General features: G+C 43.3%; 118 protein-coding genes and 4 pseudogenes (1 of these 122 only partly in view). 30 read left to right on the forward strand and 92 right to left on the reverse strand.

Annotated features, from left to right (window positions below; genetic code table 11):
• Positions 1–44 precede the first annotated feature (44 nt).
• Positions 45–491: a GNAT family N-acetyltransferase gene (locus gpAD87_RS18455; RefSeq protein WP_082935167.1), complete on the forward strand. Its 447-nt coding sequence runs from the start codon at positions 45–47 to the stop codon at positions 489–491.
• A gap of 95 nt (positions 492–586) precedes the next feature.
• Here the strand turns inward: gpAD87_RS18455 and gpAD87_RS18460 are convergent, their stop codons facing one another.
• From gpAD87_RS18460 to gpAD87_RS18515, 13 genes are all read right to left on the reverse strand, one after another.
• Positions 587–1,201, reverse strand: coding sequence for a histidine phosphatase family protein (locus gpAD87_RS18460; protein ID WP_064639741.1), 615 nt, complete (start codon positions 1,199–1,201; stop codon positions 587–589).
• A gap of 77 nt (positions 1,202–1,278) precedes the next feature.
• Positions 1,279–1,668: a DUF2569 domain-containing protein gene (locus gpAD87_RS32985; protein WP_082935168.1), complete on the reverse strand. Its 390-nt coding sequence runs from the start codon at positions 1,666–1,668 to the stop codon at positions 1,279–1,281.
• An 86-nt stretch (positions 1,669–1,754) separates the two neighbouring features.
• Positions 1,755–2,048: an RNA polymerase alpha subunit C-terminal domain-containing protein gene (locus tag gpAD87_RS18465; protein ID WP_064639743.1), complete on the reverse strand. Its 294-nt coding sequence runs from the start codon at positions 2,046–2,048 to the stop codon at positions 1,755–1,757.
• A 42-nt stretch (positions 2,049–2,090) separates the two neighbouring features.
• Positions 2,091–3,098: an aminoglycoside phosphotransferase family protein gene (locus gpAD87_RS18470; RefSeq protein WP_064639745.1), complete on the reverse strand. Its 1,008-nt coding sequence runs from the start codon at positions 3,096–3,098 to the stop codon at positions 2,091–2,093.
• A 3-nt stretch (positions 3,099–3,101) separates the two neighbouring features.
• On the reverse strand, positions 3,102–4,079 hold the full coding sequence (locus tag gpAD87_RS32610) for a GNAT family N-acetyltransferase (protein WP_231952632.1): 978 nt from the start codon (positions 4,077–4,079) through the stop codon (positions 3,102–3,104).
• A gap of 55 nt (positions 4,080–4,134) precedes the next feature.
• Positions 4,135–4,578 (reverse strand): GNAT family N-acetyltransferase, encoded by a 444-nt coding sequence (locus gpAD87_RS18480; RefSeq protein ID WP_231952635.1) that lies wholly within the window; start codon positions 4,576–4,578, stop codon positions 4,135–4,137.
• Positions 4,579–4,655: 77 nt separating this feature from the next.
• Positions 4,656–5,690, reverse strand: a complete 1,035-nt coding sequence (locus gpAD87_RS18485) for an alpha/beta fold hydrolase (RefSeq protein ID WP_064639747.1) — start codon at positions 5,688–5,690, stop codon at positions 4,656–4,658.
• An 81-nt stretch (positions 5,691–5,771) separates the two neighbouring features.
• A complete protein-coding gene (locus gpAD87_RS18490) occupies positions 5,772–6,278 on the reverse strand; it encodes a DUF4275 family protein (protein WP_231952637.1) in 507 nt (168 codons plus the stop codon).
• 57 nt (positions 6,279–6,335) lie between these two features.
• Positions 6,336–6,878, reverse strand: coding sequence for an NUDIX hydrolase (locus gpAD87_RS18495; RefSeq protein ID WP_064639749.1), 543 nt, complete (start codon positions 6,876–6,878; stop codon positions 6,336–6,338).
• Between the two features lie 168 nt (positions 6,879–7,046).
• The gene (locus gpAD87_RS18500) at positions 7,047–7,724 is read right to left on the reverse strand and encodes an ABC transporter ATP-binding protein (protein WP_064639751.1); all 678 of its coding nucleotides are present in this window, start codon (positions 7,722–7,724) and stop codon (positions 7,047–7,049) included.
• Positions 7,721–8,845: an ABC transporter permease gene (locus gpAD87_RS18505; protein WP_064639753.1), complete on the reverse strand. Its 1,125-nt coding sequence runs from the start codon at positions 8,843–8,845 to the stop codon at positions 7,721–7,723. The genes gpAD87_RS18500 and gpAD87_RS18505 overlap by 4 nt, the downstream gene beginning before the upstream one ends.
• A 66-nt stretch (positions 8,846–8,911) precedes the next feature.
• The gene (locus gpAD87_RS18510) at positions 8,912–10,261 is read right to left on the reverse strand and encodes a sensor histidine kinase (protein ID WP_231952639.1); all 1,350 of its coding nucleotides are present in this window, start codon (positions 10,259–10,261) and stop codon (positions 8,912–8,914) included.
• Between the two features lie 23 nt (positions 10,262–10,284).
• Positions 10,285–10,962: a response regulator transcription factor gene (locus gpAD87_RS18515; RefSeq protein ID WP_064639757.1), complete on the reverse strand. Its 678-nt coding sequence runs from the start codon at positions 10,960–10,962 to the stop codon at positions 10,285–10,287.
• 305 nt (positions 10,963–11,267) lie between these two features.
• Between gpAD87_RS18515 and gpAD87_RS18520 the strand changes: the two genes are divergently transcribed.
• Positions 11,268–12,233 (forward strand): cation diffusion facilitator family transporter, encoded by a 966-nt coding sequence (locus tag gpAD87_RS18520; RefSeq protein WP_064639759.1) that lies wholly within the window; start codon positions 11,268–11,270, stop codon positions 12,231–12,233.
• Between the two features lie 281 nt (positions 12,234–12,514).
• Here gpAD87_RS18520 and gpAD87_RS18525 read toward each other — a convergent pair whose 3' ends face one another.
• Both gpAD87_RS18525 and gpAD87_RS18530 read right to left on the reverse strand, forming a co-directional pair.
• Positions 12,515–13,315, reverse strand: a complete 801-nt coding sequence (locus tag gpAD87_RS18525; protein WP_064639761.1) for a hypothetical protein — start codon at positions 13,313–13,315, stop codon at positions 12,515–12,517.
• Between the two features lie 154 nt (positions 13,316–13,469).
• Complete coding sequence (locus gpAD87_RS18530; protein WP_064639763.1) at positions 13,470–14,108, reverse strand: hypothetical protein; 639 nt, start codon at positions 14,106–14,108, stop codon at positions 13,470–13,472.
• Between the two features lie 302 nt (positions 14,109–14,410).
• On the opposite strand from gpAD87_RS18530, the gene gpAD87_RS32215 reads away from it, so the two are divergent.
• A complete protein-coding gene (locus gpAD87_RS32215) occupies positions 14,411–14,593 on the forward strand; it encodes a hypothetical protein (protein ID WP_231952641.1) in 183 nt (60 codons plus the stop codon).
• A gap of 446 nt (positions 14,594–15,039) precedes the next feature.
• Here gpAD87_RS32215 and gpAD87_RS18535 read toward each other — a convergent pair whose 3' ends face one another.
• The 5 genes from gpAD87_RS18535 to gpAD87_RS18545 all read right to left on the reverse strand — a co-directional run bounded on the left by gpAD87_RS18535 (position 15,040) and on the right by gpAD87_RS18545 (position 17,056).
• The gene (locus gpAD87_RS18535) at positions 15,040–15,417 is read right to left on the reverse strand and encodes a hypothetical protein (protein ID WP_064639765.1); all 378 of its coding nucleotides are present in this window, start codon (positions 15,415–15,417) and stop codon (positions 15,040–15,042) included.
• Positions 15,418–15,461: 44 nt separating this feature from the next.
• Positions 15,462–15,776: an ATP-grasp domain-containing protein gene (locus gpAD87_RS32615; RefSeq protein WP_331710916.1), complete on the reverse strand. Its 315-nt coding sequence runs from the start codon at positions 15,774–15,776 to the stop codon at positions 15,462–15,464.
• A 449-nt stretch (positions 15,777–16,225) separates the two neighbouring features.
• A complete protein-coding gene (locus gpAD87_RS32895; RefSeq protein WP_331710898.1) occupies positions 16,226–16,384 on the reverse strand; it encodes an HAD hydrolase-like protein in 159 nt (52 codons plus the stop codon).
• Between the two features lie 18 nt (positions 16,385–16,402).
• Positions 16,403–16,558: a hypothetical protein gene (locus tag gpAD87_RS32900; RefSeq protein WP_331710899.1), complete on the reverse strand. Its 156-nt coding sequence runs from the start codon at positions 16,556–16,558 to the stop codon at positions 16,403–16,405.
• Positions 16,559–16,765: 207 nt separating this feature from the next.
• Entirely contained in the window at positions 16,766–17,056 is a 291-nt protein-coding gene (locus tag gpAD87_RS18545; protein WP_064639769.1) for a hypothetical protein, read from the reverse strand.
• Between the two features lie 349 nt (positions 17,057–17,405).
• Here gpAD87_RS18545 and gpAD87_RS18550 point away from each other — a divergent pair, with 349 nt between their 5' ends.
• Both gpAD87_RS18550 and gpAD87_RS18555 read left to right on the forward strand, forming a co-directional pair.
• Positions 17,406–17,915: an RNA polymerase sigma factor gene (locus gpAD87_RS18550; protein WP_063564047.1), complete on the forward strand. Its 510-nt coding sequence runs from the start codon at positions 17,406–17,408 to the stop codon at positions 17,913–17,915.
• 2 nt (positions 17,916–17,917) lie between these two features.
• The gene (locus tag gpAD87_RS18555; RefSeq protein ID WP_231952643.1) at positions 17,918–18,976 is read left to right on the forward strand and encodes an anti sigma factor C-terminal domain-containing protein; all 1,059 of its coding nucleotides are present in this window, start codon (positions 17,918–17,920) and stop codon (positions 18,974–18,976) included.
• Between the two features lie 162 nt (positions 18,977–19,138).
• Here the strand turns inward: gpAD87_RS18555 and gpAD87_RS18560 are convergent, their stop codons facing one another.
• The 3 genes from gpAD87_RS18560 to gpAD87_RS18575 all read right to left on the reverse strand — a co-directional run bounded on the left by gpAD87_RS18560 (position 19,139) and on the right by gpAD87_RS18575 (position 22,136).
• Positions 19,139–20,002, reverse strand: a complete 864-nt coding sequence (locus gpAD87_RS18560; protein WP_064639772.1) for a DUF4085 family protein — start codon at positions 20,000–20,002, stop codon at positions 19,139–19,141.
• A gap of 526 nt (positions 20,003–20,528) precedes the next feature.
• Positions 20,529–21,650 carry a hypothetical protein gene (locus gpAD87_RS18570; RefSeq protein WP_064639776.1) on the reverse strand — a complete coding sequence of 374 codons (1,122 nt, stop codon included), beginning with the start codon at positions 21,648–21,650 and terminating at the stop codon, positions 20,529–20,531.
• A gap of 168 nt (positions 21,651–21,818) precedes the next feature.
• On the reverse strand, positions 21,819–22,136 hold the full coding sequence (locus gpAD87_RS18575; RefSeq protein ID WP_176854745.1) for a winged helix-turn-helix transcriptional regulator: 318 nt from the start codon (positions 22,134–22,136) through the stop codon (positions 21,819–21,821).
• Positions 22,137–22,452: 316 nt separating this feature from the next.
• On the opposite strand from gpAD87_RS18575, the gene gpAD87_RS18580 reads away from it, so the two are divergent.
• Positions 22,453–23,040 (forward strand): NAD(P)H oxidoreductase, encoded by a 588-nt coding sequence (locus tag gpAD87_RS18580; protein WP_064639780.1) that lies wholly within the window; start codon positions 22,453–22,455, stop codon positions 23,038–23,040.
• A 291-nt stretch (positions 23,041–23,331) separates the two neighbouring features.
• On the opposite strand, the gene gpAD87_RS18585 is transcribed toward gpAD87_RS18580, so the two are convergent.
• The 4 genes from gpAD87_RS18585 to gpAD87_RS18600 all read right to left on the reverse strand — a co-directional run bounded on the left by gpAD87_RS18585 (position 23,332) and on the right by gpAD87_RS18600 (position 26,484).
• The gene (locus gpAD87_RS18585) at positions 23,332–23,913 is read right to left on the reverse strand and encodes a hypothetical protein (RefSeq protein ID WP_064639782.1); all 582 of its coding nucleotides are present in this window, start codon (positions 23,911–23,913) and stop codon (positions 23,332–23,334) included.
• Positions 23,914–23,984: 71 nt separating this feature from the next.
• Positions 23,985–24,413 carry a hypothetical protein gene (locus gpAD87_RS18590; protein WP_157258489.1) on the reverse strand — a complete coding sequence of 143 codons (429 nt, stop codon included), beginning with the start codon at positions 24,411–24,413 and terminating at the stop codon, positions 23,985–23,987.
• Between the two features lie 231 nt (positions 24,414–24,644).
• Complete coding sequence (locus tag gpAD87_RS18595; protein ID WP_064639786.1) at positions 24,645–25,517, reverse strand: carbohydrate ABC transporter permease; 873 nt, start codon at positions 25,515–25,517, stop codon at positions 24,645–24,647.
• A 16-nt stretch (positions 25,518–25,533) separates the two neighbouring features.
• Positions 25,534–26,484, reverse strand: a complete 951-nt coding sequence (locus gpAD87_RS18600; protein ID WP_064639787.1) for an ABC transporter permease — start codon at positions 26,482–26,484, stop codon at positions 25,534–25,536.
• Between the two features lie 183 nt (positions 26,485–26,667).
• Between gpAD87_RS18600 and gpAD87_RS18605 the strand changes: the two genes are divergently transcribed.
• From gpAD87_RS18605 to gpAD87_RS18615, 3 genes are all read left to right on the forward strand, one after another.
• Entirely contained in the window at positions 26,668–28,476 is a 1,809-nt protein-coding gene (locus gpAD87_RS18605) for a sensor histidine kinase (RefSeq protein ID WP_064639789.1), read from the forward strand.
• 426 nt (positions 28,477–28,902) lie between these two features.
• Positions 28,903–30,513 carry a response regulator transcription factor gene (locus gpAD87_RS18610; protein WP_064639790.1) on the forward strand — a complete coding sequence of 537 codons (1,611 nt, stop codon included), beginning with the start codon at positions 28,903–28,905 and terminating at the stop codon, positions 30,511–30,513.
• Positions 30,514–30,616: 103 nt separating this feature from the next.
• Positions 30,617–32,299 carry a hypothetical protein gene (locus gpAD87_RS18615; protein ID WP_064639792.1) on the forward strand — a complete coding sequence of 561 codons (1,683 nt, stop codon included), beginning with the start codon at positions 30,617–30,619 and terminating at the stop codon, positions 32,297–32,299.
• 122 nt (positions 32,300–32,421) lie between these two features.
• On the opposite strand, the gene gpAD87_RS18620 is transcribed toward gpAD87_RS18615, so the two are convergent.
• Positions 32,422–32,724 carry a hypothetical protein gene (locus tag gpAD87_RS18620; RefSeq protein WP_064639794.1) on the reverse strand — a complete coding sequence of 101 codons (303 nt, stop codon included), beginning with the start codon at positions 32,722–32,724 and terminating at the stop codon, positions 32,422–32,424.
• Positions 32,725–33,219: 495 nt separating this feature from the next.
• On the opposite strand from gpAD87_RS18620, the gene gpAD87_RS18625 reads away from it, so the two are divergent.
• Positions 33,220–34,344 carry an amidase domain-containing protein gene (locus gpAD87_RS18625; protein WP_082935170.1) on the forward strand — a complete coding sequence of 375 codons (1,125 nt, stop codon included), beginning with the start codon at positions 33,220–33,222 and terminating at the stop codon, positions 34,342–34,344.
• Positions 34,345–34,397: 53 nt separating this feature from the next.
• Here gpAD87_RS18625 and gpAD87_RS18630 read toward each other — a convergent pair whose 3' ends face one another.
• The 15 genes from gpAD87_RS18630 to gpAD87_RS18700 form a co-directional block, all read right to left on the reverse strand.
• A complete protein-coding gene (locus tag gpAD87_RS18630) occupies positions 34,398–34,778 on the reverse strand; it encodes a hypothetical protein (RefSeq protein ID WP_064639795.1) in 381 nt (126 codons plus the stop codon).
• A 1,042-nt stretch (positions 34,779–35,820) separates the two neighbouring features.
• Positions 35,821–36,117 carry a hypothetical protein gene (locus tag gpAD87_RS18635; RefSeq protein ID WP_231952645.1) on the reverse strand — a complete coding sequence of 99 codons (297 nt, stop codon included), beginning with the start codon at positions 36,115–36,117 and terminating at the stop codon, positions 35,821–35,823.
• 218 nt (positions 36,118–36,335) lie between these two features.
• Positions 36,336–36,638, reverse strand: coding sequence for a DUF4279 domain-containing protein (locus gpAD87_RS18640; protein ID WP_231952647.1), 303 nt, complete (start codon positions 36,636–36,638; stop codon positions 36,336–36,338).
• Positions 36,639–37,475: 837 nt separating this feature from the next.
• A complete protein-coding gene (locus gpAD87_RS18645) occupies positions 37,476–38,081 on the reverse strand; it encodes a hypothetical protein (protein ID WP_064639797.1) in 606 nt (201 codons plus the stop codon).
• 515 nt (positions 38,082–38,596) lie between these two features.
• Positions 38,597–39,055 carry a hypothetical protein gene (locus gpAD87_RS18650; RefSeq protein ID WP_231952649.1) on the reverse strand — a complete coding sequence of 153 codons (459 nt, stop codon included), beginning with the start codon at positions 39,053–39,055 and terminating at the stop codon, positions 38,597–38,599.
• A 585-nt stretch (positions 39,056–39,640) separates the two neighbouring features.
• Positions 39,641–40,378, reverse strand: a complete 738-nt coding sequence (gene pyrH / locus gpAD87_RS18655; RefSeq protein ID WP_063564016.1) for a UMP kinase — start codon at positions 40,376–40,378, stop codon at positions 39,641–39,643.
• A gap of 293 nt (positions 40,379–40,671) precedes the next feature.
• Entirely contained in the window at positions 40,672–42,393 is a 1,722-nt protein-coding gene (locus tag gpAD87_RS18660) for a helix-turn-helix domain-containing protein (RefSeq protein ID WP_064639798.1), read from the reverse strand.
• 45 nt (positions 42,394–42,438) lie between these two features.
• Positions 42,439–43,215, reverse strand: a complete 777-nt coding sequence (locus gpAD87_RS18665; protein ID WP_064639800.1) for an IucA/IucC family C-terminal-domain containing protein — start codon at positions 43,213–43,215, stop codon at positions 42,439–42,441.
• A 1-nt stretch (position 43,216) separates the two neighbouring features.
• Positions 43,217–44,245 (reverse strand): ABC transporter substrate-binding protein, encoded by a 1,029-nt coding sequence (locus gpAD87_RS18670; RefSeq protein ID WP_064639801.1) that lies wholly within the window; start codon positions 44,243–44,245, stop codon positions 43,217–43,219.
• A gap of 136 nt (positions 44,246–44,381) precedes the next feature.
• A complete protein-coding gene (locus tag gpAD87_RS18675) occupies positions 44,382–44,660 on the reverse strand; it encodes a hypothetical protein (protein WP_064639803.1) in 279 nt (92 codons plus the stop codon).
• Positions 44,661–44,790: 130 nt separating this feature from the next.
• On the reverse strand, positions 44,791–45,375 hold the full coding sequence (locus gpAD87_RS18680) for a chloramphenicol phosphotransferase CPT family protein (protein ID WP_064639805.1): 585 nt from the start codon (positions 45,373–45,375) through the stop codon (positions 44,791–44,793).
• 340 nt (positions 45,376–45,715) lie between these two features.
• Positions 45,716–46,552: a carbohydrate ABC transporter permease gene (locus tag gpAD87_RS18685; protein ID WP_063564008.1), complete on the reverse strand. Its 837-nt coding sequence runs from the start codon at positions 46,550–46,552 to the stop codon at positions 45,716–45,718.
• Positions 46,553–46,569: 17 nt separating this feature from the next.
• The gene (locus tag gpAD87_RS18690; protein WP_063564007.1) at positions 46,570–47,505 is read right to left on the reverse strand and encodes a carbohydrate ABC transporter permease; all 936 of its coding nucleotides are present in this window, start codon (positions 47,503–47,505) and stop codon (positions 46,570–46,572) included.
• 72 nt (positions 47,506–47,577) lie between these two features.
• Entirely contained in the window at positions 47,578–48,750 is a 1,173-nt protein-coding gene (locus gpAD87_RS18695; RefSeq protein ID WP_231952651.1) for an ABC transporter substrate-binding protein, read from the reverse strand.
• Between the two features lie 540 nt (positions 48,751–49,290).
• On the reverse strand, positions 49,291–50,415 hold the full coding sequence (locus gpAD87_RS18700; RefSeq protein ID WP_064639807.1) for a GntR family transcriptional regulator: 1,125 nt from the start codon (positions 50,413–50,415) through the stop codon (positions 49,291–49,293).
• A gap of 57 nt (positions 50,416–50,472) precedes the next feature.
• Here gpAD87_RS18700 and gpAD87_RS32620 point away from each other — a divergent pair.
• Positions 50,473–50,650: pseudogene (locus gpAD87_RS32620) on the forward strand (transposase); the annotation flags it as partial.
• Positions 50,651–50,735: 85 nt separating this feature from the next.
• On the opposite strand, the gene gpAD87_RS18705 reads toward gpAD87_RS32620, so the two are convergent.
• The 15 genes from gpAD87_RS18705 to gpAD87_RS18775 all read right to left on the reverse strand — a co-directional run bounded on the left by gpAD87_RS18705 (position 50,736) and on the right by gpAD87_RS18775 (position 65,696).
• The gene (locus tag gpAD87_RS18705) at positions 50,736–52,007 is read right to left on the reverse strand and encodes a Gfo/Idh/MocA family protein (RefSeq protein ID WP_064639808.1); all 1,272 of its coding nucleotides are present in this window, start codon (positions 52,005–52,007) and stop codon (positions 50,736–50,738) included.
• Between the two features lie 44 nt (positions 52,008–52,051).
• The gene (locus tag gpAD87_RS18710) at positions 52,052–53,677 is read right to left on the reverse strand and encodes an extracellular solute-binding protein (RefSeq protein ID WP_064639809.1); all 1,626 of its coding nucleotides are present in this window, start codon (positions 53,675–53,677) and stop codon (positions 52,052–52,054) included.
• 41 nt (positions 53,678–53,718) lie between these two features.
• Positions 53,719–54,603 (reverse strand): carbohydrate ABC transporter permease, encoded by an 885-nt coding sequence (locus tag gpAD87_RS18715; protein WP_064639811.1) that lies wholly within the window; start codon positions 54,601–54,603, stop codon positions 53,719–53,721.
• 15 nt (positions 54,604–54,618) lie between these two features.
• Entirely contained in the window at positions 54,619–55,581 is a 963-nt protein-coding gene (locus gpAD87_RS18720; protein ID WP_082935171.1) for an ABC transporter permease, read from the reverse strand.
• A gap of 628 nt (positions 55,582–56,209) precedes the next feature.
• Positions 56,210–57,262 (reverse strand): LacI family DNA-binding transcriptional regulator, encoded by a 1,053-nt coding sequence (locus tag gpAD87_RS18725; RefSeq protein WP_064639812.1) that lies wholly within the window; start codon positions 57,260–57,262, stop codon positions 56,210–56,212.
• Between the two features lie 267 nt (positions 57,263–57,529).
• Positions 57,530–57,913 carry a RidA family protein gene (locus tag gpAD87_RS18730; protein WP_064639813.1) on the reverse strand — a complete coding sequence of 128 codons (384 nt, stop codon included), beginning with the start codon at positions 57,911–57,913 and terminating at the stop codon, positions 57,530–57,532.
• A 76-nt stretch (positions 57,914–57,989) separates the two neighbouring features.
• Positions 57,990–59,477, reverse strand: a complete 1,488-nt coding sequence (nhaC, locus tag gpAD87_RS18735) for a Na+/H+ antiporter NhaC (protein WP_064639815.1) — start codon at positions 59,475–59,477, stop codon at positions 57,990–57,992.
• 39 nt (positions 59,478–59,516) lie between these two features.
• Positions 59,517–60,686 (reverse strand): MalY/PatB family protein, encoded by a 1,170-nt coding sequence (locus gpAD87_RS18740; protein WP_064639817.1) that lies wholly within the window; start codon positions 60,684–60,686, stop codon positions 59,517–59,519.
• 36 nt (positions 60,687–60,722) lie between these two features.
• Positions 60,723–61,403 (reverse strand): helix-turn-helix transcriptional regulator, encoded by a 681-nt coding sequence (locus tag gpAD87_RS18745; protein WP_064639819.1) that lies wholly within the window; start codon positions 61,401–61,403, stop codon positions 60,723–60,725.
• A gap of 227 nt (positions 61,404–61,630) precedes the next feature.
• Positions 61,631–61,978 (reverse strand): VOC family protein, encoded by a 348-nt coding sequence (locus tag gpAD87_RS18750; RefSeq protein WP_064639821.1) that lies wholly within the window; start codon positions 61,976–61,978, stop codon positions 61,631–61,633.
• 228 nt (positions 61,979–62,206) lie between these two features.
• Complete coding sequence (locus gpAD87_RS18755) at positions 62,207–62,716, reverse strand: tetratricopeptide repeat protein (protein ID WP_064639824.1); 510 nt, start codon at positions 62,714–62,716, stop codon at positions 62,207–62,209.
• Positions 62,717–62,773: 57 nt separating this feature from the next.
• Positions 62,774–63,493: a ferritin-like domain-containing protein gene (locus tag gpAD87_RS18760; protein ID WP_064639826.1), complete on the reverse strand. Its 720-nt coding sequence runs from the start codon at positions 63,491–63,493 to the stop codon at positions 62,774–62,776.
• 181 nt (positions 63,494–63,674) lie between these two features.
• Positions 63,675–64,442, reverse strand: coding sequence for a nucleotidyltransferase domain-containing protein (locus gpAD87_RS18765; protein ID WP_064639828.1), 768 nt, complete (start codon positions 64,440–64,442; stop codon positions 63,675–63,677).
• 192 nt (positions 64,443–64,634) lie between these two features.
• On the reverse strand, positions 64,635–65,018 hold the full coding sequence (locus gpAD87_RS18770) for a nuclear transport factor 2 family protein (protein WP_064639830.1): 384 nt from the start codon (positions 65,016–65,018) through the stop codon (positions 64,635–64,637).
• 123 nt (positions 65,019–65,141) lie between these two features.
• The gene (locus gpAD87_RS18775; RefSeq protein WP_064639832.1) at positions 65,142–65,696 is read right to left on the reverse strand and encodes a GNAT family N-acetyltransferase; all 555 of its coding nucleotides are present in this window, start codon (positions 65,694–65,696) and stop codon (positions 65,142–65,144) included.
• A 589-nt stretch (positions 65,697–66,285) separates the two neighbouring features.
• On the opposite strand from gpAD87_RS18775, the gene gpAD87_RS18780 reads away from it, so the two are divergent.
• The gene (locus gpAD87_RS18780; RefSeq protein ID WP_064639835.1) at positions 66,286–66,993 is read left to right on the forward strand and encodes a CAP domain-containing protein; all 708 of its coding nucleotides are present in this window, start codon (positions 66,286–66,288) and stop codon (positions 66,991–66,993) included.
• Between the two features lie 42 nt (positions 66,994–67,035).
• Here gpAD87_RS18780 and gpAD87_RS32625 read toward each other — a convergent pair.
• Together gpAD87_RS32625 and gpAD87_RS18790 are read right to left on the reverse strand one after the other, a co-directional pair.
• Positions 67,036–67,464, reverse strand: a pseudogene (locus tag gpAD87_RS32625) (IS30 family transposase); the annotation flags it as partial.
• Between the two features lie 412 nt (positions 67,465–67,876).
• On the reverse strand, positions 67,877–68,080 hold the full coding sequence (locus gpAD87_RS18790) for a helix-turn-helix domain-containing protein (protein WP_064639837.1): 204 nt from the start codon (positions 68,078–68,080) through the stop codon (positions 67,877–67,879).
• 171 nt (positions 68,081–68,251) lie between these two features.
• Here gpAD87_RS18790 and gpAD87_RS32630 point away from each other — a divergent pair, with 171 nt between their 5' ends.
• Positions 68,252–68,539 carry a hypothetical protein gene (locus tag gpAD87_RS32630; protein WP_064639839.1) on the forward strand — a complete coding sequence of 96 codons (288 nt, stop codon included), beginning with the start codon at positions 68,252–68,254 and terminating at the stop codon, positions 68,537–68,539.
• 174 nt (positions 68,540–68,713) lie between these two features.
• Here gpAD87_RS32630 and gpAD87_RS18800 read toward each other — a convergent pair whose 3' ends face one another.
• The 3 genes from gpAD87_RS18800 to gpAD87_RS18810 all read right to left on the reverse strand — a co-directional run bounded on the left by gpAD87_RS18800 (position 68,714) and on the right by gpAD87_RS18810 (position 70,545).
• A complete protein-coding gene (locus tag gpAD87_RS18800) occupies positions 68,714–69,406 on the reverse strand; it encodes a hypothetical protein (protein ID WP_064639841.1) in 693 nt (230 codons plus the stop codon).
• A gap of 249 nt (positions 69,407–69,655) precedes the next feature.
• Positions 69,656–70,135, reverse strand: coding sequence for a DUF1643 domain-containing protein (locus tag gpAD87_RS18805; RefSeq protein WP_064639842.1), 480 nt, complete (start codon positions 70,133–70,135; stop codon positions 69,656–69,658).
• Between the two features lie 185 nt (positions 70,136–70,320).
• Positions 70,321–70,545, reverse strand: coding sequence for a helix-turn-helix domain-containing protein (locus gpAD87_RS18810; protein WP_036645687.1), 225 nt, complete (start codon positions 70,543–70,545; stop codon positions 70,321–70,323).
• Between the two features lie 153 nt (positions 70,546–70,698).
• On the opposite strand from gpAD87_RS18810, the gene gpAD87_RS18815 reads away from it, so the two are divergent.
• On the forward strand, positions 70,699–70,986 hold the full coding sequence (locus gpAD87_RS18815) for a hypothetical protein (protein ID WP_064639843.1): 288 nt from the start codon (positions 70,699–70,701) through the stop codon (positions 70,984–70,986).
• Positions 70,987–71,042: 56 nt separating this feature from the next.
• Here the strand turns inward: gpAD87_RS18815 and gpAD87_RS18820 are convergent, their stop codons facing one another.
• The 14 genes and pseudogenes from gpAD87_RS18820 to gpAD87_RS18880 form a co-directional block, all read right to left on the reverse strand.
• The gene (locus gpAD87_RS18820) at positions 71,043–71,927 is read right to left on the reverse strand and encodes a hypothetical protein (RefSeq protein WP_064639844.1); all 885 of its coding nucleotides are present in this window, start codon (positions 71,925–71,927) and stop codon (positions 71,043–71,045) included.
• A gap of 278 nt (positions 71,928–72,205) precedes the next feature.
• Positions 72,206–73,600, reverse strand: a complete 1,395-nt coding sequence (locus tag gpAD87_RS18825) for an RNA-binding domain-containing protein (RefSeq protein WP_064639847.1) — start codon at positions 73,598–73,600, stop codon at positions 72,206–72,208.
• 458 nt (positions 73,601–74,058) lie between these two features.
• Positions 74,059–74,355, reverse strand: a complete 297-nt coding sequence (locus tag gpAD87_RS18830) for a hypothetical protein (RefSeq protein WP_231952653.1) — start codon at positions 74,353–74,355, stop codon at positions 74,059–74,061.
• Between the two features lie 216 nt (positions 74,356–74,571).
• A complete protein-coding gene (locus gpAD87_RS18835) occupies positions 74,572–74,949 on the reverse strand; it encodes a retropepsin-like aspartic protease (protein ID WP_056700842.1) in 378 nt (125 codons plus the stop codon).
• Entirely contained in the window at positions 74,950–75,192 is a 243-nt protein-coding gene (locus gpAD87_RS18840; protein WP_056700840.1) for a hypothetical protein, read from the reverse strand.
• Positions 75,193–75,386: 194 nt separating this feature from the next.
• On the reverse strand, positions 75,387–76,181 hold the full coding sequence (locus gpAD87_RS18845) for a DUF2971 domain-containing protein (RefSeq protein WP_064639849.1): 795 nt from the start codon (positions 76,179–76,181) through the stop codon (positions 75,387–75,389).
• Positions 76,182–76,348: 167 nt separating this feature from the next.
• Positions 76,349–76,960 (reverse strand): hypothetical protein, encoded by a 612-nt coding sequence (locus tag gpAD87_RS18850; protein ID WP_064639850.1) that lies wholly within the window; start codon positions 76,958–76,960, stop codon positions 76,349–76,351.
• 180 nt (positions 76,961–77,140) lie between these two features.
• Complete coding sequence (gene xerA, locus gpAD87_RS18855; RefSeq protein ID WP_231952655.1) at positions 77,141–78,115, reverse strand: site-specific tyrosine recombinase/integron integrase; 975 nt, start codon at positions 78,113–78,115, stop codon at positions 77,141–77,143.
• Positions 78,116–78,117: 2 nt separating this feature from the next.
• Positions 78,118–78,258, reverse strand: coding sequence for a hypothetical protein (locus gpAD87_RS31885; RefSeq protein ID WP_157258490.1), 141 nt, complete (start codon positions 78,256–78,258; stop codon positions 78,118–78,120).
• Positions 78,259–78,573: 315 nt separating this feature from the next.
• Positions 78,574–80,616, reverse strand: a complete 2,043-nt coding sequence (locus tag gpAD87_RS18860; protein WP_064639853.1) for a B12-binding domain-containing radical SAM protein — start codon at positions 80,614–80,616, stop codon at positions 78,574–78,576.
• A 72-nt stretch (positions 80,617–80,688) separates the two neighbouring features.
• Positions 80,689–82,569: a DNA helicase RecQ gene (recQ, locus tag gpAD87_RS18865; RefSeq protein ID WP_064639855.1), complete on the reverse strand. Its 1,881-nt coding sequence runs from the start codon at positions 82,567–82,569 to the stop codon at positions 80,689–80,691.
• 343 nt (positions 82,570–82,912) lie between these two features.
• Positions 82,913–83,179 (reverse strand): annotated as a pseudogene (locus tag gpAD87_RS18870) (PD-(D/E)XK nuclease family transposase); the annotation flags it as partial.
• Positions 83,180–83,187: 8 nt separating this feature from the next.
• Positions 83,188–84,996 carry an ABC transporter ATP-binding protein gene (locus gpAD87_RS18875; protein ID WP_064639859.1) on the reverse strand — a complete coding sequence of 603 codons (1,809 nt, stop codon included), beginning with the start codon at positions 84,994–84,996 and terminating at the stop codon, positions 83,188–83,190.
• Positions 84,989–86,788 carry an ABC transporter ATP-binding protein gene (locus gpAD87_RS18880; RefSeq protein WP_231952657.1) on the reverse strand — a complete coding sequence of 600 codons (1,800 nt, stop codon included), beginning with the start codon at positions 86,786–86,788 and terminating at the stop codon, positions 84,989–84,991. The genes gpAD87_RS18875 and gpAD87_RS18880 overlap by 8 nt, the downstream gene beginning before the upstream one ends.
• A gap of 151 nt (positions 86,789–86,939) precedes the next feature.
• Here gpAD87_RS18880 and gpAD87_RS18885 point away from each other — a divergent pair, with 151 nt between their 5' ends.
• A complete protein-coding gene (locus gpAD87_RS18885) occupies positions 86,940–87,833 on the forward strand; it encodes an AraC family transcriptional regulator (protein ID WP_064639862.1) in 894 nt (297 codons plus the stop codon).
• 21 nt (positions 87,834–87,854) lie between these two features.
• Positions 87,855–88,376 carry a DUF5412 family protein gene (locus gpAD87_RS18890; RefSeq protein WP_064639864.1) on the forward strand — a complete coding sequence of 174 codons (522 nt, stop codon included), beginning with the start codon at positions 87,855–87,857 and terminating at the stop codon, positions 88,374–88,376.
• An 80-nt stretch (positions 88,377–88,456) separates the two neighbouring features.
• Here gpAD87_RS18890 and gpAD87_RS18895 read toward each other — a convergent pair whose 3' ends face one another.
• The 5 genes from gpAD87_RS18895 to gpAD87_RS18915 all read right to left on the reverse strand — a co-directional run bounded on the left by gpAD87_RS18895 (position 88,457) and on the right by gpAD87_RS18915 (position 93,725).
• The gene (locus gpAD87_RS18895; RefSeq protein WP_082935305.1) at positions 88,457–89,602 is read right to left on the reverse strand and encodes a glycosyltransferase family 2 protein; all 1,146 of its coding nucleotides are present in this window, start codon (positions 89,600–89,602) and stop codon (positions 88,457–88,459) included.
• Positions 89,603–89,682: 80 nt separating this feature from the next.
• Positions 89,683–90,429, reverse strand: a complete 747-nt coding sequence (locus gpAD87_RS18900; protein WP_064639867.1) for a class I SAM-dependent methyltransferase — start codon at positions 90,427–90,429, stop codon at positions 89,683–89,685.
• Positions 90,416–92,002: a nucleotide sugar dehydrogenase gene (locus tag gpAD87_RS18905; protein ID WP_231952776.1), complete on the reverse strand. Its 1,587-nt coding sequence runs from the start codon at positions 92,000–92,002 to the stop codon at positions 90,416–90,418. Before gpAD87_RS18905 ends, gpAD87_RS18900 begins: the two co-directional genes overlap by 14 nt.
• Positions 92,003–92,027: 25 nt before the next feature.
• Positions 92,028–93,017, reverse strand: a complete 990-nt coding sequence (locus gpAD87_RS18910; protein WP_064639869.1) for a polysaccharide biosynthesis protein — start codon at positions 93,015–93,017, stop codon at positions 92,028–92,030.
• An 18-nt stretch (positions 93,018–93,035) separates the two neighbouring features.
• Positions 93,036–93,725, reverse strand: a complete 690-nt coding sequence (locus gpAD87_RS18915) for a glycosyltransferase (protein ID WP_064639871.1) — start codon at positions 93,723–93,725, stop codon at positions 93,036–93,038.
• 355 nt (positions 93,726–94,080) lie between these two features.
• Between gpAD87_RS18915 and gpAD87_RS18920 the strand changes: the two genes are divergently transcribed.
• Complete coding sequence (locus gpAD87_RS18920) at positions 94,081–94,791, forward strand: GT-D fold domain-containing glycosyltransferase (protein WP_064639872.1); 711 nt, start codon at positions 94,081–94,083, stop codon at positions 94,789–94,791.
• A 111-nt stretch (positions 94,792–94,902) separates the two neighbouring features.
• Here gpAD87_RS18920 and gpAD87_RS18925 read toward each other — a convergent pair whose 3' ends face one another.
• On the reverse strand, positions 94,903–95,319 hold the full coding sequence (locus gpAD87_RS18925; protein ID WP_064639874.1) for a hypothetical protein: 417 nt from the start codon (positions 95,317–95,319) through the stop codon (positions 94,903–94,905).
• 189 nt (positions 95,320–95,508) lie between these two features.
• Here gpAD87_RS18925 and gpAD87_RS18930 point away from each other — a divergent pair, with 189 nt between their 5' ends.
• From gpAD87_RS18930 to gpAD87_RS18980, 12 genes and pseudogenes are all read left to right on the forward strand, one after another.
• Positions 95,509–96,642: an RluA family pseudouridine synthase gene (locus tag gpAD87_RS18930; RefSeq protein ID WP_064639877.1), complete on the forward strand. Its 1,134-nt coding sequence runs from the start codon at positions 95,509–95,511 to the stop codon at positions 96,640–96,642.
• A gap of 111 nt (positions 96,643–96,753) precedes the next feature.
• Positions 96,754–97,335, forward strand: coding sequence for a DUF1273 domain-containing protein (locus gpAD87_RS18935; RefSeq protein WP_179087229.1), 582 nt, complete (start codon positions 96,754–96,756; stop codon positions 97,333–97,335).
• Positions 97,336–97,456: 121 nt separating this feature from the next.
• Positions 97,457–98,272, forward strand: coding sequence for an adenosylmethionine decarboxylase (gene speD / locus gpAD87_RS18940; protein WP_064639879.1), 816 nt, complete (start codon positions 97,457–97,459; stop codon positions 98,270–98,272).
• Positions 98,273–98,453: 181 nt separating this feature from the next.
• Complete coding sequence (gene flgB, locus gpAD87_RS18945) at positions 98,454–98,864, forward strand: flagellar basal body rod protein FlgB (RefSeq protein WP_064639881.1); 411 nt, start codon at positions 98,454–98,456, stop codon at positions 98,862–98,864.
• 228 nt (positions 98,865–99,092) lie between these two features.
• Positions 99,093–99,581, forward strand: a pseudogene (locus gpAD87_RS32220) (GNAT family N-acetyltransferase); the annotation flags it as partial.
• 204 nt (positions 99,582–99,785) lie between these two features.
• Complete coding sequence (locus gpAD87_RS18950) at positions 99,786–100,187, forward strand: NUDIX domain-containing protein (protein ID WP_231952778.1); 402 nt, start codon at positions 99,786–99,788, stop codon at positions 100,185–100,187.
• 229 nt (positions 100,188–100,416) lie between these two features.
• Positions 100,417–100,938 (forward strand): RNA polymerase sigma factor, encoded by a 522-nt coding sequence (locus gpAD87_RS18955; protein ID WP_064639883.1) that lies wholly within the window; start codon positions 100,417–100,419, stop codon positions 100,936–100,938.
• Positions 100,928–102,247, forward strand: coding sequence for a DUF4179 domain-containing protein (locus gpAD87_RS18960; RefSeq protein ID WP_064639884.1), 1,320 nt, complete (start codon positions 100,928–100,930; stop codon positions 102,245–102,247). The genes gpAD87_RS18955 and gpAD87_RS18960 overlap by 11 nt, the downstream gene beginning before the upstream one ends.
• 112 nt (positions 102,248–102,359) lie before the next feature.
• Positions 102,360–103,403: a S66 family peptidase gene (locus tag gpAD87_RS18965; RefSeq protein WP_064639886.1), complete on the forward strand. Its 1,044-nt coding sequence runs from the start codon at positions 102,360–102,362 to the stop codon at positions 103,401–103,403.
• Between the two features lie 64 nt (positions 103,404–103,467).
• Positions 103,468–103,773, forward strand: coding sequence for a hypothetical protein (locus gpAD87_RS18970; RefSeq protein WP_063564352.1), 306 nt, complete (start codon positions 103,468–103,470; stop codon positions 103,771–103,773).
• Positions 103,774–104,138: 365 nt separating this feature from the next.
• Entirely contained in the window at positions 104,139–104,834 is a 696-nt protein-coding gene (locus gpAD87_RS18975; protein WP_231952780.1) for a threonine/serine exporter family protein, read from the forward strand.
• Between the two features lie 19 nt (positions 104,835–104,853).
• Positions 104,854–105,303 carry a threonine/serine exporter family protein gene (locus gpAD87_RS18980; protein WP_064639888.1) on the forward strand — a complete coding sequence of 150 codons (450 nt, stop codon included), beginning with the start codon at positions 104,854–104,856 and terminating at the stop codon, positions 105,301–105,303.
• Between the two features lie 242 nt (positions 105,304–105,545).
• Here gpAD87_RS18980 and gpAD87_RS18985 read toward each other — a convergent pair whose 3' ends face one another.
• From gpAD87_RS18985 to gpAD87_RS19020, 8 genes are all read right to left on the reverse strand, one after another.
• Entirely contained in the window at positions 105,546–107,414 is a 1,869-nt protein-coding gene (locus gpAD87_RS18985; protein WP_064639890.1) for a transglycosylase domain-containing protein, read from the reverse strand.
• Positions 107,408–108,196, reverse strand: a complete 789-nt coding sequence (locus gpAD87_RS18990) for a hypothetical protein (protein WP_157258491.1) — start codon at positions 108,194–108,196, stop codon at positions 107,408–107,410. Before gpAD87_RS18990 ends, gpAD87_RS18985 begins: the two co-directional genes overlap by 7 nt.
• Positions 108,197–108,592: 396 nt before the next feature.
• Positions 108,593–109,729: a sensor histidine kinase gene (locus gpAD87_RS18995; protein ID WP_064639894.1), complete on the reverse strand. Its 1,137-nt coding sequence runs from the start codon at positions 109,727–109,729 to the stop codon at positions 108,593–108,595.
• 54 nt (positions 109,730–109,783) lie between these two features.
• Positions 109,784–110,506, reverse strand: coding sequence for a response regulator transcription factor (locus tag gpAD87_RS19000; RefSeq protein ID WP_063564620.1), 723 nt, complete (start codon positions 110,504–110,506; stop codon positions 109,784–109,786).
• A 348-nt stretch (positions 110,507–110,854) separates the two neighbouring features.
• Entirely contained in the window at positions 110,855–111,313 is a 459-nt protein-coding gene (locus tag gpAD87_RS19005) for a DinB family protein (RefSeq protein ID WP_082935176.1), read from the reverse strand.
• 183 nt (positions 111,314–111,496) lie between these two features.
• Positions 111,497–112,441 (reverse strand): DUF1963 domain-containing protein, encoded by a 945-nt coding sequence (locus tag gpAD87_RS19010; RefSeq protein WP_064639896.1) that lies wholly within the window; start codon positions 112,439–112,441, stop codon positions 111,497–111,499.
• Positions 112,442–112,596: 155 nt separating this feature from the next.
• On the reverse strand, positions 112,597–113,886 hold the full coding sequence (locus gpAD87_RS19015) for an ammonium transporter (RefSeq protein WP_064639898.1): 1,290 nt from the start codon (positions 113,884–113,886) through the stop codon (positions 112,597–112,599).
• A gap of 2 nt (positions 113,887–113,888) precedes the next feature.
• Positions 113,889–114,302 (reverse strand): hypothetical protein, encoded by a 414-nt coding sequence (locus gpAD87_RS19020; protein ID WP_064639900.1) that lies wholly within the window; start codon positions 114,300–114,302, stop codon positions 113,889–113,891.
• Positions 114,303–114,583: 281 nt separating this feature from the next.
• On the opposite strand from gpAD87_RS19020, the gene gpAD87_RS19025 reads away from it, so the two are divergent.
• Positions 114,584–115,084: a DinB family protein gene (locus tag gpAD87_RS19025; RefSeq protein ID WP_064639901.1), complete on the forward strand. Its 501-nt coding sequence runs from the start codon at positions 114,584–114,586 to the stop codon at positions 115,082–115,084.
• Positions 115,085–115,172: 88 nt separating this feature from the next.
• On the opposite strand, the gene gpAD87_RS19030 is transcribed toward gpAD87_RS19025, so the two are convergent.
• Positions 115,173–115,343: the 3' end of a GNAT family N-acetyltransferase gene (locus gpAD87_RS19030; protein WP_064639903.1), read on the reverse strand. 333 nt of this gene lie beyond the right edge of the window; 171 of the gene's 504 nt are visible here — the last part of the coding sequence; the start codon falls outside the window, past its right edge; its stop codon occupies positions 115,173–115,175.

A 115,343-nucleotide genomic window follows, 5' to 3' on the forward strand; every position in this document is an offset into this window, starting at 1 on the left:
GAGGATAAATTCCTCTGCAAAGTAAAATTTGGGAGGAACTCCGAATGGTAGTTGTATTAAAGCCAGTGTCTAATGAAAATTGGTATGAATGTACCCAGCTTAAAGTTAAGCCAGAACAGCTTAATATCTTTCCTGCACCTGTCGTTTATTGGATTGCTGAATCTAAATATGTTGATGATTTTGAATTACGTGCTATTTACTCGGAAGAGGTTTTAGTCGGTTTTCTCGTATTCTGTGCGAACCCAGACAGGGATGATAACTACTGGATTCCTGCCATAATGATTGACGAGAAGCATCAAGGTAAAGGTTATGGCAAGGCAGCAATGAAAACTTTGATTCAGCTTATGAGTATTTCAAAATGCACAAGAATAATGATTGGACACCGACCAGATAATCTAATTGCAGGAAAGTTGTATGAATCTTTAGGGTTTATAAAAACTAGTGAAGAAATAATAGATGGTGAAATAGTACGTCTGCTTCAGATCAATTAAATAATATATATAAAGACTGACGGCACCTGTCGGCAGTCTTTATTATGATTAAAAGAATTAACTGTTGTGAAAATTGTTTTTATATACTCCCTTTTCTAACCTAGATGACTCATCATATTCATACTGCTAAACTCCCAACCATTTACTCCTTTTTCAAGCGTATGAACACTGGTATTCCCAATAGAATGAAACACCGATGTATTGGTCCAATTTTGGTTTCCTAAGAGATAATAAAGGATGTTGATTACTCCGCCGTGCGTGACCAGTAGAACATTCGATTTGATCTGTTGCTCCTCTATACTTCGGCATAAATCCCGAAAGGATGTACATATTCTGTTATAAAAATTCCGAGGACTTTCTCCTCCTGGAAACGGGGTATCCATTCCAAGAGTGTTAAAATAAACTCCTGCATATTTCACTTCTGCTTCCTTATTTGGCATTCCAGCCAAATCTCCGTTGTTCATTTCTCTCCAGTCTTTCAGATAAAGCCCCTTTATGTTCAGTCTTTTTTCAAGCTCTTTGGCAGTCTGGACTGCACGCGGTAGATCACTGCTAATCACCGTGTTTATCTTATAGTTTTCTGAATGATGGTACAGGTAATCTCCGAGTCTCTCCGATTGAGTAACACCTTCTTCAATGAGCCCTCGTTGACTCCAGCCACCTCTGTAGCCTTCCTCATCCATCCCGTGTCTTACTAAGAAAATCTTCAAAATATCCCTCCTCTATTTGAATCTCTTATAACAAACCCCGACCATAGATCTTCCATCTTAGGTCGGGGCTTATGTTTTTATCTGACAAACGTATTGTGAACTCGAACTGATTTTATAAAATAAGGAATCCATATGGCACAGGTGAGTATCGTCCTACCTATCCCTTTTAACGAACTTCCATCCTCAAGCTCTACCGCCATAGGAATCTGAAGTAACAACAGATAATCAATGATGCCCACGGCTAGACTAACACTGTAAAACATAATCATAAGACGAGGGAATATCGATTTCTTTCTATAAAACGTAATCAGCGTATATACGCTAAATACTAAAAATAGCACATTATATACCGTTTCAAAAATGAGAACCGGACCCCACCATGGGTGATAATAATCAGATTGTTTGGAAGTTATGAGCTCCCAAGTCTCTGTCGTCAATGAAGGTACAAGGTATTGAAATAATTGCACTTTTACACAACTGTAATATTATACAACGCGAGGAAGTGATGCGATACCAATTTCTCCAATTAAAGCCATTGACCAAAAAAAGAGGGTTACTCTTTAAAAGATAATCCCTCTTCTTCAAGTGCTTGTCGAAGTTTTGGCATCGCAGAAGGCCCGATCCCGTGCAGCTTCAGAATCTCTCTTTCTGTGTATTGCGAGAGTAGTCGTAATGTCGTAATTCCCTGATTCTCCAGCGCACGTCTGGCGGGTGCAGACAGAACCGAAAGAAATCCTTCTTTCGGTTTCCGTTCCTTCTCACATACCGGACAAGTTGGACAATCGCTACTTTTGTAATAGGAATGCCCTTGTTCGCATGTTCTTAGTGTTCCTTTAGTGTTTGCCATGTTAGTCACCCCTTCCTGTATCGGATAACAATTATCTCGGATTTAGCTACTCAACCAGTGCTCAACATCTGAGATCATATCCTCGTATTGTTTTAAAGCCTTTATAGTCCATGTGACTTGTGATGTTCCCAACTGTTGCTCTTCATCGTCTGTGCATTCAATCCACAAAGAGCGTTTTAGACTGTATTCGAGCCAATCCAATTTTCCGGCAAAGCCCTTTTCCAGAACCATTCTCCAATTGGCGTTTAAATTCCCCACTCGAGACCGATATCCATTTATAAAAGCCAAGAACCTTTCTTTTTCTACGATTCCGGTATGATCTACCGACCAATACATCGCTGTTTCCACCAGATCATGCATCGGATTGATATAACCCGCTGATTCCCAATCAATAATGATGGGGTTGTCCTGCTGCCACATCACGTTCTTAGGTTCAAGATCTCTATGGCTAATAACTGTATTTGAGGCCATTATTACTGATGCATTTTTTGCCTGAGCACTCCACTCATAGAGCTTTTGAATGTTGTCAGCTAATAAGATTGTCCAATCCGAATTTTCTTTCTGCCCTTTGGTTAAATAATCATTCCAATCGATTTCTTTGGAATCATCCAACTGAAGGTCAGGAATATGAAGCTGTGAAAAATCAGTTTTATGAATATCCGCAAGAATCATGCCCATATGCTCACAATGGGTTTCGGTTACTTCATGAAGCTCCAGACTATTACCATCGATCCAGTCAAATATAAGATAACATTGATGATCTAAGATCTGCATCGAAGAACCGCTTATCACTTTGGCAGGTTGAGCATCGATAAAATTTGCTGCCACGTTTGCTATTTTTTCGGATTGAATATAATTTTGCATAGCTGTAGGTCTACTCATAATTTGAGGATTCAGTGCTTTCACAGCATATTTGGCATGTGTAGTTTCAATGGCATACATGCGATGTAAAAGCCCACCCGAGATTGCCTTGGGTGTACTGATCAACTCACCAAGTTCTAATTCAGCGACGAGTTTTTCGAATTTTAGATTATATTGAATATTATTCATACGTTACAACACCTTTTGGAAACTACCAATATCCAATCTGCGATCAAATTTATATCCCACGCCTTTAAACATCGCACATTGCTCATACCCATGCTTTTCGAACATGGACTTGCTGCGTGTGTTTTCCATGCATACCGTAGCAATCAAGGTGTAGAACCCTTGCTCGCGCGCAACATTCTCTATAAATCGCAGTGCCGTTGCACCAATGCCCTTCCCTACAATATCCGGTTTCAAATAAATGGTTACTTCTCCCGAGAAGTCGTAGGCTTGTTTGCTCTTGTATTGGGTAATTAGCACATATCCTTGAATTTCGTTCTCTTCTTTAATGACAAACGATTTAAAGCGCGGATTTATGTTCATGACAGAAGCCTTGATTTCTTCCAGAGTCAATTCTTCAGTATGAAATGAGATAGTCGTGTTGGAGACATAGTAGTTATATATTTCTCTGACTTCAGTCAAATCCTGCTCCGTTATTTCTTCGAAAGAGTATATGGGCATTTTCATTTTCATACTGATAAATAACCTGTCCTCGTCATGCACTTTGCTATAGAACTTCTTATCTCTTTTAAAGCCTGTCCGCTCATACACTTTAATTGCTCGTTCGTTGAATGTGGCAACAACCAGCCGAAACTGAGAACTTTTGAAATGGTTTTGCAAGAATACTAAACTTTGTTTAAGGAACACAGACCCTATCTTTTGTCCTGTCAGATCTGGATCTAATCCAAGACCTATATCCAGATATCCTTCTTCTTGATACAGTCCGATTGAGGTTCCTCCCGGTACACGTGCTGATTCCCCACAACAAATAAATCCTACTAACCTCTCCAGCTCATCCAGGACTGAAAAGTACTCCCCATTCATCAATTCTTGAATATCTTCATTGGATTCAGAGAAACTGTACATAGCGTATTCCTCTTCATACTTCCAGGTAACGATTTTTCCTGCATCAGCTATTTTCATTGGATGATAGGATAAAAGCATGAATAATCCCCCTTTTTATACACTTACGAGCTTAATGAAGTCGATAGAGACACCATCATTGTTTTTCATACAGACTGGCGCTCCAGTTCCCCTGTTTCATTCTGCGGATGTATTGGAATCCATAGTCCTTATAGTATTGATTAAGTCTCAGGTTATCTGCCATGCAATCCAGCCGGATCAAGGTTTTACCTTTTTGCCTAATGTTCTCTTCTGCTGATTTTAGAAGGAGCAGGCCTATATTTTGCCCTTTAAAATCTCTATTCACTGCAAATCGGTGTATGTATCCGGAATTAGTGTTGTCGAGTTCTTCCCAGATCAGGGGGTCTGACCACGTTAAGGTATACGTCCCTACGATTTCGTGATTTATTTCAGCAAGATATACGTCAGATCCATCCGTCATGAATTCATTTACTTGTTCCAAATTGAAATACTCAGGACGCCATTGAAATATCTCTTTGGAGTTCAGCCACCGGGCAGACTCTTGCCATAGGTTCAACACAATGGAAGCTTCCTCCGGTAATGCAAGTCTAGTTATGAGTTTAGTATTAAGTTGCTCCATCAAGATCCCTCGCTTATTCAAAAGTTAAATACCCCCATCAACCACGCTGCAAATCGTTCTTTCTCCTCGAACTGTGGGTAATGAGCGGACTCTTCAAATACAACAAAATCTTTTTCGGGTGCTCCAAGCTCATCGAAATAATCCCTTGCCGCATCCACAGACGTCATATAATCATACTTTCCCATAACAAAATAAGTCGGTATCTCCAGCTGATCTACAATGTCTGGCAAATGGTTGCTGGACCCCTCCTTCAGGAGGATTTCCTGTGTAGCCTGCACTCCCATGGAATACCGAATCACATCCAACGCATTATATTCAGTTCCCAGAAGGAAGCCGAGCGTATAATCTCTGTTGTCATCAATAAGTCTGGCTGCACCGCCGTATTTGCGAACCATATTTCTTGGTGTATACTGCTCGCCTCGCTCAATCGGACCACGAAGACGTTCCAGACTTTCCGCATCCGCTGTGTTGTCGGCTTGTTTCGCTTGTGCGATCGTATATTCCAAACTATCCAACTCGCTCCGCACAGTATCAGCCATTTGCCCAATACCTATATAAGCAATGAATTTTTCTGGTGCTTTGGCCGCCGCTTTTGTCCCTATGTATGTACCAAATGAATGACCGACCAGCGTAACCTTTCTTTGCCCCAGTTCGGCAGTAACGTAATCCGTTAAAGCCAGCAAATCATCTACAAGCACATCTGAAGTCACATCCGAATAATCCTCCATGAAATGATATGACTTTCCACTTCCACGTTGATCATAATGCACAATAGTAAAATGTTGCTCAAGCTCCTGCTGATACTTTCTTACATAAGGAATCTCGGAGCAACCAGGGCCACCATGTACAAAAAGAAGGATGGGATTGTTCCGATCCGCACCGCGAATCATAACCTCATGACCTGCACCATTGATCTCAACCTGTCCTAATGTGCTGATACTATTCTCTCCTTTGATCCCAGGGGTCCAAGTGGGAAAGATTAGTGCGATTATTACGAGTAAAAGAATACTAAGCATGGCGCGTCTGAATATTTTAATCGACCTCTTACGCATCAGATGGCTCCTCCGGCAGATATTCGTGTGTTTATTAAGTGGACTCCAAACTCCTCACTTGTTACTCCTTACTGCTCCTTGTTACTTCACTTTATAAAAATACGGTCCGCACATGGATTCATGGGTATGTACATACGTCCACGTGAATTCTTGGTCAAAAATATAAATGTCCTGTTCCGAATCAAAATCTTCTGCGATGACCTTATTCGCATTCTGAAATATCTGTATGAATGGTGTATGTTGATACATGACATACAATTCGTTTTTATTTTCGGCATTGAAAGCATCTCGTGCTGCATCGTCTGTTAGGCAATCCTGTTTCTCATAACTGAACATATGCCACTTGTACTGGCTATAATAGATAGCCTCTTTTACCTCTTCACTGATGTTCTTGGCAAATGTGTCATCCCATTTGTGTATAACTGCTTCGGATTCCTCGCACAATTCAGTCACAAGGACCCCCTTGTCCTCCAAATTTTTGTTATACATATATTTGCGGTGCACAAGCTCGATTCGCGAGTACACCACATTCAGTTCATGGTCCGGTAGAGCATCCAACAGCTCATTAATTTCATCTCTAATCATCATAACCTCCGAAGTTTATTGGATTTAAGATTTAAGATTTAGAATACACTAGCATTCCAGTTACTCACCGTTTGCTTCTTCTCGAAGCAAATAGGCTAATCGGTACATTTCCGCGATATCATATCTATTCTGTTCTTCAAATCTCTTAATCGCTTCACCAATCTCCACAACTTCTACAGCAATTACCTGTTCCCCATCTGCCGGATTCAATGGTTTACCGACCAGCGCAACTTCTCCATAGCCAATAATTCTCACAAAATGAGGATGAGGTATATGCGGTCTATACGGCTCAGGTGCACTCGACATGCAATGAAATTGTCCAAACACCTGATACGTGACCAACTTGGCTCCGAGCTCCTCCATCACTTCACGTTGCAGTCCATCCATATACTTCTCTCCTACCTCCAACGTTCCTCCGGGAAGCTCCCATTTTCCGTTATCGATCTGAAAAACAACCACTCGTTCCCCCACAAACGGGATAATGCTCACATTGCTTACCAGCCTTTCATCCACGATGTCATTCAGTCTAAACTCGGCTTTAACAATTCCCCAATGAATCGATGTGCTGAGCGCCGGGAACTGTTCCCGATCCAAAGTCTTCATTTTTCTATCCGATCCTCTCTATGTAAAATAAATCTTCCATTATAAGTTCTATCTCTCATTATAGATCAAAAAAGAAAAAAGAAGGCCACTTTTCCCATCGGGAATCCATGGACCTTCTATTGTTATTTCAGTTGAACTAAAGAATGTCTATACTATTCACTCTGACCACTAATGGTGTACCAATTTCCCGTTTTCCAAAAAGAGAACCCGATCACATAGCGGCAAAATCCGCTCATCATGTGTAACCATGACTGCACTCTTGCCCTGCTCCTTCACGAGCCGTGCAATCATGCTCACAATATCCAGTCCACGTTCCGCATCCAGACTGGCTGTCGGTTCGTCCGCGAGCAGGACGGCTGGATCATTCATCAAAGCTCTGGCAATGGCAACCCGCTGGCGTTCTCCGCCAGAAAGCTTCTCGGCATATGCCTTACGTCGATGCGATAAACCTACCGTATCCAGCAGCTCATCGACCCGCTTCTCTGCCTTGTTTTTGTCCGTTCCAGCGAGCTTGGCGACCACCATCAGTTGTTCTTCCACTTTCAGATAGGGAATGAGGTTGGCACTTTGAAAAATAAACCCGAGCTGCTGGAGCCGTACATCGGATATGTCCTGTTTGTTTTTACCCATAATCGATGCGCCATCCAGCAGAACCTCTCCCTCCGTCGGATCAAGCAGTGCACCTGCGATGGACAGAAATGTACTTTTGCCTGAGCCAGAAGGCCCCATGACCGCGACGAGTTCTCCTTCGGCCACCTTAAGATCCAACTTATTCAATATCGTCCGTTTGACCCCGCCATCTTCAAAAGACTGTGTAATTCCCTGCAATACCAATCGGTTTCTCATGCTGCTGTCCTCCCAATCGCATCAAGCGCATCAATTTTGGTAACCTTCCACACCGAGAATAACGAACCCGCCATAGACATCATCACGAATAACACACAGGTTAGTGCCAGGGTGGACAAGCTTAATTGAAACGGCATTGAAGCTGGCAAGATCGATTCAAATAGTTGAACCAACAGCACACTGATCACCAGACTGCCGATGGACAGAAGCAATACTTGCAATGAAACACTGCCCGCCAGATATGAATTTCGAGTCCCAATAGCTTTCAAAATACCGAATTGACTCGTTTTCTGAATCGTGATGACGTAGAAGAATACCGCAAGCACAAACGCCGAGATGACAAATAAAAAGGCAATCATCATGAGCAGCGAGCCCTGTTCTTCCTTGTACCCAGGAATGGCCGATACCGCATCGGACTTCGTAATTACCTCTGTATTCGGCAAAGCGGTACTAAGGTTATCCACCTTCTCGCCTGCATCCTTGACGGCAATCGCATTGTATACCGGAGCATTAGAGTTTGCTGTTCCTTGCGAAGTACGAGAACCCTCTTGAATAGCGAGCCATTCCTGCTCGTTTAAGAACACAACCGGTGAGTGACTGAAGGACTCATTTTCCACAAATCCACCTACGGTCCACTTCGTTCCCGAGGCTTGATCGACCAGTTCCGTTCCAATCGTCACTCCAGATTCAGACAGTTTTTGATCCACTACAACCTGCCCGTCTTTCAGATCCGTAATTGTAGAGCCTTCGGTTACGGTTGGAGCCAGCCAGCCTTCCGGGTTCACCATGAATAGCGTTACATCAATCTTCTTTGTGTCACCAGCTGGACTTACCGTTGTCATTTTCACTCCCAGCGGTTCAGCGTTCTCTTGCCCCACAACGGAGCGCGTCTGCTCCAGCTGGTCCTGATTCACCTGGGAACGGGTAAACCGATGATTCGAATCCTGTTCCAGAACAAAATGGGTTGCTGCCATATTTTTGATGGATGCCGCGTTATCATACGCAAGCCCCTGTGCCAGACCTGTGACAAACAAAACCAGAAATGATACAAGCACCATAATTGTAGCAATTAATGCATATCGCCCTTTGGCAAACCTCATCTCTCTAATAGCCAAGTACATATTCTCTGACCTCCTCTTGATAACCCAAGTATAGGAGGCGAAAATGAACGGCAAATGAATAACAGATTACATCTGCGGGAGCGTCACGGTAAAGACCGTTCCTTCGGTCGAACTGGAGACCTCAATCGTGCCCTCATGGATGCGGATAATTTTCTGCACAATGGCAAGCCCAAGCCCGGTTCGGCCGGAAGAACGTTCTCTCGCACGGTCTACTCGGTAGAAACGATCAAAGAGGAACGGCAAATGCTCCGCTGCAATCCCGTCTCCTGTATCCCGAATATGGATTACGCACTGGGCATTGGTCTCTTCTGCACGAATCTCAATGCTTCTCCCCTGCGGAAGATGATTCACGGCATTCCCCAGTAGATTCATCCATACTTGCATGAGCAGCACTTCATTTCCATATAACTGGATGGATTCGGGTACCGAGATCCTTAGCAACAGTTCTTTTTCTTCCAACTGCCATTGCAGCACCTGAACCGCTTGGCGGAATTGATCTCGTAGAGAAAATCTCACTTTCGTCAAATCCTCATGACCTTGTTCCAGAGAGGACAACAGCAGCAATTGTTTACTGAGCAACGAGAGATGGCGGCTCTCCTCTTCAATAATGGAGGCATAGTGCTCCCGTTCTTGTTCAGGCAGATCCTGATCTGCTACCAGTTGGGCAAATCCCTGAATCGAGGTCAGCGGCGATTGAATCTCATGTGATACGTTGGAAACAAACTGCTGACGTGCCTGATCCACTCGCTCCAATTCACGACTCATGGTCATGAAATGCTGGGCCAGCTGTCCAATCTCATCACGCCTAGTCGTGGACAATTTCAGATTATAGTTTCCTTGGGCAATGCGCTTGGTCGCCTCGGACAGACGTTCAATCGGATTCACCAGATAGCGGGTACTGATTATAAAGAGTAGAATACTAATGCCCACCGTAAACGCTCCAATCAACGCAAAAAAGATACGCAGTTCACCGAATTGCAAAATGACATCCGGGCGCATAAACAACGCATAACTTGCATTGCCCATCTGCAGATGCACACCGACGGTATTGCTCAATTGATTATCGAAGAAACCCGTAATGAAAGGTTTGCTGGGAAACTCGGCAACGCCGTGGTATATCTCACCACCTAATACCCGATCTACAGCCTGCTTGTCCAGATCTTTCTGGCGGAATTCACGACCATAGAATTGGTCATTCCCTTTTCCATCCGTCACATAAATTTCGTAACCGAGCGCTGCGGCATTGTCCAGGTAATGCTCTACCGTAGCGGGTTCTTTCTCCACAAACTGCTTCATTTGCGTCGCGATGCCAACTAACTTCTCGTCATTGAAAGACTTCAGCTTCGCATGATAATAAATATTTGATAAAAGAAAACCCAGCATGGCGCTGACCAGAATCACCGCGATTGTAATCATGAACACCCGAAAATACAGTGATCTCAATGCGCTTTCACCTCAATCTTATAACCAATCCCCCGTACCGTCTGAATGACAAAATCATCCGCATAATCGGCAAAACGATCACGCAGCCGCTTGATATGTACATCCACGGTGCGATCATCTCCTTCATAGTCCGCTCCCCAGACTAACCGAATCAGTTCATCACGCGAGAATAAGCGGCCCGGAAACTGAGCAAGTTGAGAGAGTAACTCGAACTCCTTCATTGGCAAAAAGAGAATCGATTGCCCATCGGAGACCTCGACATTATTCCGGTCAATCACGATGCGGTTCATACGAATGATATCACTGGACGTACGATGGTACCGACGAAATAATGCTTTAACCCGGTAGACCAGTTCCTCGGGTTCAAATGGCTTCGTCACATATTCATCTGTGCCTCTCAAGTACCCATCCCGCTTGTCGGATAGTTGATCCCGTGCTGTCAGCAGCATGATAGGAATGTCATAATGTTGTCGAATGAAATCACATAACTCCAGTCCGTCCATACCTGGCATCATCACATCCAGAATCGCCAGATCGATTGGTGTTCCTTGCATGACCTTGACCGCTTCCACTCCATCCTGTGCTTCATGCACCCGGTACCCTTCCTTGGTCATGACATGCCGGAGGAGTGCTCTAATATTGGCGTCGTCGTCCGCCAGAAGCAGATTCTTCATATTGTTGTCCGCCCCTTTTCTGTAAGTTGATAATGATATATGTTCCGCGACATTGATCCTGCACAGATGGTAGCACAAAAGCAACGCATATCGCCAGCGAACAAGTAAGAGAGCCCTGCGGGCATGTTTATATTTTCTCAAATCTGGTTGACACTATTATTAGGCGCACCTATAATAAAACCATAACATATGAACAAGTGCTCATATATTCATTTATAAGCACTTTATCATTTCCGAAGATCACTTATAGTCACAAAAGAAATCAATTACATAACGGAGCACGGCTCCAAAGGAGAGGATCTCATATGTCCGGACATCATCACAACCACGACCATGGACACAATCATGGTAGTACCAATAACAAGAAAGTACTGTTGTTTTCCTTCATTATTATTACCGTTTATATGATTGTTGAAGCCGTTGGCGGATTCATGACGAACAGTTTAGCCCTTATCTCCGATGCAGGTCATATGTTGTCTGATTCCATAGCTTTGGGGATCGCCTTGCTGGCGTTCACCTTTGGCGAAAAAGCGGTGAATACAGGCAAAACGTACGGGTACAGACGCTTTGAGATTTTGGCAGCCACGTTAAATGGGGTCACCTTAATCGCCATCTCTCTTTACATCTTTTACGAAGCAATTGGTCGCTTCATCAACCCACCAGAAGTCGCAACAGTAGGTATGTTGATCATCAGTATCATCGGCTTGCTCATTAATATCCTGGTGGCATGGATCATGATGCGCGGTAGCGATACGGAGAAAAACTTGAATATGCGCGGAGCATACCTCCATGTCATCAGTGATATGCTGGGATCGGTTGGCGCCATTGCTGCTGCTTTGCTTATGATGTTCTTCGGATGGGGCTGGGCTGACCCGCTCGCAAGTGTCATTGTTGCTGTACTGGTCCTGCGCAGCGGATTCTTCGTCACCAAATCATCCTTGCATATCTTGATGGAGGGAACGCCAGTGAATGTCGATGTGAATGACCTTGTGCAAACCATTCAGAAAGTGGATGGCGTCAAAGGCGTACACGACGTACATGTCTGGTCCATCACCAGCAACCTGAATGCACTGACCGCTCATATTGTGGTAGATGGAACGATGGATGTATACGCATCAGAAGTGCTTGTTCAGAAGATTGAGCATCTGTTAGAGCATAAAGAAATCAAGCATGTGACCTTGCAGGTCGAGTCTGAGAAACATCTTCACGACACCTCGGTATTATGCACTGTCAAAGGCGACGCACCGGATGCCCATGCGCATCATCATTAAAAATTTAGAGAACTGTGTATCGAATTCAATACAAATTTTTAACAGGTCAGGATAAACAAAATATCATTTCATCTATTTAAATCACGACAAAAAAACGTTTAACATTTATTGTTTCACGTTTTTTTGTATTTATGTTTATACTTTTTATCACGACACGTACCGACTCCATACAATAAAAAAGATAATTGTTCATGGTATGAAGGCTCATATTTTTTAAAAAGATTTACTCGAGTTAGAGGAATCAATAACAAATTTCTCTTTTTTACTTAGATATAGATTACTCACTTCTTTCTAAAATAGATCTCATTAATTGCATCCAGTTTTACTAGAAAGTTGCCCTTGCTTGTTTTTATTACCTTTCCAAATACTATCACGCTATTATTTTTTATTACATCAAATAACTTTTTCTTATGTCGCTCATCAAATTGATTTAAAATAGTATGATCTATCAAAATTGATACTTTATTGCAATTCTTTATATTTATATAATTTCCATTAATATATTTCATGCTCCCCCAGTAGAAATGTTTTTTTTGATCTATATGAGAATTATCTATTTTGTTAAATTCAAAAACTAGCTTAGATAATTCACCCTCTTCCTTATTAAGGTTAATTAAAATTTCTTGTTCTTCAATAATGTTAGCCTCAGCAAACTTTAGTATCTGGGACAATGAAATCGAGGCCTGTCTAAACTTTGCTGGATTTTTTGTATATTTCTTCTTGTTTTTTAACACTTCACTTTCTTCGCTCTCTTCTATCTCCTCGTCCCCTTTAACCTTAGAAATTTTGTAGTTCCATTTAACTTTATACACACTTGTGTCTAGTTCAATTTTATTCGTTTCTACATCTGCCTCTTCGCTCTCGCTTTTTTTAGATACTCGATTATCACATTTCCCTATGTGTATTGCGTAAAAGCAGGCTATCCTTCCATCACTTCCTTCTTTACGATAGCGAGCATTTGCTCCACATTTTTCACAGCTAATTTTCCCTTTCAGATTATCACGTTCTTCTTCTGACATTTTCATAAATTGAAATATGCCTAATTTCTTATTAACATTATTCTTTAAGACTACTGTATCCATTCTTTAAAAACCTCCTAGATCTCTTATTGCTTAGATTTAGTTTATTCCAAACTTTCTATGCTCTGGTTTAATCTTAATAATTTATTTACTCTCTCTATTATGTTGCTTTTTATTTTCATAATCTTGCAACAAGAATTTTTGAATGTATACTTTCTCAATAGTCTTTGCCATGTTCAATATTATATAATTCTTGTTGAAAGTGAGAATACGGTAATTGAGCCAAGCGCAAACATTCTATTGATATTGAAATCATTACAGTTTTAGCTGCTAGTAAAGCCTCAATATTATCGATAAAAGCACTCTCATCAAAATTATCCAGCAGTTTCATTTCTATCTTGTTGTCATTTAATCTAATCAAATGTTTCAATGAATCAATACTAATATTGAGGTGAGAGCTAAGATTACTCAGATGCTTTCTAATCTCATGCAAGTTTGAATTATTAATTTTGGCTATTTTACCGATGGAAGGCAAATTGTTATTTATAACTTCTTGAACTCTTCTGAGATCATTTTTAATATAAATTAATAATTCAATGGCTTCCATTAATATCCTCAACAATGCACCGGCTTCTTGACCGTACCCATCTAACACCAAGCTAAAAATGCTCTTAGATAATATTTTAGCCTTGCCTAGTATCATTGAAATAGTTATATTAAAATCAGATTTTTCAGAAATGGATATAAGTATTTTGTCAATTAAATCAAAAGATTGGTTTATTAAGTTATGCTCATAACTGTACTTAGATTCTAATGTTTCAAGTGCTATAGCTCGTGTTTCCCACATCTGCTTCACCCCGTTTAACTTCTACTCAAAATTTTAAGATAGAATCTGAATCTTTTCGGAAAGTACCATTAGTTCATGAATTTCCGCCTCTTTTTATCATCGTAAACTGTAAATTTGTCCTTTCAATAAGTAAACTGACACATACTAATATTACCTTATTCGAAAGATTTCATTTCAATTGTAATGTCGTCAAAAATAAACTCAACACATAATCTAGATTTCAAAAATAAAACTAAACAATATGGTTTACTTTATATTATCAAATTTTTCACACTCGGCTTCCTTTTAATTATCTATCAATTTTCAACTAATTGTTTCCAAAAAGTGTACAGTTTATTTACTGTCTGGTCCAGAAGATTGAACATCTGCTGGACCATAAAGAAATCAAGCATGTCACTTTGCAGGTCGAGTCTGAACAGCATCTGCATGACAGTTCCGTTTTATGTACCGTCAAAGGCGACGCACCGGATGCCCATGCGCATCATCATCATTGAGATTAAGAGATCGTTGGCTGTAAATAAAACAGGACCGATTCCAGGTAGTGGAATAGTCCTGTTTTTCATTTCGTTTGTAACTTTAATTCCTTTCGGGTGTTATATCTTATCCATTTAAGTGGATGGCCTTGATTAGCTCCCGATCCAAATCAATAATCATAATGTGATCTGGTAACATACTGTCTCCACAAGCTATTGTTGCTCCATAGTCCTCATTGCTGTTAAATGTAATATCTACTCGATATACTTCAATATCATTAAACCAATCCTTCCGAATACATATCGAAAGAGGTGACGATTATGACAAATAAAGCATTCTATCCGTTTCTTCTCTTCTTCCTTCTTCTCACGGCCTACGCTTCAGAAGATTCTGTTGAAAATCATGTCACTGAGACTATTCATGAGGATACACCGATGATCGACAATACTTTCAATTACAATTCCTCCTATATATTAATTTCGTCCCAATTCATAATGACATACCCAAGTTGAGTTAAAAGCATAACTAGATAACTTATATTTACAACGAAACAGAATTTAAGATTTTTGGCTTTGTTCATATACTCTTCTTTACTGATCCTCCCAGCATCCAATCGGGATTTAAGTTTCTTGTTCGATTTCAATATTAAATACAATTCAATAATCCCAAATAATCCCCATACTAAAGTGAAGAGCAATGACACGGCACTGGCAACCGACAATAGCATAAGGGAACCTTCATCCAATCCCCTTCCATATTTAAAAATAAAATTTATGACCAATGTCATAATAATTAATCCAAAACCAATGAAACTTAAATATGGTGTAAACTTGGAGCTTCTCATGGGTCCTCCTCCTTTTAGATAATTGAGGATTAGGTATTTTTAGACTACAAGGCTCTTAGGTAATCTGTAGTTCCTGTTAGTTCTGCCCATCTGGCTGAGAGGAATTTCGCGTAATTTAAAGGGCTTATTTCGTAAGTCCCTAAAGAATGACCATCATTGAACTCTACCAGTTTCATATTTCCTTCTTGATCCACGCCAAAATCCATTCCATATGCAGCGGGTGTATCCTTAAAATCGCTAATTGCTTTCTCGATAACGCTAGCATCCAACGTTGAATCCCATGCCCCTTTATAGCGTCTGATATCCAGAATTTCTCCGTAACGTATAAAACAACGCCACTCTGTCTTAAAATCGACAATCTCGGAACATTATTTGCTAGTATCCTCGGTCTCCTCCACAAGTCCAATAAAATCGATGTATTCATTCCAACTTTCTTTATCTTGAAAAAGTTCATTAATCGTTGTACTCCACACTTTTCTTCCCAGGTAACCTGCTAAGGCATTTGGATAGTCTATTAGTTCTTAACCGATAAAATACGTTCAGCTGTGGTACCTGACAAACGTTTAATTTCAGATATTTCTTCGTTGATATGATGCATCTTGAATAAGTTATTGATCTCATTTATCGTTGGATTGATTAACATATGCTTCTCCTCATCTAACTAGGATCTTGATTCATTTGTTGAACATAAGGTGAGTTTAGATTGCCAATCTTTTATTTTTTGAATCCCCTTCCATGAATGATCCATTGTACTGCATCCCAAATATCCTCTGCGATATAATCAGGTTCGGTCTCCGTCCATTTGTCTCTAAATTTGGTTAATGAAGATTCCCCCCCAACCTGTTCTCACCATGATCTTGGTCGCTCCTACGGCATGGGCAGCAAGCATATCTATATCTCCTACATCTCCAATAACTATGCATTTGGATAAATCCAGACAGTGTTCCTCTGAGGCCTGTAATAACATTCCGGGTTTAGGCTTTCTTCAGCTGCATTCTTGCTCATGCGGACATATATAGGAGTGATCGAATCCGTACTCGCGAAATTGCTCTTCAAAATCCTGAACACTTGCTTCTCCACGTGAGATTCGGTATTGATTAGTAAAAGCCAGTACCATAATTCCTTCTCGTTTTAAATGCATAATTGCTTCTTGAGCTTGTGGGTATAATCTGAAATCTCTCGGATGAATAAAATGACCTGTACACCGATGGTTCCATCTCTGTCTATAAAAACAGCTTGTACGTTCCCCTGTGGTTTCATCATGATCTGTTCCTTTCTTAGAAAAATTTCAAATCGTGTCGTTCATCTATCTTTCTCATCGATAATATGCTTGCTATCATCTTGCTGCTTATGGTGTTACTGTTTTTAAAAATAATAAGTCGTAAAACTCTTCTGAAAACCAAAACCATATCATCCCCAGGATAACCATAATGGTGCCTAGTACTTTTAATATTATTTCTATATGTTTAGGGATATCACTATTAGGTGGGTTATCTTCAAACTCGTGATTCGGTTTTATTCCTCGATATCTCATCAGAACAAATATTTTGTATAGAAAATCAGGAAAGAAGTAACATGCAATGCCCACGACAAATACGGGAATAGATAAATAACCAAAGGTACTGGTGGTCCACTCCATCTCTAACCCCTCCATCCAAGCCTTTGATAGAGCGATGTACCATCAATAATGATGTCAGCAAATTTCGTGTTTTTATTTCCCTCCTGTTCAGGATCGAATTCATCGTATCTTGAAGAACATTTGGTTTCTATTGTACTGATATTCACTACTTTCCCTCCATAATTTTAAAGATAATTATGTCATGCTATTTCTCACGTGCAATACCAAGCCTCAACACACGAATTTCCAGATCTACTCATAATTTATTTAGATCAATCCTCTTTAAAGAAACCTCCTAAAATTTTTCAATTTTACTGTAACATTATTTGACTTGACCCGTTGTCTAAAGAGAAGGAGGAGGAAACTTGAAATGAGGAGTGATTTATATGCCGAACTATTCAAGCAGTACCAATCCTCCCTGCATCTCTATCTATACCGTATGTGTGGATCTCAGGAGACAGCTGAGGAGTTAGTTCAAGAAACCTTTTACAGAGCCATGGTATCCATGAAAGCCGAGCATGCAAATTACGCCAGAGCCTGGCTATACAAAGTAGCTCGGCATTTATTTATTGATTGGTATCGTAAATATCGTGGAGAAATTCAAATGAATCGAGAGATGGAGCAACAAGCGACAGAAAATACATATCGTTCCCCTGAGGAAGTGCTCACAGCTCGTGAACGTACCCTTCGTATTCAACAAGTGATGAAGAAACTTCCCGAACAGTATAGGACCATTTTGGTGCTACGAGAAATGAACGAGTTATCTTATAAAGAACTTTGCGAGATTCTGGATATGAACATGAACAAGGTTAAGGTCACTCTTTTTCGCGCCAGAGAACGATTCAAAGCAGAGATGCTTCAAATGAAAGGAGACGTTTGAGAATGTCTAATACACCACATGATGAGGAACGTGTATTTCAGGAAGAGGATTTTGAGTATCAGCGTCCTGAATGGGGTCATAAGCAGTTTAAACGAATGGTTTGGAAAACGAGATGGAAGTTTTTCCTAAATGCAGGAGGAGCTCTTTTTCTAGTATTTATGGTATATCACATCTATGTATCGTCACTCCATATCTATTTTGATCAATCAGCGGTACGTAACAATTTCATGCGGTCCATTATATCTGTTGTTGAAATGCATGGTGACGGACTTCGTGTAGAAAAAAAAATAAATGTTCAACCTTTTGAAGTAACCCCGTTTTTAACTCAAAAAGCTAATTTGAAAATATATCGACACGTAGGTTCATGGGAGGTAATCACAGGTGAAATTCAAGCTGAACTCAGTATAACCGGTAAATTCACCTATACGATTACTAATACAGGAGCGTATATGAATGGCAATAACCCAGGCCCTTTCTATCTCCCTTATTCACTAGTGGGTGGTATATCTACTAAAGATCAAGATGCCTCTGATGAAAGCAGTAGCTTGAATCGGCTTCGTAAAATTGATGACGGACATGTCGCAGAGATGTCATTATCCTTGAAAAACCTAGCGCATCCCGATCAACTGATGCAGCTTCTTACAGATTATGATGTTGCAGTAACCGCCATGCCGATCTATTCAGGCGAATTCACCGAGCCTGGTGTTTCCTATTCACGCGCAGGAATGTTTGACTATAATATTCCTCATCTTAGCCTTAAGCCTCTTTATGAATTCAATGACAATGGTGCAAGATGGTTTAATTACTTTGTATCTGACGATGCAGGACAGATGAAAGAACAGGTTCAAGCCATGATGTCTGATCTAGAATGGATGTCAAACCATATTGAGTACAGTGGTGCTGAACTGGATAAACAACGTCTTGCCTATTTAAAAAAGAATGGCGTTCAAGTATATGGCGCGGTTGTTACTGGTCCCGTACGAGAGTTAGAGAAACTTACAAAGGTCCCGGAATTCCAACATTTCCATTTGAATCGAGTAGAGATATGGAATTGGGATTAAAATGACTTATCCAGTATCGACATTACGTTTCATATAAAAAAAGAGATGATACCTGTTTAATCAGTGGTATTATCTCTTTTTTCTGATTTCTTTTTACCATAGAATCACCTTGTGTAACGTTATTGTTGCGAGAAGCTCAGTTTCTCTACCGTCGCCTCTGCCTCACTCTTCTTCTGCGAGAATATCTTCACAGCGAACAATAAGTTCAGGCATATCTTCTCCATAAAATAAAACATGAAGCTCATATCCGTTATCGATCCGATACAACTCCTGATACAGCCAGTAACTGCCGACAATCTCTCCCTCTTGCTTGATGATTTCGGGTGCAATCAGCGTAAGTTTATTCATATTAGTGAAGTCTCCACTGGTATCAAAACGAATGACAACTTCCTCTCCCGCCAGCAGTTCCGTCACTATACAATCATGAAATTGAACCCGGCTACGAATTTCATCCGAAATATCCTGCGCTAAAATGGCCTCCCAGTATTCTTTCGATACGCGGTCCATCTCTCTCGTATTTTCCGCACTCTGTTTCTTTAACTGAAGCAATATTTCTCTTGTGCAATACCCAAGCGTAAACAAACGGATATCCGCAATTTGCTCAACGATGTTTTGGGGTAAACGCTCTTTCTGGCTTTGGACACTCCATTCCATCATTTCTTTATACTCTTCTTTGCATTTTCCCTCGTCAAAAGGTGGGCGGACATCATACTCCGCTATAAGCTTCTCAATATGCGCTCTTTGTTCTGGCGGCATATGATAAATCATCTTATCCTCTTCAGCTACCGCTTCCTCACTAAAAAACTGGTCAGCACGTACAAGAACCGTACCATCATGCTTCAGCATAGAACGAGGATCGATGTTATATATCTCACGTTCCACATTTACATGCGCTTTTTCTTTTCTTTTGTACAGCCTCAGAGAAAGTGCTTCGTCCAATTCGTAAGCCCCTCTATGTACCCTCATCCCAAAATGAAGTCCAGTACGCTGACACGTCTCATACCATTCTTTTGTTCGATATTTCATGAGTGATCTCTCCTATCTCGACGAATCCTTCTAGATGCTCTAACCAACGTAGAAGACTACATTAATGTTTGAAAGAACTTATGTTTCACTTGTTTTTTATTATGTTCTGCCCAATCATTTAAGTGCTTTAAACCCTCTATCTCTTGGCTACTATCAAAGTAAAAACATAAATCCATAGGAACTAATCGCCGACCATGAAGTTTGAAACCAATCCGCTTGTAATTCATATAGATGCAGTCAACTTGAGTTGCTTCATATTTCTGGTTTTTCGTAGATATCACATAATCGCTTCCCAGAGTAATGCTTGGTTTGGTGAAAAATAAACGTTTGATAAGGATGATGATATAGATGAAAGTATAGATCATCAAAAATATTATTATGAACCTGGAAATACCGCCTTGACTAACGGAATAATTCCTAAAAAAAAAACATTCAAGAATCAGCATAACGATTAAATTCCACTTGGCCCGTGGATATGTAGTCTTATATTTGATAAGCTATCCCTCCCAAATCACTTATTGATATCTTAAATTCGTGGCGCTATGCCTTCTGATTGTAAAACTTCTAACTTGGCTGAAGGGATGCTTTCTTGCAAATCTCCATTCATCACATCCATTGCCTCCCATTCGACGAACACAACAAAGTTTTCCGTAAGTCCTGAGTAAGCAGACCAATTCGTCGTTTCATTCAGGTCATACGCGACTTCCTTCCACAAGCTCATGCCTTCCTCCCACCAATCTCCGATGCTACGCCAATACATAATAAGAGTTCTAAGCTTCTGAATTAAATCATGATCCATAAGTTCTTGTTGATCGTTCACAGGATGCTCACCTGAACTCCAGATCCTGTAATAATAATCTTCGTCCTCATCTTTTTCTTCTATTTGCTCTTCCCTTACCTCTTGCCAGCCTGGGTGAAAAATAGGTGAATAAACCGTATGAACTTCATCATGTAAGTAAATTGAGAGAAAACAATATGTTTTGTTAGATTGTTTCTTACAAAGATCACCAACAATTTCTTTCAAGGCCAGAATGAGTCCTTTTTTCACAGTTTCCCGGAGCACGAAGACTTCTTCGGATGACATCATCACGTAGATCACACCTTGGGTCCCATCTAACACGCGCAGGAGAGCACCTTGCTCATCATATTCGAAATACGTTCGAAGAAGGTGAACAAAATAATCATTATTTTCGTATTGAGGTTGGTATACTTCCACAAGTCTGTTGCCTTCATAGATATAGTCTTCATACACTAATTTATTGAATCGAGTAAAATACTCCACTGACCGACAGACTAACCCGTCTTGTATCAGATATTCCTTGACTGAGTCTAATTCGCCATCGACATACGTTCTTGTCGTTATTACATCATCTGCATATGTAACGTAGGTGTAGCCATCAATTAAATCGTCGCAGGCCAAAATTCGTATTCTGCCTTCTTCATCAAACTCATAATATGTATCCGTCTCTTCATCTGAGATATCTCCAGGAATTTCACCTTGGCGCGCATACCAATACGGCGAAATGTCATAACGTTTACTGGTCGTATATTCTCTTCTATCTACCAGTGCTTCTGCTTGTTGTTTGTAGAACTGATAATGTTCTTGTGCTTCTTGATTAAGCTTTACATAATATTCTTTGTTAATCATACTCCTCACACCTCTCCATTAATGAATCTACGAATTTCTAATTTTTTATATTACTTTTATACATTCAACTTCTCACCCCCTTTTTTTCTCCGGCTCATTTCAATCACAAATCACCAACATTTGCGATTACGCGATGATCCTTTACTTAACTGGGCCAGGTTCACCTCTTCAACACTCTGGAGAGTCAAACTCCTCCAATACCTTGAACTTATCCCCGTGAACCTTTTCAAGGTGTTCCTCTCCCCAATAGCACAAAAAGTCCAAAGCGGGTTTGAGTCCCCAACCGTAACTCGTTAACTCATATTCCACTTTTGGAGGAACCTCCGAATACACCTTCCGCTGCACGATCTCGTCCTTTTCCAAACCTCTGAGCTGCGTTGTCAGTACTTTCTGCGTGATGTCCGGTATCAACCGACGCAGCTCCGATGTACGTTTTCGCCCTGTCATCAAATGATAAATAATCAAAGGCTTCCACTTCCCGCCCATCACTTCCAAGGCCGCCTCCACGCCGACTTTATATTTCTTTGGAGTGCTCGTTTTTCCATGTTCCGTCAACTTTTGTCCCTCCTTCATCAAGCTGTTGCCGAGGTAAAATCATAACCTTCTTATTTCTCTTTGTTTCGTTATTTGAACTCCATTTCGAGGTAGTGATTCAGGGTACTTTGATGTTCCTATGACACTTCATTCTTCCTATAGAACATCAAAGTGCGTACTTCCAGATGTTTTCATACCTGTTTATAATAGCATCAGCCAGCGATTCCTGGCTACAAGACAGCAATGCAGAAAGGTAGTGAAAGATAAGATGAATGTATTAGTCGTTGTGTCGCATTCGAGAAAAGATTCCCTGACCTTCCAGGTTACCGATCGTTTCGTGCAGGGCCTTGCCGAGGCTGGTCACGATTTTGAGATATTGGATTTGCATGGCATTGGCTTCAACCCTGTTCTCCAAGGCATAGATGAACCTGACTTTACCAAGGAACATCAGGTATTCTCCCCTGAGATAGAAGCGGAGATAGAGCGATTGAAGAAGCACGATGCTGTCGCTTTTGTGTTTCCTCTCTGGTGGTGGCATCTGCCAGCCATGCTGAAAGGGTATGTGGATCGTGTCATGAACAACGGGTTTGCCTACGGCTCGAACAAGCTTCATCATCAGCAGATGTTATGGATTGCTCTTGCGGGCGTAACGGAAGAACAGATGCAGAAGCGAAACTATGATGAATCAATCACGAATCTGCTCAATGTGGGTATTGCCAATTACTGCGGCGTGCCCCAGTCGAGCGTTGAATTTTTATATGAAACGTTGGATGCGCAGCCTGAGCATTATGAGGCACTTCTGAAACAGGCGTATCATTTGGGACTAAATTATGATAACGCGATCCCGACTCCATAACGGTATTACTCCCCTATATGAGGTCTGAAGTTTTGTTGTAAGTTCGGTGGCTTGAAGCCTTTTTTGTGAAAATAAATCACGTTAACCATCACGCTAATCTCTCGAGTTTAAGAACAACTACCCTTTAAAACACAAAAAGGTCGCTCCGAAGAGCGACCCTACATTTGTGTCATTCATTATTTTACTGTCGAAAGAAGAAACTTCACCAGCATGCTAAGATCGATGATGCCATGGTTACTCAGATAGGTTGTATGTGCGTAATCCATCAACTCCAGAGTTATGTTTACGTTCTTAATATCGTTCTTTAAACCTACTGATCCACCAATCCCTCTTCATTAAATATTCAATTTTGATTGGCATAATAATGTATTCTTCCGTTACTTCAATCAGCTCATTGGGACCGTTATAGATTAAATCCACATTTAAGTGAAATGGTTTAATTTTTCTACCCACTTCATCTTCAAATTCTTGAACATAACGTATAAGGTCAGGTATACCTTCCCAGTAATTCATTGCAGCTTGCCCGCCCGCTGGCATGTACCACCAATGCCTAAAGGATGGCCATAAATGAACCAATACCTCCCTTAATTCATGTTGTTCAACTAACTCAAAGTCGGGCAGTCCTAGCACAAATGATACATGATGATTATTTTTATGCGCCTTCTGTTGGATGCTGCGATCCCAGAACCATTTCCATTGTATTTCAAGTTTTTGATGAAGTTCATCTGATTCTACCCTTTGCCGGGATGGCCATAGAATATTCTCATTGATGTCCTCTTTAAGAAGGCCATACGTACTCGCTGCATAGATCATAAAGTTCAATTCAAAATCACTGGATATACAAACAGACCATGAGTTATGGTTTTGAATCATTGACATTTCTCCTTTCACCCAAAATGCATAAATTTAACGTTGATCAAGCGATTTGAGAGATATTCTTTTTCCTATTTTGTTGCACTAATATAGCTCAATTTAAAAATACGATCATACATATATGTGTAAGAATCGTAATACTCAAGCGCCTTTTTTCTCTCTTCGTGGAAAGACTTTAATCTTTCCTTGTCCCCGGTATGAACATAGGCTATCAGCTCAATACTTGCTTTTTTATATAAGTCCAAACTATAAAACGCATCAGATAAATCAGAGGAACTATAGTCTTGTACTGGAGTAAATACCTCTGGACGGATCACGACATTGGATTCGGCTTCCTTTATTAACTGTTGTAATCTGGAGATGTCAACTTGCTCTTCTAATATCACTTTACTAAGAACATCAATTACTTCTTGCTCGATCTTGTTGAATTGGCTTGTAAATTCATGATTGGAAAGGTGCATTTCTATTAAATTTTTGTTGTAAGGAGAATAGTTATTCACTAAATTAAGCTTGGAGTTCTTATACTCTACCGCAAATCTTGCATCACGAAGAACACTGGCCGGGATATAAGCATGATTGTTTGATCAGCCCCATCGTACCATTTTATTCAAATAAAGGTAATACACTACATACGTGCAATGTCTTTCTCCACGCAAAAAAGAAGCCACCTCCCTGGCCTTTCCCAGTTCAGTGACTCCATTTTACAACCCTATTCTAACCCCTACATTTAACTACTCCTTCACAGCCCCAACCACGATCCCAGTCACGAAATAACGTTGCAGGAACGGATACACAAGCAGGATTGGCAGTGCGCTGATAAAGATCTGCGAAGCCCGAATGGTCCGTTGGGACAGGTTCTTCACCGCTTCTGGATCAAGCTTCGACATGTCAGCCTGCACGATGATCGTCTGCATGAATGTCGCCAGTGGCAGCTTTTCTGCATCACGGATGTAGATGATCCCGTCAAAGTACGAGTTCCAATGTCCGACCATCATGAAGAGGGAAACCGTTGCAATGACAGGTACGGAGACGGGCAGATAGATTTTGATAAATGTCTGCAAGTGCCCTGCCCCATCGATAAATGCAGCTTCCTCCAGATCCTTTGGAACGGTACGGAAGAAATTCAGCAGCAGAATAATGTTGAACACCGCAACCAATCCTGGCAGGATCAAGGCCAGCAATGTGTTCATCAGACCCAGCTTCAGAATCAGGATATACCCCGGAATGAGGCCACCGCTGAACAGCATCGTGATGACAAAATACCACAGATAGATGTTACGTGCGCGGAACACCCGCGTCTCTTTGGAGAGCGCATAGGCTGCAATCGTATTGACGATTAACGCAAGCCCCGTTCCCAGCACCGTCCGCTCTACGGACACCCACAGGGAGGAAAGGAAATTGCTGTTAGCAAACGTTTTGGCATACGCCTCCAGTGTAAAACCAATCGGCCAGAACGTCACCAGTCCAGCATTGGCAGGAGCAGATGCGCTCAGTGATACCATGAGTAAGTGATACAAAGGCAGCAAGCAGAGCAGCGAAAGGATGGTCAGTAACACATTGTTGATTATGCTGAATATGCGGTAAGGCATCGTTTTATGATACATGAGTTCGTCATCCTTTCTAGAAAATTCGGTATCCGGCGAATCGGTAAGCCAGTCGGTAGGAGATCACAATCAGGATCAAACTAATGACCGATTTGAACAGATTCACGGCGGTAGCGAAACTGAACTGCCCACTTAGCAGACCTTCTCTATACACAAACGTATCGATAATATCCCCTTGCTGGTAAATCAATGGACTATATAAGTTAAAGATCTGGTCAAAGTTGGCGTTAAGCACATTACCCAGTGCCAGGGTTGCGATTACGATCCCAATGGGAATAAGTGCCGGGATGGTAATATACATCGTTTGCTTCCAGCGTCCTGCCCCATCCACTTCAGCTGCTTCATACAGTGCAGGGTTAATGCCAGACAGTGCCGCGAGGAAGATGATCGTGTTGAAGCCAAACTCTTTCCAGACATCACTCGCAATGATCGTGAACCGGAACCAGCTGCCATCCCCCAGGAAGAAGATTGGCTTAATGCCGAATACGGAGACCAGGAACTGATTGACAATACCCGTCTGCGCCAGAATATCGATCAGAATGCCTGACAGCGTAACCCAAGACAAAAAGTGCGGCAAATATACGAGTGTTTGAATTGTTCTTTTCAGCGCCATCTTCCGTACCTCGTTGAGCAATAAGGCGAAGACAAACGGAATAATTAGGTTCATAATGATCTTGGAACAGGCAAAAAACAGCGTATTCCACGTAATTTGCAGGAAATAATCATTTTCCCACATGTATCTGAAGTGCTTCAGTCCGACCCATTCGGAATCGAAAAAACCCAGTGCAGGTTTATAGTCTTGAAATGCCATCAAAATCCCGGACATCGGAATGTACGAAAAAATAAAGACCATAATGGCCGCCGGCAACACCATCAAGTGCAGAATCCATGGTTGTTTGTAGCGTTTTTTTGTTTTTTTGTTCGGCTTGCTCCCAATGTCCGCCTGAGGTACCCGGTTAGCTTCCATATTAGCCTCCATAGCGCGCTCCTGTTCCCAAAAAAAAGTTTTTGTGTGTAATGGGGTTCTCTGTTATAAATAGTATCAGGCATTTCTCAGGTCTGACTATATAACATTGTTAGGCTTGATAGTGTTTTGTTAGGAACATCATCTGAAGAGATTGTTTACACACGAATTTGAAGGAGACTTTTTATGAATATATGGAAGCGCTTTATATCATTGGGAAGAACGTCCAGATCCCGGTTTAGTCTATTTGCCAAAATAAACTGTTTAATCGTAGTCCTGTTCATCCCCATTATTATCATGTATACCTACTCGAACAACGTCACTTATGATGTTGTAAGCAAAGAGCTACAGGTCTCCAATACGAAGCAGCTCACGTTTTTGTCCAGTCAGATCGATTCCCGTATTAACCAGATGATGGACTTCAGTCTTATTCTCTCAAGAGATCCCAATGTCAGAGCATTTAATGGCTTAAACATTTGGAATGATCGTTATGACAAGATGCAGACCCGTTATGTCATTCAGGAAAAACTGATGCTGCAATCCGGTGTTACCGATATATGGCCTACCCGATACGCTGTGCATTCACAACAGAATCAAGATGTCATTGCCAACTATAATAGAACAAACGGGTATGATGAGGATTACCTGAAAAGAAATATGAGCGGACAATGGACATACGGTGATGGTGCTGAGTCCAAAGAGGATATGAAATCCTTTTACTGGTTCTTTACGGATTCCTTGGCCCAGCCGGGTATGTTGACGGGAAGCAATCTGGTGATTGAAGCCAGCTTCAGTTATGAGAACATTCAGAACATGCTGGATACGTATAAGGAAGGTGGACAAGGTGATCCTTTCTTTTATCACAAAGGAAATTCGCCCATTCTGAACCGTAGTGCAGACAAGCAGCTATCTGAGGAACTCATTCGTTATCTGGATGAACACTCGACCGAGGATACCACACAGGATGTCGTCAAGCTGAACGGGAAAAAGTATCTGGTTAGCTCGGTGAAATCCTCCTATCTGGATTGGCATTTGGTCGACGTCGTACCACTTTATCAGATTCTACAGCCGATCTCGCTCAGTCGGAACTTGTTCTATCTGTTTATGATTCTGCTGTTTGTGGTGGGCATTTCCGCTTCGATCCTGTTATATCGAAACATTCAATATCCGATCAAAAAGCTGATCCAGGGCTTACGCCGCGTGCAGCGCGGAGATTATTCCGTACGTCTGCACAGCAAGGATCAGAATGAATTTTCGTTTTTGTTCCATCGATTCAATGATATGTCACATCAGATTCAAGACCTGATCGAGAACGTGTTTCAGGAAAAAATCAGAGCCAAGGAAGCTACGCTGAAACAGTTACAGGCGCAGATCAATCCTCATTTTCTGTATAACTGTCTTGGCTATATCATCAATATGGCCCAGATGAAAGACGAGCAAGCCGTCGTCTCCATGGCGCATAACCTCAGTGCCTACTATCGTTATACGACACGAGTGGAGCGGGAGACATCTTCTCTAAGAGAAGAAATCAATCTGCTGGTCAACTATTTGGATATCCAGAAGCTGCGTAATGGCAGAATTGAATATCACATCGACATCCCTGAGGATATGCTTGCCCAATCCGTACCACGATTAATGCTGCAACCGATTGTGGAGAATTCCGTCATTCACGGTGTAGCGAAGTCTTATTCATCCGGTGAAATTCGAATTACTGGCGAGAGCTCGAACGGGTTCTGTAAAATTTACATCGATGACGACGGACCCGGCTTGAGCCCGGATCTGTTGGAGGCGTTGAATCTGAAAATGCAGCAGCCGCTGCAGGAGGAAATGGGCTGTGGCCTATGGAACACAAATCAGCGAATCATGCACCTATTCGGCAATCAGTCCTACCTTCTATTCGGCCCCTCCCCTCTCGGCGGATTCCGAACCGAGATGATTTGGGAGATTCCGAAAAATGATACAGATTCCGATAAAGGAAATGCCGATAATAATTGATATTGATACTAACGATAAGTTGACAATTTAATTTTGAACTAAACATTTGCACGTGAACGTAGAGGACAGAAAGAACTTGAAGAAGCAAAGCGTTCGGAAGTGCCCGCATGAAAGCCTTTCTGGAAAGAAGGCTGAATAGGGGCATAGGCTTCGCCATTATTACAATTCCACCTTTATATAAGGCCTTGTTAAAAATAAATGGTTAGAGTACATGTGAACCAAAGCGAAGGATTGAAGGGATTCTGTAGAAGCGAAGTGTTCGCCTTTCAAGCACCATTTTAACCTTATAATCATCTAATTCAGAAAATGGGGCTTGAACAGCGATCGAAAGAACCCTTCAAATCCGTAGCGACTTTGTTCACTTCACGTATCCTTTGATTTTAATTAATGGCCTGATATACCAACCACCAAGGGAGACAATACATCATGCAAATGATCATCGTAGACGATGAAGCACACTGGGTAGATAACCTGTCCATGACCAAACCGTGGCATACGCTGGGGATCGAACAGGTTCACAAAGCATATTCGGCACACGAAGCACTTCAACTGATCGATACGCACCCTATAGATATTGTGATCTCGGATATTCAGATGCCCGAAATGACAGGTATTGAACTGATCGAACGGATCAGAGTCCGTGACAAAAAAATAAAGTGTATTCTTTTATCCGGACATTCTGAATTCGATTACGCCAAAAAAGCCATCCAGTTCGAAGCCGTCGATTACTTGCTGAAGCCGCCAACGGATGACGAATTGATGGGCGCCGTTCAAAAGGCTATCGATCAATTAAATACTGAATGGGAACTCGTCAGTTCACTGAAACGAACCCAATTTACCTTGCGAGAGAACCTGCCACATTTGCGGGGGCGACTGCTGCTTGAGGCTTTGCAGGGACATCGAATTGCCTCCAGCGAATGGGCACGGAAACTTGCGAATTACGATCTGCCCTTCCACGCCGGGGATTGCGCATTAATGCTTGTACGTATGGAAGAAGAATTCGGGCAATATGACAACAACGATCAAACCCTGCTTGAATATGCGGTCATCAATATGGCGGAAGAGATTATGGGTGAGTTTATGGAAGTGTGGGGCGTCAAGGAGGAACATGGGTATCTGGTGTTTTTGCTTCAACTGAAAGTGAACAACACCGACATTGGCAAAGAAACCATACTGGAGAAGCTTTCGGTACAACTTCAGTCTAAGGTCAAGCAGTTTCTGAAGGGTTCCCTCTCCATCGTCATCACCGAATGGTTCGCGTTTCCCGATCAGCTATATGATCGTTTTCGGCAAGCCTCTGCTTATTTCCGGCAAATTGTCGGCGACGAGCGTGAATTCGTCATGCGGGTCAGTGACGTGGAGACTCCGGCAGCGCAAGGTCCGCTGGATGTCCTATATACTCCACCCACGTTCATTCACCTGTTAGAGAGTGGTCAATGGGATGCGGCAGAAGAAAAAATACTAGCCGTCTGTGCGGAGCTGGATGAGAAATGGTCGGAATCGTGGGAGCATTGTATGGAGGCTGGTTTTTTAATTACGGCTTCGTTCACCAATCTCGCACACCGAAACAGGCTGACTTTGGCCAACTTAATGGGTGACGATATCGAGTGGTTACAGAGTGGAGAAGCTTTCACCACCATCAGTAAACTGCGCAAATGGTCGCTTAGTGTACTTGGCAAACTCAAGGAAGGCACGTCCAACGAGATCAAGGACATCCGTTCCGAGTATGTGAAGAAGATTCAAGACTTTACGGATAAAAACCTGCATCTGGATGTTTCTTTGCGTGTACTGGCCGACCATGTCAATCTGCATCCAACCCATTTGTCCAAGATTTATAAGATCGAAACGGGCGAAGGCATCAGTGATTATATCTCACGCCTGCGCATGGATCGGGCCTGTCACAAGCTCGTTACGACCACCAAAAAAGTATATGAAATCAGCATGGAGATTGGATATATGGACCCGGCTTATTTTATTAAAGTGTTCAAGCGCCAGTTTGGCGTCACGCCGCAGGAGTACCGAGACCAGCATAAATAACATAATAGAGTCCTATCGAAACTAACAAACTCATATAGATGCCCTCCCGCCCAAATTGGTACAGTTACACTGTAAAGATCATACATCGTAGGGGGATTGAACAATGATCAAATTCAAAACATGGTGGTCACTGCTCATGGTTATCGCGCTCATCACGATCACTGCGTGCGGCAGTGGCGATACAGCCAGTGACAATGGTTCCAAAGATGATACACCGGCGACCGTCGGTTCAGCTGAAGCAGAAGCTGCTTTTGCCAAAGGAAAATACGACCCACCCATCGAATTCAGTTCGGTATTGATGCCGAAGAAATATGTTCAAGGGGATACCAAAGAAAATAACGTACACGATCGCTGGATGCTGGAAACGCTGGGTATGAAGCATAAAGATACCTGGTATCCGGCCAACGATGATCAATACAGACAAAAGCTGCAACTCGCTATCGCCTCTGGCGAAAAGCTGCCTGATTTTGTGTCCGTACCGACCAATGCGGTATTGACCAATCAGTTGATCGACTCCGGTCAATTCATCGCCATCGATGAGTTGTTCGACAAGTACGCGAGTCAGACCCTGAAAGATCACGCAGCAGCACATCCTGAACTGTGGTATCCGTTCACCAAGGACGGCAAGAAATACAACATGCCGATCATGGAGTATACGGATAACGACGATACACTGCTCTGGCTCCGCGAGGACTGGATGGAGAAGCTGAACCTGGAAGCTCCAAAAACCATCGCAGACCTTGAGAACATCATGGACAAATTCAAAAACGAGAACCCGGACGGTCTGTCTCCAGACAAAGTATTCCCGCTGGCGATCTCGCTGAAAAATAACACCAACACCTGGATGGGCCAACTCGACTGGTTGTTCGGGGCATACGGCACAATCGAGGAGCAATGGAACAAAGACGCAAACGGCAATCTGGAGTACGGCTCCGTTAACCCGGGTGCGAAACAAGCACTTGCCAAGCTGGCTGAATGGATGAACAAAGGTTATATCCACGCCGACTCCGCCCTGTGGGACGAAGGCAAATCCGCTGAGAGCTGGACTGCTGGCAAAGCGGGCATTCTGCCTGGCGCAAACTGGGTACCCGACTGGCCGGCACCTGACCTGCTGAAGAATGTACCTGGCTCAAAATACAAAGCCTACCCTGTTCCGGCTGGCCCAGACGGCAAGATCGGTACGAAGTGGCAGAACTCTGGTGTCAACGCAAGTATCATGATTAACAAGGATGCGAAGCATCCAGAAGCCATCTTCCTGTACTACAACTACCTGCTCGATAACCTGGCTAACCCGGCTGCTGGCAGTGAGTATGAATACGGCTTCGCCAAAGGTTACGACTGGGATATCATTGACGGACAACCGACCAGTGACAAAGAGAAGATCAAAGACTTCTCCAACGAATTCCCGTTCCTGACCGGCCCAGCACGTATCCCGGATCTGTACATGAAAACACTCGTGAAGCTGGCCAACGGCGAGAAGCCTGAAACACCTTACGAGAAACAAATGGCCGAATTCCGTAAACCGGAAAACTGGTATGCAGGTAAAGTCGTTATGTCCCAGATCGACATCCGTAAACAAAACTACTTTACTGGCGCAGCCACACCAACCATGGTATCCAAATGGAACCTGCTCCGCCAGTCCGAGATGGAAACCTTCAATAAGATCATCTACGGCCAACTGCCGGTTGATGCCTTTGACCAATTCGTTGCCAACTGGAAATCCAATGGCGGTGATCAGATCACGCAAGAAGTGAATGATTGGTTTAAATCGGTAAGTGGGAAGTAAGATTTTGATTTTGGGAAAGTAGAGCATTAAAACCCGAGCCGAAGCGATTATTCACGCTTCGGCTCGGGTTTTTAAGTGTAGATCAGGGTCGCTTTCCCTAATTTTGGGTTCGCGTTAGTGGATCAAGCCTTCGTATTGCCCTCCTCCGGCATCGATTGACCTAGCAAGGAAACTGTCAGCTGAATTCCATCCCTCAGCCCTTGCATGTACAACCGTTCATTCTCTATGCCTTTACTGACAATGTAATGATTCTCCCACTTAGCATATTCAGGTGTCTGCTCGACATCATCACCTGCAAACAAAGCTTCGAACGCTTCGTCTGTTTCCCCACGAACGCGACTCAGATCAGGATCTTGCTCGATCCGAGAAGACACCTCATCCACCCTTGCCTGAATCGCTCGTTGCAACCATGGTGGAAAATCCATTGCTACTCCTCCCCTACGCATTATGTACATCATTCATCATCGTACAACCCGGTTTTGTCTCGCCTTCATGTCACTAACTAGAGACACCAGTTGATCCACCCTTGAACTCTGCTCCTGAACCTCGGGATTGTCCCACAACGGAATCGCCTGCTTCAAGGATGCCTCTCCAAGCTGATTAAGCTTACGCCGTTCCTCTTTTTTAATAAGTCAACCAATCGGCTCATACATGCTCCTCTATGATGGTTCTAAACTGCATCATGTCTTCTTAATGCTAGACATCATTTTTAATGCAATTACTACTCCAAAGAAAGTTCATTTCTCTTCAAATTGTAAGAGAAAATATGATCGCTATAATGCGGTTATCGAATTAAAATTTAAAAATATTCTAAAAAAAATGTTTTTTTAAAAAAAATGAAATTTTAAGTAACTTTTTCCCTTTTATGGCGTTTATACTATGAATAGTATTACAAAATATGACAATGGGAGAGTGACAAATTGAATTTCAAAAAGACTTGGTTGATTGTCGGAACGTTTGCTCTAGGCTTCAGCTTAATGGGAAGTGCTGCTTCCGCAGAGACTAATTCAGAAAAGGATACCGCTATTCAAATTAAAGCTAGTGATATCCAGTTTTACAATGTGCTTCCTGGAAAGCAAGCAGAGGTGAAAGAAAAAGCTCTTATTGAACACAAAGATGCTATCAACTTGGTTGAAAACCAGTTGAATAAAGATGGTATCGCTATCAAAACAGACATAGACAATGTGGAATATCAAAATTATGTACTCTCGTTAGGAACTTCTTTTGAATTATTCTCTGCTGAGGACATGGAAAAGATAGTAGAGTATGTAAAATTTATTGATTGGTATGAAAACTATGAACTTAATGTACAATTGAAAACATATCAAAATCAGCTTAAAAACAACGTAACACTCTCTAGTGCAGAACTTACTGAATTAAATGGTCTTTTACCGATTCCTTCAGATGCTCCTTCTACTGCTCCTTCTACAGACAATAACGAAACAACAACTAGTAGCGAAACAAACTTTGATTCTTTCGCAACAGACCAAGTTAGTCCACTAGCCGTTTCAGCAAACGGTTATGACAACATAAAAGCCCGTGACTATGCTTATAGTTGGTGGGACAAAAGAAATGCCACGTATTCAACATATTATGCTGAAAAAGCAGGCTGTAATGTAGCGAATTCATCTTGTTGGGCGAAATGGAATGATTGCACTAACTTTGTATCCCAAGCGATTTATGCAGGAGGGATGAAATTTAGAACAGGTTCCAGCGTAACTAGTAATGATGCTTGGCAGTTCGGACCTCTTATGCCTACTCACACGTGGGGGGGAGCGCAAAACTTCTATAATCATTGGAGTCAAAGAGCTGGCGTTGCATCAAGTGTGACCGCTCTACAAACAGGTGATGCCGTAAATGCGGACTTTGGAGCTGATGGAAGTGTCGATCACACTGCTATAATCACAAAAAATACAGGCGACAACAATAATAATAAATTCTTAACCCAACACACAACTGACAAAAAGGAAACTAGCACACTCCAAGATTGGTATAGCGCTGGCTATAAAGTATATGGATACGAAATGGACAAAGCTAGTAATTAAGCACAACGTAAAAACAACGCCCCCTTTACAAAGTAGGGGCGTTGTTTTCTTGTCTAGTCCTCAAGGTTCGCAATTCCAGCATTCAAACTGTATATAATATAAAAATGATTCCATTGCTGCGTAGTGATGATTTCTTCCCTACCGTCTTTCGTAAAAAAATAACCCGATCCCTCCTGTTGACTATATACCCACCCTTCTCTTTCCATGCGTGACTTTAACAGTTCCTGTGGATCACCCTCTTCTTTCGTGAGATAGCGCTCTCGGCTAGGCATATCGCTATCTATCCGAATAACAGATTTACCGGTTGATTCTAAACGATACATGTGTTTTAAATTATTATATCCAACGTTGTTGATGTATGATGCTCCTAAAATGATTAAAAGACCGCTGACCCCAATAAAGCAAAATAAAATAATCTTCCATTTCTTTTTCATCCGTTTCCCTCCTAAAATTGATTTCCTCTTAATTATAAACGGAACCAGACATCACATAGTTACCAAAAAAATTCAATTAATCCTCTCTTCTGCGTCCTTATACAGCTTCGTTTAAATAATTCTGTGCAGCTATAAGAGTAAAGTCTATTTCCGATTCTAAAGGGAAGCCAGATCTCTTCAGCGGCATAGGAATAAAGCTTAGGTAAGAAAGCACTGATCCGACGGGCTTAGCAATACATTTGCTTGTTTACTCTCACTTTCTTAAATTTCTCTCCTGAATTGAAGGTGAATTTCCAATACATAAATATTTTGTAGCTTCATCGAATAATCTAATGAAACTTCAAATTAAAACTGACCATGGAATGAAAAGTTACTTTTCATATGCTCATTAAATGTAATGTTATCATCTACATAGAGTCTATTGGCAGATAAAAAACAAGTATCTTTAATTTCTCTATATTTCGGATTTTTTAAATCTATTAATGCTTGAATATAGTTGAAATAGTATTTTTGATATATCTTTGGCTTTATTACCTGAAAGCTATATCCAGTAGCTAGTACGTTTTCTCATAAAGACTAAATTTAGATGAGATCGCTGATTCTCAATATCTGCGAAACCATCTGCCTTATTCACAATGGTTTCGCCATCTTTAATAGCCACAACCGAAACGGCAGCGGTATACTTCTCATACGAGGCAACATAAGCATCAATCGTTTCCTCTAACTTGGAACCTGTTCTTCTACAGCGTAAGCAGGTACCGCTATTGCCATAATGATAAATATGAATGATAGAACACAAGCGATTACTTTGTTAACAGTGTGATATCCACGATTCATCTAATTAGCTTCTCTCCTTTTATTTTAAATGTTAATTACGTACTCTTTTTTTCAAGTATGTGTTTTCAAAAGAGTCCTCATGAATCTAAATTATTCTCAAATGCAATTACACTCCATTCAGGAGAGAGGTCGGAGAATTTCACCTTCCCAATTAACGATGTTTATTTCTTTATCTTTCAAGAGGCACCAATCAATGATATAGTTTCTACGGTTTTAATATGTAATTATTTTCTCTTGCCTGGTTATTTATTGCTTTAAGCAAACTTTCTTTATAGATCGAAGTACTATATGGAATTTCTCTATGATTTTCATCTGGATGGATATTCTCTGCATAGATAATAAAGTTGTTTAAATCCATCTTTTTGATAATGAAGTAATTCCCCTCTAACTCACCACTACGAATGTGAGCTGAGTCAATGAAATCAAATATAGCTTCATAAAGTTCTTGTGATGAGATCTCATCTTCTAAAAAACGCTTGATCACTTCCTGACTATTAATCAATCTTTCTCACTTCCTTTACGGTTTTTCTACTTCTTGAGGATTTCATATAACGTTCCTGTATTCACGAGCGTGTCTCACAAACTTTATTTCTTATTCCAATTCTTCATTATATGGATTTGCATACAAATTAACATCAATTTCAGCATGAATCATATTAACAAATTCAATAAAATCAGAATCGAAATAAAGAGCAGGCGTTTTCCCCTCTTCTATTCTTATTACAATGAAAAATTCGTACTTAATCGATTTTCATTCCGAATCGAATTGATCTCTTTTACTTTGTTTCTTAATAAATCGAGTACTTTTGTTAATTGGTGATTTACATCTAATGATTCTTCATAATCCGTACCTAATGTCCATGATGTTTCTTTTATTCGATGCTTTTTGTTTATTATATCGCCTTTATAAGCCGTATTCGTAGATTCAATTTTAAGTATTGAAGTTACATAATTGGGATCGAATTCATCTCCAAACAAACTAAAATAGGCCATTACTTCAGTTTTTTCTTTCAGGGGTTTCACCTCTTTAAGAATTAATGTATGGATTCGCCTAACGTTTAAAGATTCACGATGGGATTCATCCTTAAATAGCTCTTATCTTAGGATGAAAACTGTTTGGTGATTATGCTTTTACTGTATCTACTTCTTCCAAATCAAGGGTGCACGCCCGTAGCGTGAAACTTTTGTTATGTGATGTTGCATTCTACCTGAAACACTTAAAAAATATTATTTGATTAGAAATTATATACCATTAAAATCCTTATTTATTCCATAAATTCTTAATATCTTCTGCTATAATTTTTGAAATATGTATGGATGAATCCTGTGGATACAACCATACTGTTACGATAAGAGTTAAACATATCATTAATCCTAGAATAACTCGTCCAACAACTCTATATCTGGTGTGTTTATGCAAATAATAAACTATGCTAGATGAGATTAGAATAATCACACCATTCATCATAAAAGTTATAGGCAAGCTTATAATCCTGCCTAATCCGGTGTTAGGATATATTAATAAAAGCAAACTCTCTAATACTACAATTGGAACTGACAGTAGAACAATATAAAAAAAATGACTTTTGAATTTCCTCTCTACTACTGAACTCACCTACTTTAACTCCTTTAATTCAATTGCACGTAACGTCTGTGATGCTGCTTCACCTTCATGTAACGCTGTTATATCCACGAACCCTCACTACCTGAAAGAGTGCAGCGACTTGCCGCGACACGATTAGATAGATAGTGCAGGGTTACCTGCTGACTCCACTTCTTCGAATACCCTCGGCAGACCAAGAAGCGAAAGCAACGGCGTAGATATGTTGTTATTTAGATGTCAATTACCTTCCACAATACTTATAAATTGTACTTCATTTTAATTCTTTCATATAACTTATAATCCGTATTTCTATTTACAATCTCTCCAATTAACTCTTTCCATTTGTTTTCAATCCACTTAGGACTTTGTTCTTTCAGAATATCCTCGTTAAATTGACTATCAATATACTCCAAATCTTGCTTAAGAACTCCTATATCCTTAATCAGTTGATTTCTCGATTCTTTTTCTAGCGATATCTTATTCGATAATATTCCGCCTATGATTTCTACTCTTATATGCGTATACATATCTCTAAACACATTATAGATTAAATAGGTTGAAGATAATTGATCTTCCCGGAAGTCGGATTTCAGAAAGACGAATGATTCTTCACCCACTTTCAAAGATACTGCCACATTTCCTAATGCGTGTATGACTGTTTCCTTCGAAGAATTGTCCTCTAAGCTTTTTATCACATTATCTAAATTGTAGATTGATTCTTTTATACCAATTTGAGTTCCATGATTCAGTTTAACCGTGTAATCAACTTCTTGATTGTCTTTGTACGCTTTGAATTGATAGTTGAAGTACATGCTTATTATCAATCCAACCATTAGTATGATTATTGCTATGTTTTTTCTCATTGAATCACCTCGTAATTGTCAATTGAATTCATATAATATCTAATTTTTGTATTTCACAAATACAACATATCCCATCTACTAGTGCCTGAACTACGTATATGATAACCCATATTGTTACATTTAAGAAGGTGAATTGGCGAATAAGGGATAATCATTAGTTTTCTCAAACCCTTATCCATACGGATCAAAAGAAGAAAACGATAATTGTTCAAAATTAGTAAAGGCACGGGTTTTACTCGAAAATAACCAGTATATACACTGCAGTTTACTCGTTTTAGGACATAAACAAGAAAAGGTCAGCCTAAAGAGGTTGACCTTTCTTGTTTATAAATTAGCACAGAACTTATTACATAACCTTAATTCATTTAATCAGTTAATCAATAATTTTTCTAAGCTCAAAAATAGTTGCCTCTGATAACAATATAAGCCTATCGTTATTAACAGCTAAAAAGCTTAAACTTACAGGTATGCTCATTTTTGTAGAAGAGTCACTTATATCTATTGCCTTTACTTCATCATTTATATGTAAGTCTGGGATATCTTATTTTATAATATCTATAAAAAGAGTCAGAGTTATAGCATGTCGCCGTAATCTGATATAATGGATTTTTTAGTTCATATTGATATTTCTTATACTTTTTAAGTCCTTTTGATGAAAAAAAGTCTTTTTCGATTATAACTTTATCCCCAATAAATTTTTGCCCTGTTGGATATTCAGAAGCATCATTATATGAATTTGCAAATCCTAAAAGCTTCTCAACTTTCCAAGTTCCATAGAAATATTTTTCAGTTTCACTATCCAAGCTTATACGGTCTACCGTACAATAATCGGATGTGTTTTTTTGAATAATAGCCTCCTGAGTTTCAGGTTTAGGCTCACTAGAAGTATTGGGATTTGATGTCTTTTCAACATTTCCACAAGCCGATGCTAGCATCAACATTATCATCATACAAGCCAATATTGTTTTTTTCATATCTCACACTCCTACTATGAAGTTATGATTTCGCATGTTTACTCGCTTGCTAACTGAATTAATCCCCGTATGGATTAAAATCTTCTGTTCCTTCTTTTTATATCACCATGTGCTACAAGCTACTTCCATACAGCGAATAATTCTTCACTGCTGTATAACAAATGGGGCGATACTTTTTCTTTACTTTCCGATGAATTTATCAGTTTTGCCTCAGTGTTTTTTTCCGGTTGAGTTGTTACATGTTTACTGGGCGGCTCGCTCTAGCAGAAATTATATCAGAGCAATTGAAGTGAGGAATGACATAAAATTTACATTATTTAAGAACAAAGTTAACTATATGTTATCTAAATCACAAACAACAATTTCCAATCTAACCCATACGCTTGCATTTGGTGACAGTGACGCTGGTATTACCCCAACTTAAAAGATTATGAATATCTAACTTGCTTTAAGCTTGGGAGGTCTGACTTTGTGGAGCCATAAACAAAATCCCACTCCATGGCCGAGTGGGATTTTGAATAGAACTTCTCTTTTGTGGAACTATCGTAACGCTAAATCAAGGGAGAGTAGTATTTCTAACATATTTCATTCCAACTCTGAAACTGATTCGCCACTAATTATCGTACCGTTATTCTTACCCTCACAGATTTCTTTCATCGAGCCTGGTTTATCGAAGTTAAACACATGCATTGGCAGATTGTAGTCTCTTGCTAAAATGAAAGCTGATTGGTCCATTACCTTTAAGTTGTGTTTTAAAACGTCGTTGTAATGAAGCGAACGAAATTTCCTTGCATCTTTATCAAATTTAGGGTCTGCATTAAGAACACCATCAACACCTTGCTTTGCAACTAATATAGCGTCACAATTAACCTCGATGGCTCTTTGTACTGAAGGATAGTCTGTTGTAACGTAAGGTTGACCGTTCCCCCCTGCAAAAATTACAATATAGCCTTTTTCTAGATGGTGGATTGCTCTTAGACGGATGTATGGTTCTGCAACTGAAGTAATAGGTATTGCGGTCATTACTCGTACTTCTTTTTTGGTCTTGGCTTTAAGAACTCCACGAAGCATTAAACTATTTACTACAGTCGCAAGCGTCCCAATGTTATCAGCTTCTGCCCTTTCTATCCCCCAGCTTTCCGCCATATTGCCTCTGAAAATGTTACCCCCACCTATAACTAACGATACTTCAACGCCTAAATTTACTACTGACATAATTTCATCCGCAATATGGTCTAACCTTTCTGGCTCAAAACCAAATTCAGAGTTTCCTGCTACTGCTCCACCACTTAGCTTAACGAGAACCCTTTTGTACCTTGACAATTATTACACCCCCATAAAATAAAAACACTAAAGCAATAAATGCTTTAGTGTCCTAATGGAATGGAAATATGAAATTACGTAAGTCGACTGAATGTAAGTCTTCCGTTTCCACCTCATACCCCCACCCCTTCCATGTTTTTCCGTTAAGTAATTTTACATTACGTGAGGCTAAATTGCAATTACCGTCAATATTAAATCTGCAAGCAATTTCAATAAGTTATAGAATGATTTATGATGCGCCGTATCAAAGAGCTACCTTGCCACTTTACAAACAACAAAAAAATCATAACCCCTCAAGCCAACAACGCCTGTTCAATCTGATCCACAATGCCATTAATGCCTGTCGGTCCATAACAGCCGATCCATGTTGCGGCATCAACCGAGTGTATGTGCTGGCGCTTACTCGCATCGAGCATCCCCCAGACACGCTGCTCTGTTGCGGATATTTCCTCCTGCATCATTTCATTGCTAAGCAAAAAATAGTGGCTGGCATGTACAGCCGGTAGTCTTTCAACTGAAATATGATAAGCCGTGTCGGAAGTATCTGCTACAAATGATGGAGCAGGTAAACCTAGGTCACGGTACAGCACAGCACCTGTACGATGCGAGGCAGAATGTACGCGAACCAGAGAATCTAGTGGACGAATCAGTGCTACGCTCTTACCTGCAAGGACTGTAGCAAGTTCTTCGGACAGCAATGCGGTTCGTCGATGATAATCCGCAAGTATTCGCTTTGCCTCTGCTCGCTTACCTGTCAGTTCACCGAACAGGCTTAGAATGGTCTGCCAGCACTCATTGCGCTTAAACATAAGAACTGGAGCGATCCGGCTTAGACGTTCAAAGTGCTGATCATGCACCTCGGTGCAAATAATCAGATCTGGAGACAGTCGTTCCACAGCAAGCAGATCAGGGTATTCATACGTTCCGAGCAATTCGGTAGCCTGAAGTCCTGCCCTGATATATTGCGGGAAATGGAACGTTGCACTTCCTACTCCTACACTTCCCGCTGGAGACAACCCAAGCGCAAGCAAATGATCGGCATACTGGACATCAAGTACAGCGATACGTTGCGGTAGCTCGGTGACAGTATACTCTCCTAGCATATGGCAGATCACCGGGCCTTGGGCTGACTCATACGAAGAAGCCGCGCGATTCTGAAGCAAAGTATTTGCATAGTCTGCATCCGTTTTCGAAGCGGCGGCAAGCCGATAATGCAGTGGTGGAACGCCAACATATTTCTTAAAAGCCCTGCTGAAATAATACATGTCGCGATAGCCCATTTTGTCAGCAATTTCGCCAATGGAAGCATCCGTATGACGCAGCATGCGCGAGGCACTCTCCATGCGCAGCTGAATGACATATTCCATCGGTCCGAGCTGCTTCTCTTGTTTGAATCGGCGTTGTAGCTGTCTTACACCGCATCCCGCAAGGGCTGCCAACTCTTTAAGCTCCAGATTCTGGCGATAATGCGACGTTATATAGGAAGCGACAACATCCACCATGTCGGACTCCGCTCCTCCCTGACCACGTTCATACGCCATAATCAGCTCGTAGATCATGCCCTGGAGCAGTGCGTTGGCATAAAAACGTTCCAGCCCTTCGCCGCGGCGCCATTTGGCAACGATTTTTTCCGCATTCTCGATCCATTCCGCTTGAGTCACAGGGTTCTGAATAAACGAAGTTTGCAGTGGGTGTTTGCGATACGAGGGTATAACATGAGAGGCTCCTTCCATGGAAGAAGCCTTATACTTGATCACGATATAATAAAGTTCGTCTGATCTGGCGGTCAGCGTGAAGGATGTGCCCTCCACCACATGACAGGCAAAAGAAGCTCCAATGTGGCAAACCTCACCATTCATTGCAAGCTCCCCTTCCCCTCCGCATGCCAGCAGCAACACATTTGAAGTTAATTGAGTTTCGCTAAGAACACTGCCTGTCTGCAAAGTACCGCTATACCCGTCAAGCATCTTGATCGTCGTATCACTCCATAGACTTGTCTGTTCTTGCAGCGGCATTTCTCTCATCTCCTGACAATAGCAAAGGTAAAGTTGTTGCTGTTGTCATTTTAATTGAGATTTATTCTCATTGTCAATTTTCGGACATTTTCTGCAATATTCCCCTGACATTTGATAATAAAAACAACAGGTGATCCGCTCGCTTTTGGCAACGTAGCCATTGTCTTTGCATTCGGTGAAGCGAGTTAACGGATTCTTTCTCACGCCGAAAATCTGCCCGGATGCCACCTGCGTCAGATAGGCAAAGTCTGCCTGAATTTGCTCTCTTTCCTGCTCCGTCTCGTTTTCATCCGTTGTGTATAGGCGGCCAATGCGTACCATGATATTCTCCCAAAGGATACTCATTGAAAGTGGAGCAATCACAGCAAGCATCTTTAACAGCGGTGTAAGCTGTACCGCAAACATCTCCTCGACCACCTTTTCCCGCCATACTGCCCTGTCTCCCGCTAGTCCTTCAGCCTGAAGTCCATTTACCGCTAGAAAAGGAAATCGTGTGCCGCCCTTATGATCTGAGAGCGCCGGATGATAGAGAAAGCTGTTCTCCAGCTGAAACGAGACATGCTGATGATGAAAAGTCATCGCTATCACCAGAGGCGCGGTCCACAGATAGCCAATTCGCTTGGCTAACATCGAAGCGGCAACCTTCATGTCAGGTGCATCGATATACTCCTGAAACCAGCTGATATACTCACGACATGCTGCTTCGTCATGCAACTCACTCAAGGCAATGGTACGGACACTATGTTCAGGCGGCTCACCAAGCAAAATCGAATGATCCTTCACTGTCTCTTTCCATAAGTCTGTCGAGAGATAATGGGTCATATTAATTCGATCCGAGCAGAGCTTCCGATGCCTGATCTACAATTAGATTAATCGCAAGAGGTCCGTAATATGCGATCCAAAGTGTTGAGTTTACGTCATACGTGCGGTTATTTTTCACAGCATCAAGGGACTTCCACACCGGATTACTTACCATAGCCTCAGCTTCTGCCGCAAACAGTTCATCTGACAGTACAAAATAACGATCTGCGCCAATCTCAGGCACCTTCTCCATTGAGATTTCAACAGAAGTATCATCCTTGATTCCCTCAACCAGTGCAGGCATATTCAAGCCCAGATCCTGATACAGAATAACACCTGTACGATGCTCAATCCCATGAACACGGATGCCTTCTTTTCTCGGACGAATAAGGGCTACCGTTTCATCTCCCATTTTCTCTGACAACTTCGCCTTCAATCCAGCGACTTTGTCCTCATATGCAGTGCGTACTTTCTCGGCCTCGTCCTGCTTGTCTGTAATCTTAGCAACTGTGGCTAACGTATCACGCCAGTCTTCGTAAAAATCAAGTACAAGGGTAGGTGCAATTTTGCTCACACTCTCGTACTGCTTCTCCTGGAAGTCCGTCATGATAATCAGGTCTGGATCTAGTTCTACAATCGCTTCCAAATTAGGCTCGTCCCGTGTACCCAGAACCTGTACGTCACTCGGCTGGTCACCTAAGTATTCTGGAAAATCGGTATTGCCTCCAGCGATAACACTGCCAGCCGGCTTCTCGCCAACGGCTAACATTTGATCCAGGAATTTGACATCAAGCACAGCAATGGTCTTTGGTTTTTCTTTTAGCGTGAGCTCACCCTTCATGTGTTTAATCGTTACAGGAAAAGCTCCGTCCGTCTGAGTTCCTTCATTCGCTGGCGTTGCCGCAGACGGCTTGCCGCTATCTGTACTTGTTCCGGCACCGCAAGCCGTCAGGACAAGAATAAGGGCTAACATCAAGCCCATGAATAATCGTGATTTGTGAGCAGTATATGCCTTGCTTCCGGCAGCCTGCCCCTTTGTTCCTTGATTCATGATGAATCCCCCTTATGTATAATACTGATAATGATTTTCATTATCGAAACATAAAGAGAGTATAAACGATCTCCGCATCGCGTTACCATGTACTTTTGCGACATTTGAGCCGGACTAATGCGACATCATCAGCCGCTTATCCGCCCTTTAATTTCTCAGCGATATACGCTTGCAGTCGGTAAATGTCTGAGAGAAGCTCTTCTTCCTCTGGCGTATTTCCATACTCCCCTAGCCAGCGCGGTGTGCGGATATGCCACTCGTTAGACATGTATTGCTGTTTATCTCGATACACTAGAACATGTTCCAAGAAATACTCCAAAGAGCCGAAAGATTGTTTATGACTATCGATGATGATGGATTGTGTTTTCTCAATGATTGCCTGTAACATGTGTTGGATATGAACTTCTGGATTCATAAAATTTTCCTCATTTCAACTGTGCAAAAAAAGAAAGGCCCTCCTTCTTCCCATGGGGAATCAGACAACCTTTCAATTCTTTCGGATTTTTCCAATGATAATCTTTAATCGTTTAATTTACTAATCTACTTCAGTCTCTTCTACTTAACTTCTTAAATGCCGCGTATTCCTGCTCGGAATTCATATAACTTAATATCTTTTCCGCACATGCAGCTGAGCTAAGCTCTTCCGTGTTCACTTCCAGATCATATTCATTATAGGAGTATATGTAGTCGAACTGGGAATGGGCGAGTCCAATCGCACGATCTCCCCTGCTCTGCTCTCTTCTGGTGAGTTCTTCTTTCGAGCAGTGTACACCTACAAACAATATCGGATAATCCGATAGTAAATCATAAAAACCATTAAACCACTTGTCATTGCTGATGACCGTATCCACGATGACATTCAAACCCATTTCCGAAAACAGTTTAATGGTTGCACAGTACAACGAATTGATGGGGTCGAACAGGATATCTGTCATCACATGGTGTTCCACTTCTCTTGTTGGTTTCATATCTGGGTATGTATTGTCGATAAACTGATCATAATTTTGGGCAAATTGATCTACAGACAGATGATGAAACGGAACCCCTCCCTGATTTTTCAATTCCATCGCGATGCTCGTCTTTCCCGCACTTGACGTACCATTTAAAAATATAATGAGTCCTCGTTCCATATCAATCACCCTTATCATTAAAATTGGCATTACCTTTCAGATCACATTGTTGTTTTGCTAAGTTCGAGCTAACCTGTACACTTAATTGGGCTATTACCATGGTGTTCTACCCCATTTCCCGCGTAGGAGAAAATATACGAATTCGCTTAATGTCCCATATATATTATTAGACGAAGAGAGGACTAATCCTCCATCTCCGACAGGTTGTCTTCAGGCTTGAGTGGCCGAGGATCTCCTGAATCTCCTTATTCTGGTACGCAAAGAGGCAGCTTCTGCATTACACATCGCTGCCTTTTTACTTATTAACTTTTTTCAACAGACCTATCCATCGTTATGATGTTCAACCTTTTATACCGCTAAATGTAATGCCGCTAATAAACGTCTTTTGTAGAAAAAAGAACAAAACAATAATAGGTAATGTCATCAAGGTGGATACGGCCATTAATAGACCCCATTCGGATCCCTTTTGACTCTGAAATTGCTGCAATCCGAGCGAAACCGTGTAAGATGGTTCATTGGTTAAATAGAGCAAGGGGCCCATGAAATCAGTCCAGCTCCCCATAAATTGAAACAATGCCACGGCTAAAACGGCGGATTTGGCTAGTGGAAACATGATCTGTAAATATATGCGGAACTCACTAGCGCCGTCTAAGCGGGCCGCTTCGCGCAGGGCATCAGGCAGTCCCATGAAAAACTGTCGCAATAGAAAAATGTAAATGGGCACTCCAAAAAATTGGGGTACAATCAGCGGAAGAGATGTTCCTACCCAACCTAATTTAGTAAACAGCAGGAATAGAGGAATCATCGTCACCTGTCCGGGGATCATCATCACAGCAAGGGTAACAAAGAAAAGTATACCTCTCCCACGGTACTCTAACTTGGCAAAACTATATGCAACCAAGGGACAGGATATGATCACACCAAGGGTACTAACGATTGTTATAATCGCCGTGTTTTTCAGATATGTCCAAAAAGGGATATACTCAACGGCACGGGAATAATTACTCCACAGAATTGGATGCGGAATCCACTCTGGTGGGAATGTAAAAATTTGTGTGAGTGGTTTAAGAGAAGTGGAGAGCAACCAAATGAACGGAATAATGAAAAATGCAGAAGCAACAATTAGACATAAATAGGCTAACGCACGATTGATTCTTTTGATAGCGGTAGGATTCATCCCTTACTTCCCCCTCCTTATTTCCCTTGATAATGAACCCAGCGTTTAGACGTAATAAAAATAATTCCGGTTAATGCCATAACGATAATAAATAAGATCCAGGCCATTGCGGAGGCATAACCCATTTTGAAATACCTGAATCCATTCTCATATAAATACATGACGTAAAAAGTCATGGAATTTGCAGGAGTTCCTTGCCCTTTGGTCAACGTATAGGGAAGAGTAAACTGTTGGAATGCACCGATCATTCCCATGACAAGGTTGTAGAAAATAACGGGAGTGAGCAAAGGCAGGGTTACCTTTCTCGTTTTCTGAAACCAGTTAGCTCCATCGATCTGCGCTGCTTCATAGTACTCATCAGGGATATCTCCTAATCCAGCAAGGTAGATGACGACGGCTTGCCCAATACCCCAAAGCGACATCAAGATGAGCGAAGGCTTGGACCACGACTCACCACCAAGCCAAGAAGGCCCATCGATACCGATATTCGCTAACATCCCGTTCACCAATCCGAAGTTTGGATGTAACAACCACATCCACAGAACAGCCAAAGCCACTTGTGGAACAAGTGTAGGCAAGAAAAAGATCGTTCTGAATATAGCCATCCCCTTGACCTTCATATTCAACATCATAGCGAGTGCCACACCGAAAAATATACTTAATGGAACAAAAAATACCGTGAAATAAAGCGTGTTGTATATTGATTTCCAAAACAGAGGATCATGAAATAGATCTATATAATTACTCATTCCGACAAATTCACCAGGCTGCAGAATGCTGTACGTAGTGAAGCTGAAGTAGATGGACATTAGCATCGGAATTGCATAAAAGCACAGCAGCCCTATAGCCCAAGGTGAAGCAAACAGCCACCCAATCACGTTAGTTCTGTGGAGTGCTCGTTTCCTTGCCGATGGAATTGCGTTTACTTGAACTGAATCGGCCAGTTTCGCCATTTGCATTCTCCTTCCAATTGTCATTCATTAATAGGCAAGGAGAGAGAGTTCTCTCCCTGCCTACCAAGCACCCTATTTGTCGTATTTTTCTAAAGCCTTATTAATAGTCTCTGTTACTCTATCCAGGTTCTCTTTTGGAGTACCGTTACCGCGGGTAGCCTTTTCCGTAGCGGAAGCTAACTCATTCCACAACAGCTGTCCTTCAGGAATAACCGGGCGGTTGTGTGAATTGGGCAAAATATTAATAAATTCCTTCATAATCGGATCGTCCTTGTAACCGTATTTGTCGTTAACCGAATCGATAACGGAAATTTGAGAGTCAGCGTTTAATAACGTTTGCCCCTCTTCTTTCCCTAAGAATTCGAGGAATTTCCAAGCAGCAGCGACGTTCTTAGCGCCTTTAGGGATAATAGCGGACCCGCCTCCCGACCATGTCGTAAAATTAGTACCTGTTGGGGTCGGTATTGGTGCAACACCGTAATTTAAATCCGGCTTAAATTTTTCGATACCCTTCACCGTAAAGTTTCCACTTATCTTCATGCTGACTTGACCGGAAATGAACGGATCCATTTCCTCCGTGCCAGCTGCGCTTGTGAATCCGGCAATATCCTCGACATTGTATTTTTTGCCGAAGTCGGTCATCCATTGTAGTGCTTCAACGACTTTAGGATCATTTGCGGTAATTTTTCCGGTGGCAGCGTCCTGGAATTCTCCTCCAAATGCCCATCCCCAAGTATACAGCCAGCCTTGCGAATACCATGGGATGAACCCGATCCGTTTGAAACGTTTACCTTCCTTGATGGTTAACTTTTCGGAAGCCGCTTCAAGCTCGGCGATCGTTTGTGGTGGTTTGTTGGGATCCAGCCCTACTTCTTTGAAATGATCCTTATTGTAAAATAGCAGGCGAGAGTCCGTATCCATCGGCATTGCATAAAGCTTTCCTTGATAACTGGACTCCTCCCAAGCAAATGGATAATACATTTCCTTAAGAATTCCAGATTCTGCTGCCATCGAGGATAAGTCAGTCAGAGAATCTTGCGCAGCCCAAGTACCGACCTTAAAACGGTCGAAAAGTGCAACGTCAGGAGGATTGCCGCCAGCGACTGCAGTCAGCAGCTTCTGATCGGATCCCTCACTGGATTCTGTATAAACCAATTTCATTTTGATGGTAGGATTTTTCTCTTCAAATGCCTTCACGACTTTATTCAAATTATCTAAATCAATGGAGGTAAGACCATGCCACATCGTAACCGTTGTATTCCCCTCTCCGGCCTGATCGCTTGAGTCTCCCTTCGTTGAGCAAGCGGTTACAAGTAGTGACATAGCCAGAAAGTAAACAAGAATTGGAAATGCGAATTTTTTGGATCTCCTCATTCAAAGTCCCCCTTAAGTTAAATTAATTAGTTTAACTTGAATTCCTATAGAATTCACTCCATTTTCTGATCAATCCACATTTTATGTAAGCGCTAACAATACTGGTGATATGAACTATTAAAATCAGAAAATGATGAACAAAGTGAATTTGTTATAAGAATCCTACTGGCTATACTAATTATACTCAGTATATTAATATGACATCACGAAGCATGTCAATTGCAATATTACGACATACTTCACAGAAGACAGACCGCGTCTAGAAGAAGTTTTTCTTGCGATATCAGGTCAGGAAAGTCCATGCTTCAAAGTTTTATTTCTGATATCAAAAAAGGTGCCGATAAGCCCCCGGGGACTTCTCGACACCTTGAACAATATGCTTGCTTTTGTTGAGCTGCGCTTGTATTAACCCTACCTGTTATTTTTCACGACCATACGATGTTCAATGATGTTCAGCTCGGGAACTGCTGTTCCATGCAACTGAGAGATTAGCATATCCACTGCTAATTCACCCATCTGCTTCTCATCCTGCTTAATATGAGTGAAGATGGGTTGACCCAAGTGATCGTTCAGGGAGTCGAAACAAACAATCTCGAATTCCTCCAGAGATTTCCCCATCGAATGGATGACTTGAGCCAGCATGGTAGCTATTAGAAATTCTGACGCGACAAACGCCTTTACATCAGGGTTTTGTTTCAAAAAATGCTTTACTGTTTCTTTATCACTTTCAATCGTTGTTCCGTTTATGTTCATGGGAAGGGTGCCCTTCAAGTTCGTCAATACATAATCTTTGTTCAAGTTCATTCCTTCTTGGGTGAAGGCAAACGTATATCCGAGCAACCTTTCCTCCAATGTTGACGTGTTCTCTTCCGGCGGAGATAAAAAGGCAATTTTTTTATGACCTTTGCTAATCAGATGCCGCGTAAGATCCATGGCTGCTTTCTTATTGTCTGTGTATACCGAACAAACCGGAATTCCTTTTAGATATCTATCGACCAAAACAATTGGAAACCGATCTAATACAAGTCGAAGCAGCTCCGAATTATAGTGTTGACCATGAATGGGTGTCACGATTAATCCTTTGATGCCCAAACCAATAAATAAGTCGATCGCGCGTTTTTCCTCATCCCGATCCCCGCAAGTTCGCTTGATAATGAGTTGATAATTATGCTCAGCACTCCGCTTTTCCATCGATCTAAGAAGTTGTAAGCCAAACTCGTCAGAAAAATTCGGTATAATAAAACCGATCAACCGCTTATCATCCTCAGGCACCAAGGTCGTTTTTACCTCTGAGTATTGCTTCGGTTCTTGTCCTCCAATTATACCATCGGCCACATATGAACCTTTTCCTTGTATTCGTTTAATAACCCCAGAATCTGCCAATTTCTCCAGAGCCTTTTTAGATGTAATACGACTGACGCCAAATTTTTCAGCCAACTCTTTTTCAGAAGAGACTCGGTCTCCTTCTTTTAATCGACCTTCTTTAATCTCTTGTACAATAGAGACATATATCTGCTCGTATAAATGCAATTCCACAAAACCACCCTGACATCATAATATTAGTATACTAAGTATATTACACAAGAAGTAATTCGCAAAGTCACTCAGATTGCCGGCGAACTTCTGTGGTATGGCGTTTTCCAAGTCTATTGTGTCAGACCTCTCCTTACAGTTAGCCCCCCTGGTAGGGTCATGGAATAACTGGCCCTAAGTCGACAGCCGATTCCCGTTTATCTTAGTGGATGTGATGGTATTGAAGGTCCGTGAAGAAAACTCTCGAATTCCAAACGAACAAAAAAAGCCGTCCCTCAAAATATATTCATACCTTGAGGGGCAGCTTATCGATACACTGCTGATTATTTAGATAGCTCTTCCTTCACCATAAGCTGACGGGCATATTCATTCAGATCGATAGACTCGCCCCCGTTCAGCCGCGACTTTTCAGCTGCGAATGCAATCAGATGGCTCCGGACGGAAGCTGCAGCCGATGTCAGGCTTTCCTGACCGTTATAGTGACGCACCTCATTCAGAAAATTCCTCACAATGCCGCTATCTCCCCCACCATGGCCACTGGTTTGAGAAGGGATTGTGATTTCTGTTTTTTGATGTGTCAAAAAGTCGTACACCGTAATTTGATCTTCCTCACCACGAAGTTCTCCTTTCGTCCCCATGATCTGGATTCTACGTTCCTGCTCAAATGTAAAGCCGCACATACTGAACATGGCCGTAGCTCCTCCTTCAAATTCCATATTCACAACCTGATGATCTACCACATTATTGTCACTCCGGTATACACACCGGCCGTAATCGGTATCACGCAAGCCCTGTATGATATTCGGCTTTGTCAGCTCCTGTGTAAAATGTCCTGCCCAACCCCTGAATTGGTCACTCAAATAAAATCTTGGTGCAGAATACGCACAGGTTGGTTCTACAGCACAATCCAAGCATCGGTCAGCGGAGCCTTCCGGTGCATTGCCTTCATGAAAATGTTTAAGAGATCCGAACGAACTGACCTTAAGGCAAGGCTGATCCACAAGCCAGGATAATACGTCCATATCATGGCATGACTTGGACAGGATCATCGGGCTGGATGTGTTGGAATTGTTCCAATTTCCCCGCACGAAGCTGTGGGCAATATGCCAGTAACCCACATTCTCATTCAACTGAATGGAGACAATTTCTCCGATACGTCCTTCTTGTATCACCTTCTTGATTGTATTCCAGAACGGTGTGTACCGCAGCACATGGCAGATCGTCAGCAGCCGGTCATTATCTCTGGCCGCTTGTTCCATCTCAAGACATTCCTTCGGATCAGGAGACATCGGCTTCTCCAGCATAACATGATACTTCTTATCTAAAGCCTGCATCGTTGGGCCATAATGCATTCTGTCCTGTGTACAAATAACCGCAATATCAGCCAGCTTAGGTTCAGCCAACAGGGGCTCCCAAGTCTCATAACAGTGTTCCGGCGGAATCCCGTGCTTCTCAGCAAATCTTGCTCTTCTCACTGGATCGGCTTCGGCAACCGCAATGAAGGTAAGCTCATGCGGATAATCAAGTGCATAGGGTGCATAGCCACCCGCTCCCCTCGCACCTGCTCCAATCAGGACTGCTTTCATTTGACTCATATTTGTTTCACTCCTTTATGATCTGAAATCTACGGATGAACCTTCTAATCCGCTTGGGTATAACGGTCTGCTGCTGATTGATAGATGGCTACATATCGTTCTACGCCCATCTTTTGGAGAGCTGCCACATACTGATCCCAATTGTCAAAGGATTCATTTCCAGTAATGAATTTGTCACGCATTTCATCTACATACGTTTCAATATCCGTTTGGAAAGTGGTCAGATCCCGTTGTTCTTCCTGTGTGAAATTAAATGGAGGCCAAATTTGATCTTGTGGTAAGATGTGAGACTCTGCTTTTTTCGCATTATCCACCGAAGTTGGCAGACCTTCAGCACCCTTGAAGTATTTCTGCTTCACAAAACCAGGGTAGTATCCACCCGGCCAAATCAGGTATTGACCTACCGCCTGGTCTAGATTAAGACCATCCGGGTTGTTTTTGATATTGTCGACATAGTCTACGTTACCGTCTGGGTCTTCTTTATAAGTCTCATCTTTCCAGCCCATGAAGAACGTTTTGATGCCCTCATCGCTGTAGAAATAATCCATCCAGCGGATCATGGCTTCTGGGTTTTGGGCTTTATCTGTCAATAAGAACATCCCGATATTACCGAGTGGAGAACCATAGGCATTGTATGTCTGATCGCCATGAGGCCCCTTCAGTACTGGCATGCCAACATAACCTTGTTGATTGTATATCGCAACCGGATCGACATTATCCACGACACCGATCAGGCCCTCCATACCTTTAGCATCCACTTCCGTACTCTTAACAGATACAATATCCTGCTCGAGCAATCCGTCCTTGTAGAGCTTATTCACGAATTGTAGCAGCTCCTTGTACTGGGGATCGGTTGGAATAAAGCGTACTTTATCCGTCTGAGGATCTGTATCAATGTTAATGTTGGAGGTTCCATGATTATTCAACCCAAATGAACCTCTCAGGTAGTTCACCACACCAGCCGTTCCCACACCGCCCCAGGCTATCTCGTCCTTCTGCCCGTTGCCGTTCGGGTCCTTTTCTTTAAAAGCTTTCAACATAGTATAGAAGTCATCTAATGTCTGCGGTTCCTGCATACCTAATTTATCAAGCCACTCTTGCTTCACCCAAGGTGTCCCGTACAGAACCGACTTGAATTCCGGATCATATAAGGTTGGCAACCCATATATGTTACCATCCGGCATCGTAATCCCTTTGCCAATAACCGGATACTTCTTCATTAGAGCCTTAAAGTTAGGCGCGTATTGGTCGATCAGATCATTTAGAGGAATGAATGCGCCCTGCTTGCCATATTTCAGCAGATCCGATCTGGAAAACGCCGAGGCGTAGAACAGCTCCGGGTAAGCGCCGCCTGCCAGCAGGAGATTGCGTTTTTCCTTCAAATTATCCTTCTGCACCGTATCCCACTGGATATGAACATTGGACATCTTCTCATACTCTTTCCAGAGTCTGAGATCGTTCCAGTCTGCATTGGCAAAAAACTTTCCGGCAAATCCGCTTACTGTAATGGTGTCATTTACGATCGGAAATCCGCTCGAATTGACTTTGCCATTGGCAGCTCCTTTATCCTTGTTACTTCCCGAATCAGCATCCTTAGAATTGCACCCGGCCAGCATCGAAACGGACATCATACAAACCAGAGCGATACTCCCCCACTTTTTGATTGTCATTCTTATTCCTCCCTTTGTCCCATCGTTATCCATACAAGGAATCATCCTTTAATGGCACCAATCATTACGCCTTTAACAAAATATCTTTGCAGGAAAGGATAAAGCAGGAGCACCGGTATATTGGCAACGACGAGTACAGCATATTTGATGCCTTCCACTTCCCTTTGCTGCTTAATCGCAGACTCGGTTGACATTTTGACCATATCGTTCGTCTGCCCTTGAATCAGAATTTCCCGCAAAATGAGTTGAAGTGGAAACTTGTCCTTGTCTGACAGATACAACATTGCGTTAAAGAAGGAGTTCCAGTGCCCAACAGCATAGAACAGAATCGTCACCGCTATTATGGGCATGGATAATGGCAGGATAATCCGGGTTAACGTTTGAATATTAGAGCAGCCATCAATCGTCGCCGCCTCATGCAACTCATTTGGAATCGATTGCTGGAAGAATGTCCGCATAATGATGATGTTCCAGATCGAAACGGCATTCGGAATGATCATGACCCAAAATGTGTTTAACATGCCAAGGTTTTTGATTAACATATAGGTTGGAATTAATCCGCCACTGAAGAACATCGTGAAAACAAACAGGGCCATGATAGCATTGCGGCCTATAAAATCCTTTCGGGATAGCGGATATGCCGCCAGAATCGTCATGACGAGATTAATCAGCGTCCCCACTGACGTATAAATCAGTGTATTGGTATAACCTCTGAGGATATCTTTGTTCTGAAAAATCTTCTCGTAAGAATGGAAATTGATCCCCTTAGGCCATAGGAACATTTCACCACGCAGGACGGCCTGCGGATCGCTGAACGAAGCACTTAACACAAAAACAAGCGGGTAGATAACAATGAGCGTAATTATAATTAACAAAAAATGGTTAATTATATTAAAAATACGATCTCCTCTAGATTCAACAAGCATGCATCAGCAACTCCCTTACCATAGGCTCGTTTCACTCATTCGTTTTGAGATCTGGTTAACAGTAACTAATAAGATGAAATTGATTATGGAGTTAAACAGACCAATCGCCGCCGAGAAGCTGTATTCAGCATCTTGTATCCCACTCCGGTAAACGTAGGTAGAGATAATGTCCGAGGTTTCTAAATTCAGTGTGTTCTGCATCAGCAGGACTTTCTCGAAACCAATACCCATGATGCTTCCGATGTTTAAAATGAACAAAATGATAATTGTCGGCATAATACTCGGTATATTAATATGCCATATACGCTGCAACCGGGTTGCCCCATCCACACGCGCTGCTTCATGAAGCTGAGAGTCCACGCCGGCTAATGCCGCCAAATAAATAATCGAGCTCCAGCCCATGGTCTGCCATACATCCGACATCACAAACAAGGTCTTGAACCAGGAAGGCTCAGACAAGAAATTAATGGGATTACCGCCAAACATACCAATGAAGTGATTAACGATTCCGTATCGAGGCGATAAAAACATCATCATCATGCCTACGACCACGACAGTTGATAGGAAGTGCGGCGCATAGGTAATGGTCTGAACAAATTTTTTAAACTTTTCCGCCCTTACCTCATTCATCAGAAGCGCCAAAATGATAGGGACTGGAAAACCTACCGCCAAGCTGTATAACCCAAGTCCAAGCGTATTTTTGATTAATCTCCAGAAGAAATAACTGTGAAAAAAACGTTCAAAATGTTCAACACCGATCCAGGGACTTCCCCAGATTCCCTTCGTTGCAATGAAATCCTTAAACGCGATTTGAATGCCATACATCGGCAAGTACTGAAAGACAAGGTAATAAGCAACAACTGGTGAGATTAACAAATAAAGCTGCCAATTTCGTAAAATCGGGTTCCACTTTTGACGTCTTCTTCTCTTCTTTTCATGTACTGCATTCATTGCAGGTTGTACAGTTGTATTGGCCATGAACATCCCCCCTGGAATCGTCACTACAATTCTGCCTGGCAAAATGTCTTTGTGTTAAACCACCAGCGTCCTTACGCTGCTCGAAGCAGTTCCCACCTTTCTTTTTTGATTTCTGATCTTCTTTGATTTCTGAGATTTGATTTAAAGTACTTATATGTTAGAAGTTATTACACAAAGTGAGTGGATAACGTTAATAAATGAGTTCATCATCTAACGCAAGGGGATTTGTTTTTTGGATATATATTTGGATATATATTTGGTGCTAGTTTGGAATATATTATATGTAAATGGGAAGGTATCAGTTTGGATAATAGGTTATAAGAGTTTTAGAGGTTTCTTGTACATTTTATATAAACATTGATTTTAAGGGGATGAAAGCGCAATCAATAATTTGCTTTAACATATAATTTTAGCTGCTGGCTAAATCCAAAAACATAAAAAATAACGCCAAACGTTTAATTTCATACATCATAATATAGCCCATAGACGATTGTCAAACATTTTTTTTGGTTTTATTTGGATTACTTTTGGCTAAAAAAAACAAAAAAAAACCCACGCGGATGCATTCCTCGTAGGTTTTATATGACAGTTATCTGAATTTATATGTAATATAATATCACACAACTAACTAGTCATTTGTATGATTTGTACGATCATAAACAGATGATTCCCTCACAATAAGGGTGCTGGGCAACAAAACTTTATGGAGAGATGAATAACGTCCTTCCAGATAATCGTTAATTAATTGTGCTGCTACTTTGCCGATTTCATATTTTGGAACTTGTACGGACGTCAGAGGTGGTGTCGTATACTGCGCCATAGAGATATTATCCATGCCCACGAATGCGATATCTTGAGGAATACGACCATTTTGTTCAACAACTGCCCGCATCGCAGGAATAGCGAGCATATCACTTGCACAAAAAATGGCCGTCGGCCAATCAGACTTGGGCGTCTCGGTCAGGAGATCCGTCAGTTTGCTGTAGCTGAGATTCACATTCCAGTTGGTGTTGATAATCCAATGTTCATTCAGATTCAGGTTTGCTTCCAGCATGGCAAATTTATAACCGACATACCTTTCTTCGCTCTCTATTTGTTCCGAATATGCGGGGCCACCAATAAACCCAATCCGGGTATGGCCTTGCTCGATCAAATGACGGACTGCTGTGCGAGCAGAAAATATTCGGTCACAGTCAACGACCGGTACAGTGAGCCTTTCGTCATTGAGACTTACACCCAATACAGTGATATTCTCTTGCTCAAGCAGCTCAAACAATTTTTCATCGTACCAGCTGATTGCGACTATACCTTGAGTATCCGTTTCCTGAAGCATCATCTTTATCCGTTCAGTGTCACCAAGTTCTTCGCAAGTGCGGACAATTGCCGGAGGCAGTCCCAGTTCCGTCATTTTAACGTGAAAACCTGTCAGTACCTGTGAAAAGTACGGATGATCATCCATCAAAATTTGTGGCACGATACAAGCTATCCGTTTGGCTGAGGTATTCTCTTTGCCAATAGATTTGGAGGGTTCATCCAAAATATATCCTAATTCAAGAGCAGCTTCCCTAATTTTTCGCTTTGTCCCTTCATTGACCGGTCGATTGGTATCATTGCTGATCGCACGCGAAACCGTTGATATGGATACGCCTACACGTTCTGCGATATCTTTTAATTTTGGCATTACAGCACCTCCCCTTGCTCTCTTCATTTGGAGCCAAAATTTATGTTTAGCAATGATCATATCATAATATTGTAATATTTTGGCGTCAATTAAACAAGCCCAGAGCGCTTATGAGGAGCGTCGGAAGGCTTCAGTCTCTCCTGTTAAATGGTCATAGACCACGCAAATGTTTGGGCTGGAGAACCGCTCAGAGGAACTGTCGCACTTGGTTTGACAATCTGTCCGATAAAAAAGCCCCCGGTTTCCCGGAGGCTCATCGAATCCTAGTTATTTTACCGCGATCACTTCAATCTCCACAAGTCCGCCCTTCGGCAGCTTCGCAACCTCAACGGCACTACGTGCCGGATAAGGCTCCGCAAAGAAAGTAGCATAGACTTCATTTACCGTTTGGAAATCGTTCATGTCTTTTAGAAATACCGTCGTTTTCACTACATGCTCCATGGCATAATCTGCGGCTTCCAAAATTGCCTTCACATTAGTTAGCGATTGCTTGGCTTGCTTCGATACAGAATCCGGAAACTCTCCTGCTGCATTCATTCCAAGCTGCCCGGAAGTAATAATCATATTCCCAAATTGTACAGCCTGTGAGTAAGGACCGATAGCACCTGGAGCGTTTGAAGTTGCAATTGTTTTTCTCTCTTGTTTTGTCATAGAAATTCTCTCCCTTTATCCACGCATTAATATGCTTTTTTTTCTGTTTGACAAGCGAGGGGTGTGATCCCCCCTCTTATAATGATTTAGCTGCTTTTGCATCATCATATTCTTTGAGCATTTCCTGCTGCTGCTCCGGAGTCAGCTTGGTGATTCCAAAGCCTGTGAAACCCCATATGATCGCAAAGATAATACCTGTCCAGCAGAGGACTGCCCAAGGCAAATATGCCAGAGTTGCGACGCCAAGCGTACCAGCCATATAAGCCCCTGCTGCTGTCCACGGCAAGATCGGTTCAATAATGGTAGCAGAGTCCTCAATGGTTCGACCCAGGTTCTTCGGATGCAGTCCGCGGCGAATGTAAGCCTCTCGCAGCATTTCACCAGGCATCAGGATCGATACCTGCCCATTACTTGTTACCCCGATCATCGTCAGACCGGTAGCAATTGTTGCCAAAATCAGCGATCCTGTCGAATGTACAAATTTAAGGATCTTACCTACAATCAGTTCCAGAGATTTGGTCAACGAAATGGTACCGGCGAACGTAATAGCACAGAAACAGATCAACAATGTACCCATCATGGAGTTCATCCCACCGCGATTCAGAAGGCGAGGAATATCCGGAATCACAGCAGCTGCATCGAAGCCTTGAATGTGAACCATAGCTACATCGAAGCCGTTAATGACGGAAGTAATTACATCATGCAGTGTAAACCCTTGAAAGATCATACCGTTCGCCATCGCTACAAAAGAGGAGATTAACATAACCGGGATTGTAGGCTTCTTGCGAATCGACCCATACAATACGATCAGTACCGGAAGCAGTAATAGTAAATTCCAGTTGAACACTGTACTTAAAGTATCCATAATCGTAACAACCTTCTCAGGAATAGCCATATCCGAGCCACCGCTATTAAAACCAGTGATCAAGAAAACCGCTCCAGCCACGATAAATGATGGGACCGTCGTATACAGCAAATGACCTATATGTTCATACAAGTTAACTCCTGTTGATAGCGCTGCCAAGTTTGTTGTATCTGATAAAGGGGACAGTTTGTCTCCAAAATAGGCACCTGCTACGACTGCACCTGCAACAGCAGCCAGATTTGCATCCAGTCCAGCTCCTACCCCCATAAATGCTACGCCGATCGTACCTGCTGATCCCCAGGAGGTTCCTGTACATAAGGAGACAATGGAAGTGACAATGAATGCCGTAATCAGCAAAAATTGCGGATTAATAATATCAAGTCCGTAATAGATCATCATCGGTATCGTACCGCCGATCATCCAGGCGCCAATCATAAAACCGACAGTAATCAGGATCAAGATAGCCGGCATGGTCTTTGCGATCTTTTGTGCGATGGAATTCATAATGTCGTCATAGTTGTGACCCAGCTTAATGGCGATGATTCCCGCAACTACTGTAGATATAATGATTAACGGCTCAGGTGGCAATTCGAATAGAACATATCCTAAACTTAACAGTAAAACCATAGTAACAATCGGTAATAAAGCTAAAAACAGAGTAGGTTGTTTAACCGTCTTTTCCTTATTTGGCGTAGCCATTGTAAGGTTCCCCCTATCGATGATGTAAGAAGTTATCTGTTACTTTAAAGGGTAATTGCTGGCCATTCGCTCAAAAGCCTCTTGCAATAGTGCCCGGGGAGCACCGAGATTCAGGCGAATAAATCCTTCGCCATCCACGCCAAAGGACGAACCAAAACTGACGCTAACCCGGCTCTTTTGTTGAATCCATTCCATTAAATCGCTTTCATTCCTGCTAAGGGCCGTACAATCTACCCACAGAAGGTAGGTTCCTTCTGCTCTCACGATTTTAAGTTCAGGCATATGCTCAGCAAAAAAATCTTCCGTAAATGAAATATTGTCCGTAATATAAGATCGAAGCTCGTTAAGCCATTCATCACACTCCGTATAAGCCACTTCCAAAGCAGGGATGGCAAAAAAAGTAGGATTATGAATACCAGCTTGTCGTAACCCCAGTTGGAATCGCTCTCTTAACTGCATATTTGGGATCACAATATTAGCGATTTCAAGACTTGCTAAGTTAAAGGTTTTACCTGGCGAAGTGCAAATAATGGAACGCTCCGCAATCTGCTCTGATAATTTCGCGATAATCGTATGTTCATGTCCTTCGTGAATAAAATCAGCATGAATGTCATCCGATACGAGCAGTGCATCATAACGAATGCAGAGCTCGGCTATACGTTCCAATTCCACCTTTGTCCATACACGCCCGGTCGGATTATGTGGAGAGATTAACAGAACAATCTTGACCCCTGCACTCATTTGGCGTTCCATATCATCAAAATCGATTTCATATCGTCCATTACTAAGTACCAGCCGACTCTCTACGAGTTTTCTATCGTTAATTTCAACAGCATTAGCGATAGGTTGATATGCCGGAGTATGCATCAAAATTCGGTCACCAGGTTCTGTGAATCTCTCGATTATAATCGATACCGCCTGTACAATCCGCGGACAGAATACGATCCATTCTTGCGGTACATCCCATCTGTAGGCTTTATTAAGCCACTTCTGGACGACCTCATAATACGGAGGGAATGCATCGGTATATCCGTAGATTCCATGCCGTGCCATCTCGCTCACCTTATTCACGACTTGAGGAGGCGCTTGGATATCCATATCCGCAACAGAGAGAACGATCATATCGTCCCCCAAGCTGTTCACAACCCCGTCCCACTTTGCGCTATTGGTACCTACTCTGCTAATCACTTGATCAAAGTTATAGCTCATGTATCTCACCTTCTTGTTTTCCATCTGGATTTCTGTTTATTTCAGCTTTTGTAAATAGCGATATACCGTAGGTTCAGATATTGATAAAGAAGCTGCTACCTGTGAAACCCCGCCTTTCAGTAAGAAAACTCCAAGCTCGTTTAATTCGCGGACAACTTCAATCTTCTCCTGCGATGACAACCGTTCCGGCGGAATTTTTAATTTGCCAATTACCGAAGTTATCATATGCTGCAGCAGATCATCTGCATTTCCCTGCAGGTACTCCGTTGTTTGCTTTTCTTCCTTGGACTTTTCAGCAGCAGCAGGCATTACATACGGGTTAGGTCCTCCTTGTAAAATATGTTGAACCCATTCAGCCGCTACTTCCATATGAGTAACGTCTATATTCAGGCAGAGCAGACCAACGAGCTTATTCTGATCATTCTTTATATAGTAGGTAGACGATCGGAAACTCTGACCGAATTTGCCTGACGCTTTGTAGTTGGCTATATACTGTTCCTCATGATAAGCTTCCGATTTGAGAATTTTCAAAACAAGGTCAGTGGATGCATCGCCTACTTCACGTCCGCTAATATAACCGTTCTCAATAAAAACAATAGAGTGCTCCGGATCACTGATATCATGTACGACGACTTCACATTTAGGTCCTATAATTGCCGCAATAAATGAAGCGATCGGAAAAAATCTCTCAAGATACTGCCAATTCTCACTCCCCATCAATTTGAACTCCCTTCTCTCATTCAACAATGTATTTTTATTTTACAAATAATAAATTATTATCTTGATAAAATAGTATCACACTTATAAAACGCTTTCAACTTTTTTTTTTGTAGATAACCCTCATTTAAACAAAAAAAGCCTGCACGATCACTCCTGTGACCTGTGCAAGCTTCTCACTCATTTTCTCGAACATTGAGTCGATAACACAACTGAATTACAACGCGTTATTTTTCCCAAAGCTCGATCAGTCGACCCTCAGGATCTTCAATCCAGACAAACTTCCCAAATTCACTAATCTCTTGTTTCTTAACAAGAGGTACCCCAATATGTTCAAGATGTTGAATAGTCTCGTCTAGATCATGCACTTGGAAATTTAACATCACTTGTTGTTCTGTCGGAAAATAACTATCATTCTCCGGAAAGAAAGAAAAGATAGTTTCATTACCTGGTTCGGGTTTGATCACAGTTCCATTCCAATCTTCTATTTCAATCTTCAGCACATCACTGTACCATTTTTTTATCACTTCAAGATTCTTAGTTCTCCAAAAAATCCCTCCGAAGCCTTTTATCATCGTTTCCAGCTCCTGTCTATCATCAAATTTTAAATATCCATTAGATTAGATATATCCCGAATCCAACAACCTTAACCCCCCAAAGGGCGCCCTCAACGCGCTATGGTATTACTTGATGTCAGACCTTCACGCATCAGCTGCATTTTACTGCTCAGATTTGTTATCTTTCTCATTGCCGCGTTTAAAATTCCCAGTAATCTTTGCCATGACTACAACTCCCTTCTTAACTCATCCCCAGGTTTCATCAAGATGTTGTGCATAGTATTGGATCGGTCTGCTAAAATACTGAAGTTTTTCATCTGAAGTTGTTTCTAGCAAATTAGCTAAAAGAAGTTCAGTCGATTCTTTGTATTTTCCCGTATTATAAAGAGAGATCGCCAGAAACACTTGAAGACCTCTATGATCAGGGAACTCTTTTACACCTCGACGCAATGTTTCCTCTGCTTTCTGATAAAATCCTAAATATCGATATGTGCTTCCCAGACCAAGCAATGCTCTTTCAAGATCCGGTCCAGATAGCCCTTGTTCAATAGCTCGAACATAAAATGGAATGGCTTCTTTCCCTAGTCCTGAATTGTCATGAGCAACAGCCGCCTGAAAATGGATCTCCGCATCGTCTGGGTAAGTGAAAAGCAAATCTAAAAGCATTGTACGCGCTTCAGCAAGTATCGCTTGATCCTGCTTAGCTCGTCCCTCTTCGCGAAGTTGTATGGCCTTATCCAAAAGTTCTCTTTTCATTTTTACATTTACCTCTCTTTTTGAAATCTTGGATATAATGTTATCTGACGTAAACCTCTACTGTGCATTAGCTATAATCTTCTTTGTTAAGTTAAACTCATGACGGCACTCATAGTAATAACTTTTGAGTTTATATCCCCCAGCTTTAAATACAGGCTTATGTTGATACCACACTATAATTAGCGTTCCTTCAAAAAGGATTCTACGAAGGATATAAACTATTCTGTTAAAGAGAACGCTTCTATTTTGAGCAAATTGTTGAAGTGTTTCGGATTGAAACTGAACATGTTTCTCCTCATCACTTAAAATCTGATTACATAAATCGATTAATACTTCTGATTTTGTAGATTTTTGCAAGGCTTTATAGTACAACTTAGCAATGATCTCAGCAGTTAATAGAACAATGACTGATTGTTCTAGACTCGCATATCGACGTAATCTTCTAAATACATTGTCCACCCAATATCTACGAAGGAGCGGGATTCCCTGTACCTTCATAAATCTGCCTAGATCTCTAGCGTGCCTCTGTTCTTCTTTAATGAATTCTATAAGTGCTTCATAGTAATCCTGATCTTGTGTCTGGTGTACATATTCTTGCGCACGTTTAATTAGATATTTACCTTCAGAGTTTTCTCCTAATTGAAACTGTTGAATTGACTTAATGATTATTTCTCTTTCATTAGTTGTTAATTTATAGTTGTCATCCCAATGAATGTATTTGAGGTTTTGATTATTTCTTCGAAAATATTGCACCCATTTCGAGAAAGTGATATTCATTATTTGCTCCTAAAATGTAATAGGTTTATGTCAGATAAACGTTTTGTATTGACGACGTCCTGGCCCCTTAGAGTCGCTGCTTATAGTTGTGAGGCCTGCCGAACACCTAATGCAGTAACGTCCCGACGGGTTTAGCGGGCTGGATGGGCTCACTCGCTTCTCAGAGTGACCCCGAGCAATGTTAGTCGAAGGAAGTTTTGGAAGCAGCCATTGCATTTAAGGCGTTCTCAAAATAGCTATATACTTCATCTGCAATTCCCAGAAACTCTTCAACAAGTACATCACTATCCAAGTAACAAGCATACAGATAATCAACTAAAGCGGAGTCAATCTCACAATAGTTTAATATGGCATTCTTCATCTTAATAATATCATCTTGCCATACCCCTGTATGTTCTAAAACCAAAGAGTATAATGCACGAATTAATCTCTTAGAGTAACCTTTAATATATCTAGTTTTCATTGTGTTATCACTAGCATTAGAAAGTGAACGATGTACACGATCCACTTCCTCCTTGGTCTCTGTATTTAAGTCTATGATGAACTCTGGAGAAATCATGATCGGGGGTACTTTTTCACCAATGTCATCCCCATGTATGCAAACACAAATGATCTTAACCCAAAAACCCCACTCATGTGGTTTACTTAATACATCGTCAATCGAGCAAATGATCGTATCAATCTTAGTGATGAATGGATATTCTTCCAAAAGCCTGTCTTTAATATTTGACAATCTTTCGTAATCAATATCTTCAGGATTTGCACATACAATAGTAAAGTCTGCATCTGACTTAAAAGGTGTAGCCGTTCCTTTTGGAACCGAGCCACACATATAAATGCTATGAATCTTATCTTTAAATTCGTTAAGGATATTATCTATATACTTATCAACAAAATCCTTATATTCACTTTGTATTGCAATTCTATTTATAACTTTTTCTAATATCATATAGACTCCTCCTAAAATAAGAACTTCTTTCGGCTAACCTTGTTGTATTCATGACGCTTGGCAAATGCCAAGTGTGTCCGGCAAGCCTCTGCTTCCCTGAAATACTTCTGCAGGACCGAGGGCGCATGCTCAATGCGTGAATATATTGTTATCTGATTTCAGGGTAATCTATGAATAACTTTCAATACTGTTTCAACTATGATCTTCAATCAGTATTAACTTCTTATCTTTCATTTGAAATATTGATTTCCCTTGAAGTTTTAATGTTTCTCCTGCCTTCATTCCATTAGGGAGATCACGGGACAATATTCCCTCATAATCAATGTCAACCTCTGCTTTATCTCCTGCGAAAGTAATGTTCTTTATTACTTGACGCCTTTGAGAAAATACCTGAATTGACTGCTCTGCTAATGTGCGAAATTCCTGAATCCCCTTTGTTTCCGAATTCACTTCACCTTTAGAAATGTTTCGAAAATGAATATTTTCATTCAAAACTCCTATCATTCCATCAATGTTAAACGTGTTATATGCGCTCAGGTATTTTTCAATAAGATTTTTTAAATTTGAGTTCTCCAAGTCGAATCACACTCCTAGATTTTGAGATTACATATTTGTCCTGATTTTAAATAACGTTGCTGTATTCACGAATCCGAGAGGCTCAAAGGAACGTAGCGACTGGGTCCGTTAGGACCTAGCCTCTCAGTGGTTGTCGCCTGAGTCCGCTTCCGTTCTACTGAATTTCGCTAAAACCTCATCAATGTTATCCCATTCATAAATTAATTCATTTAGAACTTTTCCTCCGATTATTATTTGAATTGATTTACATAATTTAGCTCCATAATGTTCATAGAAATATCGTGTCTTATTATCTTCTAGAACTTCAACAAATATCTTTTGATAGCCTAAGAATTTAAAATGTAGAAATAGTTGTTTAAGTAATTCTTTCCCTAAACCTCTTCCGTGATATTCCTTAAGTATGTATATAGATGTTAAATCACTAGAATTGGCTACTATATTTGTTTCTCTCTTCCAAGAATCTGCAAATCCAATAATTTCTCCTTCTGGGTTTTCTGCTATAACTACAAAATTATCTTCTCTCTCAATATTTTCGATCCATAATTCAGTTCTTTTTTTATATGATAGATTATATAAGAATTCATCTGGAATAATACCTTTGTAAGTTGTTCTCCAACTATCCACATGAACTTTTGCAATGCCTTCTGCATCATTAATCGTTGCTTTTCTTATTTGCATAATAACCACCTCATAAGATTAGTTAAAACGAATATTTCAAGCACTTAGCCATAACTGTACTTTCTTGTATTCACGAACGCCCCGGCCTTAGATAGCTCTTATCTTAGGCTGGGGCGTTTGTTGACTGAGATTTCTTCCATGATTATACATCTTTCAATCAAGGGACGATAGCCCTACAGCTTGAATACTGTGTTAAACGCAGTTGCTGACTTCATCGAATTATCAAATACTCGCTTTCAGTTTGTTTTATATGATGTAACATATGGTTTATATTCTATAAAATTGTCTATTAGTTTGAATAGATTCTCCCAATTATCCATCGAAATACTCCAATCATCAGGAATCCCATTAAAATAGATAACATTCATCCCGTGATGCATTTATGACCCGATATGGCCTTCTTTATCCATAACCATTCGCCACACGCTTTGCTTTCCTCGAGACACAAAAAAAGACAAGGCTATCTAAATGGTATCGATCATAAAAAAGTACTGGATAAGGAGAGAACCATATTAGGAATAAGTAAATGGCATACAGGAAAACATAAATCCGGGAACTTCATTAACTAACGGATCTAGGAGGTCGGCAAATGGCAAAGTTTTTCGTTTTGATAATATTATTATTGGTGGCAGGCTGTTCGTCCCATAACAATATGATGCAAAAACAAGTGACTCCTGAGCAAAAACAAATTTCAATTCATGATCATGCTGCTGCACCAAACTCTGTCCTCACACAGGCATCATCAACAGCTACATCTTGGCAAGAGAGATCTATTACAACAAAAGAAGCCCAAAATGGAATTCCATTGGATTTGTTGGATCTGGTTCGAACACCGGATGGAAATCCAGTAAACCAGGCACCTGCAGGAAATCCTGAAAATAAGGAGCCAACAGGACAAGTACAGGAAGGTAAAACAAATACTACGGATAAAACCGATTTTGAGCAGCAGGTTCTGGATCTAGTCAATCAAGAAAGGGCCAAAACAGGATTAAGTTCCTTGAGTAGGAATGAAGAATTGTCAAATGTGGCTATGGTCAAGGCACAGGACATGTACAACAACAGTTACTTTGATCATAATTCGCCAACACATGGATCCCCCTTCGATATGATGAAGGAATTCGGGATCACATATAATACCGCTGGAGAAAACATCGCAAAAGGGCAAACCACCCCTACCCAGGTTATGAAGGAGTGGATGAATAGCCCTGGCCACAAAGCCAATATACTGAATAATAGTTATACTCATATCGGTATTGCTTATTATAACAACACATGGGTCCAGGAATTTACTGGGTAACGCCTTTCATCTCCCAACAATAAAGTATCAAAAACCCGCAATTTATGTCGGGTTTTTGATACTTACAGATCCTGCATACGCCACCAGTTGTTCCTCTGTGAAAGATTCGTGGGCGGTTTTCCAGCCCAGACATTTCCGAAGGCGATGGTTGATTAAATGAAGCGAACGATCCAATGCTGCATCTAATATTTGAGTAAAGTCTGTGCCCTTGGGAAAAAAACTCACAAAGTAAGCCGTTTGCATCCTAATTTGAACCTCGTTGCCAGGAAGAGAAAGGGTCGGCAAAATAGATCTGTACGTCGTGCGTTTCCTCCAAGTTCGCGTAGCAGGCAAATTCCTTTTCACGGTCTATTGTAGCAGTTTGAAAAGCTACAGCAAGATACTGAGCAGCGGCTACACCAAAGGCAATCTCCATCGATAGATTTGAATCACGGTGTACAGGCGTGTTTTCCGTTCAATGAAGGTTGCTAAATTGTCGATGTAGGATTTCTAGTTTGCTGAGGAGTTTCTGGAATGTCATACGGAATACAATCAGCTTTCTGCGGAGACAGATCAATACTTTAAAACACTTCGTGATGCTTTGCCTGATCAATCCATCTTAGAAAGAAGTATCTACTTACAAGGTTTCAAAGACGCTCTACAACTCTTTAGTGAATTGCAAAACTCTAACATTTAAAGGATCATATGATCCTCTTTTCTATTGTTTTTGATTCTGTCGTATAACGTTCCCGTATTCATGACGTTCAACGTAGTTGAATGTGTCTGCTGAAGCGCTCCCATGAAATACTTCCAGCAGACCAAGGCTCCGTAAGGAGCCGCAGCTTGAATATTATGTTATACGACGGAATCTCATCTTTGAGTAACCAGCAGATATCTCATCCCATCATTGATCTGCTTTATGCTCCAATAGATCTCCAGGCTGACATCCCAATGCCGTACATAATTTATCAATTACTTCTAACGATACATACTCATTCGTATTAAGTTTTGCCATCGTTGCCGATGAAATCCCCGTCATTTTTAATAAATCTTGTTTCTTAATATCCCTGTCAATCAGTAATTTTTGAAATGGTTTATAACTTATCATCTGGTATCCCTTCATATCCGAATTGAATTTTTCTTTAATTATATGAAAGTATATTTTCTTAATCAAAAATATCTTTGATATGTCTTGACTAAGAATTTCATTATGATAAAATAATGTTCAACAAGTTAAATTTTTATTCGTAAAATAAAATATATCGGACGGTGATCATTCATGCACAATTCTTTAGAAGTCTTACTTGATTCGTTGATTCGTAATCGAATTGAAGCCTTATATAGCGATCTTCTCAAGAACAACTCCATCTATAATCAATTCTCATCCGATCGGAATCTTTACTTCAAACAGTTACATGAACTTCTACCTCAGGATATGCATAAAACTCTATTTCTTTACGATGATGCAGATCTTTCTGTTCAAACAATCCTAGAACGTGAAATCTACTTACAAGGTTTTAAGGATGCTCTTCAATTACATAATGAATTAAATGTAACCTCTAATTGAGCGCCAAACGGCTCTCTTTTCATTTGATTCTGTCGTAAAACGTTCCTGTATTCATGAACCCCAAAGGGGTTGTCTGCTGGAATGCCTCTCCGAGATCCATCCGCAGACCAAGGCTCCAAAGGAGCCGTTGCTTGAATATTATGTTTTACGAAGGACTGTGCTCCAGAGAATTTTCTAAGCGTTTATTGAATTGTGAATGACTTTTCCTAAGCTACTTAGGTAAGCTTCCTTTTTGAATTCATCGGATGAACCGATAAAAGTCAGTTCTTGCACACCAACAAATCCATATGACTTTAATCTTTCAACTGAAGCTAATATCATATATTTATCATCCGTTGTGACATCTATATTTCCAATTCCAGCATGCTCGTTAACAAATAAGTAATCAAGAACAGCTATATCAATAAATTGCATTGAATCTAAGCATTCAGAGAAATAACAAAATGTTTCCCAATTATATTTCTCTTGTATGTGCCCCATAAGTAGTTTTGCAAGCAAAACAGCACGTTGTTCAGTTCTTAATCTATCAATAATTAATATAATTTGCTCTGTTACTTTATCTTTAAACCTCTGATCTGTATTAAGTTTATTTTTAAATTCAACAATATTATCTGTCGAACTTCTTGAATGAAATTCCTTTAAGAAACAAAGAACTTTTTTAGTGAAATGCAGTTCCTTTATAGAAATCCCAAATTTCCCTAACGCCACAATACTCTTAACTATTGGTATTTCACTGATAGGATCATGATTCAAAAACGAATCCAAAGCCATTTCGCCATAATCAACAGTTAAATCTAGGCTAGTATTTATCAGTTCTTTAGAAACAGCATCATTTATTGGTAAACTTTGCAGTTCATCATTATTCATTTTTACTTCCCTCCTACTGTTCTACAGTCTTTCGTATAACGTTCTTGTGTTCACGACGTCCCACCGACTTAAGGCGACGAATGTCGCCGGCCGCGATGCGGTTAGTCGGTGCGGATGTGTCCGGCTGACTCCACTTCCTTGCTGCTGAAATGCCTCTTCGATTCCACTTCTAACTTCTGCCGGACCAAGGGCCGAATGGCCCGAAGCGTGAACATGGTGTTATACGACGGATCACTCTTCTTTGAGCAACTATTCAAATCTTATCAATTCACTTATATCATGTTTTAATCTTGAAGGATGTCTTGGGTGTCCTGATTTTGCCTTCTTCAAGCAATAGATTTCATAACCATTCTGTTTCAAGAATTCAATTACATATGTGTTTCTATTATTAAAAAAATGTCTCTCTCCCCAGGCTATTACTATCTTGTTTGATCTCTTCGCAGCTTCAATAATATGTTTGTCATTGTCTATGCCAATTGGATCAACTGAGTCTTTCAATGCCGTTGGATCTGATGAAATGAAACTATATAAATTAACGATTTCAAGAGAACCGAATCCTAATTCCTTAGCGAAATATAAACACTGCTTTGAAGTCTGATCTTCAGTACTTTCACTTGCTGTACTGGGATTCAACATGATGTATAATAATCTTGGTAACCCCAGATCCCATTCTCTGGTAAGACAAAATCTATAATTTCTCTGTTCATCGAAGTTAGCCGATAATCTCATACACTCACCTCATTTTTTGGTTTATGCACTAGTGATCTGTCGTATAACGTTCCTGTATTCACGAACCCGAAGGGGTTGTCTGCCGGAATCCCTCCTCGAAATGCATCCAGCAGACCAAGGCTCCAACGAAGCTGCAGCGTGAATATGATGTTATACGACGGAATCACTATTTGAATATACCTTCGCTACTTTTCTTCTTCAGGTACATATTCAATTAAATCCGATAATTTGCAGTTAAATGTATCGCATAGTTTAAATAAGGTTTCTAGCTTTGTTGTTTCTATATTCGTTTCCCGATATAACTTGTTGATTGAGTTACGACTTAAGCCTGATCTCATCATCAATTCTGTTATATCATCTATTCGATGTTCTGCCATGAGTTCTCGTATATTGCACTTGATTACGTTCATCTTTTCCCCTCCATAGTTCTATCTTATCTTCCATATTAGTAATCATCAATGAAAAGCGAAGTTTTAACTCTACAAAGTTAAATATCCGCCTTTCAATTAACTTTATGAGGTTATATAATAACTCTATAGAGTTAACTGAAGGAGGAATAAGATATGGTTAATACATTGGAAACGCTAACAGAGCCACTAATAAGAATACGTCTAGAATTACTCTATACTGAGCTTTTGGAGTGTCATGCGGAATACACTCAGTTTTCTTCTGAGTCAGAACAATACTTTAAAACACTTCGTGATGCTTTGCCCGATCAACTTCAACATACGGTTTTTCTTTACGAAGACGCTCAAATTTCTCTTCAATCCATCTTAGAAAGAAGTATCTACATACAAGGTTTCAAAGACGCTCTACAACTCTTTAGTGAATTGCAAAACTCAAGCATTTAGGGGATCATATGATCCTCTTTTCTATTGTTTTGAATGATTTTACTAAAAACTTTGTTTCAAGTCATTTTCATATTTATTCTCCGAAGACCTTGGCTAATTTCTATTACTTCATTCCAACCAGAAGAATCCTGCTCTCTAGTTGGTAAAAACATCAAATATGAAGTGTATCCAAGTTCAAACATTGGCTTTCTGGACTTTAAAAAGTATGGAAACGAAACATATGCTATAATACCCAAAACCTGACTATCTCTTCGCCCAAAGTATCCTGCAAGAAAGTCTTCTCTAATAATATTGAGTATTATTTCGTTTGCTTTCCTAATTGATTTATCAGCATCATCTATAGTAATAACTTCATTAAAATCCTTAAAGATCTTGTCCAGTGAAAGTGCAATGAATCCATAGTTATCTGTCAATTTTATCTGTGCTTCTGCTTTTTCGATATTTGCTTGTATACTGTTTTTACTACTTAATCTTTTAGCTGCAACTGAATATTTCCTGCCTTTATGTCCGAAAATAAAATCAGGTTCTAATAGTTCTACTTGGAAACCTGAATGTTCAAATATTGAACTCAGGTTGAATTGGAATTGATAATTCCAAGGTTTAGGGTCCTTCCCTTCTAAAATTCCACCGCTAAAAATATTATTTATTTCATCTTTTACTGCCTTATTAGTTGACGATAAAATAATATTCGATTCCGATATCCCCTTTAATTCCCAGTAATCTTTATATCCAAATAATAGTTCTTCTTGATCTGAATTATTTAAAGAATAATTTTGAGTTCTAATAGCATTTAAGTAAAGTCTACTAAATTTATTTCTATAGATTTCGAAACGACAGCTAGGTCCCACCTTATATCCAGCATATCGTAATCTATTTAATGAATTCTGAATATAAACTGGAACATCCAAAACGCTTTGATCTATTCCAAATCGAAATTCCAATCAATCACCCCAATTTTTTTTTTGTTACGCGGGGATTTCAGATAACGTGCTGTATTCATAACACCCAACAAATTCTGGGTTTTCTGATAAATTAGTTCTACGAAATTCATCCAAAAGACAAGGTTTTCTTTATGATCCTCCACTTGAATATTATGTTATACGACGAATCATAATCACTCGACAATCTAAGTAATTTAAGAAGTTATTAATTCCTCAGCTACCTACTTCAATATTAAATAAGAGCCGAAATTTCAATCGGCTCATCATCAGTAAATATATTAATTTTTCAATTTGTATTTGAAATCAAACGTCCTTGCCTTTGCATTTTCTGGTTCAATTAATCCCGATGACCGTAATTTTTGAAAAGCTTTTTTTACTTTATTTACGTCATTCTCACCACTAATTTTGCGAACATCTCTATTAGCAATTAATGAGCCTGGATTCGATTGTAGATATTCAAGAATAATATCCTCTAGAACAGCTAATTTCTCATGCTTTATTATTACTTTCAAACCATTTTCAGACTCTATAATATCTGGCTCTACTAATCCAACTTTGCGTAATTCATTCTTAGCAGTATTCAATCCCTCACCAATATCGTGATTAACTGGATTAGGCAAGTTATGAAGCATCCTTACAATATTTGGATTTCTGGAGTATCGTTCATCGTATATATTCTCAATCGTCATAAATCCTGGAAGTTTACCAGGACTAAATACTTCTATTCTATTGTCATATATTTTTATATGAATATCATCATTAAGACTATAGTCACGATGAATAACTGCATTTACTATAATTTCTTTAATCGCTTCTGTAGGATAATTAAGTTTTTCTAATTTTCCAGATACATTATAACTTGCATTTGCAAGAATTTGATCAACTTTATTTAGTGAATCTTGTATCATTTTCTCAAGTGGTCCTTTTATTGTATGTGGACGTTCCTCAAGTTGTTCGCGCTTGTACTCCGAGGATGTAGTACGCAATCTATAGATCTTAATAGCACATCGTGTATCCAATGAAGCTTGTGGTTCTTCATCAAATAATAGGGTACATCCTACATTTGGGAAATTCTCCCCTTCTTTTTTTGTAAGTAATCTTTGCTTTCTAAGGAAAATAACTGGTTCTAAAGTTGACTCTACCCTATTTAGGTAACTATTGAAATGAATACTATCAACAATGTCTTCAATTTCAAGATTATCCACAGCTTGCTTTTCGTACGAATATGATCCTTTAGAATAGCTTAAGGCTAATATTCTATCTCCCTTTATTTCTTTTTTCCGAGCATTTACACGGGTATAACATTTCTTTTGAGTTGTATAGTGAACCTTTGGACTTTTAGGAATAGAAATATGTAAGACTAGTCCTCTCTCCGTTCCAAAATCAATAAATTCTATTTCGATATTTTCTACAGATGGTTCAGTTTCTTCCAAAATAGTATGGATTATGTCGTTAGCATCCTCTTGTTTTCTAAAACCCACTATTCTTTCTCCAAGAAAATCAGGATCTTCTACACCAACATACAGTTCTCCCCCATCAGTATTTGCAAAAGATACAAATGCCTCCTGCAGGGTAGCTGGTTTTATACGTGCACTTTTTAAATCATAAAAATGATCTTCTCTAATATTTAAAATCTTATCTCTTTCATTCTGCTCTGGAAATCTTGTTTCCACATAGATCACCCCGCCAAAAAATATGTTATTAAACTTATCTATCTATTAGAAGCTGACATGTAATATATTCCCTTATCATAGCAGACTAAGTGAAAATAGAACAGCGACTTAAATTGTAGAAAAAAATTTTACACACTGGGTTTCGAAGAAGCTCTACAACTCTTTAGTGAATTGCAAAACTCTAGTATTTAAAGAATCATATGACCCTGTTTTTTATTGTTTTTGATTCTGTCGTATAACGTTTGTGTATCTACGAACCCGAGAGGTTTAAGGCGCGCACGCGCCAGGTCCAACGGACTTAGCCTCGTAGGGTTGTGAGCTGATTCCACTTCTCTGACTACTCCATCTTGCGAACCAAGGGCAGAGCCCGCAGCGTAGATAGTGTGTTATACGATGGATCGGGCATCTTGAACTACTTCCACAACTTTGTATTTATTCATTGTGTTAATCAGTAAAATCTATGCATAATAACCGCCTTCTAATAAATAAGTTCTTGTCTCTTTATAGTGTTTATAGATTTTACTAAATGCCCTGTTTGCTTTATGCTGGTAACCTATATCACTTATGCATGGTATAATTACTTTCACTATTTCCCTCATATCCGTATCACTTGAAATCTCGCCTGATATTAATTTTTCTAAATCCAGTTCAAATAATCCCTCAAAGTTTTCTGAACAATCCCCATACGCATATACTGCTTTGTTATCATCTATTCTATATAACTTGAATTTAATACAGATTGCCACAGAATTCATCCTCTATTTCTTTAATTTTATTGAATTACTTGTTTTTCCAACCTTTCATATAACGTTCCTGTATTCATGAACCCCGAAGGGGTTGTCTGTTGAAATCCCTCCTCGAAATCCATCGTGCAGACCAAGGCTCCAAAGGAGCCGCAGCTTGAATATTATGTTAAGTGATGTTTCAGTCTTCCTCGAATCACCACTCAATCCTCTTGCGTCTTTTATCTCTTATGAACGAAGTAATTTAAATTTCTTTAGATCAATATTAAATTTCCCTTCCATCAGTACATCCAGTCCCAAAAGTCCGTTAATGTTGTGATATTTAAATGAAGTAAAGTCTATGTATACATCCTTTAAAATGAAATCCCCTACCTGTATACCGTCGATTCGCTTACTGAAGGCATGCTCTTTACCTCCGATTCCGTAGCTAGTTATAATTTCATCTTCCATACTCACTAGTATCCCAATCTCATCCACTTCATCTTGTGAAATCAAGCTATGACTGGCTCCTGTATCGATCACGATGTTTGATATCACTTTCTTCTGCTCATTGAAATGGACTGTTATTTCCGTGAATAACAGCCCATCTCTATATTCAATATTCATTTAAAGATTTCTCCTTAATCCTATATTTTTCCGTACCTTCACAACGATTCGATCTTTGGAAGTATGGTAAACCAGAGTCTTGTCCCTACTGTTCAATAGTTCGCGAGTCGCTTCTTCATCACTGATCGGGCCAATCACGGCCACATCATCAATGATCTCTTGATTGTCTGTTTCTTCAGAATGAAGAACTTCAAATTTTACGAATTGATTTGGAAAAATCTGTTGAACTTCTTGCCATTTCATCATTGTCCCTCCTCTATTTTAATGGTTATATTATACCACTTCACAAGCCTATAGCTCTCACTGGAATTTCACTTAACGTTCCTGTATTCACGACTCGACGCATGTCGAGTGTCCGGCGAATGCCGGACCCAGGACGTATGTCCGCAGCGTGAATATTATGTTATGTGATGAATAGCAGCTTCCAAGAGATGCCTTCAAAGATTTAGTGATTCCAAATGATAGAATTTCGAGTTGGTTTGAACCATCTTATACATAGGGCAATCAAAAGATTCTTTTATTCTTTTTGATATTGTTTCAGCTTCTTCACAATTCAATCCAAAATATATAGCAGTAGGCTGAATAGGACATTCGACCAGCCCACTCTTTTTATCCTCTGCATTAAACATTACTCGCCATTCTTTTTCGTACGCCCAACTTTTATGCTTAATCTGCATTAAAAAATAAAGCAAATATATTCGCATATCAGGAGGGTGCTGAAAGCTCAATCTCATCAAATTAGTGATATCATATCTATCGGTCTCATACCCTACAGGAAACAATTGCTTAGAAAAATCATTTTCGCCGTCTAGGGAGCTAAAGTTATACTCAACACACATCCCCTTATGATTACTCGCATAATGCGCCCACATTGGCATGTTATAAAGTTCTTCTGAAAAGCAACTAATTCTATTATGATCTCGCATAGAATCAAGAGCACCATGTACGATATAGTTGGTAGATAAATACTGTAATTTATCAGATGGAAGTGTTGTTTTAAAATATCTTGATAACTCTTCTTCATCCCAATGAACACCCATACAATCGTATGGATCATTTAAATCTTTTGGAGTCGAAAACCAAATTTTATTTTGTATGAGACTATTTATCCTAGCTTCTTCAATTGGTTGAAACTTAAATAGTCTATTTGGAATTTGTTCTTTTTTTATCTTATAGGCTTCTTCTCTCTGTCCTTTGAGATAACATTCAAGAAAATCTTTTAGCCATTCCATGGTTGTCCTCCTGATTCGATTTGCTATTTTTCACATAACGTTTCTGTATTCACGACCCGACGCATGTCGAGTATCCGGCGAATGCCGGATCAAGGGCGTAAGCCCGCAGCGTGAATATTATGTTATGCGTAGTTACTGTGCTCGTAGTATTTTTTATTTGAATTCAATTATTTCAGCTTGTATTTCTTCACATCTTTAACTTGATTATAAATCGCCGTAAGATAGCTATTATCTACTCCCTCAATGATCTTATCTAACATTCCCTTTTTCAATGAATCTTTTTGTAGTGCTCTCGAAAAATCATTAATATCAACATTTTCTTTTGCTATTGTAAAAATCTTATCAAACACATCTCCTGATTTTTTTATATCAGAACCATCTGCATCCAATTCAATTATTATTCGTTTAGCCTTATCGAAATGTCCTTTATTATATTCCAATAAAACAAGAACTGGATTATATGGATAATCGATTGCAAAATCTGCTTCTAATTTGTTCAAAAACTCAAGATAAACTTCACTACTGAAATAATAATGTTTGCCTTTTATCGTTATTTTCTCATCACTATTATCAAAGCTTTCTTCTAGATATCCTGGCAAATAAAAATTTATATATTTACCTGACTTATAATCAAATCTATCAATATAATTTAGGATATAATCTCTACATTGTTGCTGACGATAATCAGCTATCAATAAACCAAATGTAACTGGGATCTCTAAGTTTTCCCGACGTTTTATTTCATGAACTAATCTTTCATATTGTCCTAATGGCCACATAATTTCTCCTCCGAATATTTATTATATGATCTAAGTTTGCAGTAATTACGCATAACATCTAATTTATGTACTTCGTAAATACCACACACCCTGCATGATATGTGAACTACGTATATGATAACCTATGGTGTAGTATTTGCGAAGAAGAATTTGGTGAAAAAGGTAGATATATCGAAGCACTTAATCTCCCAAATCCAAACGATCCAATGGGCTCTGAATACGCTGAATATTCTTCGTACTCACATGCGTATATCGCTGGGTTGTTCGTGCACTCGTGTGACCAAGCAGCTCCTGGATATAGCGCAGGTCTGTTCCGTTTTCCAGCAAATGTGTAGCGAAAGAGTGTCGTAAGGCATGAATACTAACCTTTTTGTCAATACCTGCGCGTTGTCTGGCTTCTTCAAAAACCTTTTGCACGCTACGCTCTGTCAGATGCCGATCCGAAGATTGTCCCGGAAACAACCAACGTTGGGGTCTATACTCCTTTATGTATTCCTGTACAATTTCCCAAGCAATATTGGAGAATAGGGTTCTTCTATCCTTCTGACCTTTTCCCTGCCTTACAATAAGGGTCTGACGCTCAATATCCAAATCGCTGCATCGAAGACGAACGACTTCACCTACACGAAGACCAGACGAATACGTGAGAAACAGAATCGTTTTATGCTTGAGATTAGTTACGGATGTGAGTAATTGGGCAACTTCTCTTTCAGACAAAACTTGCGGCAGCTTGGTCTGCTTCTTGGGGCGAATATACTGGATTTCGGTAGGGTGATGGAGTACATGTTTGCAATAAAAGCGGAGCGCGCTAATCGTCTGATTCACGCTTGAATGGGAGATCCCTCGCTCAAGCAAACCTAAACAATACGTCTGAACATTGGAAGTAGTCACATCGGTATCTTTAAGGGCACGGCTACTCAGAAAACGTTCGACCTGATTACAATACGCTTTAATCGTTTTGCGGCTGTATCCTCGTAACTTTAGTGCCTTTTGCAATGGTTCTTTGCTCCATGAGTTATTGTTTCCTCTACTCGCTTTCCAGCACTGTAGATCTTCGCTCTCAATCCATAACTCTGGGGTAATATGAACATCATTTGGATCGAACTGGCTTATGAACTCCTGTACTGCATCAATAGTGTAAGGGATGATCCACACTTTCAGTTGGGCTCCCAACGTCTGCCCGTAATCTGGCGAATGCACTGAATATATGCGAGGTTGTATGGGATGCGAATGTGCAGTGAATCAGTGGAACCTACTGTTATAGTTATCGTTTCCTTGGTTGTAGCCTTATTAGTCATCTGAAGCTCTCCTTTGCTTGAAGTTGTTTACCTGAAAAACAAAAAGGAAGGCCCTTCTTCATCCACTAGGGAATCAGACGACCTTCCGATGCTTTCGGAACATATATGTTTTGATAAAAGATGAAGCGGAGCGCGACTTGTGCAGTGGAAAGCCGCGTCAGGGTGAGGTGCTGCGCCCAATGGGCAGCACCTCACGGGATTGCACCGCGTCCATAACCGCGGTGCTCAACGTTGTAGCACCAGAACGGCAAAGCCATGGTGCTTCCATCACTGCATGCAGCCATCGGCCATGCAGCTCCCCAATGCCGCTGCAACCTACATGGCAGCGGCTTCTTCTCCCAGCGGCAGCGTGTAATACTGCGCCTGCTGCCCTTCATGCTGCTGGTATACTACGACCAGCAGCGTCCGGCCTTTCGCGGCAAGCGGGCTGGCGCCAGCTAGCACACGCTCAAGCCGGAACGGAAGCACATCCAGTACGGTGTGCTTCTGCAGTTCCTTTTCGCCGAGACCGAGGTCGGCGAAAGCACGGGCACCCATGACCGTCTGTGCGGTCATGGCCGAGGTCATCGGCAACGCACGCGAAGCGTTGCCGTCCACCCCGTCCGCCGCTCCATCCGCGGCGGACTCAACTGCGTCGCGCGCTGCAAGCGACGCCACATCCCCGCCATCGCTGCCGATCACACCCGCCGCATCCGCGGCAGAGTCTTCTCCGGCAGCAGTCGAACTTCCCGCAGCGGCAATCGCACTCGTGCCGCTGCTTTCCAGCCACGCCGTGCCTGTGGCACCGGCAATACGCGGCAGGCGAACGTCTTCCGGACGTTCAGCCAACGTTTTCATATAACCCGCCCACTGGTCTTTCTGGAGTGGATCTTCCCACCAGATTTTGCGTGGTTTGTACTTGTGGCCGAGGAAATAATCGAGCTTCATCAAGCCGAGCACAATATCCATATGCGGCGTGTTGCGCGACTCCAGGAAGCTGTGCAGACGAGTGAACAGATCCTCCAGCTGGTGACCGATCTTCTGCCAGCCCTGACCCTCCCAGTAATCCCCGAACGCCTGGAAGAAATCAAATGGCGAATCAAACTCCTGCTCCATCAGATACTTCAGCGTATGGTCCATCCGATGTGCGTTCCAGTATTTCTCCAGCACATCCTCCAGCCGCTTCAGGCGTACGATGTCGCTGAACGGCAGCACGTCACTGCCCAGAATCTCATACGGCGCGTGATCCATATACGTATAGTTGTACTTCTCCGCATCCAGACGCAGACCCGTACCGCGCAGCATTTTGAGGAATCCAAGCTGAAGCTCTTCCGGCCCCAATGCAAACACATCGTTAAACGTCTTACGGAACGTATTGTAATCTTCCTCCGGCAGTCCGGCGATGAGATCCAGATGCTGGTCGATTTTGCCGCTGGCTTTGACTTTGTTCACGGTACGACTCAGCTTCGAGAAGTTCTGGCGGCGTTTCACCAGTTCATTCGTTGGATCATTCGTGGACTGAACCCCAATCTCGAACCGGAATGTGCCCGGTGGCGCATTCTCTGCCAGATAGTCCAGTACCTCGGGACGCATAATATCCGCCGTAATTTCAAACTGGAACACCGTCCCCTGATGATTCTCGATCAGGAATTTGAACATTTCGAGCGCATAATCCCGCTTGATGTTAAATGTCCGGTCCACAAACTTGATCAGCTTCGCGCCCTTCTCGATCAGGTACAGAATGTCCGACTTCGTCCGCTCAATATCGTAATATCGCACGCCGACCTCAATACTGGATAGACAGAACTGACAACTAAACGGACAGCCCCGACTAGTCTCAAAATATACAACCCTTTTCCCAAGCTCCGGGATATCCTCTTCAAATCGGTGCGGTGACGGCAGATCATTCAGATCCGCTTTTGGCCGTCCTGGCATGAGAATAACTTCTTCCCCTTTGCGATACGCCAGTCCATATACGAAGTGGAACTTCTTGTCCCCCTCCAGCTCCGTCAAAAGCTGATGCAACGTCTCTTCCCCTTCACCCATCACGATGAAATCGACATTGGGAATCCGGTTCATCCAATATTCCGTGTCGTAGGACACTTCCGGCCCGCCGAGCAGAATTTTCACCTCAGGCATAACCTTTTTCAAAATATCAATGACCTTGATCGTCTCTTCAATGTTCCAGATGTAACACGAGAACCCGATAATGTCAGCACCGCGCTGGTACAGATCAGACACAATATTCATCACTGGGTCCTTGATCGTATACTCGGCCAGCTCAATATCAAAATCCTTCTCACTATACGCCTTCAGACACCGCAAGGCCAAAGAGGTATGGATGTACTTTGCATTTAATGTAGAGAGAATAACTTTCATGGTTCACAACCTTTGTCTGGACCACCAGACTATATTTTTCATTTCAAAACGTAAGAATCTTCATCCAACAACTCACTCATACTCGTAAAAAGCGTCATCATCCGTATCCACGTCTTCGCCCGTTTGCTTCTGGAAAAACTCAAGGAAAGGCAGTCCGTACTTGCGATACTTAACCTCACCGACCCCTTTGATATCCAGCATGTCACGTTCTGTCTGTGGACATACCACACTCATCTCGCGCAAGGTCGCGTCATTGAAAATAATGTACGACGGCACATGCTCTTTCGCCGCCAGATCACGACGGATTAGACGCAGCTGCTCAAATACCGTCTCATTAACCGCAGATGGCATTGCATCGCGTCCACGACGTCCGCCATAGTTTGTACCCGAAGCCGTCGCCGCCGTCTTGCGGACCACCCGCTGCATCACTTCACGCTGACCTTTGAGCACTTCCACCGCCAGTGGCTGCAAACGAACAACCGGATACTGCCCCTCGGACAGCATCAGATAACCTTCGGACACCATGACGTTGATGATTTCCGCGATCTCACGCTCCGTACGATTGCCTATCACACCATAGGTTGGCAGAGAGTTGAAGCCGTAATCTAGTACTTTTTTTGCACGGGAACCTTTGAGCACCGAAGCAACCAACGATACACCATACCGTTCACGCATGCGGTGAATGCAGCTGAATATTTTCTGCGCATCAATCGTCATATCCACCAGCTCGCGGTCGTCCGTACATGAACTGCAAATGCCGCATGGCTTGTCCTCATGCACCTCACCGAAATAATCCAGCTGCGCACTGCGCAAACAACGCGTCGTGTAACAGTAATCCACCATCTGTTGCAGCTTCCGGTAATCGTTTTGTTTGCGGTCGCCCTCCATCGGGTTCTGCTCGATCAAGAACTTCTGGGTGATAATGTCCTGTGCCCCGAATAACAAAATGCACTGGCTCGGCTCTCCGTCCCGTCCCGCACGCCCGGCTTCCTGCACATATGCCTCCATGTTCTTCGGCATGCTGTTATGAATAACGTAACGCACGTTCGATTTATCAATCCCCATCCCGAACGCATTGGTCGCCACCATCACCCGGATATCATCGTACAAAAAAGCTTCCTGGCTCTGGGACCGTTCATCGTCCGTCATCCCGGCATGATAGCGTCCTGCTGGCAATCCCGCCTGCAGCAAACGCTGATGCAGATCGTCTACGTCCTTACGGGTCGCGGCGTACACAATCCCCGGCTCGCTGGCATGCTCGCGCGCGTAATTCAGGACAAAGTCCTTCTTGCTCTCGCCGCGCAGCACGCTAAACGCCAGATTATCTCGCCCAAGTCCGGTCACATACGTCTGCGGGTCCTGCAAACGCAGGAGCCGCAGAATATCTCCCATGACTTCGGGCGTCGCTGTAGCCGTAAAGGCCGCAACCACAGGCCGCTCCGGCAAACTGTCCACAAACGGCGCTACCGCCAGGTAGCTTGTCCGAAAATCATGCCCCCACTGCGACACACAGTGGGCCTCATCCACAGCAACGCACGAGATTGGCAAGTAGCCCATCTCCTCGCGGAACCAGTCCAGCTCCAGTCGCTCAGGCGCGACATAGAGCAGCTTCAGCTCACCGCGCTGCGCCGCGCGGATACGATCATTTACTTCTTTGCCGCTGAGCGTACTATTAATATAAGCGGCTGCAATACCAGCCGTGGTCAGGGCATCAACCTGGTCCTTCATTAATGAGATCAGCGGGGAGACGACAAGCGTCAGACCCGAATACAACAAAGCGGGGATCTGATAACAGATCGATTTCCCGCCCCCGGTTGGCATAATGCCCAGTGTATCTTCACGTTCGAGCAGGCTGGCTACGATCTTTTTCTGTCCCTCACGGAAGTCGGGGTAGCCATAATATTTTTGCAGGAGACCCTGCGCTTCTTCTAATGTAGGTGTTTGCACACTCATGTAAAGACTCCTTACTTATCACCGGTGTTCTTCCACCAGCTTGGTCCGATCCGATTCTGACATCCGAAAGCGGCTTATACCGCATCCTTGACAACAAAATGGCGTTCTCATGACTTGTCCGTCAAGCAAACGCCGCTCCCTTTAGTTTAACGGCCCAGACCCGAATGAGCAACCGCGTTTTACTGTAAAACGTTCTTTGGCAAATGTGTAACAGCGGTATTACTTGAGTGATGGGAAAGATTGCAAGTAGCATCAGGTCTGATTGAACATTCTAAGACAAATAAAAAAAACAACCGCCTGCCCTTTTGGGACAAGACGATTGTTTGGATTTAAAACACAATTGCTAATCTTTTAGCGCCTCAACTTCAGATTCAGTTAGACCACTTGTTTTGGCAATGACTGAAACTTCGATGCCAAATGATAACATGTTCTTAGCAATCTCAAGAGCTTTTTTACGTTCGCCCTTCTCCGTAGCCCACTCAATCATCGAGGCTTCATCGTGCAAATACTTCTGCCGTTCTTCATACAAGCGACGTGCTTCACGATCCTGACTCAGAAACTCCAGCGTATCCATCGCTTTCTTCAACGTAGGTTCATTCATTTGCAGCACCCCGCTATCTAACCCTCAAAATTCCCCCGCATATTCATACAATAGTACAATCCTCTCTTCTCCATCAACTGATCATGTGTTCCATCCTCAATAAGTCGACCTTCTTCCATCACAATGATGCGGGAACACTGACGAGCGACTTCCATACGATGAGTAACAATTAGTGCAGTTTTTCCTTCCATGAAACTTAGCAGATTACTCGTTACTTTTTGCTCCGTCTGGATATCCAGCGATGCCGTCGGTTCATCCAGAATATACAGATCTGATGACCGCATGAACATTCTAGCCAGCGCGAGCCGCTGCTGTTGCCCTCCGGACAAATTGGAGCCTTTCTCCTGTAAAGTAGCATAATATTGCCCCTCCTGCGTTTCAATAAATTCATGCAATACCGCTCGCTCTGCCGCAAGTCTTACCCCCGGTAAAGCAGCTTCTGCAGTTAGGCGAATATTCTCGTCGATTGTGCCTGAAAAAAAGTTCGGTACCTGAGGCATATACGTCAGAATGGATAGGTCATCCATTCCGATATATTGAGCAACCGGTTTATTATGCAGTAATACTCTCCCGCCTTTGGGTTCAATCAGCCCTGCACAGATTTGGCACAAGCTCGACTTGCCCGAACCACTGGTGCCAACCACAGCTACCATCTCCCCCTGCCTCACATTCAACGTAAACTCATCGAGAACGACACGACCACTGATTTCGTTGATTACGCTAACCTGTTCAAGTCGAAGGATAGGTTCTGCAAGATCATCGGATTGTTGTATATTCCACTGTTCATTCAGCTTAATATCAGCTTCCCCCAACTTCAGCCATGTCGAGATTCGTCCAAATGCCCCTACACTCGCCTGCATTTGGCTCCACTGACTGGACAGCCCAAGTACAGGCCACACAACCAGCTCAAACAGCAGACTGCTGGCTACAACCGTGCCTGGTGACAAACTGTCTCTAGCCGCTGACATAGCGATAAGGAACAAAGCAGCCAACTGGGCAAGACCGAATACGGCCATAGATACGTTATCTGACAGGCTCAAAGTCATTTGCAATTTCGCCTGACTCCGATTGAGTGATTCTTGTTGTGATCGAAAACGAGACAGAAACCAGTTGGATGCGTTATAGGCTTGAACCGATGGTATCCCCTCAACATACTGTTGAATTTGCTGCTGAGACTCCCCTTCTTTCCCTTCTACTTCATCAGACAGACGTACAATTCGCTGATCATATAGTCTGGCCGTCAACCAAATCGCTGCCGCACTCACCAATGCAACTACAGCGACCCATGGATCTGCTCGGTACAAATATCCAAGTGACAATACAATAATAAAGACAACCGTTACACCCTCCGCAATCGCCTCCACGACTTCTGCGCCATGTTTGGTGTCCTCTTTAATACGGAGCATGATATCTCCAGACTTTTGCCTGCGCACCCACGCATACGGCATTCGGTTTAACAGCGTCAGCAGATTCATCGACATATCCCTGTATAGAGATTCTTTTAGCCACACGAGAACGTATCGATGCAGCGCCAGTAAAACGATAAAACCTGTCAGGAGGCCTATGACGAGAATCGCTGTTTTGTTAAGTTGCTCCTGCCCTCCTTGATTAATGGAATCTACGAAGAATCCCTGGACAAAGGCAAGTCCCCAATCAAAGACGGCATCTGCTGCTATAAAAACAAGCAAGACAGCAACAGCAAGTCCATATGGCTTCATTAAGCGAAAAACAACAGGCCATACATTCGCCAGAGTTGCCGATACCTTATGTTCATTGACTTGGACCTTTTCATCCACACGTTCCGTTTCCACATGTATGTTACTCATGGCGTTCCTCCACTTCCAGGACCTGCTCCTCAATATAGCTACGATACCCATTCGGGCGATCCAACAATTCATGATGTGATCCCGTATCCACAACGCGGCCTTCCCTCATATAGACCACCCGATCTGCCTTTTCGAGGAGAGGTACTCGGTGTGTAACTGCAATAATCGTCGTTTTTTTCTCCGCAGTAAGTTTAGTAAACATGGCATTTAATCGTTGTTCATTTATGGGGTCTTGTGAAGATGTGGGCTCATCCATCAACATGACATCAGGCTCCCTAAGAATTGCTCTTGCGATACTGATTCGCTGAAGTTCACCGCCAGACATCGAACTTCCTTGAGGCTCTAGAACCGTGCGGTATCCCGATGTTTGACGCATAATCGCATCATGCACCTGAGCAAGACATGCAGCGCCTACTATTTGTTCCGGCAAGAGCAACTCTTGACCAAAGGCGATGTTTTCTTCCACTGTACCTGTGAAAATAAAAACTTGCTGTGGTACGTAGACCTGACTATAGTCATTCATGCCTGAACTGTGTTCAGGTATAAATTGTACCGATCCACTCACAGGCATATGTACATCAGCTATACATTTTAGCAACGTGGATTTCCCACATCCGCTTGGTCCAGTGATGACAGTGAGCTTTCCCATCTCAGCCGTAAAGGTGGCATCGAATAGCATTGCTTTCTCCGCGTAGCTGAAGTACACATGCTGTATATGCAGACCTGCCATCGGGAGCTGTCCTTCGCGATCAGCAGCAGTTTTTTCTAAGTTCTCATATGTATCCCCGTTCATTGAACCAGACTCCGTATTCTTCAAGGACCGCTTCATCTCATTTGTCAGGGTTTTCTTTTTATCCAAATCCATCACTTCAAAAATTCTCGCCGCATGAGAAGCTGATCCGATAAAACCATTCCAGAGACTGGACATGGCCTCAATCGGACGAGTTAACTGACTGCTGGCAACCAGAAAAGCTGCCAATCCTCCCACATCCATATGTCCATTTAACACCTGAATCCCACCGAGATACAGAATCAAAATCATCCCGCCATAAGTTGACACTCGCCCAGCCGCTTCCGAAAGACGCTGCAAGACCGATACAGACATTGTTTGTCTGAATACCTGATTCATACGTTCCTCGTAACGTTCATATATGTAACCCTTCAGTCCGTAACTTCGGATCTCCACAGGAGCCTGAATCACTTCAGTTAGCAATGCATCCCTTGCCGCAGCATCTGAATTCAATTGATCATGTCGTCTTTGCAGGCGGCTGCCCAGACGCATAGTGACAATAGGATAGACCAAAGTGAATACAATGATCGCCAAAGACAACGGCAGATTCACCCAACTAAAGTATGCAAACGCGAGAATGAGTTGGATGATATTTTTTGCTAGCTCAATACCATGCTGGTTCAACCCATTTTGCGCTTCTTTAGCAGATGTCCAGACTCTCGCAGTCAAATCACCTGTATGATAACGAGTGAGTTCACGTGAAGCAGTGCTTCCCAGCGAGGACAGCAGCAGCATCTGTAAAGACAAGAGCGTCTTTTGTTGAAAGAGGGTTTCTATCCACGTCATGATTGCGGTAACGATGACTCTTAACGCAACAATGGAAACACCAATCACGAGCCCCGAGTAGATCAGGGAAAATTGAGATTCCGTGGCACCTTTGACCAGCCTTCGTATGGATTCCATATAACCCACTTCTATCAATGAGATTACAAAGGCGGCGAAGAGCAAAAGGACGATGAACATCCGATATCTGCCCGTTAATGTCCATAAACGAGTTATCATACCTCGTGTGGTATAAGTTCTTTTTTCAGCAAACATGGATGCTTTCTCCAATCTTGTCATCAAATTAAGTACTTGGTTATGATATCATCGGATATAAGGAAAAAATGAACATTTCTTGCTCTAACTACTTGAACTGATAAGGGAGATTCATATGCAACACGATCAGCTACATACCTTTGATAAGTTATTTAACTACATAGAGGATCATATCCATGAAAAATTAACGCTGGATCATCTAGCATCAACCGCTCACATATCCAAATTCCATCTCCATCGGATGTTCAAACATATGAGCGGGCAACTGCCCGGAGAATATATTCGCTCACGCAAACTGGCTCGCAGTCTGGATCAGTTGGTCGATCAAAACTGGAAGATCATCGATATTAGCGGTCATTATTCTTTCGAGCATGAACAGTCCTACATACGCGCATTCAAACAGGCCTTTGGTATCACGCCTCTGCAATACCGCAAACAAGGAACTGGCGATCTCCAGCTTACCGCACGCTTGACTTCGTCTATGATTACAACGCTTCCGTATGGATATATTTTCAAGCCTACGTATGTACGGAAACCAGCCATGATGCTGGTCGGTGAACGTTCACAGATACGGTATATCGATAACGAAGAACATTATGAATCCAACGCAAAAGGCAATAGCTTTTTCGAAAAACATTTCCACACCATACCCGATACGATGCATCCTAATGTATATATTGGGTTCACCAACGAGATTAATGATGACTACAGTACCTATCTGCCTTCCGTGCAAGTGACATGCCTCGACAATGCACCCGCAGAGTTGGATCAGATCGAAGTTCCGGCCAACCAGTATGCCGTATTCAAATACGTCTGTGATTTCCATCCCAGTCTAATCAACATTGATCATCTGGACAGTGTCTGGACGTTTATAGACGAGTACTGGCAGAGCCATTCAGGATATTCGAAGAGTGACTCGTATTATTTTGAAAGGATCGACGGCAGCCTCGCGCAGGATCATTACGGGGAGATGGAAATTTATATTCCTGCGAAGCAAACTTCGCTTTAAAAAAAGGGGGGATCAAAGCATATGGACCAGAATCCTCAAGCTACCAATTCATCGATGACAAAGCCACGCAAACTATGGATACGCCGACACCCGATATTCACTGCACTTTCAATATTGATTTTTGTTCTATTCGCCGCTGTATTCCTCTATTTCTGGCTTCTCCCTTACTTTTCCACGTTTGATCGTTCCGAACAAGGAGATCTGAGCTACTCCATGCCTTCAAGAAACGGAGAATATACCGCCGAGATTTTCGGCGTGCCTTATGGTGGTGCGGCAGGTGGAGTTACTATGTGGGTCGACGTGAAGAAAACGAATGATCCGAATGATTCTACCGTAAAAAACATATATCGCGCCGAGTACCACGGACATGACCATCTGGAATGGGAAAGTGAAAATACCCTCCGAATCGAAAACTGGAATGAGTATGTAGATGAAACCATTACGCTAAACATCGATGAAGAAATCTATGACGGTTGGGGCTGGGCATGCCAAAGCCTGCGTACGAAAGACCAGTACGTTCGGTGTCTAGCACCCGAAAAATAAAAACACAAATAAGCAGCCCCTCTCGCCGACTCTCACGGCAAGCGGGACTGCTCTTGTTCCACCTCTAGAAAGGATCAACACTACTCTTTCTCTTTCTCTTTCTCTTTCTCTTTCTCTTTCTCTTTCTCTTTCTCTTTCTCTTTCTCTTCCAAGCCGCTGTTCACCTTACTTACCACCGCCTCAAGCTTCTGCCGATTGGCGAGCAGGCCGGGGTCATTCGGCAGATACTCCCTTGCTTTGCTGTTATGCAGAAGCGCCTGCTCCCAGTTTCCCATGTGAGCGTAACAAAGGGAGAGCCTGGCGTGTGGTAGCCAAGTGCGGCATGCCGCAGGCACGGGACGTAGACCTGGATCGCGGCTGCTGACATCGAGCGCTTGCATGTACCAGTAGATGGCGGAGACTAGCTCCTGCCGCTCATGGAAGCAAGCAGCGATGGCGCAGCAGAAGTCGGCATGCGGCAGGTCGAATTGAAATGATTGCAGCAGCGCACCCAGCTTTCGCCCCGGCTCGCCAAGCCGGTCATAACATTCCGCCAGCCGCGCGCAGGCGATGAGCCGATCCTCGCGATAGCCGCTCGGCTCCAGCAGCAGCTTCGCGTACGCCCGAACCGCCGCCGTATAACGCTGGCGGTCATAACATTCGCCTGCATAATAAAACAGCAGGCGTCCCTGGGCTACGCCCTCTTCGGCGATCCATTTGCGCAGAATGCGCACGTTTCGCGCCGAATGATGGCCCGCTTCGCGGCGGTGCGTGACGGCAATGTCTGCCGTAATGACACCGCTCTGCGGAAAGCCTAACTGCTCGTGCAGCCGGCCATGCCAGTGGCAGCCCGCTTCTCGCTTGACGAGGCGCAACCGTCGGTCCGTCACGAGTGGACTTCCCTCCGGCCCCTCGGCCAGCGTGTAGCCCAAGATCACAGCCGCCGTCTCACCGCCGGACGGCAGCTGCTGCTTCAACCTTTCAAGCTTCGCCCGTTCCGCGGGCAGCAGCACATCATCCGCATCCAGCCACAGGATATATTCCTGCGTGGCCTGGTCGAAAGAATAATTCCGCGCTGCAGCAAAATCGTCCTTCCACTCATACGTGTAGACCCGGTCGGTGTATTGCGCGGCTATCTCTTTCGTACGGTCAGATGAACCGGTATCTACAATAACGATCTCGTCCACGATGCCGGCGACCGAGTCGAGACAGCGAGCAAGCGTGCGTTGTTCGTTCTTCACAATCATACACAGACTGATGGTGATCACGGTTTAAGCCCCTTCCTGTCTTACGCGTATTGCAGTTTTTTTCTTCTCAGCCTTATCTGCTACCCTTCCCCAGTCTCCTGACGACGCAGACGTTTAACCTGCTCCACCGCATTGTCCAACGCCTTTTTGCGTTGATTCATCAGACGAAGGTGATTCTGTTCCACGGCGGCAAAATGTACATGATCCAGCTTCATCCACTCCGTCAGTTGGCTTGTGGTAGGCGAGACATGCAGCTGCGTTTCCCGCCGCCTGCGTGCCACGCAACATAGATATTTATGATGAATTTCCAGCTTCAATACTTCAAAATAAGGCATCAGGCACATCGCCAGGTTCCCGGCGTAGAATGTCTGCTTGTGATCGTAGAACGGATGATACCCGTAAGGAACTGTGACGACCAGCGTCCCTTTTTCTTGCAAAAGGCGATGAATATTCATTAACAACGTTTCGGGATGGGCAAAATGCTCCAGCACTTCACCCAGCAGCACCGTATCGAACGGTGTTCTGCCTTTCCACTGGGTAATATCCAGCATACGAAAATCCACTTTATCCTGTACCGGCTTCGATTCCTTCGCCAGCTCTTGCTTGGCATACCGAATGCTCTCTTCTTCCAGATCAATCCCGGTTACCCGAAAGCCTTCCCGTGCCAGCAAAATGGAGGTGATGCCCTGGCTGCATCCAATATCCAGAATTCGTTTACCTGTCGCTTCCCGGCACATCCAGTGAATGCGGGTACGTGTGGCTTCATGCGATTCCTCCGAATTGATCTCGCCATAATAACGCTCGTTGACCCGGTCATGATTTGCCATGGCTGCCTCCAGAATTTTCGTGCGAGTGTTCGTTGGTTGGTTCGATGGTCGGTTCAATGTGTACTTTAACATTTGCCTCATTGTCTGACTGGATAGATTCGGTGTGTCCCTGCTTTTCCCCATCCTTCGTCCGAAACACTCGCATGTTTTCGTGAATTTGTATTTCATGTTCTACCTTGACGTCCTGCACGACGTTTACTTCCGGTCGAACCGGTTGTCCAAGCACCACGATATTTCCACCCACACATCCGGCTGTGGCATTGCGTGTATCAAAGATCATCCTGGCATGATCCGCCATCTCCTGATAATTGAAGTCCGTATGATCTGTCGTAATCATGACCAGATCAGCCCCGGCCCATAATTCGGGTGATGCAGGTTGAGCATGAACAACCGTGCCATCATCCTTGCGGAACACAGGCACCATTGGATCGGTAAAGACGACGTCTGCCCCTGCTTCACCAAGCAGTCTATAGACATCCAGCGCTGGCGATTCACGCAAGTCGTCGATATCTTTTTTGTACGCCATGCCCGCCAGTACAATTCGGGCCCCTTGCATCGATGAACCGTTCTGTTTGAGCAGCTCCGCTGCACGCTTTACTACTCTTTCCGGCATTTGCCGATTGGTCGCATCCGCAAGCGAAATGAATTGCAGCTCCGATCCCTGACGGCCAGCGGCCCAGGACAGATAGATCGGGTCAATTGGAATACAGTGTCCACCAATGCCCGGACCCGGATAGAACGGCATATAACCGAACGGCTTGGTCGCCGCAGCGTCCAGCACCTCCCAGATGTTCACGCCCATTTGCTCACAGGCGGGTGTCAGTTCGTTCACGAGGGCGATGTTCACGCTGCGAAACGTATTTTCGAACAACTTTGCCGTCTCCGCCACTGTCGTTGAACTGACGGGAACGATCTCGTTCAGGAACGAACCGTAGAATGCTTTTCCATAAGATAGACAGGACGGCGTGGAGCCGCCAATGATTTTCGGTGTATTTTTCACCCCGTAATGCACACTTCCGGGATCTACCCGTTCTGGAGAATAACAGACATGGAACTGCTGCCCTACTTTCCACCCTTTTGCAGCTTCGATTGGCTGCTTCACACGCTCCTCGGTGGTGCCGGGATACGTAGTACTCTCCAAAATGACAAGGCAGTCCTCCTGAAGATAAGGCGTTATCCCGTCCACTGCTGCAGCGATAAATGAAATGTCCGGCTGATGCTCCGCAGTCAGAGGCGTAGGCACACAGATTACAATGATATCGGCCTGAGCCACTTCTGCGAAATCCGTGCCTGCCATGAATAATCCAGCTTGAGCAAGGGATTGCACAACTTTATCTTCAATGCCGATTACATACGATTTTCCGGCACGCAGCTTAGCCACTTTCGCCCCATCGATGTCAATTCCTTGCACCTGATACCCAGCCTGTGCCATCTCCACCGCCATCGGTAACCCTACATACCCAAGACCAATGACGGCGGCTTTCAGGGAGCGGTTGTTTATGTTTTGAAGCGTGGTACGTTCCTCTGTTTCCTTAATTCCTTCGTGCTTGCTGCCCTCTACCATTCCTTCCACCTCCAAACGGTCCGCCTCCCTTCTATTAATGAATAAAGCCGCCTGCACGTAAAAATTGGGCAATAGCGGAACGGTTCATCATTGCGCTGTCTGAACGATACTCGGAAAAGGTCACGCGAGGCAGCCCATTGTATGGATCTGTCAGGCGTTTGTCCGGTTCCTGTGGCAAAATCACATAATATTGTTCGTCATATTTGTAGGTACGTGGTGCCTCGAAGGGGGAAATGAGTACTTCATGCAATTTTTCGCCCGGTCGAATCCCGGTTACTGTATAGTCGTGAGCCGGACGACCTGCCTGTTCCAGCATGACCGAAGCCAGATCCGTCATTTTGCAGGCCTTCATTTTCATTACAAAAGTCTCGCCGCCCACGGCTGCCTCAGCCGCCTTCAGCAACAAATGAATAGCTTCCGTCCGCGTCAGGAAAAAGCGGGTCATGCCTTTGTCCGTAATGGTCAGGCTCTTGCCTTCATCAATCTGACGACGGAACAACGGAACGACACTGCCGCTGGTCCCGAGCACATTGCCCCCGCGAATACACACAAAACGGGTGGACTCACTCAGCCCATTAGCACGAATCATCATCTTTTCCCCCAAAGCCTTGGTCATGCCGTACACGTTAATCGGATCTACCGCCTTGTCGGTGGAGACATCAATGACTTTGGCAACCTGCATGTGAATCGCAGCACGAATAATATTTTGCGTGCCGATGACGTTGGTCTTGAACGCTTCATCCGGCTGATCCTCGCATACCGGGACGTGTTTCAGTGCAGCCAGATGGAAAAGAACATCAACCCCGCGACAAGCTTCCTCCACAGCCCGATAGTCGCGAATGTCCCCAATGACAAAACGCAAACGTTCATCATGACCGAAATCCCGCTGCATCGTTATCTGGGCGTACTCATTACGCGAGAAAATCCGAATCTCGGCCGGATTCTGCTCCAGCAGCACCTCGGTCAGTTTTTGTCCCCAGGAGCCTGTTCCTCCGGTGATCAGAATCGTTTGTCCTTTAATCATGGTTGAATCCCTCCTTGTTCAGATCATGAATTCGCGTAATACCGCAGCCATCTCTTCCCGGTTTAACCGATCTTTGGGCGGTACTTTTTTGATCGAAGTATTGCTGGAATGCACAATATTCACGTAATTGCGCGGAGCTAGCAGCTCATGCGGAAGCTCAATGACATTGCCATGTGTTCCCCGGCCCGGCAGCTTCACCCGGTATCCTGCTGCATACTCCGCCGTTTTATATAGGTAGACATAGAACTGCGGGGAACGATGGAACGCTGGTGCCATCTCATGATTCACGCTGTCCCACAGATATCCATTCTGATTAATGAGTGCCATCGTTCCGGGCTGCGGCTGCACATCATAGAGCTGTTGAACAAACGTCTTATGATACAGATCATCCGAATCCAGTCGGGCAATATAGATATCCTCTGCTCCCTCGGCAAAAGCCAGAATGGCACGCACACTTTCGATATTTGTTCCAAAACGGATATTGGAAGGCATTGGCTCCTGTTCAGCCAGAATCTCTTGCATCAGTTCCCCGGATTCCTTGGACAGCTTCACCACGGTCAGGAAATCCTGATTCGTCTGGGCCATAAGGCAATGCAAAGTGAATCTACGAAAAATGCCCACCCGCCGCTCCAGCCACTCTCTCGTCAAGCGCTGCGGGTCCATTCCGTAATTGTTGAAGTTAATCTCAATAACCACTTTTCTGGACATACCCTTCCTCCTCATTCATTCTGTGATCTTCTTTCAATTCAGTCAGACTATTTTCATAGTCTTTGCAGCCCTTTCCACGCCAAAAACGGCCTCTGTCTGCCTGAAGCTGCCATACAGAAGCTCTAGTCAATCCAGCCGACTCTATAACGTATGAAAAAATAATAGAACCGGTCCGGACACTTGCACGTGTTCTTCCATAAATCAGCTTTTACATAAGCCCGCCAGCGCTCACCTGTACCGGAAGTAGATTGATATATACCCGAAGATGCGCCCTGCGGGTCGAACGCACAATACGTAGTCGAATCCGCAACATAGAATAGAGCAATTGAATTTTCAAAGGGGGCCTCATACCAGAATGAATGCAATCTATCTTGAAATGGATGGTGTGCTGGATCAACTTGAAGCCGCGGTGAGAGAGCAGCGTCCTTTCTCTCTGGTCCGTGTGGGCGATGGGGAGAATATCGTCATGTCCCAGGAAACGGTCTGGACCACGGAACAGGTTCTGCAAGAGCGTTGGGCCATCAAGGCCAATCTGGGTCAAAAAGGACTGCGTCTACCCAATCTGCAGCTCCGGGATGAGGTCGCCGCTTCCTTACAACGGGCGAATATCGTAGGCGTTCTTCCACACGGGGACAGTACCATCAAAGCCCCAGAGCATCTCAAAAGACAGCTGACCGACACGGTGTTCGCGCATTTCGGCATTTCTCCGGCACTGACTTGTCATGCCTGTGTCAATAGGGAACTCGCGCAGGTGCCCCGCTTCTGGAGTATGCTCGCAGGCAAGCGTATACTGCTCGTTACCCGCGAGATTGAACAGCTGCGGGCCATGCTCGTTCAGGAGCCGTATCACCTGAATATTACAGCTGCGCTGCCCTTCGACGGCTGGGATCAGATGCAGGAAACACTGCAATGGATTCAAACGAATCAGGACACCTTCGATGTAGCTCTCTTCTCCTGTGGCGTAAACGCGGTTGTCCTTGCGGAGCGGACAGCGGCACTTGCGGGCAAAGTAGCCATCGACTTCGGCAAAGCCAACAACATCATTTTGAAAGGCCGCGCCAACTAGTTTGTAAAAGTGGATACTACAACAAAAAATCCCGGACTCCTTGGAGCCGGGATTTTTGTCTGCTCATCATAAGATGCCGTATGATAACACTCTTCCTGTTGAACCTTCTGTTCACAGGAACCAATTGGTGGCTGCAATACCATAGAACACTTCGGGTCCGGTTCGTACCGATGTGGATACCCCTGAAATAAACGATGTATACACACTTTCCAGTGCAGGCGGTGCGGACAGATCCTGTGCAGTGAACGAATGAAATTCAGCGCCACCGTTCTGACCTACTGTACCTTCGGCGCGATAGATTACAAAGAACGGATCGTAAACACTGCCCCGTACAAGTTCAACAACGAACGTATCCCCCACTTCTCCAGTAACGCCAACCGTGCCATTCAAGGTGATAATGGGGTTTGGGACACCAAGGGTCTGCAAACCAATGGATCCGAACGCTTCTGGTGATGGGCCCAAAGACAAACCGGGCTGTCCTACGCTTCCCGAGTTCATCGAACTTCTCATATCGAGAAACACACCCATGAGTAACACCTCCAATGCTATGGGATACGTTATTCTATGAATCTCGACTCTCTTTGGACTGGATGGGTAACAGATTCCATCCACCTATTTTTATTTGCCCCCGGTTAATGGTATATTGAACTGCATAACGAAATGAACGGATCGTATGCACACAAGCGGTACAGGCTGTTCAGAAGGAGATTACTATTTATGAATAAACGCAAACGCCCAACAGGCAATACATCGGCAAAGGGGAAAGCATCCACAGGTTCGTCCACAGCACGGTCCGGTCGGTCCACTTTTACTTCCGCCAAATCATCAGGACCTTCCACATCACGCAATGCAGGAGCGGCGAAGAAGCCAGTAGCCGCCAAATCCTTCGCGGCTCCCAAGAAGGCCGGAGCACCCAAACCCAAAGCAGCCAAACGCTCGGGCAATTCCTATTATCGCAAGCAAGAACCACCACGCCCGTACAAGGTTACTGAACCGGATGAGCTGCTCAACTTTTTGCTGAAACACTTGAAGTCCGGCCGGAATGCGGTCAAATCCATTCTGGGTCGTGGACAGGTTTCCGTTGATCAGAAAGTGGTGACCAAGTTTAATCTGGAGCTGACGCCGGGGCAAATCGTAACGATCAGCAAAGAAGGCGCAGTTGCCGCTCCTTCTCTGACGGGCATTAACATTTTGCATGAAGACGATGATATCATCGTCATTCGCAAGGAAGCCGGACTGCTATCCATTGCCGCTGACAAAAGTGATGATCTTACCGCTTATCGCCAGTTGACCGAGCATGTTCGCCGTACCGACGCGCTGAACCGAATATTTATTGTCCATCGTCTGGACCGCGACACTTCGGGTGTCATGATGTTTGCCAAGAGTGAAGAAGTGCAGCAGAAGCTGCAGGACAACTGGAAAGAGAATGTACAGGAACGTTTGTATGTTGCCCTTGTGGAAGGCGCCGTTGCGAAAGAAGAGGGCACCATTTCCTCATGGTTGAAAGAAACCAAAACGCTCAAAATGTATTCTAGTTCTCGCCCGAATGATGGACAACATGCCATTACACACTACAAACGTCTACAATCGAACCGCGAGTTCTCCTTGCTGGAAGTCCGTCTGGAAACGGGACGCAAAAACCAGATTCGTGTGCATATGGAAGATCTGGGCCATCCCATCGCAGGCGACAAAAAATACGGTGCTCATACCAAAACACTGGGTCGCCTCGGATTGCATGCACGGGTACTCTCGTTCATCCATCCAACGTCGGGTGAGCTGATGAGATTTGAGACGGATATTCCAAAACAGTTCCTCTATCCATTCCGTACGGATGCTCCATCAGCGAACTAACGGGATGATTCAAAGAACAGGCATCGCTGACTCAGTGACTTCAGCCGATACTGGACATGCCACGGTGCTGGAACTGGCCGATGGCCTGACCACGCCTGAAAGGAGGAACCGATGCTGAAAAACGTGTTAATTACCGGTTATCGTGCACATGAACTACAGATTTTTGGACAGAAGCATGAGGGAATTCCTTTCATCAAAAAGGCGATCTCCTCCCGTCTTACACCTCTGGTCGAAGACGGGCTGGAGTGGGTGCTGACACCAGGCCAATACGGTGTAGACCTGTGGGCCTGTGAAGTGGTGCTTGAGCTGAAGAAGACATTCCCGGATCTGAAGCTGTCGATCATTACCGCTTTTCAGAATCCCGAGGAACAATGGAAGGAAGACAAACAGGAGTATTATCGCTCCATTCTGCAAGGTGTGGACTATTATGGTGCGATTAGTCGTCAGCCGTATATCGGCCCTTGGCAGTTTACTGCGCGAGACGACTTACTGCTGCGCAAAAGCGACGGTCTTCTGCTCGTGTATGATGAAGATGCCGGGGATGGCAGTCCCCGTTTTATAAAGGAAAAAGCGGTCAAAAAACAGCAGAATGAAGATTATACGATCATCAGCATTACCTCCGAGGATATTCAATCGGTCGCCGAAGATGAACGGATGAACGATGTCGGGGATTACGAAGATCCTTCATTCTGATCTGTGCACGACTGGAGTAGCAAAGAATGAAGTACATATGTTTTTTTTGGCGGCAGGTTGGGTATAAGTAGTAGTAAAACTGCGATTACCATGTCGTATGGGACAAAGGGGAACTGCAACCATGACATTAACGCCAGAGCAGCGCATTCAACTGCATGGATTCAACAACCTGACCAAGTCGCTGAGTTTCAATATGTACGATATTTGTTATACGAAAACCAAAGATGAACGCGAAGCTTACATTGAATATATTGATGAACAATATAATGCGGCCCGGCTGAGCAAAATCCTGAATAACGTGTCTGACATTATCGGTGCCCATGTGCTGAATGTCGCCCAACAGGACTATGTTCCCCAGGGTGCAAGTGTGACGATGCTTGTGTCGGAAGGCCCCATTGTGGAGATCCCCGAAGAATCCTTCGATGAATCTCCAGGCCCACTGCCCGATAATGTTGTCATGCAGCTCGACAAAAGCCATATTACCGTTCATACGTACCCCGAATTCCACCCGAGCGAAGGCATCAGTACGTTCCGGGCAGATATTGACGTCTCTACCTGTGGTGAAATCTCACCACTAAAGGCACTGAACTATCTAATCCACTCGTTCGATACGGATATCATGACGATGGACTACCGGGTACGTGGTTTTACACGGGATACGAGTGGACGCAAGCTCTTCATTGATCATGAGATCGGCTCGATCCAGAATTACATTCCGGATGAGATCAAGAGCAGCTTCGACATGATTGACGTGAACGTCTATCAGGAGAACATTTTTCACACCAAATGCAAACTGAAAGAATTCGATCTCGATAACTATCTGTTTGGTTATACCAAAGATAAACTGAGCAAAGCCGAGCAACAGGAAATTACGGAGTGGTTGAAGCTGGAGATGGATGAGATTTATTATGGCAAAAACATCAATCGTCCTTCTTAATGGCTAATTCGTGAGGACTGATTCATAACGACTGAGACAAGGATAAGATGTCATAAAGGTAGGATTTCGTAATGAAACCTCCGCCATGCGCTTGTCCTTTTCTTTTGCCTAACTTGACAGGCAGCAGCTCATTTTTTTATGATGAAAGCAATTGCATTTTCCATTGAAGGAGACTGAGCCGTTGATTGAAACGAACACTTCCAGACGCAATGAATCTCTGTTACAAGCGCTGAACGCGCAGCACAAGGTTACCACTGAAAATATTGCCAATGCAGACACACCCAATTACAAAAAGAAATCGGTGGATTTTGAGGAAGAGCTTAGACGTATCATTGAGAATGGCAAAACAGATCAGCTCGATATGAAGCGGACTCATGAAAAACACTTTCCGGTCAGTAATCCCAATGACCCCATCGTAAACTACCGGATTGTCGAGAACAACGAAACATCCATGAATAATAACAACAATAACGTTGATATTGACAAGGAAATGGCGAACCTTTCGGAGAATCAGCTTATGTATAACTACATGGTTGATCGGGTCAGCGGGCACTACAAGAAAATGAAAAACCTGTTGCAGGATATGAAATAATGAATGGTAGAGCAGCCCTTTGGCTGCTTTTTGTTTTGTCTACATTCGGAAACATGTAGATGATCTATATTGAATTATATTGATCTACATTATCGCATTTAGCGTCGCTTTTCTTTTCCTAATCAGGAGGATATTCTCCCCTGCTTGTGCCCTTTTTCAGTATCCTCTATGATTCGTAGTATAATGAGATAAAATGTATGATTTCATATCCAATAAAAGAGGTGCAACATGGCTCCACATCATTTAAATGCTTTTCAAGGCTCCAAAGTCCGGCTGGCCGCTCCTTGCCCAGAAGACTGTATGCGGCTCTCCCGCTTCACTGACAGTTATGATTACTTGCGTAATCTGGATACCGACATTGCTGTTCCGCTAACGCCGGATGAGACGGGGTCATCCGCAGTTCGCAGAGACAACGGCTTTGAATTTGCACTGCGTACACTGGAGGACAATCGGTTCATCGGATTCACGGCCCTCTACCGAATCGAATGGAATAACCGCTCTGCACGCCTGGCCATTGGCATTGGTGATGACAAAGATCGGGGTAAAGGATACGGCAGTGATGCTCTTGCCCTGATTATTCGTTATGGATTCCATGAATTGAATCTGAACCGGATTGCGCTGGAAGTGATTGAATACAATGAAGCTGCGAGGCGCGCCTATCTGAAAGCCGGATTTCGGGAGGAAGGCCGTCAGCGCTCTGCCGTTCTACGGGATGGCATGCATTATGATCTGATCTCCATGAGTATCCTTGCAGAAGAATGGTCAACGCAGACCAAACTTCCGCTCGCGTTTCAGTCTACTCATGTCCAAGGAGCTAAACAGACGGAAGATCACTCAGACTCACGATTGGTCGCTGCCGAAGGATCTGCGTTGTCCTTACTTAACACCAAAGGTACAGAGAACTCTACTGTGCAACCTCGGATTGGTGTCGGAGCGGTCATCCTCAACGAACGTAATGAAGTCCTTTTGGTTTGGCGGAATCGTCAGCCTGAACAGTACACCTGGAGTATCCCTGGGGGCAAAGTCGACCCATACGAATCGCTGGAAACGGCGGTTATTCGGGAAATTAAGGAAGAAGTCGACCTCGATATTGCCATCGAGGGATTACTCTGCACGGCCGAAACCATTCGTCCGGAACAGGAAGAACATTGGATATCCGTCCTCTATTTCACGCGGGTCATCCGCGGTATTGCCCGCAATCTGGAGGAAGGCGGTGCTATTGGTGAGATCGGCTGGTTCCCACTGAACGATCTCCCCTCTCCGCTAGCGAGTTTTACCGTGCCTGGCCTACAAGCCATAAAGCAACTCTATTCCCAAGATTGAGTGTGGAAACCGTGAATTAGAATGATGAACTACAATAAATGCATAACAACCGCCGAACTCCTTTTTCAAAGTCAAAGGGGAGCTTGGCGGTTGTTTTCAGTTTTCTGCGCAATTTCCTTCTTTGTGATAGTCTCAGTACGTGTATACATAACTTTTTTTCCAAAATCAAGAACCGTTTGGCCCTTTGCACGGTCTAATACGCAACAACATCCATGAAAGGAGGAGCCATGTGACCCCTGCTCAACTGACCATCGCCGCACAAAAAGGGGATGCCGCGGCTTTTGCAGCCTTAATGGAGATGCATCAGAGCCGACTGTACCGGATCGCCTGTGCCTATCTGCACAACGAGGGCGATGCGCTGGAAGCGATACAGGAATGCACCTACAGAGCTTATCGAAAGCTCAAGAAATTAAAAGAACCCTCCTATTTCGCCACTTGGCTAATCCGCATTCTGCTGAACTACTGTGCAGACGAACGCAAACGCAAGAGCCGGTTCAGCCACGTTACCGAAATTCATGAACCCAGCAGCTGGGACCAGCCCGCAGACCCTGATCTGGCCGCAGCCGTCTCTGCGCTGGATCGGGATTGCAAACCAATTATTATTCTAAGCTATTTCGAAGGTTTCTCCTTAACAGAGGTCGCTGATATTCTCGAAATTCCGACCGGAACCGTAAAATCCCGACTGCATCGAGCACTTAGGCAGCTCCGGGACCAACTTGAAACGAAAGGAGATGTAACTCATGAGCGATGAGATGAAGTCATTTGAAGCACTTGAAGAGCGTCTGAATGATCGTAAAACAGAATACGACGCCATGTCTGTACCGGATGCCGAAGCATATCAGGCTGTACAGGCCGGAATTCGTCAGGCTGCGCGCAAGCGCAAGTCCCGGCTGCGCTGGGTTATGAGCTCCATATCGGCAGCCGCAATCATCCTCGTGTTTACGGGATGTATCCGCGTCTCCCCCGCTTTTGCGTCCTTTGTGGAGCAACTGCCAGGCATGGAGGGCATCGTCAGTATGATTCGCCAGGACAAAGGATTAATGATGGCCATCGATCAGTCACTCTTGCAGAAGGTTGGTGTGACCGATGAGCATGATGGTGCTTCCTTGACCGTTGAAGGCATTATCACAGACGAGTCACGCATGGTCATTTTTTACACAATGAAAGGCATGAAAGATCTGGAGAAGGGTCGATATGATATCGATTTGCTTGATAGGGATGGAAAAAAGCTGCCTGTTGCGTTTAGCTACTTCTCTCCTACGCCGGCTTCAGAAAGTGGCATTTATGAGGATAAAATCGATGTCTCATTCACAGAGTCTTTACCGCCACAAGAACTGACCGTTGTATTTAAGGAACGAGGTAAGGAACCGAATAATAAGTGGAAAGTCACTTTCCCCGTGGATCGCAGCTTAACGAAAGGCATGAAAAAAATCATTCCCATAAACCAAACAATGACCGTGGACGGGCAGCGTATTCATGTAAAACAGGCCGTTCTGTATCCCACTCGCCTTGTACTTGATATCGAATATGATCGGAACAACACCAAAAAAATCTTCGGAATTCGTGATTTGCAGTTGGTAGATGAGCAAGGCCGAGCATGGCGAACGGATTCCTCCTCCATCGGAGGCTCTGGAAGTTCTGTCTTTTTCGAGAGCATGTACTTCTCCACTCCGAAAAAACTGACGCTGCAGGGGTCTGGTCTTTCAGCAGTGGATAAGGACGAACTGGTTATCAGCATCGATCCATCCTCAGGTGAAATACAAGGTGGCCCCTCGAGTTTGAAATTGCTGCAAAGCACGGTCCAGGGCAAAAATCTCATCCTCGAGTTTTCAATTGCAGACGCTCAAAATGCTACTTCTGGGCTATCATTTACCAATATCGAGGATAGCAAAGGAAACCCTTTGGACATTAATGAAGTAGGTTGGAGCCCTTCCGTCTTTGAAGCAAGAGTTGTCATTAAAAATGGAACCGCAGCCAAAGGAAATCTGACAATGGAAATATACTCTTACCCTGATCAAATTCGTGCACCGTTCTCTATTGAAATCCCTGTGACTCCCTAAAGGAAATGTAACAGCCATAATCGCAAGCCACATGAAGTAGCCATGTACTATAATGAAAATATCAACCATCTAGAATTAAATCGATATGTTCACAAGAAAGGGTGTTTCCAAAATGAATAACCGTTCGATCCGTTACCCGCAACCACTCGCTCCGGGAAATACCATTGGCGTGGCTGCACCATCCAGCGGTGTAAGTGAATCCTTGCATCATTACCTTGAAGAGAGCAGGCACAACATGGAGCGCCTTGGTTTTGGTGTTCAGGAAAGCCCATTTCTACGGCATAACACCAAATGTGTAAGTTCCTCCAAGGAAGAACGCGCAGCCGAGATCAATGCATTTTTCCGTGACCCTGAGATTCAGGCTATTATCCCTCCGTGGGGTGGAGAGTTCCTTATGGATATCCTGCCCCTGCTGGATTGGGATGCTTTGAAAACGTTGCCGCCCAAATGGGTTATGGGATATTCGGATATCAGCACCTTTTTATTCGCATACACCCTGATCACCGGAACGGCTTCGGCACATGGTACGAACTACGTGGATCTAAGGTCCAACGATCTCGATCCGGTGACCGCCCGCTGGATTGATGTATTACAGACAGGCCAGGGAGGCCAGATCACTCAGTCTTCCTCCACTCACTATCAATCGGAATGGAAACCGGAGTTGTCGACGTTCAATCTGGATACTCCTTCTCACTGGAAACAGCTAGGGCAGTCCGAAGGAGCAGACTCGCAAGTTACATTCTCAGGTCGGTTGATCGGCGGCTGCATGGATACGATCACCTGTCTGATTGGCACACCTTACGCACCAGTTGAAGCGTATCTTGATCAGTATTGTGCAGAAGAAGGAACGATCTGGTATCTGGAAAGCTGTGAGATGAATGCGGGTGATATCTACCGTCATCTATGGCAGATGAGACAGGCAGGCTGGTTTGCAGGCGTAAAAGGCTTCATGTTCGGTCGACCTGCTGGTTATACCGATACAGGAGATTTCAACTTCATCGATGCCCTGTCTTCGGCTCTCGGAGATATGGATGTTCCCGTACTGTATGATGTGGATCTTGGCCACATCCCGCCACAGTTAACTTTTGTGAATGGCGCACTGGGCAATGTGGCTTATCAGAATGGGCATGGAAGACTTGAGATGGCATTTGTGTGATCACCTTTTGTAGGCAGATGCATACCTTGAAGTAAGAAATTATTTTGAGGAAGGGTTGTGCATCATGTCTGAATCCACATCCACACCATCCGCACGGGTCGTATACCAAGCCAATCAACCAATGCTCCAATCCGTGCAAAGTGTGCGGAATATGCTTCATCATACAGCCCGGCAGCATGTAGGCAAGAATGTGCAAGTCCAGAATATCGATGGTCAGGTATGGGAAGGTGTCATTATCAGCGCAGATCGGGGAATACTGTATCTCCAGGTTACGCCGATGCATGGATATCCTGAGCCACGTGCCTTGTTTGGACCAACCATTCTGCCACTCGTGCTGTATGAGCTGTTGGTCATTACCCTGTTGATGTAGTTGTTTTTTGTCTCGATTGAGCCTAACCCAAGAAGCTTCACTCCCTTTGACCATCAGGCCCCGGGAGCGAAGCCTTTTTGGGTTTTAGGAGTTATCGGGTTATCAATTTGGTGTGAATGTATGCATTAATCTCTGCAACCTGAATGACTTCCTTTAGTTCGTGCGGTATGTTTCCTTGCTAACGTGTGAAATATGATACAATGGTGTCGGCACCAAGCCTTATCTCATATGAACGGAGCTTGATCCGGTTGGAATATATCCCTCATGATCCTCCACCCGTGCCTCAGTCTGAGACGGAGCTGGTTGGGACAAATCATACTGAACAATCCCGCGTGATTGCAATCTGTCTATTGGCAGGCAAAATCATGCTGCAAAGCGGCGGTGAGACCTATCGTGTGGAAGATACGATGAAACGCATGGCTGCCGCGCTGGGCCTTCCCCATTCGCACAGTTATGTTGTGCCCACAGGTATCTTCTTCTCGGTTGATGCAACCGAGCCTGCCAAGCTGATACGGATCTCTGAACGAACCACAGATTTGCACAAGGTATCCGAAGTGAATGCCGTTTCCCGGCGTATTGGACAAGGTGAATTGTCCGTTGAGGATGCCTATGCATTGTTACAACAAATTGAGGGACAGCCCTCCTCCTATTCTGCGGTTGTGCGGCTTACGGCGGCGGCGTTATCCAGTGGGTGCTTTACCATTATGTTTGGTGGAGGCTGGGTCGACTTTCTCCCTGCGGTACTCTGCGGTGGTATTGGCTATGCAGCGGTCATTGCCTTCCATCGACTGGTACTCGTGAAATTTTTTGCCGAGCTGACAGCTTCATTTGTCATCGGTTTGCTCGCCTTTTTGCTTGTGTATATGGGCGCGGGTCATGAACGGGACAAAATCATTATTGGCTCAGTCATGCCCCTGGTACCGGGACTGCTGATTACCAATGCTGTGCGTGACCTGATGGCCGGGCATCTTGTGTCCGGGTTATCCAAGGGAGCCGAGGCGTTTCTGACGGCTTTTGCGATCGGTACCGGCATCGCTGTTGTTTTTTCACTTTTTACGTAAGATGGAGGAGTTGCAGGTTATGCTTCATTTTATTGAACAGGCCCTGACCAGCTTTGTCGCCTCGGCCGCATTCGGTATTATTTTCAACGCTCCTCGGCGCATGCTGCTTCACGGTGGATTTGTCGGCATGATCGGCTGGATCATCTATATTGTGCTCGAATATGCTGCGGATGCTGTTCCTGCTACCTTGGCAGCGACCATCGCGGTTGGTGTCATAAGCCAGCTGTTCTCCCGCATGTTTCGCGCGCCCGTCATTATCTTCAGCGTAGCAGGTATCATTCCGCTCGTTCCCGGTGGACTGGCGTATAATGCGATGCGTAATTTTGTGCAAAATGACTACGGCGCTGCCATGGAGATGGCTGCCAAAGCGCTCATGTTATCCGGTGCCATCGCGATTGGACTCGTATTGTCCGAGGTGTTGAACCAGGTGATTCGTCGTATACCCGAATCATTGCGAGCAAAATCCTGACACAGCAGAAGAATATATTATCACTAAACTAAAACGATAAAGACCTGTTGGAGAGAGGGTAAACGCTGTCTCCAACGGGTCTTCTATATTTCCAGCCAATGTTGATCCGTTATCATCAAATTTGCAGTGTTTTGTTTTCATCGTTGTATCCATTTGTATGATAACTGTACAATAGTTAAAAAAGAACTCCCCATGTCTCTTGGACAATCCTTGTCCATTGGTGTACGGTAAACCATTCTCTTTTATGGCAAAGCACGCTTCATAACCGACGCAAATAAATCCGCCGCCACACCACTTCCGGATCTCATATAATGCTCTGCATCCGTACGATCAAATCCCATCCAGACTGCAGCCGTCCACTTGCTGGTATATCCTACAAACCACAGATCCCGATTCGCCTCCTTGCTTATACCAGGTAATGCAGCCTGCGTTGTTCCTGTCTTCCCCGCTACTTTATGCTGACTCAGCTGTGCCCTTCTACCTGTTCCTTGACTGACCACATCTTGGAGCATGCCGGTCATGGCCGTTGCCGTACTGGTGGAAATCACCTGCTTGGTCTCTGGCTTAAAAGCATAGATTTTCCGGCCGCGTGAATCCGTAATTTCACGAATTAGATGTGCCGTATTGAACTTGCCGTTATTGGCAAACACGGAATATGCCTGGACCATTTTTTGTGGAGACACCCCTTTGTGTAAACCACCCAAGGCAATCGACAGATTGAGATCTTCCTTGCCCAGTTCAATGCCCAATCGACCCGCAAATTGATGTGCGCTTCCCAGTCCTGTCTGATGCAGCAGCCATACAGCCGGAGCATTGATGGAATTTTCAATGGCTTGCGACATCGTAACAGTACCTCTGTAACGCCCGCCCAAGTTGCTTGGTTGATAACTCCCATATTTCATGCGTTGATCAGGCAGCATGCTCTCTGGCTTAAACCGACCAGATTCCAATGCAGGTCCGTATGCAATAATGGGCTTAAATGCAGAACCAGGTTGTCTTGCATCCGTGGTTGCCCGGTTAATGCCTCCTTTTACAGGGTCACGTCCACCCATCATCGCTTTGACTTCACCGTTATGCTGGTCCAGTATGACCATACTCGCCTGCACTTGCTCATCCTCACGATCATCAGTGAACCGGGAAGATTCACGAAATGCTTGCTCCATCGCCAGCTGCGCTTGATCATCCAATCCCGTACGAATGGTCCAGCCTGCGGATTGAATCTCTGCTCCACTCTTGCCTGTGAGTCGGGAAGCCTCCTCGATTACCGCATCCAAGGCAGACACGTAGGCAGGCACTGTTGATCCTGGAGCCGATGCAGATGTTAAATTAGGCGGGGTATAGTCCACACTTCGCGCTTCCTCCATCTGTTTCTTGGTAATGATTCCTTGCTTATGCATGAGTCCAAGAACTACAGAACGCCTCTCTTTGGACAGGTCTTCCCGATCCACTGGATTGTATATGGAAGGTCCCTTCGGAATTCCGGCCAGCGTAGCCATTTGCCAGATCTCCAGCTGATGTAGATCCTTAATCCCGAAGTAGCGCCATGCCGCGGCTTTAACCCCATATTGCTGGCGCCCCATATAAATGTGATTCAAATACAGCTCCAATAGCTCTTCCTTGCTAAATCTCTTTTCCATCGCCATGGCAATCGACATTTCATTCACCTTGCGAACCAGCGTTTTATCTCCGTTCAAATACAGATTTCTGGCCAGTTGCTGTGTAATCGAACTGCCTCCCTGACTCAGGTTCATATGTAAAACATCCTGCACAACCGCCCTGCCAATCCCGATAAAATCCAGGCCGTCGTGGTTATAGAAACGTCGATCTTCCGTAGCCAGAAACGCCTGCTTTAACAGATCGGGCATATCCATCAAATCGGCATACTCCGCATATCCCTTGTTTTGCACTTGTAATCTCGAAATTTCTGTTCCGTCTGCATTGGTAATGACGGTGGAAGAGGCCACCGAAATGGCCTCAGGATGATTGCGAAGTACACCTTCGCCGTAAGTAACTAGATAGATATAGCCGACCGCAAGCAAAATAACGATTACTACAGAGGCATCAAATATGTGATAAAGATAAATTCCACGCCTTATGCTGGATCTCAACATTCAGGCTCCCTAAATACATGTGGATTGGAGCCTGAATGTTCCTGTGGCTTCATTTCCATAGAATCCAGGGCAAGTTCCAGCCTTAACGTCTGTTCATACGCCAGCCTGACCCAGTGCTGAATCTCCGCTTCATCCCGGCAGCGTCCTTCTATGATCGTATCAAGCGAAGAACGAACACCGTAGAGAGTCAGTTTAATCGGTAGATCGGCAATTATGCGACCAGATTGTGATCCAACCAAATCTGCTTGAATACGTTGCTTATGGCTTCTCTCACTTTCTAACACCATTTGTTGCCGGCTACTTTTATCATCATACATACCAGAACTGAACCATTCTTCGCCTCTCGTCTCTCGATCTGTCCACTCCTGGTCTGAACTATTTAAGCGCTCCGCTTGAATACGTATCGCAATGTCATTCAGATCCGCGGCAATCTGTCGCAACTCTCCTCCGTTCAACACTTCTATCTGTGCTGGAATTCGGCCATTTGCCAGTTCATGAGTTCCACGACCAATCACCTTGAGGTCATCTGCAATCTTCTGGGATCGAATCCAAAAAAACAACGCAAACATACCCCCACCGATGAATATAACCAATGGCGTTGTACCGATATGGTTTATCACCCAGTACATAATGCGAGTTATTCCTGTTGTCTCCGATAGGATATGATGGTGGGCAAAACGCAACATGTGATAAACGACAAATAGGAGCGCTACGCTAAGTAACGCGCTTGCTCCGCAAATATATATGTAGCTCAATCTGACTGTACGTAATAATAATCTCATATTCGGTATCCTCCTCATTTTTGCAGTTCATGTGTACGATTGAGGTTAAGAATACCGAATATTTCTTAATGAGAAAGTGGGTAACTTCTTATCATTTTCTTAATTCAGCAATTATATAAATTGAACTAAAGAATATTTACACTTGCCACTTCGATAACAGAACAACATTCCGATCACTATTATCCCCAGATTTTTTTGATTTCCTTATTTAAAGGGGAAAATCCGGGGATAAAGGCGAGGCGTATGCTTTCGATGCAGCTTTCTTTCAGAAAGCTTTTAGCTCTGCTTCTTCAGGTTATTTCTGTCCTCTACGTTATCGTGTAAATGTTTAGTTCAATTTATATAGATATGTTGAATCAAGCAAGATCTAATACATCGGACGAGAATTCTTTCAAGTTACCGTTCCTCTGTATCTCTGTTCATCGGAGGAGCAGTCACCGGAAAACGCGTAACAAAATCGGTTCGGCCCTGTTCACTGTAGGCAGTGATACTCCCGCGATGTAATTCAATCATGGATTTGGCAATAGCCAGCCCCAGTCCGGTGCCGCCTGTGTCGCGAGAGCGGGATTTGTCTACCCGGTAGAATCGATCGAATAAGTGCGGCAAATCCTGCGCCGGAATGGGTTCACCATAATTGCTAATGCGCACCACAGCTTCTTCACCTTCAAGAGACAACGCAATCTCCATCACTTTGCCCTGTGCCCCATAACGGATCGCGTTACTGAACAGGTTCTCATACGCACGAACAAGCTCTCCTGGAGCGGCCTGAATCCATAAAGGTTCTTGTCCATCAATGATCTTGTATGTCATGCCCGCTTCTTCCAGCATCGGAGCGAACTCCTCCGCAAGCTGCATCAGGAATGGATTCAGGTTCAAGGAAGTCAATGACAAGGGTAAGCTACCACCACTGACACGGGTATATTCGAACAAATCGTCGATTAGCTTCCTTAATGTTAAGGATTTCTCGTACGCAATACTTACGTAATAGCGCATCTCAATTTCATCCTGGTACCGATCCTTCTCTATGTATTCCAAAAATCCGAGAATAGAGGTCAGCGGCGTCCTCAAATCATGAGAAATGCCTGTAATCAAGTCATTTTTGGCAGCGACCGCACTACGCTCCTCCTGCAATGACAGCTGCAATTGTTCAGCCATCTGATTAATACTGGCAGCCACAACGCCAAATTCATCCGATGTCTTCACCTTGATCCGATGAGACAGCTCCCCTTTGGCAACTTCCTGAATTCCCGCCGTAATCTCGTCCAGAACCAGCATTACCCTACGCGTGAACAGGAAAAAGAATAGCACAAAGCCAAGTATGCCAACCATAATCATTAATGGCACCGACCCAATATTGTTCACCAGCCACCTGATTCCCATTGCAGGAATCGAATAATTAGGATAGGTCTGAGCCGCCAGAATGGAGTGTACAACTTTGCTGCCCCCATACAAAATAGCCGCCGTCAAAATGCCACTCAGCAGAAATGCGTAGATAAATTTCCACCGGACTGTGTTAATTAATTTTGAATTCATCTCGGAACTCCCTGCTCACGCTCTTTATCCAAAGAACCTTATAGACGCACGTGCTTATTGTGGTTTGATCATCTTATAGCCAACACCCCATACCGTCTGTATGAACTTGGGATGTTTGCTATCGAGTTCGATTTTCTCACGAATCTTACGGATATGCACCATGACAGTGTTGTTGGACTCCATAAACTCCTCTTTCCAGACCTGCCTGTAGATCTGCTCCATACTCAGCACAGAGCCTTGATGGCGTGCCAGCAGCTCCAGAACGGCAAATTCACGGGGAGTCAAGCGAACAGGCTGCTCATCCACCCAGACCTCATGCGTATCGGTGTTGATGACCAGATCGTCAATCACCCACTCATGCTCCTTGCTTTCCCGGCCCTCATTGAAGGTATGGTACCTGCGAAGCTGTGACTTTGCCCGTGCCACAAGTTCAAGCGGGTTAAAAGGCTTGGTCACATAATCATCAGCACCGATGCTCAGCCCTGTGATTTTATCCATATCCATGCTTTTGGCGGACAGCATAATGATCGGCATTTTCTGCTCTTCCCTAATTTTCATACATGCTTCAATTCCGTCCATATTCGGCATCATGACATCCAGAATGATCAGATCAATTGGCTCTTTCTTCAATTGCTCAAGCGCCTCGATCCCATCACTGGCTGTGAGAACCCGGTATCCTTCATTGCCAAAATAAATCTCCATCAGTTTAATAATATCCTGCTCATCATCCACAAGCAGAATGGTTGCTGGCTGTGCCACGGCATTATTCCTTTCCATTCCATGAATCATTGCTTGTTCAAAGTATACCACTAGGAAATGAATCTGCGAAAATCATTGCCCTCGGAAAGAAGCAAAAACGTTGGATTTCCGGTAAACTGAGTACCCTCCATAATGGAAACGATTATGGAAACCCGATGCAGCTTCTGAATAGGTTCATCTCTCTCTCTCTCTCTCTCTCATCAGTGGTATTGTTTTCTTCCACTTCGCAATCTCTATTATTAACATATAGTATCGTCGATCTAATCCTTGCTTAACCGTTGCTTGTTGCGGATAACATGCTCTATGTATTCTATTAAATCTTGCTCTATAATTAGGCAGAACCTCACATTATGGACCTGGATCTATCTATTCAAACAACGCTACTTTGGGCTCTATACCAGTCAGTGTCAGCATCGTATGCAATTGACCCCTGTGGTGATACACATGTCCCATGATCTCAAGCAGCCACTCCAGACGACTGTACGAAGCTCCCCAATAGGAGTCAGTCACCTGTAATAATTCCTCCGTATTAAACTGTCTATATCGATGATAGAGGTACATCTGATTCGCAATCAGCGCTTCTTTGATCTCACTCAGTGAATTCGGCTGATTTTCCTCGTAAAACAAAGCCATTTCTTCTTCGGAAGCTCCCTCCGAAATATGTACATCTGCACGACAAATGACGGATAGATGAGAAAGCAATTCTCCGACCGGCCGTTTGCCCTCAATCGGAGTCAAAGCCAAGTCCTGCTCCGACAGTTGGTCACATAAATTGATTAATGATGTCACTGCCACATCAATATGTTTAAATGCAGACTGAATCAACAGAAACACTCCCTTTTTATCCCATTATATAGAACGTATGATCGCTAATCAACCATAAATTCCCCCTTTATATATAAACCAGCTTTGATCGAAAACCAACAATAATGAACAAAAAAAGTCCCTCCTCCCCCATATAGACGGAATTTGGGACATTTTGTTGCTCCGATGATAACAAACATGAACTCAACTTGAATATAACGAACAATACGTTTGATCGAATCGTCCTGCGAACAAGTCAGCCTTGCGAATGAAAAATTGAAGCTCCCCACAATCCCACCATTGAAAACCGATAGCGTCATGCGTATCAATTTTTAATAGAAGCAAGGTATCCGCAAGCTCTTGTTGTGTCCGTTTCTCATCCCCGCCATAATGTTCAGTCAGCTTCCTCTCACACGCCTGCTCGTCATAAGTATACTCTTCACCAAGTACGATCTGTAACAGCGCCTGGTGTTCGGCATCCGGATGCTGACCGTCAGGGTATCCAAACATGCCACCCCAGTTCTGCGTACTCGGATGATTCCAGCTGGACTCAAATTCCAGGTATCGGTCATATAGACCTTCCTCCCCTTCGACAGCTACCGTTCCACCAGACAGCGGGGCGGCGATTGCATTCAGAGCCAGAGAATCAATGTATGCATATGTAGGAAACTCGAGATTAGGCAGCACTGTTACCGAATGTGCTACAAAATCGTCCTTACCCAGCGCGGTTTCGCCATCAGGCTCTCGCCTTATCAGGTTATGAGCGTCCGGCTCGTAAATCACACGATGCTCAATATGATAAGCCGGTTCATCCACACCAATGAAGAAGTATAACATGCCCCGTTCGGGCAAACTCCCTCGCCCATCATTAGGCGTATATGGCGTCAAATCCACGAGATTCAACTGGGCCAGGAACGTCATGGGCACCCCATCCTGTGTCAAAGGCCATTTCATGTTGCTCGGCAGATCCGGATTTCCACCTACACGTGAATTTCCTGTTCTGCGATACTCATCGATTGTCGATACATCAAGGCGAATTCCCCAACGGCTTGAAGATAACAACAGATCGGCAGCATTACCCAATCCATACTCCTCAAGAGTTTTCCGGGCTTTTCTGGTCAGACGTTCACATTGTTCAGGTTTAATCATACAGATCCTCCCCTTCTGACAATACATCTATGGTGAGACATATTCAGGTTCACACCTGTATATTCTTCCGCTGACGCTTCTTTCCCTGCTTCTAGCGAAAAAAGAGACTGACATCCGTTGTCAGTCTCCTTCCTTATTATCCATTCGGTTCATTCTTAACGATCCCGATTCGGTGAATCATTCTGGAAAGCACGAATATGTTCCTCGCCATCTAAAAATTCATGGGACTGGTGTGCAGCCATTACACCATGATAGCTAATATCCAGACCCAAATCTTCCTCTTCTTCCGTGGAACGGACAGGAACGATCTTGCCAATCAGTTTCAGACCAATCCAGGTCATGACAAATCCCCAGACGACCAAAGCCGTGAGGCCGAGCGCCTGAACACCCAGCAGCCTCCAGCCACCTCCCATGAACAAGCCACCATCGGTTGCAAACAAACCCACGGCAATCGTTCCCCACATCCCGGATACAGCATGAACAGGGAACGCACCCACCGGGTCATCAATCTGCCTGCGGTCCAGCCAATTCGTTGCAGCCATCATGAGTAATCCAGATACCGCCCCGATGAATATCGCAACTACATCACTGACAAAAGCACACCCCGCCGTAATACCGACCAGACCGGCCAGCGAGCCATTAATGACCGATGGTGCGTCTGAACGATTGAATCGGAACAAGGTGTAAAGCAGTGTAGCCGCACCGCCCGAAGCAGCAGATAACATCGTAACGATGGCAATGTGACCGATCCTTACATCAGTCGCACTGAGCGTACTTCCTGCATTGAAGCCAAACCAGCCGAACCACAGCAGAAATGCACCTACAGATGCCAGCGGCAGATTGCTCGGAAGCGCAATGGCACTCACGCCAAGCGGTGTGTATTTGCCTTTACGCGGCCCAATAATAATTGCTGCAGCCAGTGCAGAGAACCCGCCCAACGCGTGAATAACTGCGGAACCGGCAAAATCCTGCATCCCCAGCTTGCTGAGCCAACCGCCGCCCCATGCCCAGTGTCCACCAATCGGATAAATGATTGCCGTCATCAATATGATGTACAGCAGATAGGCACGAAAGTTAATCCGTTCAGCTACAGCACCCGATACGATGGAAATGACGGCAATGGTGAACGCGGCCTGGAACAGCCAGAATGTTTCCAATGAAACGGGTACATCCAGGTGAGACAAGTCTCCATTGAGGAAAAATCCGGTTATGCCTACAAAACCTCCGGCATCAGAGCCATACATCAAGCCAAATCCGATGGCATAGAAAAGCAACGTTCCAATCGTAATGTCAGCGAAAACCTTCATAATAATATTTACGCTATTTTTATAACGTACAAAGCCAGCCTCCAGGAGCGCGAATCCGCCCTCCATCAACAAAATCATGGCTGCACTCAGTACGACCCAGACCGTATCAATCCCGGAGCTTAACGTCTCCAAAGTCATGCTTATACATCCTCCGTTTCCCTAAGCTGTCTAATCTCCCGGATCGTTTCGGGCGTAAGCTCGATTTCATCCCGTTCGATGATGTCCGGATGCTTGATTCGTTCAGCAATGCGGTCCAGTTCTCGTATCCGCCGCCGGATTTGTTCCATTTTGCGAAAACGCTCCTTCACCTGGACCATATATTCCACCGCCTGGTGATGGGATGCAGGGCGGCCTGCGAACCATTTGCGTACAGTCGACAAGGACTGATAAGCCACTTCTTCCGCACGTTTTTTTTGTTCGAATTGTTCAATTTTATGTTTAAGCGTTTCGATCTCATTTTCTTTTTTGACCTTGAGCTGTTGGATAAGGTACAATAAATCGGACGATGATATTTGCAATGCTGTATGGTGATACACCTCGTCAATTACTAACATATCATGTCAGGACTCCTTACATATCAAGTTACTTGTTATCGATTATAGAGTCCAGCACTACTTAGCGTCAATCCTTTTTTGGCGATGGCATGATTTCATATGACCCATTTATAAAAAAAACTTCATTCTCATGTACACAACTTCAACTAACAAAGTAATTTAAACACATCTTCGCATTCACCTTTCATATCCTCTATGATGTGTATTAAGCATCCACATTTTAGGCACTGCACTTACACAAGCTGACATCATAGAACTCATTTAAAGGAGAGGATCGCACGATGTTCACTCGTAATGACGACATTCGGAGCCAAATCTGGGAAGCCGTCTCTGGACTCAATGAAGAGCAATTGAACCTCCAACCCACACCTACTCACTGGAGTATTATGCAAGTTCTCCGTCACCTGAATTTGATGGAAAACATAATTGTGAAGCAAGCCCGAGCCGCGTTAGAGAAGGAACAGACCGTTGCTGTGGACAAAAAACCATATGAGCTTACACTGGATCGCAGCCACTCTGTCAGCGCCCCATCTCATCTCCAGCCTCCTGCGGAACCAGAAACGCTGGCGAATGTACGCCACGACCTGGAAGACTCACATCAAGCGTTGATGCACGTTGCACAAGATCATGAGTCTGAACTGCTGCGGAGCAAGTCTTTTCTTCACCCGGTTTTCGGTGAGATGGATCTGGTCCAGTGGGTCGATTTTGCAAGCTATCATGAAGAGCGTCATCTGGCACAGATTCAGGATATTAAACAAAGGCTTGGCGTGTCGCACACCTAAGTCATTCCCTATTTACTCTATGTAAGCAAAAATAACCTCCAATCCACGCATTGTGGATCTGGAGGTTTTCATTTAATTTGAAACATCGTTATAACTTTTTGCCCAAAATCGCCAAATCCCGGTTGACACCATCCAGCACAGCCACTTCAGGGTAATAGCCCCACTGTTCAAAGCCATGCTTGCGCAATAACCCCAGACTCGGTTCATTATGTCCAAACACAAAGCCCAGAATCGTCTTGATTCCAAGCGCAGGACAAGC

It is taken from the genome of Paenibacillus sp. AD87, assembly GCF_001659845.1.
Lineage (GTDB): Bacteria > Bacillota > Bacilli > Paenibacillales > Paenibacillaceae > Paenibacillus > Paenibacillus marchantiae.

Coding starts and splice junctions, on each gene's coding strand:
- gpAD87_RS18455 (WP_082935167.1), top strand. CDS start 45: ATGGTAGTTGTATTAAAGCCAGTGTCTAATGAAAATTGGTATGAATGT.
- gpAD87_RS18465 (WP_064639743.1), bottom strand. CDS start 2,048: ATGGCAAACACTAAAGGAACACTAAGAACATGCGAACAAGGGCATTCC.
- gpAD87_RS18470 (WP_064639745.1), bottom strand. CDS start 3,098: ATGAATAATATTCAATATAATCTAAAATTCGAAAAACTCGTCGCTGAA.
- gpAD87_RS32610 (WP_231952632.1), bottom strand. CDS start 4,079: ATGCTTTTATCCTATCATCCAATGAAAATAGCTGATGCAGGAAAAATC.
- gpAD87_RS18485 (WP_064639747.1), bottom strand. CDS start 5,690: ATGCGTAAGAGGTCGATTAAAATATTCAGACGCGCCATGCTTAGTATT.
- gpAD87_RS18490 (WP_231952637.1), bottom strand. CDS start 6,278: ATGATGATTAGAGATGAAATTAATGAGCTGTTGGATGCTCTACCGGAC.
- gpAD87_RS18495 (WP_064639749.1), bottom strand. CDS start 6,878: ATGAAGACTTTGGATCGGGAACAGTTCCCGGCGCTCAGCACATCGATT.
- gpAD87_RS18500 (WP_064639751.1), bottom strand. CDS start 7,724: ATGAGAAACCGATTGGTATTGCAGGGAATTACACAGTCTTTTGAAGAT.
- gpAD87_RS18505 (WP_064639753.1), bottom strand. CDS start 8,845: ATGTACTTGGCTATTAGAGAGATGAGGTTTGCCAAAGGGCGATATGCA.
- gpAD87_RS18510 (WP_231952639.1), bottom strand. CDS start 10,261: ATGATTACAATCGCGGTGATTCTGGTCAGCGCCATGCTGGGTTTTCTT.
- gpAD87_RS18515 (WP_064639757.1), bottom strand. CDS start 10,962: ATGAAGAATCTGCTTCTGGCGGACGACGACGCCAATATTAGAGCACTC.
- gpAD87_RS18520 (WP_064639759.1), top strand. CDS start 11,268: ATGTCCGGACATCATCACAACCACGACCATGGACACAATCATGGTAGT.
- gpAD87_RS18525 (WP_064639761.1), bottom strand. CDS start 13,315: ATGGATACAGTAGTCTTAAAGAATAATGTTAATAAGAAATTAGGCATA.
- gpAD87_RS18535 (WP_064639765.1), bottom strand. CDS start 15,417: ATGAGAAGCTCCAAGTTTACACCATATTTAAGTTTCATTGGTTTTGGA.
- gpAD87_RS32895 (WP_331710898.1), bottom strand. CDS start 16,384: ATGTTATTACAGGCCTCAGAGGAACACTGTCTGGATTTATCCAAATGC.
- gpAD87_RS32900 (WP_331710899.1), bottom strand. CDS start 16,558: ATGCATTTAAAACGAGAAGGAATTATGGTACTGGCTTTTACTAATCAA.
- gpAD87_RS18545 (WP_064639769.1), bottom strand. CDS start 17,056: ATGGAGTGGACCACCAGTACCTTTGGTTATTTATCTATTCCCGTATTT.
- gpAD87_RS18550 (WP_063564047.1), top strand. CDS start 17,406: ATGAGGAGTGATTTATATGCCGAACTATTCAAGCAGTACCAATCCTCC.
- gpAD87_RS18555 (WP_231952643.1), top strand. CDS start 17,918: ATGTCTAATACACCACATGATGAGGAACGTGTATTTCAGGAAGAGGAT.
- gpAD87_RS18560 (WP_064639772.1), bottom strand. CDS start 20,002: ATGAAATATCGAACAAAAGAATGGTATGAGACGTGTCAGCGTACTGGA.
- gpAD87_RS18570 (WP_064639776.1), bottom strand. CDS start 21,650: ATGATTAACAAAGAATATTATGTAAAGCTTAATCAAGAAGCACAAGAA.
- gpAD87_RS18575 (WP_176854745.1), bottom strand. CDS start 22,136: ATGGGCGGGAAGTGGAAGCCTTTGATTATTTATCATTTGATGACAGGG.
- gpAD87_RS18580 (WP_064639780.1), top strand. CDS start 22,453: ATGAATGTATTAGTCGTTGTGTCGCATTCGAGAAAAGATTCCCTGACC.
- gpAD87_RS18585 (WP_064639782.1), bottom strand. CDS start 23,913: ATGATTCAAAACCATAACTCATGGTCTGTTTGTATATCCAGTGATTTT.
- gpAD87_RS18595 (WP_064639786.1), bottom strand. CDS start 25,517: ATGTATCATAAAACGATGCCTTACCGCATATTCAGCATAATCAACAAT.
- gpAD87_RS18600 (WP_064639787.1), bottom strand. CDS start 26,484: ATGGAAGCTAACCGGGTACCTCAGGCGGACATTGGGAGCAAGCCGAAC.
- gpAD87_RS18605 (WP_064639789.1), top strand. CDS start 26,668: ATGAATATATGGAAGCGCTTTATATCATTGGGAAGAACGTCCAGATCC.
- gpAD87_RS18610 (WP_064639790.1), top strand. CDS start 28,903: ATGCAAATGATCATCGTAGACGATGAAGCACACTGGGTAGATAACCTG.
- gpAD87_RS18615 (WP_064639792.1), top strand. CDS start 30,617: ATGATCAAATTCAAAACATGGTGGTCACTGCTCATGGTTATCGCGCTC.
- gpAD87_RS18620 (WP_064639794.1), bottom strand. CDS start 32,724: ATGGATTTTCCACCATGGTTGCAACGAGCGATTCAGGCAAGGGTGGAT.
- gpAD87_RS18630 (WP_064639795.1), bottom strand. CDS start 34,778: ATGAAAAAGAAATGGAAGATTATTTTATTTTGCTTTATTGGGGTCAGC.
- gpAD87_RS18645 (WP_064639797.1), bottom strand. CDS start 38,081: ATGAGAAAAAACATAGCAATAATCATACTAATGGTTGGATTGATAATA.
- gpAD87_RS18650 (WP_231952649.1), bottom strand. CDS start 39,055: ATGAAAAAAACAATATTGGCTTGTATGATGATAATGTTGATGCTAGCA.
- gpAD87_RS18660 (WP_064639798.1), bottom strand. CDS start 42,393: ATGCCGCTGCAAGAACAGACAAGTCTATGGAGTGATACGACGATCAAG.
- gpAD87_RS18665 (WP_064639800.1), bottom strand. CDS start 43,215: ATGACCCATTATCTCTCGACAGACTTATGGAAAGAGACAGTGAAGGAT.
- gpAD87_RS18670 (WP_064639801.1), bottom strand. CDS start 44,245: ATGAATCAAGGAACAAAGGGGCAGGCTGCCGGAAGCAAGGCATATACT.
- gpAD87_RS18675 (WP_064639803.1), bottom strand. CDS start 44,660: ATGAATCCAGAAGTTCATATCCAACACATGTTACAGGCAATCATTGAG.
- gpAD87_RS18680 (WP_064639805.1), bottom strand. CDS start 45,375: ATGGAACGAGGACTCATTATATTTTTAAATGGTACGTCAAGTGCGGGA.
- gpAD87_RS18685 (WP_063564008.1), bottom strand. CDS start 46,552: ATGAATCCTACCGCTATCAAAAGAATCAATCGTGCGTTAGCCTATTTA.
- gpAD87_RS18690 (WP_063564007.1), bottom strand. CDS start 47,505: ATGGCGAAACTGGCCGATTCAGTTCAAGTAAACGCAATTCCATCGGCA.
- gpAD87_RS18695 (WP_231952651.1), bottom strand. CDS start 48,750: ATGTGGCATGGTCTTACCTCCATTGATTTAGATAATTTGAATAAAGTC.
- gpAD87_RS18705 (WP_064639808.1), bottom strand. CDS start 52,007: ATGAGTCAAATGAAAGCAGTCCTGATTGGAGCAGGTGCGAGGGGAGCG.
- gpAD87_RS18710 (WP_064639809.1), bottom strand. CDS start 53,677: ATGACAATCAAAAAGTGGGGGAGTATCGCTCTGGTTTGTATGATGTCC.
- gpAD87_RS18715 (WP_064639811.1), bottom strand. CDS start 54,603: ATGCTTGTTGAATCTAGAGGAGATCGTATTTTTAATATAATTAACCAT.
- gpAD87_RS18720 (WP_082935171.1), bottom strand. CDS start 55,581: ATGGCCAATACAACTGTACAACCTGCAATGAATGCAGTACATGAAAAG.
- gpAD87_RS18725 (WP_064639812.1), bottom strand. CDS start 57,262: ATGCCAAAATTAAAAGATATCGCAGAACGTGTAGGCGTATCCATATCA.
- gpAD87_RS18730 (WP_064639813.1), bottom strand. CDS start 57,913: ATGACAAAACAAGAGAGAAAAACAATTGCAACTTCAAACGCTCCAGGT.
- nhaC (WP_064639815.1), bottom strand. CDS start 59,477: ATGGCTACGCCAAATAAGGAAAAGACGGTTAAACAACCTACTCTGTTT.
- gpAD87_RS18740 (WP_064639817.1), bottom strand. CDS start 60,686: ATGAGCTATAACTTTGATCAAGTGATTAGCAGAGTAGGTACCAATAGC.
- gpAD87_RS18745 (WP_064639819.1), bottom strand. CDS start 61,403: ATGGGGAGTGAGAATTGGCAGTATCTTGAGAGATTTTTTCCGATCGCT.
- gpAD87_RS18750 (WP_064639821.1), bottom strand. CDS start 61,978: ATGATAAAAGGCTTCGGAGGGATTTTTTGGAGAACTAAGAATCTTGAA.
- gpAD87_RS18755 (WP_064639824.1), bottom strand. CDS start 62,716: ATGAAAAGAGAACTTTTGGATAAGGCCATACAACTTCGCGAAGAGGGA.
- gpAD87_RS18760 (WP_064639826.1), bottom strand. CDS start 63,493: ATGAATATCACTTTCTCGAAATGGGTGCAATATTTTCGAAGAAATAAT.
- gpAD87_RS18765 (WP_064639828.1), bottom strand. CDS start 64,442: ATGATATTAGAAAAAGTTATAAATAGAATTGCAATACAAAGTGAATAT.
- gpAD87_RS18775 (WP_064639832.1), bottom strand. CDS start 65,696: ATGCAAATAAGAAAAGCAACGATTAATGATGCAGAAGGCATTGCAAAA.
- gpAD87_RS18780 (WP_064639835.1), top strand. CDS start 66,286: ATGGCAAAGTTTTTCGTTTTGATAATATTATTATTGGTGGCAGGCTGT.
- gpAD87_RS18790 (WP_064639837.1), bottom strand. CDS start 68,080: ATGATAAGTTATAAACCATTTCAAAAATTACTGATTGACAGGGATATT.
- gpAD87_RS32630 (WP_064639839.1), top strand. CDS start 68,252: ATGCACAATTCTTTAGAAGTCTTACTTGATTCGTTGATTCGTAATCGA.
- gpAD87_RS18800 (WP_064639841.1), bottom strand. CDS start 69,406: ATGAATAATGATGAACTGCAAAGTTTACCAATAAATGATGCTGTTTCT.
- gpAD87_RS18805 (WP_064639842.1), bottom strand. CDS start 70,135: ATGAGATTATCGGCTAACTTCGATGAACAGAGAAATTATAGATTTTGT.
- gpAD87_RS18810 (WP_036645687.1), bottom strand. CDS start 70,545: ATGAACGTAATCAAGTGCAATATACGAGAACTCATGGCAGAACATCGA.
- gpAD87_RS18815 (WP_064639843.1), top strand. CDS start 70,699: ATGGTTAATACATTGGAAACGCTAACAGAGCCACTAATAAGAATACGT.
- gpAD87_RS18830 (WP_231952653.1), bottom strand. CDS start 74,355: ATGAATTCTGTGGCAATCTGTATTAAATTCAAGTTATATAGAATAGAT.
- gpAD87_RS18835 (WP_056700842.1), bottom strand. CDS start 74,949: ATGAATATTGAATATAGAGATGGGCTGTTATTCACGGAAATAACAGTC.
- gpAD87_RS18840 (WP_056700840.1), bottom strand. CDS start 75,192: ATGAAATGGCAAGAAGTTCAACAGATTTTTCCAAATCAATTCGTAAAA.
- gpAD87_RS18845 (WP_064639849.1), bottom strand. CDS start 76,181: ATGGAATGGCTAAAAGATTTTCTTGAATGTTATCTCAAAGGACAGAGA.
- gpAD87_RS18850 (WP_064639850.1), bottom strand. CDS start 76,960: ATGTGGCCATTAGGACAATATGAAAGATTAGTTCATGAAATAAAACGT.
- gpAD87_RS31885 (WP_157258490.1), bottom strand. CDS start 78,258: ATGACTAATAAGGCTACAACCAAGGAAACGATAACTATAACAGTAGGT.
- gpAD87_RS18860 (WP_064639853.1), bottom strand. CDS start 80,616: ATGAAAGTTATTCTCTCTACATTAAATGCAAAGTACATCCATACCTCT.
- recQ (WP_064639855.1), bottom strand. CDS start 82,569: ATGAGTGTGCAAACACCTACATTAGAAGAAGCGCAGGGTCTCCTGCAA.
- gpAD87_RS18875 (WP_064639859.1), bottom strand. CDS start 84,996: ATGAGTAACATACATGTGGAAACGGAACGTGTGGATGAAAAGGTCCAA.
- gpAD87_RS18880 (WP_231952657.1), bottom strand. CDS start 86,788: ATGATAACTCGTTTATGGACATTAACGGGCAGATATCGGATGTTCATC.
- gpAD87_RS18885 (WP_064639862.1), top strand. CDS start 86,940: ATGCAACACGATCAGCTACATACCTTTGATAAGTTATTTAACTACATA.
- gpAD87_RS18890 (WP_064639864.1), top strand. CDS start 87,855: ATGGACCAGAATCCTCAAGCTACCAATTCATCGATGACAAAGCCACGC.
- gpAD87_RS18895 (WP_082935305.1), bottom strand. CDS start 89,602: ATGATTGTGAAGAACGAACAACGCACGCTTGCTCGCTGTCTCGACTCG.
- gpAD87_RS18900 (WP_064639867.1), bottom strand. CDS start 90,429: ATGGCAAATCATGACCGGGTCAACGAGCGTTATTATGGCGAGATCAAT.
- gpAD87_RS18910 (WP_064639869.1), bottom strand. CDS start 93,017: ATGATTAAAGGACAAACGATTCTGATCACCGGAGGAACAGGCTCCTGG.
- gpAD87_RS18915 (WP_064639871.1), bottom strand. CDS start 93,725: ATGTCCAGAAAAGTGGTTATTGAGATTAACTTCAACAATTACGGAATG.
- gpAD87_RS18920 (WP_064639872.1), top strand. CDS start 94,081: ATGAATGCAATCTATCTTGAAATGGATGGTGTGCTGGATCAACTTGAA.
- gpAD87_RS18925 (WP_064639874.1), bottom strand. CDS start 95,319: ATGGGTGTGTTTCTCGATATGAGAAGTTCGATGAACTCGGGAAGCGTA.
- gpAD87_RS18930 (WP_064639877.1), top strand. CDS start 95,509: ATGAATAAACGCAAACGCCCAACAGGCAATACATCGGCAAAGGGGAAA.
- gpAD87_RS18935 (WP_179087229.1), top strand. CDS start 96,754: ATGCTGAAAAACGTGTTAATTACCGGTTATCGTGCACATGAACTACAG.
- speD (WP_064639879.1), top strand. CDS start 97,457: ATGACATTAACGCCAGAGCAGCGCATTCAACTGCATGGATTCAACAAC.
- gpAD87_RS18960 (WP_064639884.1), top strand. CDS start 100,928: ATGAGCGATGAGATGAAGTCATTTGAAGCACTTGAAGAGCGTCTGAAT.
- gpAD87_RS18965 (WP_064639886.1), top strand. CDS start 102,360: ATGAATAACCGTTCGATCCGTTACCCGCAACCACTCGCTCCGGGAAAT.
- gpAD87_RS18970 (WP_063564352.1), top strand. CDS start 103,468: ATGTCTGAATCCACATCCACACCATCCGCACGGGTCGTATACCAAGCC.
- gpAD87_RS18975 (WP_231952780.1), top strand. CDS start 104,139: ATGCTGCAAAGCGGCGGTGAGACCTATCGTGTGGAAGATACGATGAAA.
- gpAD87_RS18980 (WP_064639888.1), top strand. CDS start 104,854: ATGCTTCATTTTATTGAACAGGCCCTGACCAGCTTTGTCGCCTCGGCC.
- gpAD87_RS18985 (WP_064639890.1), bottom strand. CDS start 107,414: ATGTTGAGATCCAGCATAAGGCGTGGAATTTATCTTTATCACATATTT.
- gpAD87_RS18990 (WP_157258491.1), bottom strand. CDS start 108,196: ATGAGATTATTATTACGTACAGTCAGATTGAGCTACATATATATTTGC.
- gpAD87_RS18995 (WP_064639894.1), bottom strand. CDS start 109,729: ATGAATTCAAAATTAATTAACACAGTCCGGTGGAAATTTATCTACGCA.
- gpAD87_RS19000 (WP_063564620.1), bottom strand. CDS start 110,506: ATGGAAAGGAATAATGCCGTGGCACAGCCAGCAACCATTCTGCTTGTG.
- gpAD87_RS19010 (WP_064639896.1), bottom strand. CDS start 112,441: ATGATTAAACCTGAACAATGTGAACGTCTGACCAGAAAAGCCCGGAAA.
- gpAD87_RS19015 (WP_064639898.1), bottom strand. CDS start 113,886: ATGACTTTGGAGACGTTAAGCTCCGGGATTGATACGGTCTGGGTCGTA.
- gpAD87_RS19020 (WP_064639900.1), bottom strand. CDS start 114,302: ATGTTAGTAATTGACGAGGTGTATCACCATACAGCATTGCAAATATCA.
- gpAD87_RS19025 (WP_064639901.1), top strand. CDS start 114,584: ATGTTCACTCGTAATGACGACATTCGGAGCCAAATCTGGGAAGCCGTC.